Annotated in this window: 113 protein-coding genes, 2 riboswitches and 1 other annotated feature (2 of these 116 only partly in view); of the genes, 87 read left to right on the forward strand and 26 right to left on the reverse strand. The window is 38.3% G+C overall.

The features are described 5' to 3' along the window. From N0O92_RS04680 to N0O92_RS04730, 11 genes are all read left to right on the forward strand, one after another. Positions 1-878, forward strand: the 3' portion of a protein-coding gene (locus N0O92_RS04680; RefSeq protein ID WP_315613489.1) for a type II secretion system F family protein. 328 nt of this gene lie to the left of the window's left edge; 878 of the gene's 1,206 nt are visible here — the last part of the coding sequence; its start codon lies off the left edge, out of view; the stop codon is at positions 876-878. 33 nt (positions 879-911) lie between these two features. After that, a complete protein-coding gene (locus N0O92_RS04685) occupies positions 912-1,673 on the forward strand; it encodes a prepilin peptidase (protein WP_315613490.1) in 762 nt (253 codons plus the stop codon). 177 nt (positions 1,674-1,850) lie between these two features. Beyond that, positions 1,851-2,906 (forward strand): hypothetical protein, encoded by a 1,056-nt coding sequence (locus N0O92_RS04690; RefSeq protein WP_315613491.1) that lies wholly within the window; start codon positions 1,851-1,853, stop codon positions 2,904-2,906. A gap of 156 nt (positions 2,907-3,062) precedes the next feature. Beyond that, complete coding sequence (locus N0O92_RS04695) at positions 3,063-3,635, forward strand: Maf family protein (RefSeq protein WP_315613492.1); 573 nt, start codon at positions 3,063-3,065, stop codon at positions 3,633-3,635. 51 nt (positions 3,636-3,686) lie between these two features. Beyond that, a complete protein-coding gene (radC, locus tag N0O92_RS04700; protein ID WP_315613622.1) occupies positions 3,687-4,379 on the forward strand; it encodes a RadC family protein in 693 nt (230 codons plus the stop codon). 261 nt (positions 4,380-4,640) lie between these two features. After that, entirely contained in the window at positions 4,641-5,681 is a 1,041-nt protein-coding gene (locus N0O92_RS04705; protein ID WP_315613493.1) for a rod shape-determining protein, read from the forward strand. Positions 5,682-5,694: 13 nt separating this feature from the next. Further along, positions 5,695-6,570: a rod shape-determining protein MreC gene (gene mreC, locus N0O92_RS04710; RefSeq protein ID WP_315613494.1), complete on the forward strand. Its 876-nt coding sequence runs from the start codon at positions 5,695-5,697 to the stop codon at positions 6,568-6,570. Further along, entirely contained in the window at positions 6,567-7,091 is a 525-nt protein-coding gene (gene mreD, locus N0O92_RS04715; RefSeq protein WP_315613495.1) for a rod shape-determining protein MreD, read from the forward strand. Before mreC ends, mreD begins: the two co-directional genes overlap by 4 nt. 167 nt (positions 7,092-7,258) lie before the next feature. Next, positions 7,259-7,942 carry a septum site-determining protein MinC gene (gene minC / locus N0O92_RS04720; protein ID WP_315613496.1) on the forward strand — a complete coding sequence of 228 codons (684 nt, stop codon included), beginning with the start codon at positions 7,259-7,261 and terminating at the stop codon, positions 7,940-7,942. Between the two features lie 68 nt (positions 7,943-8,010). After that, the gene (gene minD / locus N0O92_RS04725) at positions 8,011-8,805 is read left to right on the forward strand and encodes a septum site-determining protein MinD (RefSeq protein ID WP_315613497.1); all 795 of its coding nucleotides are present in this window, start codon (positions 8,011-8,013) and stop codon (positions 8,803-8,805) included. A gap of 292 nt (positions 8,806-9,097) precedes the next feature. Further along, entirely contained in the window at positions 9,098-9,622 is a 525-nt protein-coding gene (locus tag N0O92_RS04730) for a MogA/MoaB family molybdenum cofactor biosynthesis protein (RefSeq protein ID WP_315613498.1), read from the forward strand. A 100-nt stretch (positions 9,623-9,722) separates the two neighbouring features. Here N0O92_RS04730 and N0O92_RS04735 read toward each other — a convergent pair whose 3' ends face one another. Next, positions 9,723-10,646, reverse strand: a complete 924-nt coding sequence (locus tag N0O92_RS04735) for an aldo/keto reductase (RefSeq protein WP_315613499.1) — start codon at positions 10,644-10,646, stop codon at positions 9,723-9,725. Positions 10,647-10,915: 269 nt separating this feature from the next. Between N0O92_RS04735 and N0O92_RS04740 the strand changes: the two genes are divergently transcribed. From N0O92_RS04740 to N0O92_RS04890, 31 genes are all read left to right on the forward strand, one after another. Continuing rightward, complete coding sequence (locus N0O92_RS04740) at positions 10,916-11,713, forward strand: peptidoglycan DD-metalloendopeptidase family protein (protein ID WP_315613500.1); 798 nt, start codon at positions 10,916-10,918, stop codon at positions 11,711-11,713. Position 11,714: 1 nt separating this feature from the next. After that, positions 11,715-12,581, forward strand: coding sequence for a M50 family metallopeptidase (locus N0O92_RS04745; protein WP_315613623.1), 867 nt, complete (start codon positions 11,715-11,717; stop codon positions 12,579-12,581). Between the two features lie 89 nt (positions 12,582-12,670). After that, complete coding sequence (locus tag N0O92_RS04750) at positions 12,671-14,188, forward strand: Rne/Rng family ribonuclease (protein ID WP_315613501.1); 1,518 nt, start codon at positions 12,671-12,673, stop codon at positions 14,186-14,188. A 49-nt stretch (positions 14,189-14,237) separates the two neighbouring features. Continuing rightward, positions 14,238-14,310 (forward strand) — a sequence feature (ribosomal protein L21 leader region). A 12-nt stretch (positions 14,311-14,322) separates the two neighbouring features. Beyond that, the gene (gene rplU, locus N0O92_RS04755) at positions 14,323-14,631 is read left to right on the forward strand and encodes a 50S ribosomal protein L21 (RefSeq protein ID WP_315613502.1); all 309 of its coding nucleotides are present in this window, start codon (positions 14,323-14,325) and stop codon (positions 14,629-14,631) included. A 4-nt stretch (positions 14,632-14,635) separates the two neighbouring features. Beyond that, positions 14,636-14,977 carry a ribosomal-processing cysteine protease Prp gene (locus tag N0O92_RS04760; protein WP_315613503.1) on the forward strand — a complete coding sequence of 114 codons (342 nt, stop codon included), beginning with the start codon at positions 14,636-14,638 and terminating at the stop codon, positions 14,975-14,977. Between the two features lie 5 nt (positions 14,978-14,982). Next, entirely contained in the window at positions 14,983-15,261 is a 279-nt protein-coding gene (gene rpmA, locus N0O92_RS04765; protein WP_315613504.1) for a 50S ribosomal protein L27, read from the forward strand. A 139-nt stretch (positions 15,262-15,400) separates the two neighbouring features. Next, on the forward strand, positions 15,401-16,543 hold the full coding sequence (locus tag N0O92_RS04770) for an amidohydrolase (protein WP_315613505.1): 1,143 nt from the start codon (positions 15,401-15,403) through the stop codon (positions 16,541-16,543). 96 nt (positions 16,544-16,639) lie between these two features. Then, positions 16,640-16,810, forward strand: a complete 171-nt coding sequence (locus N0O92_RS04775) for a hypothetical protein (protein ID WP_315613506.1) — start codon at positions 16,640-16,642, stop codon at positions 16,808-16,810. Then, on the forward strand, positions 16,807-17,541 hold the full coding sequence (locus N0O92_RS04780; protein WP_315613507.1) for an MBL fold metallo-hydrolase: 735 nt from the start codon (positions 16,807-16,809) through the stop codon (positions 17,539-17,541). The genes N0O92_RS04775 and N0O92_RS04780 overlap by 4 nt, the downstream gene beginning before the upstream one ends. 131 nt (positions 17,542-17,672) lie before the next feature. After that, positions 17,673-18,104, forward strand: a complete 432-nt coding sequence (locus N0O92_RS04785) for a disulfide oxidoreductase (RefSeq protein WP_315613508.1) — start codon at positions 17,673-17,675, stop codon at positions 18,102-18,104. Beyond that, positions 18,101-18,571 carry a thioredoxin family protein gene (locus N0O92_RS04790; protein WP_315613509.1) on the forward strand — a complete coding sequence of 157 codons (471 nt, stop codon included), beginning with the start codon at positions 18,101-18,103 and terminating at the stop codon, positions 18,569-18,571. The genes N0O92_RS04785 and N0O92_RS04790 overlap by 4 nt, the downstream gene beginning before the upstream one ends. A gap of 133 nt (positions 18,572-18,704) precedes the next feature. Continuing rightward, the gene (locus N0O92_RS04795; RefSeq protein WP_315613510.1) at positions 18,705-19,058 is read left to right on the forward strand and encodes an ArsR/SmtB family transcription factor; all 354 of its coding nucleotides are present in this window, start codon (positions 18,705-18,707) and stop codon (positions 19,056-19,058) included. Between the two features lie 27 nt (positions 19,059-19,085). Beyond that, entirely contained in the window at positions 19,086-20,396 is a 1,311-nt protein-coding gene (locus N0O92_RS04800; protein ID WP_315613511.1) for an arsenic transporter, read from the forward strand. A 69-nt stretch (positions 20,397-20,465) separates the two neighbouring features. Beyond that, on the forward strand, positions 20,466-20,885 hold the full coding sequence (gene arsC / locus N0O92_RS04805; protein ID WP_315613512.1) for an arsenate reductase (thioredoxin): 420 nt from the start codon (positions 20,466-20,468) through the stop codon (positions 20,883-20,885). A 54-nt stretch (positions 20,886-20,939) separates the two neighbouring features. Then, complete coding sequence (gene arsD, locus N0O92_RS04810; protein ID WP_315613513.1) at positions 20,940-21,296, forward strand: arsenite efflux transporter metallochaperone ArsD; 357 nt, start codon at positions 20,940-20,942, stop codon at positions 21,294-21,296. Beyond that, positions 21,293-23,056: an arsenical pump-driving ATPase gene (arsA, locus tag N0O92_RS04815; RefSeq protein ID WP_315613514.1), complete on the forward strand. Its 1,764-nt coding sequence runs from the start codon at positions 21,293-21,295 to the stop codon at positions 23,054-23,056. The genes arsD and arsA overlap by 4 nt, the downstream gene beginning before the upstream one ends. A gap of 498 nt (positions 23,057-23,554) precedes the next feature. Continuing rightward, positions 23,555-23,935, forward strand: coding sequence for an ArsR/SmtB family transcription factor (locus N0O92_RS04820; protein ID WP_315613515.1), 381 nt, complete (start codon positions 23,555-23,557; stop codon positions 23,933-23,935). Then, on the forward strand, positions 23,932-26,034 hold the full coding sequence (locus N0O92_RS04825; protein WP_315613516.1) for a heavy metal translocating P-type ATPase: 2,103 nt from the start codon (positions 23,932-23,934) through the stop codon (positions 26,032-26,034). The genes N0O92_RS04820 and N0O92_RS04825 overlap by 4 nt, the downstream gene beginning before the upstream one ends. Positions 26,035-26,201: 167 nt before the next feature. Next, positions 26,202-26,489: a hypothetical protein gene (locus N0O92_RS04830; protein ID WP_315613517.1), complete on the forward strand. Its 288-nt coding sequence runs from the start codon at positions 26,202-26,204 to the stop codon at positions 26,487-26,489. A gap of 309 nt (positions 26,490-26,798) precedes the next feature. Further along, positions 26,799-28,259, forward strand: a complete 1,461-nt coding sequence (locus N0O92_RS04835; RefSeq protein WP_315613518.1) for a SulP family inorganic anion transporter — start codon at positions 26,799-26,801, stop codon at positions 28,257-28,259. Positions 28,260-28,376: 117 nt separating this feature from the next. Beyond that, positions 28,377-28,793, forward strand: coding sequence for a universal stress protein (locus tag N0O92_RS04840; RefSeq protein WP_315613519.1), 417 nt, complete (start codon positions 28,377-28,379; stop codon positions 28,791-28,793). Between the two features lie 119 nt (positions 28,794-28,912). Beyond that, the gene (locus tag N0O92_RS04845) at positions 28,913-30,079 is read left to right on the forward strand and encodes a GNAT family N-acetyltransferase (protein ID WP_315613520.1); all 1,167 of its coding nucleotides are present in this window, start codon (positions 28,913-28,915) and stop codon (positions 30,077-30,079) included. Positions 30,080-30,609: 530 nt separating this feature from the next. After that, positions 30,610-31,662 carry a PstS family phosphate ABC transporter substrate-binding protein gene (locus N0O92_RS04850; protein WP_396334467.1) on the forward strand — a complete coding sequence of 351 codons (1,053 nt, stop codon included), beginning with the start codon at positions 30,610-30,612 and terminating at the stop codon, positions 31,660-31,662. Between the two features lie 86 nt (positions 31,663-31,748). Further along, positions 31,749-32,705: a phosphate ABC transporter permease subunit PstC gene (pstC, locus tag N0O92_RS04855; protein ID WP_315613522.1), complete on the forward strand. Its 957-nt coding sequence runs from the start codon at positions 31,749-31,751 to the stop codon at positions 32,703-32,705. Between the two features lie 2 nt (positions 32,706-32,707). Further along, positions 32,708-33,592, forward strand: a complete 885-nt coding sequence (gene pstA / locus N0O92_RS04860; protein WP_315613523.1) for a phosphate ABC transporter permease PstA — start codon at positions 32,708-32,710, stop codon at positions 33,590-33,592. A gap of 72 nt (positions 33,593-33,664) precedes the next feature. Next, positions 33,665-34,441, forward strand: a complete 777-nt coding sequence (gene pstB / locus N0O92_RS04865; protein ID WP_315613624.1) for a phosphate ABC transporter ATP-binding protein PstB — start codon at positions 33,665-33,667, stop codon at positions 34,439-34,441. A gap of 12 nt (positions 34,442-34,453) precedes the next feature. Next, complete coding sequence (phoU, locus tag N0O92_RS04870; RefSeq protein ID WP_315613524.1) at positions 34,454-35,107, forward strand: phosphate signaling complex protein PhoU; 654 nt, start codon at positions 34,454-34,456, stop codon at positions 35,105-35,107. 304 nt (positions 35,108-35,411) lie between these two features. Next, positions 35,412-35,798, forward strand: coding sequence for a response regulator transcription factor (locus N0O92_RS04875; RefSeq protein ID WP_315613525.1), 387 nt, complete (start codon positions 35,412-35,414; stop codon positions 35,796-35,798). Between the two features lie 92 nt (positions 35,799-35,890). Continuing rightward, positions 35,891-36,059: riboswitch (M-box (ykoK) riboswitch) on the forward strand. Positions 36,060-36,422: 363 nt separating this feature from the next. Further along, positions 36,423-36,589, forward strand: a riboswitch (M-box (ykoK) riboswitch). A 239-nt stretch (positions 36,590-36,828) separates the two neighbouring features. Next, positions 36,829-38,190 carry a magnesium transporter gene (mgtE, locus tag N0O92_RS04880; protein ID WP_315613526.1) on the forward strand — a complete coding sequence of 454 codons (1,362 nt, stop codon included), beginning with the start codon at positions 36,829-36,831 and terminating at the stop codon, positions 38,188-38,190. Between the two features lie 130 nt (positions 38,191-38,320). Continuing rightward, the gene (locus N0O92_RS04885) at positions 38,321-39,046 is read left to right on the forward strand and encodes a hypothetical protein (protein WP_315613527.1); all 726 of its coding nucleotides are present in this window, start codon (positions 38,321-38,323) and stop codon (positions 39,044-39,046) included. Positions 39,047-39,163: 117 nt separating this feature from the next. Then, positions 39,164-39,526, forward strand: coding sequence for a DUF1516 family protein (locus N0O92_RS04890; protein ID WP_315613528.1), 363 nt, complete (start codon positions 39,164-39,166; stop codon positions 39,524-39,526). Between the two features lie 35 nt (positions 39,527-39,561). On the opposite strand, the gene hpaB is transcribed toward N0O92_RS04890, so the two are convergent. Beyond that, complete coding sequence (hpaB, locus tag N0O92_RS04895) at positions 39,562-41,007, reverse strand: 4-hydroxyphenylacetate 3-monooxygenase, oxygenase component (protein WP_315613529.1); 1,446 nt, start codon at positions 41,005-41,007, stop codon at positions 39,562-39,564. A gap of 149 nt (positions 41,008-41,156) precedes the next feature. Here hpaB and N0O92_RS04900 point away from each other — a divergent pair, with 149 nt between their 5' ends. Genes N0O92_RS04900 through N0O92_RS04910 form a run of 3 tightly spaced genes read left to right on the forward strand, consistent with a single transcriptional unit; the run spans position 41,157 to position 47,913 of the window. Continuing rightward, a complete protein-coding gene (locus tag N0O92_RS04900; protein WP_315613530.1) occupies positions 41,157-41,621 on the forward strand; it encodes a GNAT family N-acetyltransferase in 465 nt (154 codons plus the stop codon). A gap of 1 nt (position 41,622) precedes the next feature. Further along, on the forward strand, positions 41,623-44,505 hold the full coding sequence (locus N0O92_RS04905) for a PD-(D/E)XK nuclease family protein (RefSeq protein ID WP_315613531.1): 2,883 nt from the start codon (positions 41,623-41,625) through the stop codon (positions 44,503-44,505). 27 nt (positions 44,506-44,532) lie between these two features. After that, a complete protein-coding gene (locus N0O92_RS04910; protein WP_315613532.1) occupies positions 44,533-47,913 on the forward strand; it encodes a UvrD-helicase domain-containing protein in 3,381 nt (1,126 codons plus the stop codon). A gap of 52 nt (positions 47,914-47,965) precedes the next feature. Here the strand turns inward: N0O92_RS04910 and phnE (N0O92_RS04915) are convergent, their stop codons facing one another. The 4 genes from phnE (N0O92_RS04915) to N0O92_RS04930 all read right to left on the reverse strand — a co-directional run bounded on the left by phnE (N0O92_RS04915) (position 47,966) and on the right by N0O92_RS04930 (position 51,409). Continuing rightward, entirely contained in the window at positions 47,966-48,766 is an 801-nt protein-coding gene (gene phnE / locus N0O92_RS04915; RefSeq protein ID WP_315613533.1) for a phosphonate ABC transporter, permease protein PhnE, read from the reverse strand. Next, positions 48,766-49,557, reverse strand: coding sequence for a phosphonate ABC transporter, permease protein PhnE (gene phnE / locus N0O92_RS04920; protein WP_315613534.1), 792 nt, complete (start codon positions 49,555-49,557; stop codon positions 48,766-48,768). The genes phnE (N0O92_RS04915) and phnE (N0O92_RS04920) overlap by 1 nt, the downstream gene beginning before the upstream one ends. Further along, a complete protein-coding gene (gene phnC / locus N0O92_RS04925; RefSeq protein WP_315613535.1) occupies positions 49,550-50,326 on the reverse strand; it encodes a phosphonate ABC transporter ATP-binding protein in 777 nt (258 codons plus the stop codon). Before phnC ends, phnE (N0O92_RS04920) begins: the two co-directional genes overlap by 8 nt. A gap of 129 nt (positions 50,327-50,455) precedes the next feature. Continuing rightward, positions 50,456-51,409, reverse strand: coding sequence for a phosphate/phosphite/phosphonate ABC transporter substrate-binding protein (locus tag N0O92_RS04930; protein WP_315613536.1), 954 nt, complete (start codon positions 51,407-51,409; stop codon positions 50,456-50,458). A 228-nt stretch (positions 51,410-51,637) separates the two neighbouring features. Here N0O92_RS04930 and N0O92_RS04935 point away from each other — a divergent pair, with 228 nt between their 5' ends. The 9 genes from N0O92_RS04935 to N0O92_RS04975 all read left to right on the forward strand — a co-directional run bounded on the left by N0O92_RS04935 (position 51,638) and on the right by N0O92_RS04975 (position 63,163). Then, positions 51,638-52,453 carry an HAD family hydrolase gene (locus N0O92_RS04935; protein WP_315613537.1) on the forward strand — a complete coding sequence of 272 codons (816 nt, stop codon included), beginning with the start codon at positions 51,638-51,640 and terminating at the stop codon, positions 52,451-52,453. A 471-nt stretch (positions 52,454-52,924) separates the two neighbouring features. Then, on the forward strand, positions 52,925-54,961 hold the full coding sequence (locus N0O92_RS04940; protein WP_315613538.1) for a chemotaxis protein CheW: 2,037 nt from the start codon (positions 52,925-52,927) through the stop codon (positions 54,959-54,961). A gap of 36 nt (positions 54,962-54,997) precedes the next feature. Continuing rightward, entirely contained in the window at positions 54,998-55,426 is a 429-nt protein-coding gene (locus N0O92_RS04945; protein ID WP_396334469.1) for a chemotaxis protein CheW, read from the forward strand. Positions 55,427-55,488: 62 nt separating this feature from the next. Continuing rightward, entirely contained in the window at positions 55,489-55,848 is a 360-nt protein-coding gene (locus N0O92_RS04950; RefSeq protein ID WP_315613540.1) for a response regulator, read from the forward strand. A 189-nt stretch (positions 55,849-56,037) separates the two neighbouring features. Further along, positions 56,038-56,697 (forward strand): potassium channel family protein, encoded by a 660-nt coding sequence (locus N0O92_RS04955; RefSeq protein ID WP_315613541.1) that lies wholly within the window; start codon positions 56,038-56,040, stop codon positions 56,695-56,697. A 15-nt stretch (positions 56,698-56,712) separates the two neighbouring features. Beyond that, entirely contained in the window at positions 56,713-57,204 is a 492-nt protein-coding gene (locus N0O92_RS04960) for a cation:proton antiporter regulatory subunit (protein WP_315613542.1), read from the forward strand. A gap of 6 nt (positions 57,205-57,210) precedes the next feature. Further along, the gene (locus N0O92_RS04965) at positions 57,211-58,380 is read left to right on the forward strand and encodes a cation:proton antiporter (protein WP_315613543.1); all 1,170 of its coding nucleotides are present in this window, start codon (positions 57,211-57,213) and stop codon (positions 58,378-58,380) included. 238 nt (positions 58,381-58,618) lie between these two features. Further along, on the forward strand, positions 58,619-59,380 hold the full coding sequence (locus N0O92_RS04970; RefSeq protein ID WP_315613544.1) for a hypothetical protein: 762 nt from the start codon (positions 58,619-58,621) through the stop codon (positions 59,378-59,380). Between the two features lie 186 nt (positions 59,381-59,566). Further along, on the forward strand, positions 59,567-63,163 hold the full coding sequence (locus N0O92_RS04975) for a CheR family methyltransferase (protein ID WP_315613545.1): 3,597 nt from the start codon (positions 59,567-59,569) through the stop codon (positions 63,161-63,163). A 60-nt stretch (positions 63,164-63,223) separates the two neighbouring features. Here the strand turns inward: N0O92_RS04975 and N0O92_RS04980 are convergent, their stop codons facing one another. Both N0O92_RS04980 and N0O92_RS04985 read right to left on the reverse strand, forming a co-directional pair. Beyond that, a complete protein-coding gene (locus N0O92_RS04980) occupies positions 63,224-63,847 on the reverse strand; it encodes a hypothetical protein (protein WP_315613546.1) in 624 nt (207 codons plus the stop codon). Continuing rightward, positions 63,838-64,509 (reverse strand): cobalamin B12-binding domain-containing protein, encoded by a 672-nt coding sequence (locus N0O92_RS04985; RefSeq protein ID WP_315613547.1) that lies wholly within the window; start codon positions 64,507-64,509, stop codon positions 63,838-63,840. The genes N0O92_RS04980 and N0O92_RS04985 overlap by 10 nt, the downstream gene beginning before the upstream one ends. Positions 64,510-64,736: 227 nt before the next feature. Between N0O92_RS04985 and N0O92_RS04990 the strand changes: the two genes are divergently transcribed. Continuing rightward, positions 64,737-65,030 (forward strand): IDEAL domain-containing protein, encoded by a 294-nt coding sequence (locus N0O92_RS04990; protein ID WP_315613548.1) that lies wholly within the window; start codon positions 64,737-64,739, stop codon positions 65,028-65,030. A gap of 132 nt (positions 65,031-65,162) precedes the next feature. Here the strand turns inward: N0O92_RS04990 and N0O92_RS04995 are convergent, their stop codons facing one another. After that, entirely contained in the window at positions 65,163-65,342 is a 180-nt protein-coding gene (locus N0O92_RS04995; protein WP_315613549.1) for a hypothetical protein, read from the reverse strand. 247 nt (positions 65,343-65,589) lie between these two features. On the opposite strand from N0O92_RS04995, the gene N0O92_RS05000 reads away from it, so the two are divergent. From N0O92_RS05000 to N0O92_RS05025, 6 genes are all read left to right on the forward strand, one after another. Next, entirely contained in the window at positions 65,590-66,216 is a 627-nt protein-coding gene (locus tag N0O92_RS05000; RefSeq protein ID WP_315613550.1) for a TetR/AcrR family transcriptional regulator, read from the forward strand. Between the two features lie 26 nt (positions 66,217-66,242). Further along, positions 66,243-67,793, forward strand: coding sequence for an acyl-CoA carboxylase subunit beta (locus tag N0O92_RS05005; protein ID WP_315613551.1), 1,551 nt, complete (start codon positions 66,243-66,245; stop codon positions 67,791-67,793). A 62-nt stretch (positions 67,794-67,855) separates the two neighbouring features. Then, the gene (locus N0O92_RS05010; RefSeq protein ID WP_315613552.1) at positions 67,856-69,871 is read left to right on the forward strand and encodes a methylmalonyl-CoA mutase family protein; all 2,016 of its coding nucleotides are present in this window, start codon (positions 67,856-67,858) and stop codon (positions 69,869-69,871) included. A 23-nt stretch (positions 69,872-69,894) separates the two neighbouring features. Further along, positions 69,895-72,027 (forward strand): methylmalonyl-CoA mutase, encoded by a 2,133-nt coding sequence (scpA, locus tag N0O92_RS05015; RefSeq protein ID WP_315613625.1) that lies wholly within the window; start codon positions 69,895-69,897, stop codon positions 72,025-72,027. Positions 72,028-72,118: 91 nt separating this feature from the next. Continuing rightward, the gene (gene meaB, locus N0O92_RS05020; RefSeq protein WP_315613553.1) at positions 72,119-73,144 is read left to right on the forward strand and encodes a methylmalonyl Co-A mutase-associated GTPase MeaB; all 1,026 of its coding nucleotides are present in this window, start codon (positions 72,119-72,121) and stop codon (positions 73,142-73,144) included. Positions 73,145-73,212: 68 nt separating this feature from the next. Beyond that, positions 73,213-74,265 (forward strand): EAL domain-containing protein, encoded by a 1,053-nt coding sequence (locus N0O92_RS05025; protein WP_315613554.1) that lies wholly within the window; start codon positions 73,213-73,215, stop codon positions 74,263-74,265. Between the two features lie 92 nt (positions 74,266-74,357). Here N0O92_RS05025 and N0O92_RS05030 read toward each other — a convergent pair whose 3' ends face one another. Together N0O92_RS05030 and N0O92_RS05035 are read right to left on the reverse strand one after the other, a co-directional pair. Next, on the reverse strand, positions 74,358-76,115 hold the full coding sequence (locus N0O92_RS05030; protein WP_315613555.1) for a B12-binding domain-containing radical SAM protein: 1,758 nt from the start codon (positions 76,113-76,115) through the stop codon (positions 74,358-74,360). Between the two features lie 137 nt (positions 76,116-76,252). Then, on the reverse strand, positions 76,253-76,936 hold the full coding sequence (locus tag N0O92_RS05035; protein WP_315613556.1) for a GerMN domain-containing protein: 684 nt from the start codon (positions 76,934-76,936) through the stop codon (positions 76,253-76,255). 220 nt (positions 76,937-77,156) lie between these two features. Here N0O92_RS05035 and N0O92_RS05040 point away from each other — a divergent pair, with 220 nt between their 5' ends. Both N0O92_RS05040 and N0O92_RS05045 read left to right on the forward strand, forming a co-directional pair. Beyond that, complete coding sequence (locus tag N0O92_RS05040) at positions 77,157-78,242, forward strand: AI-2E family transporter (protein ID WP_315613557.1); 1,086 nt, start codon at positions 77,157-77,159, stop codon at positions 78,240-78,242. A 43-nt stretch (positions 78,243-78,285) separates the two neighbouring features. After that, the gene (locus tag N0O92_RS05045) at positions 78,286-78,651 is read left to right on the forward strand and encodes a rhodanese-like domain-containing protein (RefSeq protein ID WP_315613558.1); all 366 of its coding nucleotides are present in this window, start codon (positions 78,286-78,288) and stop codon (positions 78,649-78,651) included. A 112-nt stretch (positions 78,652-78,763) separates the two neighbouring features. Here the strand turns inward: N0O92_RS05045 and N0O92_RS05050 are convergent, their stop codons facing one another. After that, positions 78,764-78,895, reverse strand: a complete 132-nt coding sequence (locus tag N0O92_RS05050) for a DUF3941 domain-containing protein (protein WP_084138963.1) — start codon at positions 78,893-78,895, stop codon at positions 78,764-78,766. 125 nt (positions 78,896-79,020) lie between these two features. Here N0O92_RS05050 and N0O92_RS05055 point away from each other — a divergent pair, with 125 nt between their 5' ends. The 4 genes from N0O92_RS05055 (at position 79,021) to N0O92_RS05070 (ending at position 81,575) form a co-directional block, all read left to right on the forward strand. Next, entirely contained in the window at positions 79,021-79,296 is a 276-nt protein-coding gene (locus tag N0O92_RS05055; protein WP_315613559.1) for a hypothetical protein, read from the forward strand. 170 nt (positions 79,297-79,466) lie between these two features. After that, the gene (yjfP, locus tag N0O92_RS05060; RefSeq protein ID WP_315613560.1) at positions 79,467-80,246 is read left to right on the forward strand and encodes an esterase; all 780 of its coding nucleotides are present in this window, start codon (positions 79,467-79,469) and stop codon (positions 80,244-80,246) included. 3 nt (positions 80,247-80,249) lie between these two features. Then, positions 80,250-81,080, forward strand: coding sequence for a YitT family protein (locus N0O92_RS05065; RefSeq protein ID WP_315613561.1), 831 nt, complete (start codon positions 80,250-80,252; stop codon positions 81,078-81,080). Between the two features lie 15 nt (positions 81,081-81,095). Next, entirely contained in the window at positions 81,096-81,575 is a 480-nt protein-coding gene (locus N0O92_RS05070) for a BsuPI-related putative proteinase inhibitor (RefSeq protein ID WP_315613562.1), read from the forward strand. A gap of 50 nt (positions 81,576-81,625) precedes the next feature. Here the strand turns inward: N0O92_RS05070 and N0O92_RS05075 are convergent, their stop codons facing one another. The 10 genes from N0O92_RS05075 to N0O92_RS05120 form a co-directional block, all read right to left on the reverse strand. Beyond that, positions 81,626-81,796 (reverse strand): hypothetical protein, encoded by a 171-nt coding sequence (locus N0O92_RS05075; RefSeq protein WP_315613563.1) that lies wholly within the window; start codon positions 81,794-81,796, stop codon positions 81,626-81,628. A 5-nt stretch (positions 81,797-81,801) separates the two neighbouring features. Continuing rightward, positions 81,802-84,801: a DEAD/DEAH box helicase gene (locus tag N0O92_RS05080; RefSeq protein WP_315613564.1), complete on the reverse strand. Its 3,000-nt coding sequence runs from the start codon at positions 84,799-84,801 to the stop codon at positions 81,802-81,804. Then, on the reverse strand, positions 84,791-86,050 hold the full coding sequence (locus N0O92_RS05085) for a hypothetical protein (protein WP_315613565.1): 1,260 nt from the start codon (positions 86,048-86,050) through the stop codon (positions 84,791-84,793). Before N0O92_RS05085 ends, N0O92_RS05080 begins: the two co-directional genes overlap by 11 nt. A 253-nt stretch (positions 86,051-86,303) precedes the next feature. Further along, a complete protein-coding gene (locus tag N0O92_RS05090) occupies positions 86,304-86,609 on the reverse strand; it encodes an AzlD domain-containing protein (RefSeq protein WP_315613566.1) in 306 nt (101 codons plus the stop codon). Continuing rightward, positions 86,606-87,313, reverse strand: coding sequence for an AzlC family ABC transporter permease (locus N0O92_RS05095; protein WP_315613567.1), 708 nt, complete (start codon positions 87,311-87,313; stop codon positions 86,606-86,608). Before N0O92_RS05095 ends, N0O92_RS05090 begins: the two co-directional genes overlap by 4 nt. Before the next feature lie 204 nt (positions 87,314-87,517). Continuing rightward, positions 87,518-88,120: a hypothetical protein gene (locus N0O92_RS05100; protein ID WP_315613568.1), complete on the reverse strand. Its 603-nt coding sequence runs from the start codon at positions 88,118-88,120 to the stop codon at positions 87,518-87,520. Positions 88,121-88,780: 660 nt separating this feature from the next. Next, positions 88,781-89,236, reverse strand: coding sequence for a GNAT family N-acetyltransferase (locus N0O92_RS05105; RefSeq protein ID WP_315613569.1), 456 nt, complete (start codon positions 89,234-89,236; stop codon positions 88,781-88,783). A gap of 212 nt (positions 89,237-89,448) precedes the next feature. Then, on the reverse strand, positions 89,449-89,583 hold the full coding sequence (locus N0O92_RS05110) for a DUF3813 domain-containing protein (protein WP_315613570.1): 135 nt from the start codon (positions 89,581-89,583) through the stop codon (positions 89,449-89,451). 97 nt (positions 89,584-89,680) lie between these two features. Continuing rightward, a complete protein-coding gene (locus tag N0O92_RS05115) occupies positions 89,681-89,833 on the reverse strand; it encodes a hypothetical protein (RefSeq protein ID WP_315613571.1) in 153 nt (50 codons plus the stop codon). 73 nt (positions 89,834-89,906) lie between these two features. Then, on the reverse strand, positions 89,907-90,719 hold the full coding sequence (locus N0O92_RS05120; RefSeq protein WP_315613572.1) for a Cof-type HAD-IIB family hydrolase: 813 nt from the start codon (positions 90,717-90,719) through the stop codon (positions 89,907-89,909). A gap of 196 nt (positions 90,720-90,915) precedes the next feature. On the opposite strand from N0O92_RS05120, the gene ctaG reads away from it, so the two are divergent. The 15 genes from ctaG (at position 90,916) to N0O92_RS05195 (ending at position 105,532) form a co-directional block, all read left to right on the forward strand. Continuing rightward, positions 90,916-91,833, forward strand: coding sequence for a cytochrome c oxidase assembly factor CtaG (ctaG, locus tag N0O92_RS05125; protein ID WP_315613573.1), 918 nt, complete (start codon positions 90,916-90,918; stop codon positions 91,831-91,833). Positions 91,834-91,849: 16 nt separating this feature from the next. Continuing rightward, on the forward strand, positions 91,850-92,440 hold the full coding sequence (locus N0O92_RS05130) for an SCO family protein (protein ID WP_315613574.1): 591 nt from the start codon (positions 91,850-91,852) through the stop codon (positions 92,438-92,440). A 59-nt stretch (positions 92,441-92,499) separates the two neighbouring features. Further along, positions 92,500-92,694 (forward strand): hypothetical protein, encoded by a 195-nt coding sequence (locus N0O92_RS05135; RefSeq protein ID WP_315613575.1) that lies wholly within the window; start codon positions 92,500-92,502, stop codon positions 92,692-92,694. Between the two features lie 3 nt (positions 92,695-92,697). Further along, positions 92,698-93,027, forward strand: coding sequence for a redoxin domain-containing protein (locus N0O92_RS05140; protein WP_315613576.1), 330 nt, complete (start codon positions 92,698-92,700; stop codon positions 93,025-93,027). 316 nt (positions 93,028-93,343) lie between these two features. After that, the gene (argC, locus tag N0O92_RS05145) at positions 93,344-94,381 is read left to right on the forward strand and encodes an N-acetyl-gamma-glutamyl-phosphate reductase (RefSeq protein WP_315613577.1); all 1,038 of its coding nucleotides are present in this window, start codon (positions 93,344-93,346) and stop codon (positions 94,379-94,381) included. Positions 94,382-94,398: 17 nt separating this feature from the next. After that, positions 94,399-95,634, forward strand: a complete 1,236-nt coding sequence (gene argJ, locus N0O92_RS05150) for a bifunctional glutamate N-acetyltransferase/amino-acid acetyltransferase ArgJ (RefSeq protein ID WP_315613578.1) — start codon at positions 94,399-94,401, stop codon at positions 95,632-95,634. Positions 95,635-95,661: 27 nt separating this feature from the next. After that, entirely contained in the window at positions 95,662-96,447 is a 786-nt protein-coding gene (gene argB, locus N0O92_RS05155) for an acetylglutamate kinase (protein ID WP_315613579.1), read from the forward strand. A gap of 11 nt (positions 96,448-96,458) precedes the next feature. Next, positions 96,459-97,625 carry an acetylornithine transaminase gene (locus tag N0O92_RS05160; RefSeq protein ID WP_315613580.1) on the forward strand — a complete coding sequence of 389 codons (1,167 nt, stop codon included), beginning with the start codon at positions 96,459-96,461 and terminating at the stop codon, positions 97,623-97,625. Positions 97,626-97,731: 106 nt separating this feature from the next. Beyond that, the gene (locus tag N0O92_RS05165; RefSeq protein ID WP_315613581.1) at positions 97,732-98,811 is read left to right on the forward strand and encodes a carbamoyl phosphate synthase small subunit; all 1,080 of its coding nucleotides are present in this window, start codon (positions 97,732-97,734) and stop codon (positions 98,809-98,811) included. Then, positions 98,804-101,953: a carbamoyl-phosphate synthase (glutamine-hydrolyzing) large subunit gene (locus N0O92_RS05170; RefSeq protein ID WP_315613582.1), complete on the forward strand. Its 3,150-nt coding sequence runs from the start codon at positions 98,804-98,806 to the stop codon at positions 101,951-101,953. The genes N0O92_RS05165 and N0O92_RS05170 overlap by 8 nt, the downstream gene beginning before the upstream one ends. 16 nt (positions 101,954-101,969) lie before the next feature. After that, positions 101,970-102,920: an ornithine carbamoyltransferase gene (gene argF, locus N0O92_RS05175; RefSeq protein WP_315613583.1), complete on the forward strand. Its 951-nt coding sequence runs from the start codon at positions 101,970-101,972 to the stop codon at positions 102,918-102,920. 60 nt (positions 102,921-102,980) lie between these two features. Beyond that, positions 102,981-103,172, forward strand: coding sequence for a YjzC family protein (locus tag N0O92_RS05180; RefSeq protein ID WP_315613585.1), 192 nt, complete (start codon positions 102,981-102,983; stop codon positions 103,170-103,172). Between the two features lie 475 nt (positions 103,173-103,647). Beyond that, on the forward strand, positions 103,648-104,391 hold the full coding sequence (locus N0O92_RS05185; RefSeq protein ID WP_315613586.1) for an alpha/beta hydrolase: 744 nt from the start codon (positions 103,648-103,650) through the stop codon (positions 104,389-104,391). Positions 104,392-104,455: 64 nt separating this feature from the next. Next, positions 104,456-105,352, forward strand: a complete 897-nt coding sequence (locus N0O92_RS05190; protein ID WP_315613589.1) for an NAD-dependent epimerase/dehydratase family protein — start codon at positions 104,456-104,458, stop codon at positions 105,350-105,352. A 12-nt stretch (positions 105,353-105,364) separates the two neighbouring features. Continuing rightward, a complete protein-coding gene (locus tag N0O92_RS05195; protein WP_315613590.1) occupies positions 105,365-105,532 on the forward strand; it encodes a hypothetical protein in 168 nt (55 codons plus the stop codon). A gap of 22 nt (positions 105,533-105,554) precedes the next feature. Here N0O92_RS05195 and N0O92_RS05200 read toward each other — a convergent pair whose 3' ends face one another. Further along, positions 105,555-107,147: a peptide chain release factor 3 gene (locus N0O92_RS05200; RefSeq protein ID WP_315613591.1), complete on the reverse strand. Its 1,593-nt coding sequence runs from the start codon at positions 107,145-107,147 to the stop codon at positions 105,555-105,557. A 308-nt stretch (positions 107,148-107,455) separates the two neighbouring features. Between N0O92_RS05200 and N0O92_RS05205 the strand changes: the two genes are divergently transcribed. The 3 genes from N0O92_RS05205 to N0O92_RS05215 all read left to right on the forward strand — a co-directional run bounded on the left by N0O92_RS05205 (position 107,456) and on the right by N0O92_RS05215 (position 109,099). Further along, positions 107,456-108,418: a BMP family ABC transporter substrate-binding protein gene (locus N0O92_RS05205; RefSeq protein WP_315613592.1), complete on the forward strand. Its 963-nt coding sequence runs from the start codon at positions 107,456-107,458 to the stop codon at positions 108,416-108,418. Positions 108,419-108,488: 70 nt separating this feature from the next. Then, positions 108,489-108,683, forward strand: coding sequence for a ComZ family protein (locus tag N0O92_RS05210; protein ID WP_315613593.1), 195 nt, complete (start codon positions 108,489-108,491; stop codon positions 108,681-108,683). 86 nt (positions 108,684-108,769) lie between these two features. Next, positions 108,770-109,099, forward strand: coding sequence for a hypothetical protein (locus N0O92_RS05215; RefSeq protein ID WP_315613594.1), 330 nt, complete (start codon positions 108,770-108,772; stop codon positions 109,097-109,099). A gap of 68 nt (positions 109,100-109,167) precedes the next feature. Here N0O92_RS05215 and N0O92_RS05220 read toward each other — a convergent pair whose 3' ends face one another. Next, entirely contained in the window at positions 109,168-109,530 is a 363-nt protein-coding gene (locus N0O92_RS05220) for a hypothetical protein (RefSeq protein WP_315613595.1), read from the reverse strand. Positions 109,531-109,781: 251 nt separating this feature from the next. Here N0O92_RS05220 and N0O92_RS05225 point away from each other — a divergent pair, with 251 nt between their 5' ends. Both N0O92_RS05225 and fabF read left to right on the forward strand, forming a co-directional pair. Continuing rightward, positions 109,782-110,720 (forward strand): beta-ketoacyl-ACP synthase III, encoded by a 939-nt coding sequence (locus N0O92_RS05225; RefSeq protein ID WP_315613596.1) that lies wholly within the window; start codon positions 109,782-109,784, stop codon positions 110,718-110,720. 26 nt (positions 110,721-110,746) lie between these two features. Then, positions 110,747-111,988, forward strand: coding sequence for a beta-ketoacyl-ACP synthase II (fabF, locus tag N0O92_RS05230; protein WP_315613597.1), 1,242 nt, complete (start codon positions 110,747-110,749; stop codon positions 111,986-111,988). A 33-nt stretch (positions 111,989-112,021) separates the two neighbouring features. Here the strand turns inward: fabF and N0O92_RS05235 are convergent, their stop codons facing one another. Both N0O92_RS05235 and N0O92_RS05240 read right to left on the reverse strand, forming a co-directional pair. After that, on the reverse strand, positions 112,022-113,056 hold the full coding sequence (locus tag N0O92_RS05235; RefSeq protein ID WP_315613598.1) for an LCP family protein: 1,035 nt from the start codon (positions 113,054-113,056) through the stop codon (positions 112,022-112,024). Between the two features lie 581 nt (positions 113,057-113,637). Then, positions 113,638-115,343: the 3' portion of a CBS domain-containing protein gene (locus N0O92_RS05240; RefSeq protein ID WP_315613599.1), read on the reverse strand. It continues 802 nt past the right edge of the window; only the last 1,706 of its 2,508 coding nucleotides appear in the window; its start codon lies beyond the right edge, outside the window; it ends in the stop codon at positions 113,638-113,640.

The following is a 115,343-nucleotide window of genomic DNA, read 5'->3' on the forward strand; positions in this document are numbered from 1 at the left end:
GTTCAGGAAAACCGTTATCTGAGTGCTGTAAGCAGTACCCGAAAATTTTTGATCGTGTATTTGTGAATATGGTTTTGGCCGGAGAGGTTAGTGGAGATCTCGAGAAAGTCATGGACCGCTTGGCTACATTTTACGAAAAAGAGAGGAAAGTTAGGGAAAAAGTAAAAACGGCTCTCATGTATCCAATCGCGGTTTCAATTGTAGCTGTGATTGTGGTCATACTTTTGTTAACGGTTGTGCTTCCATCGATGTTAGAAACGTTATTAGAAGCTGGGGGAGAATTGCCTCTGCCGACTTTGATCATTGTTGCAATTTCAGATTTCTTGCTGCAGCAGTGGTATGTAGTCCTCTTATTTGTTTTATTAGGAGTTCTTTCTTTTATAGCAGTCAAGCAGAAGCCAAAAGGACGCTATATGCTTGATTTAATAAAGTTGCGAATACCCATTTTTGGAGTTTTAATTCAAAAAACCATTATGGCTAGAATTACGCGAACAATGGCATCTTTATTTGCTAGTTCGGTTCCCGTGTTGCAAACATTATCAATGAGCTCAGAAATTGCCAATAATGAGGTAGTAGGAAGAGTGTTGTCATCTTCAAAGGAATCACTGCAAAGTGGGGAGAGTTTGTCCAAGCCTTTATCACAAAGCTGGGTTTTTCCACCAATTGTAACTCATATGATCAAAGTCGGTGAAGAAACAGGACAATTAGATGTCATGCTAGAAAAAATAGCTGATTTTTATGAAGATGATGTAGAACAAATGGCATCAAGGCTTAGTTCAATTATTGAGCCCGTTATGATTGTATTATTAGGTTTGATCGTAGGAGTGATCTTACTTGCTGCCCTTCTTCCTATGTACTCCATCTACAATCAAATTTGATAAATTGAATGGTTGAATGAAGGAGGCGTTGCGATGGAAGTGGTATTAGCTTTTTATTTTTTCGTTTTGGGCTTGATACTAGGGTCTTTTTATAATGTTGTTGGGATACGTGTACCTAAAAAGGAGTCTATTCTCTCTCCTGCGCGTTCTTATTGTCCGACGTGTTCTAGAACACTAACGGGCAAAGACTTGGTCCCTGTTTTTTCTTTCTTGTTTCTTAAAGGAAAATGCAGAGGGTGTCAAACGAAAATCTCTCCTATCTATCCTTTTATGGAACTCACAACAGGATTGCTATTTTTGTTTTCTTTCTTAACGTTTGGATTAAGTTATGAACTGCTCGTCTCTTTGTTATTTTGTTCTATGCTTATCATTATCACGGTTACTGATATCCGTTACATGATCATCCCAGATAAAATCCTATTATGTTTCTTACCGATTCTCATTCTATTACGAGTGTTCGTTGCCCCTCTAGATCCATGGTGGGATTTCCTTTTGGGCGCAATATCAGGATTTCTCGTTTTATTGTTGATTGCGCTTGTTAGTCGCGGTGGAATGGGAGGAGGAGATATTAAGCTCTTTGGAGTCATTGGTATTGTACTGGGGTTTCAACTTACGCTTCTTACTTTAGTCCTTTCTTCCTTTTACGGAGCCATCTACGGAGTGATTGGGTTGCTTACTGGGAAGGTCAAAAGAGGGACCCCGTTTCCATTTGGACCTTTTATTGTTTTAGCGGCATTAACTTGTTACTTCTTTGGGAGTCAATTGATTCATTGGTATTTACAACTATTTTTATGAGAAAAAAGACAAAGTCACTACTAGACTTTGTCTTTTTTTGATTTCCTTTTCGTGATCCTTTTCATAGGAAGTTTAAAATGGAAAATACTATTGAAAAAAACTCCAGATTTAAGTTCTATCTAGTGATCATTTTTAATAGAATAGAAGTAAGAAGGCTAGAAGAGAGGAGTGACGTTCGTGGAAGAAGAAAAAAAACAAACTATATCGGTCCGCTTAAATGGCAAAGAACAGAAGGTAAAAGAGCGACAGGTAGATTCAAATAGCAAAGATGAAATTGGAGCGGCTCGTGACGAAATAGTAGATGATGCAGAAATCATTCCTCAACCAGATAACATCATAGATTTTGGGAAACGACAAGAAGAAAGAAAACGAAATGATCAACCATATTGGGACGACGGATTTAGCGAGAAAAGTCCGAAACTACCATTTAAAAGAAAAAAGAAACCTTCTCCTTATAGAAATAAACCGAAATTTCCGGTCATGCTAGTTGTCGCGTTGTTCTCGGCAGTGGTGGTTGGACTCAGTCTTGGTTTTATGGTTTTAACTGTATTTACAGGGAACACAGGAAGCATTGCTGAGACGAGTGAAACAACTGGGGCAATCCCAACGTTCTCTGAACCAGGAGAAAATTCTCTTCCTGTTTTAACACTTGAAGTTGTTCAAGGTGGAGCGTTTGGAGAACAGTCAACTGGTCTTGAAATTGTTGAGAAGATACAAGAGCAAGGGTTAGCTGCTACGTTAACTCAAACAACGGATCCAATTTATATGTTTATCGGGGCAGGAGGAGACCGAGCCCAAGCGACAAGAATAGGTTCTTTGTATGAAGGATATGGGCAAGATACGTATTTGAAATCATATCAAGTTGATGGACAAGCGGTTACAGGACAAGCTGATGAAGTTACGGCATGGTTTACAAATGCCATTTCTCATTATAAAGAATTACTTCAATTAACAGTTGATGGGTTTGGAGGAGGTTCTTTATTAACGGCTGAGCGAATCGGTCAACTAGATCAAGCGACGGCAAGTTTGCAAGCAGATCGTGATCAAGCTTTTGTAAACATGGATCAATCCGTTCAAGATCATGCATTGGCGTTAGGAGATAATCTAGTCTTAGCAGGAAAAAAGCTTGCAGCGTATGTTGATTCAAAGGAAGAAGATGAATTATGGAAATCTCAGCAAGCTCTTTTAGATGCGTTAGTTAATTATGAGCTCGTTGTTGAGGCATTGAGATAATCGAAGAAAGGATGAATCATCACTAGGATTCATCCTTTTTGCTGTTTGCGTCTGTTTGATTATCTGCCATACCTACTGATTGAGGATGAAGAATTTGGTATTCTACTTTTAACCCTGTACAATAAAGAAAAACAAAATTGTAGAGGTGACCCCTTCATGAAATCTTTCATTTTAGCCTCAGGTTCCCCGAGGCGTAAAGAGCTACTAGAACAAGCTCATTATTCATTTTCCATCGAAACGAGTACAGTTGAAGAAATCGTAGAGGAGGGATTAACTCCTGAGGAAGTTGTGCAGCAATTAGCTAAACAAAAAGCAGAAGACGTTTGGTCTAATCAGAAAGATGCCATTGTTCTTGGTTCTGATACTGTTGTTGCCTTTGGAAGGCATATTCTTGGCAAGCCAAAGGACGCGAACGATGCAAAGTCCATGCTGCAAATGTTATCTGGTCAAACTCATAGCGTATACACAGGTGTAGCGCTTTCTTCAAGTGAGGGAACCGTCACGTTTTATGAGAAAACCGATGTCGAGTTCTATCCATTATCAGATGAGGAACTGGAAATGTACATTCGAAGTGGCGAGCCGTTTGATAAAGCGGGTAGTTATGGCATTCAAGGGTTTGGTGCATTTTTAGTGAAACGAATTGTTGGCGATTATTTTTCTGTAGTTGGATTGCCTTTAGCTCGAACCGTTAGAGAATTAAAAAAATTAGGTATTACCCCAAACATGTAAATCATTTCATAATATCTCCATTTTTGTGCACAGTAGAAAGGAGTGTTTCCTCTGTCTCACTCATCATTTCTTATTCGAGACGTTCCCGTTCGAGAAAGGCCGCGTGAGAGGTTGTTACAAGAAGGGGCTCAAGCATTAACAAACCAGGAGATTATCGCGATTCTCCTTCGTAGTGGAACAAAGAAAGAATCGGTATTACAAGTGGCGCAACATCTGTTAGCTAAATTTGATGGCTTGCTTTTATTAAAAGATGCGGCCATTGAAGAGCTTAGGTCGATTAATGGAATTGGGGAGGCGAAAGCAGTTGAACTAGCTGCTGCCATTGAGCTTGGCAGGCGTATTCATAATGTACAAACCGATGAACGCTATGTTATTCGCTCTCCTGAGGATGTGTCCAATTTTGTTATGGAGGACATGCGTTTTCTTCACCAAGAGCATTTTGATTGCTTGTATTTAAATACAAAGAATCAGGTGCTTATAAGGAAGACCATTTTTATTGGCAGCTTGAACGCAAGCATTGTGCATCCTCGTGAAGTCTTTAAAGAAGCGTTTCGTCGATCGGCAGCATCTATCATTTGTTTGCATAACCATCCTAGTGGAGATCCAACTCCGAGTCGAGAAGACATTGAAGTAACGAAGAGGTTAGCCGAGTCCGGAAAAGTGTTAGGCATTGAACTGCTTGATCATATCATTATCGGTGATCGTAAATTTGTTAGTCTGAAGGAACAAGGATATGTCATATAATGAGTGGGTAGTCGAGAAATTGTCACGAAGTAAGCTATTCTAAGGATAGCGATCCTAGAGAGAGAGTGGTAACATAGGGATGTTGCCCTTTTTCTATGAAGGAGTTGGGTATTAAGTTCTCGTTTTGAAGGGGAAAAGGCAATGAATGGTTTGGCCAGGAAGCTTTTTAAAAAAACTTGGGGAACTTAGGCTATTTTTTTTTATGATTATTCGTTATAATGAAGGTTATGATTTCGGATTTGTATGAAGGGAGATACATAGATGTTTGGTGGGTTCTCAAAAGATATTGGAATTGATTTAGGGACAGCAAACACGCTCGTTTACGTAAAAGGAAAAGGGATTGTCGTTCGTGAGCCATCGGTTGTGGCATTACGTACAGATACTGGCTCCATTGAAGCGGTTGGGAACGATGCGAAAAATATGATTGGTCGAACGCCTGGGAATATTGTTGCAGTTAGACCAATGAAAGACGGGGTTATTGCAGATTTTGATACGACTGCAACGATGCTCAAATATTTTATTCAACAAGCACTAAAAAACCGCTCTATTTTTACGCGTAAACCTTCTGTCATGGTATGTGTACCATCAGGGATTACAGCGGTAGAAAAACGTGCAGTAGAAGATGCAACGAAACAAGCAGGTGCGAAAGAAGCCTATACACTTGAAGAGCCTTTTGCTGCTGCTATTGGTGCAGACCTCCCAGTTTGGGAACCGACGGGTAGCATGGTCGTTGATATTGGTGGAGGTACGACGGAAGTAGCTATCATATCTCTAGGTGGAATTGTAACCAGTCAATCGATTCGGGTAGCTGGGGATGAAATGGACGAAGCTATTATCCAATACATTAAGAAAAAGTATAATTTAATGATCGGTGAACGTACGTCTGAAGCACTAAAGCTAGAAATTGGTTCTGCAGGTGCTCCAGAAGGGGTCGATGACATGGATATCCGTGGGCGAGACTTATTAACTGGTTTACCGAAAACCATCACGGTGACAGCAGAAGAAATTGCTGGGGCATTAGCTGATACGGTAGCAACAATTATTGAATCTGTGAAAAATACGTTAGAGCAATCTCCTCCGGAGCTTGCTGCAGATATTATGGACCGAGGTATTGTTTTAACAGGTGGTGGAGCACTACTTCGCAACCTTGACCGTGTCCTAAGTGATGAAACGAACATGCCTGTACTTGTTGCAGAGAATCCGTTAGATTGTGTTGCAATTGGTACAGGAAGAGCGCTTGAGAATTTACACTTATTCCGTTCAAAAGCGGGGATCACGTCACGATCAGATAGAAAATTGTAAGTAGGTGTCCGGCATGCCATCCTTTTTTTCAAATAAAAAATTAATTATTCTTCTAGTCAGCATTATCATTTTGGTTGGTTTAATCGGTTACTCGCGTTCAGACAGAGAACAAGTCACCGGACCAGAACAAGTCGTACGAGATGCTGTTGGATGGGTGCAGACCATTTTTACGAAACCCGCATACGCTGTAGCGGGTTTCTTTGGAAATGTTCGGGACATCCGTCATATTTATGAAGAAAACCAATTGCTAAAAGCAAGGCTAGAAGAATATGCCCAAATTTCGGTTGAACGAAATTTGCTTAGAAATGAAAATGATACGTTAAAAGATATGCTAGAACTGGAAGAAAGTTTGAACGATTACTTGATGAGAACAGCTGTTGTCATTCATCGTAGTCCAGATCGCTGGGACGAGTACATTGGGTTGAACAAAGGGTCTGATGATGGAATTGAGCCGAATATGGGTGTGATCGATTCTAAAGGTGGACTAATTGGTAAAGTGAAACAAGTGAGTGAGTTCTCTTCTCGAATTCAACTTTTATCGGATAATGATCGTACGAACAGAGTGTCAGCCATGATCTCAATGGATCAACCTGAGTATGGGTTTATTGAAGGATATGATGCTGATTCAGGGTTACTCATTATGCGTAAGATCGATATTGAAGCGGAGATCGAAGAAAATCAAATGGTTATGACCTCTGGAAAAGGGGGCGTCTATCCTAGTGGGCTCTTAATTGGAGAAATCGTTCGGGTAGAACCAGATGAGTATGGATTGACACAGAATGCTTATATCGAACCAACGGCTGATTTTTATGCATTGGATTATGTCTACATTATTGAGCGAACGAGTACATCCCTTGCGCCTGAGTTACTTGAGGAGGAACCATCGTGAGTCGCTTCTATATCCCAGCATTCATCTTTTTGTTATTGGTAATAGAAGGTACTCTGTTTCAAATTATCACACCGTCTCATCACGATATTGATGTAACAATCGTTCCGCGATTTTTAGTTGTTATGGTTGTTTTTATTGGCATTCATTTTGGTCGTAATAGTTCGATTCTTTATGGAATTGCATTTGGTTTGATTTATGACATTGTGTATACCCAGCTTTTAGGTGTGTACATGTTCGGATTTGGTGTCATTGGCTATGCATTTGCGTATTCATATAAACAAATACAAGATTCTCTCTTGTTGCATTTAGTATTAGTAGCAGCGGCGCTTTCTTTATTTGAGTATTATCAATACGGACTGTACAGGTTGATTGGAATTACGGATATGGGAGCATTGATGTTCTTTCATGAACGCTTTTGGCCAAGTATGCTCTTAAATATGGTATTTGCCATAATCATTTATTATCCTGTAAAACGCTTGTTTTCTCATGTTGAAAGACAGGCTAGTCTACGTGAAAGGTAACGTACGACAAAAAATACGATTTTTCTTACATCTTCTTTCATAGGAAGAAGGGTTTTAGAATCTTGATGTTGAATAACGTAATATCACTGTTTTCACGTTTTACTCGGGTTAAGTGAACGTACTAGAGGGTAGCAACGAAGGTGAGTGAGGCTGAGGTGGACACAACTATGGTTCAAAAGAAGCAAAATGTTACGATAAAAGGTACAAAAGAAGGGCTAATCTTCTTACTAGATGATAGCTGTTCTTATGAGAGTTTATTAGAAGAATTAATCGAAAAATTATCATCAAAGCATTATCAACAAGCAGAGGGTCCTGATGTTCTTGTAAAAGTCGATATCGGTTATCGCTTTCTTCAAGAACATCAGCAGGCTGAGCTGGAAAGTGTGATTACGGAAGGGCGTAATTTAGCTGTTCAACACTTTGAATCTCGTGTTCTATCAAAGGAAGAATCAGAGAAATTGCGTCAAGAATCCCAAACGGTTACATTAATGCGTATTGTTCGTTCTGGCCAGGTACTCCGTGTGAACGGAGATGTATTATTAATTGGGGATGTTAACCCTGGTGGCACACTGATGGCCAAAGGAAACATTTATGTTATGGGAGCTCTACGAGGAATTGCACATGCTGGCTTTGAAGGCAATGAGAAAGCAGTTATATCTGCCTCTCTTCTGGCTCCTTCTCAACTACGAATTGCGGGTGAGATTAAGCAATTTGAAGCAGAGGAGAGAATGGAACAGATGATGGCTAGTGCGTTTTTAGATAAAGAAAAATCATTTCAAGTTGGACGAGTGCAACAACTTGTTCAAACTCATCCGAATCTTGCAAAAAATGAAGCACAGCTTCTTGTATAAGTTATCATTCTAACCAATTAGAGGTTATGTACGTTGGAATAACGTTTTTATAGAAAGGGGTCATCAACGTGGGAGAGGCAATCGTCATTACAAGTGGAAAGGGTGGCGTTGGAAAAACAACAACGTCAGCTAATATCGGCACTGCCCTTGCGCTTTCGGGGAAGAAAATTTGCTTAGTGGATACAGACATCGGACTCCGCAATCTTGATGTTGTCATGGGTCTTGAAAATAGAATTATATATGATCTCGTTGATGTAATAGAAGGTCGTTGTAAGTTAAAACAAGCGTTAATTAAGGACAAGCGTTTTGATTGCTTGTACTTATTACCTGCTGCACAAACGAAAGATAAAACATCTGTTGAACCTGAACAAATGAAAGTGATTGTCGATGAATTAAAGCAAGAGTATGATTATGTTCTAATTGATTGCCCTGCTGGTATAGAGCAAGGCTTTAAAAATGCGGTGGCAGGAGCTGATCGTGCCATTGTTGTTACTACACCTGAAGTGTCTGCGGTTCGTGATGCAGACCGAATCATCGGGCTGTTAGAACAAGAGGATGTTGAAGCTCCAAGGCTGATTGTCAATCGGATCCGTGGGCACATGATGAAAAATGGAGACATGTTAGATGTTGACGAAATTGCTTCCATTTTAGCGATTGACCTTCTAGGCATCGTAGTTGATGATGAGGAAGTCATTAAGCACTCAAACAAAGGTGAACCTATTGCACTTCATACAACGAGCAAAGCGTCGATTGCTTATCGCAATATTGCACGACGAATTCTTGGCGAAACCGTCCCTCTTATGGCACTTGATGAGCAAAAAGGGATGTTTGCCAAAATTAAAAAGTTATTTAGTGTACGATAATTTTGATGATGTAAGGGCAAGGTGTCTTGTATGAGGCACTTGCTCTTTTTTTGTCTAGTTATGCTCAAGTACACGGCTCTGGAAACTTATAAATGAAACATTCATATTTTGTCTTTAGACTTGATTATCTTTGTGTAACTTGCGTTAGAGGCGGTGAGTTTCGTAACGCTTCTGTTCATTCACTTTCTGAGCACCGTACCAATTATTTGGCAAAGATCGGCAAATAAGGAAGAGGGCTATGTTATGATTATTCTCGAGAATGTGGTTTTTAAAAAATAGGAGGCCAAAATACATGACGATGATGGAAGAACATTTGGAAGAAACTACAAAGAGCGTTCGTTGTATGGTGTTAACGGTTACAGATTCATGTTCATATGAAGATGATGAGAGTGGAGCACTAATCAGATCAATGTTAGAAAAAGAAGGTCACTGCGTAACGGAATACCAGATTGTGAATGCAGAGTATAGCTTAATTCAACATTGGATTAAAATTGCTGCTATTCGAGCAGATGTTGATGCAATTTTAATTACCGGTGGAACAGGAATTGCCCTTCATGATACGACGCATGAAGCTGTTAGAGATAGTTTAGACAAAGAGATGCCAGGTTTTGGAGAATTATTTCGCCATTTAAGCTTTCAAGAAGAAATCGGTACAGCTGCGATTTTAAGTCGTGCAATTGCAGGTGTACGTGACGGGAAGGCAATCTTCTCAATGCCTCGACCAACAGGAGCGATTAAACTAGCTATGAATCGAATCATTCTTCCTGAACTCGGATCTGTTATGAAAGAAATACTTATGGATAAAGTTCGCGTATAGCGAATGTATGTAAGAAAGACTATTTTGAGATCTCAAAATAGTCTTTCTTATAAGGGAATGGGGTCAGACCCCTCTTTAGTGCTGTAAATCGATGCTGTGTCTACTGACGGTGTTGTTCGTATACATCTTGCTTCGTCGCCTGCTTTAACCAAGCAATTTCGTCTGTTGTAATGGTCGTCGATTCGACAGATTGAATGTTTTCCTGTACCTGTTCAGCGCTGCTTGCTCCTGCTACAACGGAAGCAACCACGGGAGAGTGTAGACAATACTGCAAGGCAAACGCTTGGAGTGGGCGTCCCTGAAGTACCTCTTGTTCAACACGAGCACGGAAGGAAACGAGTTCTTCGTATGAGTAGTTCAAATAACCTTTTTCTTTTATCGTTGGAGACATTGTTTCTAGTTTGCGGTTCGTCAGTAGTCCTTTTGCCACAGGTCCTCTAGCGACTACACTTACTTCATTTTCTTCTAAGAAAGCAAACCATTCCTCAGGTCTACGGTCCAACAAACTATATTGCATCATAATACTAACAATAGAAGAACGCTTTACATATTCCCGAATGACATTTGGACGAATAGAGGAAATTCCGTAATAGCGAATGACTCCTTCCTTTTTTAATTGCTCAAACGCGTCAATGGTTTCATCAATGTTGTCTTCGATCGTTCCTCCGTGTAGTTGATACAAGTCGATATAGTCTGTTTGTAGTCTTCGTAAACTATCTTTGACGGCAGTCATAATATGTTTTTTTGAAGGGTCCCAGCTCCAGCCATCTTTTCCTTGTTCAAATCGATTGCCTGCTTTCGTGGCAAGAATGATATCATTACGTTTCCTTTTTACGATTTCGCCAATTAGTTCCTCATTAAGCCCTTGATAGTACAAATCAGCCGTATCTAAATAATTAATGCCGTTATCTAACGCTGTTTCCACAATTTTTTCAGCTTGGCTCATTTCTGTACCAATGTTCATGCAACCAAGACTTATTTCACTTACAAATAAATCAGAGCTTCCAAGTTTTCTTTTTTTCATTTTCAGGCTCCTCTCGTTTGTTTGTTCATATTGAAATAGTTTTAATAAGGCCTTATGTAGTGGTTACCTAGTGTCACTGGCTCCACTCGCCGTACGCATTTTGAGAAACCCGCTCAAAAAGCTAAAACCATAACGGCGGCTCCGCGCAGTGAATAGAGATAAATACAAAAGGAAAGGGCGTCCTTTTGTATTTATCTCTATTATGTCATATCGAACCCGGACAAGTCATATAGTTAACTAAACTAGTGAGAAAAAGGATGGGGGAGCATATGTCCAAGGATCTAAATAAGGTACGTAGAAAATTAGAAAATAGACGACGTCAAATCGATCATAATGTGAAACAGCGTGAGCGGACTGTGCCGATGCTCATGAATCGTCATGAGGACGCTAGAGAAGAACCAGATTTTTATATTCCACCTTCTCCACATGAAAAAGGGCCTAAAATTAGTACTCCTAAAGGAGATTTTTTTCTGTTTCGTTTAATGGCTGCGGTTTGTATTTTTCTAATGACAGCTATTTTGTTTCAGTCGACGGTGCCTCAAGCAGAAGGGGCAAAGCAGTTTGTTCAGCAAACCTATGAACAGGAAATTCAATTTGCGGCTATTGCAAACTGGTATGAAAATCAGTTTGGGCGCCCTTTAGCACTTTTGCCAGCTAATCAGGATATGGCTCAAGGCAATCCAAATGAGCAAGTCGAAATGGTGTATGCTGTCCCAGCTTCAGGAACGATCAGTCAAGACTTTGATAAAGATGGCAGAGGGATACTCATTGAGACCGGCATGAATGCAGAAATTGAGGCAGTAAAAGGAGGACAAGTAAGTAGGGTAGGGGCTGATGAAGAAGGAGGGAATCTTGGGAAAACCGTAACGGTAAAGCATTATGATGGAACAGAAGCGGTTTATGGAATGCTTAATCAAGTGGAAGTAAATATTTATGATCATATTGAAGCTGGATATAAAGTTGGAACAGTTTCCACCAATGAAGAAGCACAAAAAGGGATTTTCTACTTTGCGCTAAAGGACGGCGAAACATATATTAACCCTAGCGAAGTTATTTCGTTTGAGTAATATGAGAAAGCTAGTAGCAAAGATTAAAGTTAATCCATTATTTTGGTTCGTCCTCGGAATTGGTGTCTTTACTGGCTACTTTAGAGAAGTGTTAATGATTTTTTTCATTGTGTTTATTCATGAAATGGGTCATGCAATGGCAGCTCACTTTTTCAAATGGCGAATTAATAAAATTGAACTGTTGCCATTTGGCGGAGTGGCCGAAGTGGAAGATGTCGGGAACCGGCCTTTTCATGAAGAGCTGATTGTTATTATCGCAGGTCCGATTCAACATATTTGGATGATGCTTCTGTCGTACTATTTAGTTCAGTTTCCATTTTGGACTAGCACGGATCACCATCTTTTTCTGTGGCATAACACAATGATTCTCCTTTTTAATTTAATTCCTATTCTGCCTTTAGATGGGGGACGCCTTGTGCAACTTTGGTGTACGTACCAGTTCCCATATGTACAGGCGCTTACAGTATCACGTTGGACATCCTTTTTTGTTTTACTTGTTCTGATTTTCATTAGTCTTATTTGGTTTCCTTATCATTTGAATTTATGGGTTGTCATCTCATTCCTTCTCCTTACCAATTACTTGGAATGGAAACAGCGACATTATCGATTCATGCGTTTTCTGATGGCACGCCGTTCAGCAAAAATGGAAAAAACAAAAGAAATATTAGTCATAGCAGTTCGAGATACAATCCCGCTCAAAGAGGCAATGAAACGACTGAAGAGAGGGCAGTATCACTTGTATAAAGTGTTTCATACACAAACAGGGAGAGCGCATGAGATAGAAGAAAAAGATTTGCTAGATATTCATTTTACAACTAACAAGCCGAATGAACCTCTTTCTCAACTTGTTAACGATATAAAAACGTAGTTGAAAAGTCGTGTGCCCTACATAGGTTCACGACTTTTCGATTTGAAACTGGTACAATGGAGAAAAGTGAATTAAAGGGGCATTTCTCATTGAAGAAACTATATTTTAATATGGCAACAAGAGAACGGCGAGCGGCTGTTGTCGAGAATGACCGTGTCGTTGAACTAATGGTTGAGCGCACACTTGAGAATAGGATCGTTAACAATGTGTATAGAGGAAGGGTAGTCAACGTCTTACCAGGAATGCAGGCAGCTTTCGTAGATATCGGTCGTGACAAAAATGGGTTTTTGTATCGTGATGATTTGTTGTCTTTTCATTTATCACAAGAAGATGAAGAACAGAAAAAAAAGCGCAGCATTTCGGAGTTTGTTAAACAAGGAGAAGAGTTATTAGTCCAAGTAACGAAAGAAGGATTTGGATCAAAAGGACCTCGTTTAACAGGGGTCGTTTCGTTTCCAGGACAATTTCTTGTGTACATGCCAGAAGGCGATTATGTAGGGGTATCCCGCCGATTTTCGAGCGAAGCAGAGCGTGAACGCTGGCGTGATATAGGAGAAGATATTACGGAAGATAAAGAAGGAGTCATTATTCGTACGTCTTGTGAAAGGAAATCTGCAGAAGTCATTACGCAAGAGTTTCATTTTCTACGCAAATTGTGGAAAGAGCTTTGGAAGGAAGGAAAAGAAAAGAAAGCGCCAGCACTGATCCATCAAGATTCAGGCTTACTTGAACGAATGGTGCGCGACTTTTCATTTACAGACATCGATGAGCTTGTCGTTGATCGAATCGATGAGTACAAGCTTTTAAAAGAATTGCTTGAACCGTTCCCGAAACTTCAAAAATCGCTTTCGCTGTACCGTGAGAAGGAGAATATTTTTTCTGCGTATGGAATTGAAAAGGAGCTTGAGCGTGCCTTACGTAGACAGATTTGGCTAAAAAATGGTGCCTACTTAATGATCGATCAAACGGAAGCGTTAACGGTCATTGACGTGAATACGGGGAAATTTACAGGAAAGACAGACCTTCACGATACAGTCCGTAAAACAAATAGTGAAGCAGCAAAAGAAATTGCTAGGCAGCTCCGTCTTCGTGATATCTCAGGAATTATTGTTATTGACTTTATCGATATGAAGAGAGAGGAAGACAGACACCATGTCCAACATGTTTTTGAAAAAGCATTACGACATGATCGAACGAAGACAAATGTCCTTGGGATAACAGGACTTGGTTTATTAGAAATGACTCGAAAAAAGGTAAGACAAAATTTGCAGGCGAGTCTATCTAAGTCATGTCCAACCTGTGCGGGAAAAGGAGTGGTCCTCTCTGATGAAGCTCAAGCTTTTAAAATTGAGCGTCAACTTTGGGAACATCGCGGAATGGCGGAGGAAGCCATTGTTCTTGAACTTCCAGCGAACGTGTCAACTGTTCTATTTGGACAAAAAGGAGAACATCTAAAACGATTAGAAGATGCTCTTGGGTTTCGTATTTTAGCGTTTCCTAATAAGCGACTACAAGAAGAGAAGTTTGCGTGTCGTTACATTGGAAGTTTGGACGAAGCGGTTGCTCAGTTAGAAAGATTAAAAGCAAATAAAAACACATTGACATAATTCAAGAAAATATGCTACAATTTCGTTTGTTAGTTATTTGGTCGCACCCAAACAACTATAACCGCACAGAACAGGTTCTAAAAGGTTTTTGCCTACCTGGGATGGCGAGTCTGAGTATATGAGGAGGTGCAAGTATGTACGCAATTATTGAAACTGGTGGTAAGCAAGTAAAGGTTCAAGAAGGCCAAGAAGTTTACATCGAAAAATTAGACGCAGAAGCTGGTGAAACAGTTAGCTTCGATAACGTTTTATTCGTAGGTGGCGATGAGGTGAAAGTTGGTGCTCCTTACGTAGAGGGCGCAACAGTTACGGCTAAAGTTGAGAAGAACGGTCGTGCAAAGAAAATCATCGTTTGGAAAATGAAAGCTAAGAAAAACTACCGTCGTAAGCAAGGTCACCGTCAACCTTACACGAAAGTGGTAATCGAGAAGATTAACGCTTAAGTCTATGATAACGGTTGAGGTTACACGTAACGACAAACGTAACATTGTCTCTTTTACGATGAGTGGACATGCAGACTTTGGTCCGCATGGTCAGGATCTCGTTTGTGCTGGAGCTTCAGCAGTCTCTTTTGGAGCTGTCAATGCGATTGCTGCCGTGTGCGGTGTTGAGCTTGACATTGAAATGGAGGACGAAGGTGGATTTCTCCGCTGTCATGTTCCAAACGGTTTGGAAAAGGTGACATTTGAGAAAGTACAACTTCTTCTTGAAGGGATGATCGTATCCCTTCAGTCGATTGCTGAAGAATACAGCGATAATATTCAAGTTAACGAAACACTCGGGAGGTGAATTCCATGTTAAAAATGAACCTTCAATTTTTCGCATCGAAAAAAGGGGTAGGTAGTACAAAGAACGGACGTGACTCTCAGTCTAAGCGTTTAGGCGCTAAGCGTGCTGACGGTCAAGCTGTAACAGGTGGTTCAATCCTAGTACGCCAACGCGGAACACGCGTATATCCTGGTGTGAACGTTGGTAAAGGTGGAGACGATACACTATTTGCGAAAGTAGACGGCGTTGTGAAATACGAGCGCGTTGGTCGTGACCGCAAACAAGTGAGCGTATATCCTGCATAATAAAAGAGTTCTCTCATAGCTTTGGCTATGGGGGATCTTTTTTTTGTTTCCGTGCCTCTCTATTCATGAACAGCAAAACAGAGTATAGTAGAGATAGTGATTAATTCGATTTACGAAATAAAAGAGGTGAATAGATAATATGAAGGCATTTGTAAACGGAACCATTTTAATAGGAACAGGGGAAGAAATTAAATCAGGTACGGTTTTGATTAATCAAAGCAAAATCATTGGGATAGGAACAGACTTGACGATACCTGCTGAAGCTGAAATTATCGATGTAAGTGGAAAATACATAACACCAGGTTTGATAGATGTTCATACTCACTTAGGTGTATTCTCAGAGGGACTTGGTCAAGCAGGGCATGATTTTAATGAAACGACGGATGCGGCAACTCCGTATATTCGCGCCATTGACGGGATCAATCCTTTTGATAGGGGATTTGAAGATGCTCGAATGTCAGGAGTCACGACGGTACAAATTATGCCAGGAAGCGCAAATGTCATAGGAGGAGAAATGTCTATCGTTAAAACAGTCGGAACGGTTGTGGATGAAATGATCGTTCAATCTCCTTCAGGTATGAAAGCGGCATTCGGAGAAAATCCCAAAAAAGTACATGGAGGAAAAGGAAAATTGCCTGTTACTCGAATGGGAGTGGCGTCGTTATTTCGTCAACAGTTTATGAAAGCACAAGATTATAAAAAAACGATAGAAGCAGGCGAAGCAAGAAATCGAGATCTTGGTCTAGAGCAACTTGTGAAGGTGCTTAAAAAAGAAATTCCGTTACGTGCTCACGCCCATAGAGCAGATGATATTGCGACATTGCTTCGTCTCATAAAGGAATTTGAAATAGAAGCTACAATTGAGCATTGCACAGAAGGTCATCTGATCACATCCTATATAGCGAAGCACAACGTTCGTGTGTCGGTTGGACCTACTATGACATCTAGAACAAAACAAGAATTAAATAACAAAGGGTGGCACACTCTTGTAGAACTTGAAAAGCACGGAATTCCTTTTTCAATTACGACCGATCATCCGGTAGTCACAATTGATCATCTTATTACATCAGCGATCACTGCTGTAAAGTTTGGTTTATCAGAGGAAGCGGCATTACGAGCGATTACAATTCGAGCTGCTGAGCATTTAGGCATAGAAAATCAAGTAGGTAGTTTAGAAGACGGAAAAGATGCAGACATCGTCATTTGGAGTGATCATCCGTTTACGGCACAAGCGGTTGTGGAAAAGACGTTTATAAACGGGCAATGTGTGTATAATGAATAAGGGATAGAGCGTGATCAATGAGGGAGCAAAGGCTCCCTTTCTTGACCTTAATAGGTACAGCGATAGATATGATGAAAAATAAGAAAGGTGTTAGTCGTGGATAAAAACAAAGAACAACAAAAACTAAAGCGATTACAAGAGTGTGCATCAGATGCGAAAACAGAAGATGAACAAAAGAAGCTAATGACAGAGCTAGCGATATTAATGGAACGTGAACGAATTGAAGAAGCATCACAACATTCTAACTGGGGAAGTGAGGATAAGTGAAGCTAACAGTCGTTGGGTATTGGCATGGATACCCTGAAAGTGGAGAGGCTACGTCCGGATATTTACTAGAAGAAGAGGACTATAAAATATTACTTGATTGTGGAAGTGGTGTGTTATCATCTCTGCAAGCATATTGTTCAATTACAGACCTAGACGCTGTTGTTTTATCTCATTATCATCACGATCATCAAGCTGATATTGGTGCATATCAATATGCAAGGCTCATTAATAAAGGGATGGGCACAAATATGAAAGAGGCGACCATTTATGGGCATCAAGATGATGAACAAGCGTTTTCTAAGCTTGAATATAAAGGTGTTATTAAGGCGAAAGCCTATGATGATCACAAATCGTTACAAATCGGTCCTTTTCTTTTTACGTTTTTTAAAACCAAACACCCAGTACCATGTTATGCGATGAAAATAGAAAGCAAAGGAAAAACATTTGTTTATACAGCTGATTCTAGTTACTTTCCGGAACTTGCAGAATTTGCAGCAGAAGCTGATCTATTAGTGGCGGAGTGTAGTGGATATAAAGGTGATCAAAGTGCTCAATATGGACATATGACAAGTGAGGATGTGGGCAAGCTAGCAAACATTTCAAAATCGAAGAAACTTGTTTTAAGTCATCTTCCGCATTACGGGAACCACAGTCAGTTAGTAAATGAAGTACAGGAACAATACTCAGGAGACGTCACTCTTGCCTTTACGGGACTCTTACTAAATATGTAGCGGACATCACTCCAACAGGTGTGGTGTTTTTGTTTGGAATTCTTTGCTTTGTCAATGTTTGATAGTAGCATTAATAGTAGAATGTCTGTATAATAAATCTGAAATTGAGTATGAAGAAAAAGAGGATAGCCATGAATAAAAAAATAGAGAATGTTACGATCTTCGCATGGGTGACGTCACTTGTTGCTACGCTCGGTTCCTTGTATTTTTCTCAAATTCGAATGTACGAGCCTTGTACGCTATGTTGGTATCAGCGAATTGTTATGTATCCACTTGTTATTATTTTTATTATTGGAATTCTAAAAAAAGATGCAAGTGTGGCCCTTTATTCTGCAGTCTTATCGTTTATCGGCATTAGTCTATCAAGCTATCATTATGCTATACAAAAATTAGCATTTTTTAGTCAGAATGCACCTGCATGTGGACGCGTTCCGTGTACAGGTCAGTATATTAACTGGTTTGGATTTGTAACAATCCCATTTCTTGCTTTCACTGCTTTTACGATTATTTTTATTTGTAGTTTACTTATTCTTAAATTATCAAAGGAGGAGACAACAAAATGAAAAAAGTCATCTTATTCGGTAGCATCGTTGTCTTAATATTTGTTGCTTTAATTGTTGTATCTAATATAAATTCTTCTCAAAAAGCTGCTGGCAATCCCTTTGAAAAAGACCGCTTAGATCCTGCTACGATCGAGTTGCTTGATGATCCTAACTATCAAAATGTCATTTTGCCATCTGAATTAGCAGAGAAAATGGCGAATGAAGAAACAGCAACGGTTTATTTCTATAGTCCTAAGTGTGCGTTTTGTAAAGAAGCGACACCAACACTTGTACAATTGACCGATGAAAAAGGGATTGATCTTGTTCAATATAACGTTCTTGAATTTGAAGAAGGCTGGGATGCTTATAACATAGATTCTACTCCTACTGTCATCCATTTTGAAAACGGCGTAGAAGTGCAACGGATTGTAGGCTTAGCTCCAGAACAAGAGTACAATCAGTTCTTTGACGAATATGTCGTAAATTAAATAGAGACTCTAAAGAGGATAAGTAAAGGTAAGTCACCTTTACTTATCCTTTACTTTTTCTTTACATAAAATCAATTGCGTATATAAGTATATAATTATATAATAGGTCAAGTGGAAGAAAGGAATGATGGAAATGAGTAAGACGATTTCTACTGTTGAAGTAGATACAGCGGCCAAAGTGTTAAAACTTCTTGGAGACAAAACACGTTTAACCATGATGGCGATGCTATCTGAAGATGAATGCTGTGTTTGTGAGTTTGTTGAATTGTTTCAAATGAGCCAACCATCAATAAGCCAACATCTTCGTAAGTTAAAAGATATTGGACTTGTGGAAGAGAAGAGAAAAGGCCAATGGATCTTCTATCGTATGAACAAAAATCATGAAACTTTTACATTAGTAGATAGCTTACTACAGCACATTCCGAGTCAGAAGGCGCGCTTAATCGAGCTTGAAAAACGTGGTTTGCGTGTCAGTTGTTGTGACTAAATATAGAAAGAATAAGGAGTGGAGACTATGACATCTGTTGTTTTAGCATCTCTCATTTTCTTGTTTACCCTCGTTCTTGTCATTTGGCAGCCGAAAGGACTTTCGATTGGCTGGTCAGCATCGATTGGTGCTATATTAGCATTGATTGTTGGTGTTGTAGATTTTGGCGATGTGGTGACGGTAACAGGAATAGTGTGGAATGCTACGTTAACATTTGTAGCCATTATAATTATTTCGTTAATCTTGGATGAGATTGGTTTCTTTGAGTGGTCAGCCTTGCATATGGCCCGATTTGCAAAAGGAAACGGCGTGAAAATGTTCCTTTATGTATCGCTTCTTGGCGCGGTTGTGGCAGCGCTCTTTGCTAATGATGGAGCTGCTCTTATTTTAACCCCTATTGTTTTAGCGATGGTTCGCGCGCTTCGCTTTAAAGAAGCGATGATCTTGCCTTTTATTATGGCAAGTGGATTTATTGCTGATACAACGTCATTGCCATTACTCGTAAGTAATTTAGTGAACATTGTATCGGCTGACTTTTTTGGAATCGGATTTGTTGAGTATGCTTCACGAATGATCGTACCAAACTTCTTTGCATTAGGAGCTAGTATACTTGTTCTCTATTTATATTTCCGAAAAGATATACCAAAAAATTATGATATGAACGAACTGAAAAAGCCAGTAGAAGCTATTAAAGATCCGAAATTATTCAAGATTTCATGGTATATATTAGCTTTCCTTCTAATTGGCTATTTTGTGAGTGAATTTATCCATTTACCGGTTTCTTTTGTGGCGATGCCTATTGCGATTATTTTCTATTGGATCTTCCGTACGATTAGTGCGAAGAATCCAGCTTTAAGTTCTGCCGGTATTATTAAGAGCGCACCATGGGCGATCGTTGTTTTCTCGATCGGAATGTATGTTGTTGTGTATGGCTTACGTAATGTTGGATTAACAGATCTTTTAGCTATTGTCATTGAAAGGTCAGCAGAACAAGGTTTGTTTGCTGGAACGATTGCGATGGGCTTTATTGCAGCAATCTTGTCCTCGATTATGAATAACATGCCGACTGTCATGATAAATGCGTTAGCGATAGCGGAAACGAATACGACTGGTGTGATGAGAGAGGCGCTCATTTATGCTAATATCATCGGATCAGATTTAGGTCCGAAAATCACTCCAATTGGGTCGCTTGCCACATTGTTGTGGCTTCATGTTCTTGCTCAAAAAGGAATGAAGATTTCATGGGGCTATTATTTTAAGGTCGGAATTATTTTAACGGTTCCTACGTTATTCATTACCCTTGTCGGTCTTTACTTATGGTTAGTTATCATTTTATAAATTCAGGCAAACTTTCTTGCTGGATTTCTATATATCAAATTAAATCAAATATTAAAGGAGCTATTTATGATGTCAAAACCAATTATCTATTTCTTATGTACAGGAAACTCATGCCGTAGCCAGATGGCAGAAGGGTGGGGCAAAAAATCTCTTGGAGATAAATACGACGTTTATTCGGCAGGAATTGAAGCACATGGTGTGAATCCAAATGCGGTGAAAGCAATGGCAGAAGCAGGTGTTGATATTTCTAGTCAAACATCAGATACAATTGATCCGGACATCTTGAAAAAAGCGGATTTGGTCGTGACATTATGTGGACACGCAAACGATGTATGTCCTGCTACCCCACCAAATAAAGACCGAGTTCACTGGGGATTTGATGACCCAGCGAAAGCAGAAGGGACAGAGGAAGAAAAATGGGCATTTTTCCAACGCGTCCGTGATGAAATTGGTGACCGCATCCAAACATTCGGAGAAACAGGAAAATAAAAAAACAGAGGGGGGGGTCAGACCCCTCTTTACTATACTAAAGGAGGGTTTGCGATGTCAGTGATAAGAGTGTATGATCCAGCGATGTGTTGTGCAACGGGGGTTTGTGGTCCAAGTGTGGACCCAGAATTAACTCGTGTAGCTACAGCTATTTTTTTATTAGAAAAGAAGGATATCGATATTAAACGCTTTAATCTAGGGTCTGAACCACAAGCCTTTATTGATGAAGCAAAAGTGCAAGAACTTTTAAATACAAAAGGAACAGAAGCTCTACCGGCAATCTTGGTTAATGGAGAAGTGAAGTTAGAAGGTCGTTATCCAACAAATGAGGAATTTGCAAAGTGGGCAGGTATTTTTGTTAGCGAGCTAACTAAGAAAAAAACGAAACCTAAAGGAATTGAATTACTATGAGCAGACGATTTCTACCAACTTCGGACACCATAACTTCTTATTTGTTTTTTACTGGAAAAGGAGGAGTTGGAAAAACTTCGACTGCTTGTGCTACGGCGGTTGCTTTAGCTGACGAAGGGAAGAACGTCTTAATTGTTAGCACAGATCCTGCTTCTAATTTGCAAGATGTGTTTGAAGTGGAAATAGGGTATGGTGCGACTTCAATTCCAAATGTCCCTAGGTTACATGCTATTAATCTAGATCCCGAAGAAGCTGCTGCTGCGTATCGCAATAAAGTTGTTGGCCCTTATCGTGACAAGCTTCCTGCTCCTGTTATCGCTCAAATGGAAGAACAATTGTCTGGAGCTTGTACGGTTGAAATCGCGGCATTTGATGAATTTGCATCGATTTTAACAAATCCGGAGCGAACAAATGAATACGACCATATTATTTTTGACACAGCTCCAACAGGCCATACACTTCGCTTACTTCAGCTTCCTACCGCTTGGTCATCTTTTCTTGAAGATAGCACGCATGGGGCTTCATGCCTTGGTCCACTTTCAGGACTCGGCGAAAAGAAAGAGCTATACACCCAAGCGGTAAAAGCGTTGTCTAATCCCGAGTTAACCACACTTGTTTTAGTTTCAAGACCAGACGAATCAGCTCTCCAAGAGGCAAGTCGAGCAGCAGACGAGTTAAAAGAGATAGGATTAACGAATCAAGTGCTGTTAATCAATGGAAAGCTACAACAATATGTAGAGGGAGATGCTGTTTCTACAGCCTTTTATAAACGTCAATTGAAAGCGTTAAAGAACATCCCGAAGAAACTAGCCGAATTAGCAACTTATGAACTTCCTTATGTACCTTATCAAATAACAGGGACCGCGGCGTTGCGTACGTTATTGAATGATGAGCCACTTGCACAGAAACAAGAAAATGAAGCTAACTTAACACGATCATCTGCATTAAAAGATGTGATCGAACAAATTGGCATGAAACAGCAAGGTGTTGTCATGACGATGGGAAAAGGAGGAGTTGGTAAGACAACAGTGGCTGCAGCAATTGCTGTTGGACTAGCTGAACGTGGTCATTCTGTACACTTAACAACGACAGACCCAGCTGCACATTTATCTTACGTGCTTGGAAAAGAAGTGGTAGGTAACTTGATTGTCAGTAAAATCGACCCTAAAGCTGAAGTGGAAGCTTATAAAGAAGAAGTGCTTACAAAGGCGAAAGAAACCGTCGATGAAAATGGACTGGCCTTTTTAGAAGAAGATCTGAATTCGCCATGTTCGGAAGAAATCGCAGTCTTTCGTGCGTTTGCTAATGTTGTAGACCAAGCTAACGGATCTTTTGTTGTCATTGATACAGCGCCTACGGGTCATACATTATTGCTACTAGACGCAGCTCAGTCGTATCATAAAGAGTTAGAAAGAGCGAGTGGTGAAGTGCCGGAATCTGTTATAAAGTTGTTACCAAGGTTGAGAAATAAAGAAGAAACAGATGTTGTAATTGTGACACTTCCCGAGGCAACCCCAGTTCATGAAGCTACTCGTTTGCAAGAGGATTTAGTTCGAGCAGAGATAACACCAAGTTGGTGGGTTGTTAACCAAAGTTTTGCGGCAACGCACACGACAGATGCAATCTTAAACGTTCGCGCTCAGTCTGAAATAAAATGGATCAAGCTTGTCGCCGCCGAGAGGTCAAGCCAAGTCGCTGTTATCCCGTGGCAATTAGAACTTGCTAAGGGATATGAACATGTAAAACAATTAACAAAGTGAGGGATGTAGAATGCAAATAACAGAATTAGCTGCGAGACGTTTGAAAACAACACTTAAGCAGCAAAAAGCCAAGGGAATTAGGCTCTATTTCGCGGGCATGGGCTGAGGTAGTCCAAAAATAGGACTGTCTCTGGATGAGCCAGCAAGTGACGATATCGTAAATACGATTCAAGGAATTAAAGTAGCAATTGATAAAACGATTGAAAAAGAAACGACTGAGCTTACGCTTGACTATATCGATAATAAAAAGCAGGGCGGGTTTACGTTACTCGGACAATCGGACTGTTGTTAAAGATAGGCTTGCCAAAAGGACTGTTATTTGCCCTTTTGGCAAGCCCTTTTTTGATTCCCTTGCGAAAGTGATGATAGAGTTATGATATATAGTAAGACCGAGCAAGTAATGGAACAATCCATGCTTGCTTTTTTTGTTCACTTTTTTGCCATGAATGAATATACTAATAATCAAATGAATGTTTGAATGAAATGAGGCTGATCACAATGGCGAAGGAAAAACAACAACAAACGGAAACATGTGAAGTTTTCTTATATGATGAACAAGTTGTAGGAAAAGTAAAAGAACAAATAGCGCATCAACGTTTTGATTTACTTGCAGATATGTTTAAAGTTCTGGCTGATGAAACACGTGTAAAAATAGCGTATGCACTTTGTCAAGAAACGGAACTGTGTGTCTGTGATGTTGCTTCGATTATTGGAACAACCAATGCAACAGCTTCTCATCATTTACGACATCTCAAAAACCTTCGAATTGCCAAAAGTGAAAAAAGAGGAAAGCTCGTCTTTTATTCTCTAGATGACGAACACATACGAACGTTACTATTAACAGCGATTGCCCATCAAAATGAGGAAGTGAGCAAATGAGCCATGAAAATAAGTATCTTGTGCAAGGTTTTACTTGTGCCAATTGTGCTGCTCAGTTTGAGAGGAATGTACAGAAATTATCAGGAGTTGAATCAGCAGAAGTGAATTTTCAAGCTTCCACGATTACAGTAATTGGAGATGTGACAAAAAAGGAAGTAGAAAAAGAAGGAGCCTTTGAAAATCTGAAACTATATAAAGAAGATGAACAAATTGTACAAAGCTCTAAATGGAGATCATCTGCAACATGGAAAACGATCCTATCTGGTCTCCTACTTCTTTCGGGTTTTATCGTTCATGGAACAGTAGGGGAAGGATTTCTGGCCATTCTTTTCTATGCTTCTTCTATGGCAATTGGAGGATATCGCCTTTTTGTTCAAGGGCTGAAAAACCTAACGCAAGCTCGGTTTGATATGAAAACATTAATGACGATAGCGGTCATAGGGGCTGCTATTATTGGGGAATGGGGAGAAGGTGCAACGGTTGTCTTTCTTTTTGCCATTAGCCAGATGCTAGAAACGTACTCAATGGATCGAGCGAGAAGGTCCATCAGTTCGTTGTTTGAAAACACGCCTAAAAAAGCGAGAACGTGGAGAGACGGTTCGTGGAGAGACGTTCATGTGAAAGACCTTGCTGTTGGGGAAAAAGTTATGATTCGACCAGGAGAAAAAGTAACCGTGGATGGGATTGTAAAAAAAGGAGTTTCTTCTATTAATCAAGCAGCTATTACAGGGGAATCCATTCCAGTAGAAAAACAAGTAGGTGATACTGTTTTTGCTGGGACGCTAAATGAAGATGGACAGCTTGAAGTAGAAATAACCAAACGTAATGAAGACTCAACCCTTTCGAAAATGTTGAAATTAGTAGAAGAGGCTCAGGCAAAACGTGCCTCAGCAGAAGCGTTCATTGATCGTTTTGCCAAAGTATATACTCCCATTATTATTGCCATTGCCATTGTCGTTTCCGTTGTGCCACCAATCTTCTTTCAAGGAGAGTGGAGTAGTTGGATCTATCAAGGACTCGCTGTCTTAGTCGTTGGTTGCCCTTGTGCCTTAGTCATCTCAACCCCTGTATCAATTGTAACCGCACTTGGAACGGCAGCCCGTCATGGTGTGTTGATTAAAGGTGGCATCCATCTAGAAGAAGCAGGTCGGGTTGACGCTGTTGCGTTCGATAAGACAGGAACATTAACAAAAGGCAAGCCAGAGGTTACGAATATGTGGGTCTCAGAGCAAACGACGGAGAATGAATTTTTAAACGTAATGGCCTCACTTGAACAAAATTCCAAACACCCTCTCGCTTTAGCGATTCTTACGTTCATAGAGGGAAAAATGAATACTAGTTTGGAAGAGGTAACTGATTTTTACTCTGAGACAGGAAAGGGAGTAACAGGAACGATAAACAAAGTGAGCTATTTTGTAGGAAGTGTTGGCTATATAAACGAAGTGACTCATATGTCTGATGAGGTTATAAGTCAGGTGCAGCAATTCAAAAGTGATGGAAAAACTGTGGTTCTTTTAGCGACCTCTCAAAACGTAATCGGAATGCTAGCTCTTGCCGATTCGGTCCGTGACGAAAGCATAGGATTAATGAAAGCTCTGCACAACATGGGCATAAGAAATACCATTTTGCTAACAGGGGATCATGAGAAGTCTGCCCAAATGATTGCAAATGAAGTAGGAATGACGAATATAAAAGCAAATTTGTTGCCGGATGAAAAGGTGAATTATGTGAAGGCGTTACGTGAGGGAGGTGCTCATGTTGCTATGGTTGGTGACGGGGTTAATGATGCAGCGGCACTTGCTACAGCAAATGTTGGAATTGCAATGGGCGGAGCTGGTTCAGACGTTGCCTTAGAAACAGCGGATATTGTTTTTATGAAAGACGATTTATCCAAACTCCCTTTTACGGTCCTGTTAAGCCGCAAAGCAAAAAGAGTGATTAAGCAAAATATTACGTTATCTCTTTTGCTCAAATTGCTGGCGCTCTCTCTTGTTATTCCAGGATGGCTTACTTTATGGATTGCGATTATTGCTGATATGGGTGCAACGTTGCTTGTAACATTAAATGGTTTAAGGTTACTAAAAATAAAGAAAAACTAATTTTAATAGGGAGCGGGCCAACAGTTTTCATGTCAGCTGTTGGCCCACTCCCTATTATTGGGTAAGTAGAAATTGGAAAACTATATCTCAATAAATGTAAACAATTTTTTTCTATTATCAAGTAAAATAGTATAGAAAACTAGTATGGTAGAGTGGGGAGTATGGACATGCTTTTCTTATTATTGTTAGTTTTATTAGCTGGGGGTTTACTAATAGGAGGAATTCAAAGAATTTTTATTAGAAAGGAAAATCCCGATATTGAACAACTTTGGGCAGAGTTAGATCAACAAGAATGGTTTAAACAGTTAATTGAACAACCAGAAAGAAATGCTTGGGTGGTATCTGACAAAGAAAGTGGATTGTTACAAGATCCGTATTTTTGTAAAAAGATTTTAGAAAAAGAAGTTCACCGTGACATGTTCATAAAATATATAACAGAGAAAACAACAAAGTGATCTGAAGAATCTTGGTGATGAACTCAAGGTTCTTTTATTTTCTGCATTATTTTCTAAACATTCATTTGATTCTTCGTAATGCAATATTTAGTTTGGGCGATTTTATGACTTTTTTATTGGAAGTAGAGAAACATAAAGAAAATGATAGAAAAATAAAGGAAAACAATTATGATGAACGCTTACATTAAAGTTTGAAATTTTGTGTGATGATGGTAAGATACTGTTTGTTAACAACGGACCCCGACTTTTGTGAGAGTCAAAAGTCGAAATTAGAAGAAACAAAAAACTTAATAGGAAAGAGGTGTTAGATTGAACATTCAATCTATTAAACAAGAATGGTTTGGGAATGTAAGAGGCGACGTAATGGCCGGTCTAGTCGTAGCTCTTGCTCTCATCCCAGAAGCGATTGCCTTCTCCATTATTGCAGGTGTTGACCCAATGGTTGGGCTTTACGCTTCGTTTTGTATTGCCGTTGTCATTGCTTTTGTAGGTGGACGACCAGGGATGATTTCTGCTGCAACCGGTGCAATGGCATTGCTAATGGTTACACTTGTAGCTGATCATGGTCTGCAGTATTTGTTAGCTGCGACAATACTAACAGGGGTATTTCAGATTTTATTTGGTGTTTTTAAACTCGCTAGAATTATGAAATTTGTACCTCGTTCCGTCATGGTTGGATTCGTAAACGCGCTAGCGATTTTAATTTTTATGGCTCAGCTTGAACAATTTGTAGATGCAACATGGGTCATGTACGCGCTCGTTGCAGCGACACTAGTCATTATTTATGGACTTCCTAGAATTACAAAGGCTGTTCCATCTGCTTTAGTTGCTATTGTTATGATTACAGCCGTCGTTATTTTTATGGGTATTGATATTCGTACAGTAGGTGACATGGGGGCATTAACTCAAGCCTTACCTATGTTCTTAATTCCGCAAATTCCTTTCAATTTAGAAACTCTTATGATCATTTTGCCATATTCACTTGCACTAGCTATAGTTGGTCTCCTTGAATCCCTTTTAACAGCAAATATCGTTGACGATATGACTGACACTGAAAGTGATAAGAATAAAGAGAGCCGGGGACAAGGGATAGCTAATATTGTAGCTGGTTTCTTTGGAGGAATGGCTGGTTGTGCGATGATTGGACAATCAGTAATTAATGTAAAATCTGGAGGACGCGGTCGTCTTTCCGCGTTAGTAGCTGGCGTAGTACTAATGTTCTTAATTTTGGTACTTGGAGGCCTAGTCGTACAAATTCCAATGGCGGCTCTTGTTGGGGTAATGTTCATGGTATCTTTAAGTACATTTGATTGGAGCTCTGTTCGAAACATTAACAAACTGCCTCGTACAGATGCAATTGTTATGGTCGTTACGGTAGCTACTGTTGTTATTACACATAACCTGGCAATGGGTGTATTCGCCGGTGTTCTTTTAAGTGCGATCTTCTTCGCTGCGAAAATATCAAAAGTACATGTAGAGAAAAGTTATGTCAATCATTTAGATAAGCAAGTCTATAAAATTCACGGTCAAATCTTCTTTGCTTCTGTTACAGACTTTGTGAATCAATTTGACTACAAGCAAGATGTGAAAAATGTTGAAATTGATTTAACAAATGCCCACTTATGGGATGACTCCGCTATAGGGGCCTTAGATAAGATTGAAGGCAAGTTTGAGCAAAGTGGTATTCAAGTAAATTATGTAGGGTTAAATGCAGAAAGCGAAAAGTTAAAAGATAAAATCGGTGGGATTTCAAAAGCATCAGGTCACTGATTTCACAAGACAGAGGTGGAAACCTCTGTCTTTTATTTTACATACTTTACAAGACTCTTGCGTTTGATTACGATAAAAATAGGTAAAAGTAAGATAGTAGCAGAGGGGGATATAACAATGTTCAAAAGTATTTTACTAGCTTCCGATGGCTCAGAGCATTCATTTCGTGCAGCTGAAAAAGCAGTAGGTTTAGCAAAACTGCATAACGGAGCAATTGATATTGTATATTCTGTTGATGGTTCGACATCGAAAACAGATGTTCTAACCAATAACAGCAAGTTTGAAATTGAGCGAAAACGAAAAGAGAAACTTGCTCCAATAGTGGAGCTTATAAAAAAAGAAAATCTTCCATACAATGTACATATTATACAAGGAGAGCCAGGTCCAACCATTGTTAACTTTGCCAATAAAGGAAACTATGACTGTGTAGTGATTGGTTCTCGTGGGTTAAACAAACTACAAACAATGGTACTAGGTAGCGTTAGTCACAAAATAGCAAAACGCGTAGAAGTACCCGTGCTAATTGTTAAATAATAATGACAATGATCCACTCTTACATTATGTAAGAGTGGTTTTGTGCTTTTTAGAAGGTATTTATGAAAATAAACAGAAATACAATGTTTGTAAAAAAGCCTTTGAGGGAGAGAGATACTTTGAAAATCATCAACATTGGGGAAGAGAAATATGAGGAAGCGGTTCGATTATCAGAATACGCGTTTCAATATACAGTAGCAGAAGAGCAAGTTCAGGAACGCATTGAACAAATGAAGAAGCATCATCATTTAATAGGAATTGTAGAAGAAGATCAATTAATTGCTAAACTTCACTTTCTCCCATTGGAGATCTTTTTAAATGGTAAAAAGATAAAGATGGGCGGAATTGCAGGGGTGGCAACATATCCAGAATATAGAAGGAACGGGTATGTTAAAGGAATGTTAACCCACATTTTGAAATCTATGAGAGAGGATGGCTACACAATATCGATGCTCCACCCTTTTTCTGTAGCGTTTTACCGTAAGTTTGGCTGGGAATTATTCACTGATCAATTAACCGTGACTATGAAAAATACCGATTTGAAATTCCAACAAGAAGCATCAGAAAAGGTACAACGTTATAGCAATTCAGTCGCTGTTTCAGAACTGAAAGCAATTTATGAGCAATACGGGAAAAAGTTTAATGGAATGTTAGTGCGGAGTGATGACTGGTGGAAGAAAATCGTAAAAGATAAACATGTAGCTATTTATACGAATCAAGCAAAACAATTGAACGGTTACTTCACATATGTTGTAAAGGACAAAAAAATGAAAGTAGAAGAATTCGTTGCATTAAATGGCGAAGCAAGAAGAGGACTTTGGAATTACATCTGTCAGCACGATTCGATGATTGATGAGCTCGAAATGATTTTAGAAGAAAGAGAGCCGCTATTGTTTTCATTAGATGAACCTCGAGTGAAGAGGGAACTGACTCCATATTTTATGACAAGAATAGTCGATGTGGAAGCCTTTTTACATCAGTATCGTTTTAATTGGCAAGATGATGAAGAGACCGTATTACAGATAACGGATGCTTATGCACCGTGGAATAATCAAACGTTCTTATTAAAAGATGGAGAAATTACGGTTATGAACAAAAGCCAAAGGGAAGAAAAGAGGGCAAGTACTCTATGTTTATCTATTAATGCACTAGCAGCTATTCTTTTTGGTTATAAGCGGCCTGAGAATTTAATGGAAATCGGAGAAGTGTCAGGAGACGATGCAGCTATAGATGCCTTTGAAAAACTTGTTCCGCATGAAAGTCCGTTTTTTTATGATTTCTTTTAGAAAGTCATTCGTTTATAGAGCGGGAATTTGGGATGTGAACAGAATTCCCCTATTATTAATGTGGATTTTCAAGCGAAAAGGGAACCGGTCGATTATGGTAAGTTAAGTGGACTGTGGGTCCGCTATTATACTGATTATAGGGGGGTTTTTGTTCTATCTGGACAGAGAATCCCCTATTTTACTTAACAGTGCTAAAGAATTCTATTTTTACAGTAAATTAGGTTAACTGTGTCCGCTTACTCCTCATATAAGGTTAATTCTTTATAAATAAGGCCCCTGGAGTCCACTTGTACTTTTGTTTGAGACAACCTACACCTCTGTATAAAGATTCTAATCGTTACGCTGCACGCCTAAAGGGGAGGGGCGCTCCTATAAGCTAAAAATAAAGCAGTGGCTCCGCACTTCACTAAGAAGACAACCCACAAGGGAAGGACATCCTTGTGGGTTGTCTTCTTTTACAAAACCTTTACATTATGACCATACCTGCTTAACATTGCTCTACTATACTAGCAATTGTGAGAGAGAGAAACATGCTCCTCGATAAATACTTGCATATAAAAAGGGAGGACAATGAAGTGAAAAAGCTTTTATTGTTTGTAGCAATGGTTGCAGTAATGTTAGTGGCAGCAGCATGTGGGAGTGGAAGTGAAGAAACAACATCGGAGACAAATGAGCAAACAGCTTCTGAACAAACAGAGGCTACTGAAGATGTAGCAGAAGAAGCAACAACAGAATTAGAAGGTAGTGTGGTAGTAGATGGTTCAGGTACGGTTTACCCTTTAATGTCAGTTGTTGCTGAAGAATATATGTACACGGAGCAAGAGAATGTATCTGTTGAAGTAAGTCGTGCTGGTACGAGTGCTGGATTTGGAAGATTTTTAGTTGAAAACGGAACAGACTTTAATAATGCTTCGCGTGAAATCAAAAATGAAGAAATGGCAGAAGCTGATGCAGCTGGATTTGAAGTGATGGAGATGAAAGTAGCATTAGACGGTTTAACATTCGTTATTAACAAAGAAAACGATTGGGCGACAGAGTTAACAAAAGAAGAGTTAATTTCGATTTTTAAGCATGATGGCGGCGTGACTAAATGGTCTGATATTCGTCCAGAGTTTCCAGATGAGGAAATTCACGCAATGGGACCAAATGAAAACCACGGAACGTACGAGTTTTTCTATGAAAAAATTCTAGAAAAAGAAGATTTAGTAGATGGTGTTAACTTACAACAAGAATATTCAACTCTTGTGAACTTAGTATCAGAAGATGTAAATGGAATTGCATTCTTTGGTTTTGGTTATTACGTAAACAACCAAGATAAATTGCAAGCTGTACATGTTGATTTTGGAAATGGTCCTGTAGAACCAACTCTTGAAACGATTGGTGAAGATGCAGATTATGCACCATTTACTCGTCCTGTATTCACTTACTTAAATGTGGACAATGCAAAGGCAAATCCACAAGTATTAGATTTCGCCCTATTTGTGGCAAACAATGTAAATGAATTTGCTGGTCAAACTGGATTTGCTCCATTACCAGAAGAAGAAGTACTAGCTTATGTTGACGTGTTAGAAGGATTAAAATAAGTAGCATGATTCGGAGGATGAGGGCAATTCATTGTTCTCATCCTCTACTATGTATGAGTGAAATGGGGCTAAAAGGGGTGCCGAAGATGGAAGCAAACAGCGCGTTACAAAAGGGGAACGCTGTTAACGTTCGAGAAATGATTGATGAAAAGAAAAGTAAACGGAGTCTGACAAATGTTTTAGAGAAAGTAATGCCGAAAGTGCTTCTTGCTATTGCAACAATATCGATCTTAACAACGATTGGAATCTTATTTACATTATTAAGTGAGACGGTAGAGTTTTTTAGTAGAATTCCATTTCTTGATTTCTTTACTGGAACGGTACTACGACCCTTAAGTCAAAACCCTGAATTTGGTGTTTTGCCATTATTAACGGGAACGATCATATCTTCGGTAATCGCTATGTTTGTAGCTGTTCCGATTGGTCTCATGACCGCTATTTATTTAAGTGAGTATGCTTCAGATAAAGTTAGAAGGTTTTTAAAACCAATGCTAGAACTTTTAGCTGGAATTCCTACGATTGTTTATGGATTCTTTGCTTTTACCTTCGTAACACCTATTTTAAGAGAGTTTATTCCAGGACTCCAAGCAACCAATATACTAAGTCCAGGAATTGTAATGGGAATAATGATTATTCCGATGGTCGCTTCTTTGTCGGAAGATGCGATGAGTTCGGTACCTAACTCGATGAGAGAAGGAGCGTTAGCGCTCGGTTCTACAAAATTAGAAATGACTAGAAAAGTAATTATCCCTGCTGCTATGTCTGGGATTGTAGCTTCCTTTGTTCTTGGGATTTCACGTGCAATTGGAGAAACGATGATTGTAACGATTGCAAGTGGTAGTTCGAAAAACTTTACTTTTGACATTACTCAATCTATGCAGACGATGACTGCATACATTGTTGAGGTTTCTAGTGGGGATGCCCCGTCTGGATCCACTATATATTACAGTTTATACGCTGTAGCCATGACGTTATTTGTATTTACTTTTATGATGAACTTACTAGCTAGATATATCTCTCGTAAGTTTAGGGAGGAATATTAAGAATGAAATATGTAGATACAGCATTAGTTCAAAAGAAAATGAATTCTCGTTTATTTTTAAATAAGTTTGCGAAAACTGCCTTTTTACTTTCGACTTTATTTGGCCTTATCGTTCTTGCCGTTTTAATTTTCAGAGTGATTTCGGATGGGATCGGTTGGATCAACATGGATTTTATAACTGGAAGATTATCAACGAATGCAGACCGAGCTGGAATTATGGGAGCGATTCTCGGGACGTTATGGTTAATGCTTGTCGTTGCACCTGTTACGATGTTTGTGGGTGTCGGAACAGCGATTTATTTAGAATGCTATGCTAAAAAAGGACGAATCCATTCAATCATTCAAACAAATATCTCTAATTTAGCAGGGGTCCCGTCGATTGTGTTTGGTATTTTGGGATTAACGATTTTTGTTCGTGCGTTGGATTTTGGAAATGTCATTTTAGCTGGTGGTTTGACAATGTCATTATTAGTACTACCTATTGTGGTTGTAGCGAGTCAGGAAGCGATTCGTGCGGTTCCTGCACATTTAAGTGAAGCTTCATTTGGAATGGGAGCAACCAAATGGCAAACGATTAAAAATATTATATTACCGGCTGCGTTACCAGGGATTTTAACGGGAGCCATTCTTTCTTTATCACGTGCGATTGGGGAGACAGCTCCACTCGTTGTAATTGGAATTCCTGCGTTATTAATTCCTTTCCCTGGTGGGATTATGGACCGTTTTACCGTATTACCGATGCAAATTTATTATTGGACACTGGACTCGTCTCTTGTAGCTGAATATGCAAATTTGGCTGCTGCTACGATTGTCGTTTTGTTAGTTGTTTTGTTTTTGTTAAATTCAATTGCTATTGTCATTCGTAATAAATTCCAACAAAGGTATTAATTTTTAAGGGGGTAAAAAATAATGGCTTTGTCACAGAAAGCGAATATAGAGTATCATACAAACGGTGGACCAATGGAACAGGCAGTAACAGATAAAAAGGTAGTTTATGACACCAAGGATCTGAATCTTTGGTATGGAAAAGATCATGCTTTAAAAAATATTAATTTGTCTATTTACGAAAAGGAAGTAACAGCTATTATTGGGCCTTCTGGATGCGGAAAATCAACTTATATAAAAACATTAAATCGAATGGTTCAATTAGTACCATCTGTGAAAATCTCTGGTGATATTTCGTATCGTGGAAAAAGTATTTTAGATAAATCTTATCATGTTGAAGATTTACGTACTCGTGTCGGAATGGTTTTTCAAAAACCAAATCCATTTCCTAAATCCATTTATGATAATGTTGCATATGGACCAAGAATACACGGCATTAAAAACAAAAAAATCTTAGATCAAATTGTTGAAAAAAGCCTACGTGGTGCAGCGATATGGGATGAGGTTAAAGATCGCCTTCACGAAAATGCGTACGGGTTATCAGGTGGACAACAACAACGTCTTTGTATCGCTCGTTGTTTAGCAATCGAACCAGACGTTATTTTAATGGATGAGCCGACATCAGCGCTTGATCCGAAATCCACACTAAAAGTGGAAGAATTAATTCAAGAACTGAAGAAAGATTATTCCATCATTATCGTTACTCACAATATGCAGCAAGCTGCTCGTATTTCAGACAAGACTGCATTTTTCTTAAATGGGGAAGTGGTCGAATACGATCAAACAGATGTGATTTTTTCTAATCCATCCGATAAACGTACAGAAGATTATATAACAGGTAGATTCGGATAAGAAGGTGTAGCTATGGCTATTCGTGAAAGTTTCCATTCGCAACTTGATTTAGTCAAGCATCAACTTTTAGAAATGGGAACAAGAATTGAAGATATATTGGAGCAAATGATTCAAGCATTTGCTTCATCAGATGCTAACAGAATGGAACAAATTATTAAAGATGATTATCTTATAAACCAGCTAGAGATTGAGATGCATGATCAAGTAACACGGATCATATCGAGGCAACAACCTGTAGCGACTGACTTAAGAAAATTAATTGTAGCATTAAAGATTTCGAGTGATTTAGAGCGGGTAGCTGATTTAGTTGTTGATATTGCTAAACAATCCAAACGAATGAAAAAAGATAGTCTTCTGACATTTCAAGTGAAGATCGTGGCGATGTACACATTGGCCCAAAAAATGATTCATGAGTCATTAGAATCATTTCGAAATACAGATTTATTACTCGCTCAGAAAATTGCAGGAATGGACGACAAGGTAGATTCAATGTATGGAGAGTTAATTCGAGAGCTTTTTAAACTAAATGATGATCGAATTGAGATTGACCAAATTACCCAATTAGCGTTCATAGGTCGATACATTGAAAGAATTGCGGATTATGCGACAAACATAGCCGAGTGGGTCGTTTATGAAGTGAATGGGAAACATTTTGATCTCAATTGAAGGTACAAATCAAAGAAATCCCCTTAATAGTTTCTGAATAAAAAAGATGCAAGGTGAACTTTAATCGCCTTGCAATCTTATTGTCTAGAAGATAACAACATCATCAAAGAAGACCATCGATCCTAAATATCGTTGGTTTTTTGTTTAGTTTTTTCGTGAAAAACAGTATAAATTACATTTGAAACAATTGCTTAAAAGGGTGAAAGAAATTAATATAAATAATGTAAATTACAAATGTGAAAATTAGGTGAACCATACATTTAGAAAGAAAAAACAGAAATTTCTAATAAGGAGTGGATGGTCTTTGAGTCTCATAAGAGAAACAGCACCAAGAATTGCTTTGGTGGAAGATGAACCGTCGCATGCATTACTCATTCATTACAACTTGGAGTTAAGAGGAATGAACGTTTCACTTTTTGAAAGTGGAGAAAAATTTCTTAACGAGAGCCAGCAACATTATGATTTGATTATTATTAATGGTGAAATTTTTGATATTAATGGCTTACATTTATGCTCACAGATTAAGGGAGGCGGCATTACAACTCCGATTCTATTTGTAACGACGAATCCCCGTTTAGACAATAGTTGCTGTAAGCTTGAACAAGTAGAATACATATTGAAGCCTTTTTCGATAAAAGACTTAGTTTCAAAAGTGGATCAAGCATTGAGTCATCAATGTATAGGGGCATAAGACCTCAGTTTCCCAATTATTGTTAGCGAGGATTTATTTTTTTTAAAGGTTGACACATATCCTATCATGCTGTAAAGTCATCAATGTAAAATTAAATACCTCGTTAGGTGAGGCTCCTGTGCTGGAGATACGCTGCTGCCCAAAAATGTCCAAAGACGCCAATGGGTCAACAGAAACCATCGACATAAGGTGGTTTTTAATGTAGCTGGAATATTTATTCCTATGCCGCACAGTGCTAAAGCTCTACGAATGGAGGACGTTAAAAAGGCTTATTTGCTGTGTCATGATACCAGATCGGTACGAATGATACTGCCTTATTTCGTGATGTGAAAGACACCTTCATTCGGTTGAAGGTGTCTTTTTTAGCATGATAGAGTCTTCATGTAAGAGGAAGAATCATAATCGGGGGGTGGTATGAATTGGATCATAGTCCAGAACCCGCATATTTACACTTGAAAAGTCTAGGTCAGGACATGTTATTCATTCATGTCACAACAAAAGGGCACTAGAGTTAGTGGAAATAGGCGTTTATCTGTTCACGAATTTGCCTTTAGGACATATAATTTATTAATGACAATTATTTTGCTCAAGGTAAACTTATCTTGTTTATTTACATGAAAATTGAATAACCCTCGTTAGGTGAGGCTCCTGTGTAGGAGATATGCTGCTGCCCAAAAACGTCCAAAGACGCCAATGGGTCAACAGGAACCATCGACATAAGGTGGTTTTTAATGTAGCTGGAATATATTCCTATGCCGCACAGTGCTAAAGCTCTACGAATGGAGGAAATTAGGCTAAGTGTATGTTGCACTTGTTTATTTGCCATGCTTTAAAGCACCCTCCATTTGCGAGTGGTGTTTTTTAATATGTTTTGAAGATGAGGTGATGTGGAATGGATGTAGATGGTTCATATACAAAAAAAGCAAAATGCATAGGTTACCAGTTATTGAAAAAAATAAGTGAGGTAGAAGTCCATTCCCTTCTAGAAAGAAGTGGTTACATGGGCTCCTAGTCTAAGGAGGATGGAGCAATGGTAAAATTAGATGAACAAAACCGTGAAGAATATGAAAAGTTAATTTTAGATACATTGAAAGCAGAAGATCGTGAGCAGTTTCGTGAAACGTTTTTAGAGTTGCACCCAACAGATCAAGTCGATATTTTTGTGCAACTAGATTATGATTCACGACATAGAGTATATGACTATTTATCGCCCGAAGATTTCTCTCATATCTTTGAGGGATTAGAGATTGATGATCAAAAACGAATATATCTAGAACTAGATGAAGGTTATTCTTCTGAAATGTTCAATAATATGTTTGCAGATGATGTTGCTGACTTTTTAGCTGAGATAAAAGGTGAGAAAGCAGAAGACATCTTATTAAAAATGAACAAGGAAGAAGCAAAAGAAGTAAAAGAGCTTATGTCATATACACCGGAAACAGCTGGGGCTATTATGACAAAAGAGTATGTTAGTATATCGTCAACCGATGTAGCTTCTAAAGTTATTGAAAAACTAAGAGATGATGCGCCAGATGCGGAGACGATCTACTACTTATATGTCGTAGATGAACTAGAAAAATTAGTCGGAGTTGTTTCACTTAGAGATCTGATTACTGCTCCAGCTGATGAAGTCATTGAAAACGTCATGAGCACACGAGTGGTATCTGTTCAAGATGATATGGATCAGGAAGATGTAGCCAAGCTTATTAAAAAGTATGATTTCTTAGCAGCACCTGTTGTGACGAAACAAAATCATCTCGTTGGGATCGTCACCTTTGATGATGTTATCGACATTTTAGAAGAAGAAGCAACCGAGGATTTAGGAGAGATTTCTGCAGCAAAAGGGGCAACAGATGTGAACGTAAGCGCGTTTACTGCAGCTCGCAAGCGTTCTCCTTGGATTATTCTTCTTATGTTCTTTGGACTTATTACAGCAGAAGTCATTGGTCAATTCGAAGAAACGTTAGAAGCAATTGTGTTATTAGCGGCCTTTATTCCCCTTATTATGGACTCAGCCGGTAATACAGGAACACAGTCATTAGCTGTTGCCGTTCGTGGTTTAGCGTTAGGGACAATTAAAAAAGGCAGCATTGGCAAGATGATTAGGAGAGAATTTGGAACAGGTCTGATGCTTGGGCTTATTTGTATGATTGTCTTGGCTATTACGGTTACATTAATTCACGGGCACTGGATTTTAGCATTGATTGTTGGTTTTTCGATTTTCTGTACACTGAGTATCGCAACAGTGATTGGTGCGACCGTTCCTCTCATTATTAACAAATTAAAACTAGATCCTGCGATTGCATCAGGTCCATTTATTACAACTGTAAATGATATTCTTGGTTTATTAATTTATTTCTCAATTGCTACAGCATTACTAGATTTCTTGTAAACTAAAGCAATGTTATCTATAGGGGGTTTCCGAAGACTTTTTTCGGAAACCTCCTTTTTCAGTTACTGTTATGGCTAGTGCTCCGTTTGGATACTCTATAATTAGACTATGATTAAGGGAGTATTTTATAATGTCGCTAGATGCCTTCATTATGGGTTTTGCATTTATTCTCATACATTTATTCGCAAATGAACTCATTCCATCCAGTCGAATTCAAAGATTAAAATGGTTTTCTTTTTCTGGAGGACTGGCCGTTTCGTATGTTTTTGTTTATGTTCTTCCAACGTTACATAAGGAACAAATTTTAGTGAAGAAATATGGTGATTATTTTACCATGGAGTCTGAGTTATATTTTATCGGACTGCTTGGGGTGTTAATCTTTTATGGAATCCAAAAGGTTGTAAGGAAAGCGCAATTAAAACAAAACACACAGAAAGCAAGAGCTCTTTTCTGGCTTCAAATTCTTTTTTTCGGTTTTTATAATATGCTTGTTGCCTACACCGTTATTTCTCATGACGTATTAGGGGTACAAGCTTTATTCTATGGATTAGCTGTTGGTATGCACTTTGTCGCCGTTGCTCATGATTTATGGAGAGAGTATGCTGATATTTATAACAAAGTAGGAAGATATGTTCTCGCATTAGGAATTATAGCTGGGTGGATAATGGGTGTTACCTTACATGTATCACCACTAGTGGAGTCGATTATTTTTGCATTTATTGCAGGTGCTATGATCTTAAATGTCTTGAAATATGAACTACCTCCAGATGATGAAGCTCATTTTGTCACTTTTACGATTGGAGTCGTCTCTTATACGGCGATTACGATGTCGTTAAAGTTTTTCTTTCAATGGTGACTAAAATGTAAGCGAAACTCTTGAAAATTTCATGTCATTTCTAGCTCTAGATTATGATTTTACGTTCAATTGGCTTATAATGGGTTAGAATGTTTATTTTCTAAGGGAGGGTTTGTTTTGCAAACTGGTATGCAGCATGCACACTTAGATTCGTGGTGGCTTCTTATTGTATTATTTTTGGTAACATACTTCTTGATAAGAGCTGGCGTGAACAAAGGTGCAAAAATTCTACATATGATTGTCCGATTATTTTACATCGTCATGATTTTTTCCGGAGTGTACCTATTATCTATGTGGGGATTCCCATTAACTCATGTAATTAAAGGTGTTCTTGCGATTGTACTTATTTATGCTATGGAAATGATTCTTGTTCGAACGAAAAAAGGCACGATTGGTTCGAAAGCACCTATGTATTGGGGCATTCTAATTGTTACACTTGTTTTAATCTTGTTACTTGCTTTTCGAATTCTTACATTTTAAAAACAAGCTAGAGGATAGCCCCTCTAGCTTGTTTTTTACGTTTTTCGTTTAAGAAACGACTCAATCTGCTTTACAAACTCAGTCTTATCGTAAGACTGATAAAGAGCTGATGAAAGCCTGATCGGATCACCAAAGAAGTATCGTTCATATTGGGTTTGACGGGATCCGAAAGGACTCATTGTTAAATCCCAAGCTAGTCTAAAAAGCTGAACTCGTTCCTTGGCGGGAGCTCCTTTAGCTTGTAAGTATTGATTAAGATCATTGGCAATTGGAGAATTGAAGTCATTCTCCGTAGGTAGAGATATAAAACCACTTGCACCAAGCAAATGTAAATTCTCAACAAGTCGTGCATATTCTTTTTGGTAATAACTAGACGCAGCCATTAATGGTTTTGGATCAGGAACCATCGTGCCAAATCGATTAGGAGTCGCTTCCGCTTCAGCTTTATAAAGCAAAGAGGTCATAATTTCACGAGTGACAATCATCTGACTTAGTTTATCTTGAACGTGCTGATAGTCTGTAATCGCAATCGTTTGGGCAAGAGATTCTCCTAATCCTAGCAAAAACTCTGTTTTTACTACTTGGCGGCACACAGCTTGAAAGAGCAGCATAAAGTTTAAATTCGTCTCTGTAAAAATACGGCCAACAGAGCTTAGATCCTTATAGAGAAAAACTCGGTCCCACGGAACGAGGACGTGATCAAAGACGACAACAGAATCAACTTCATCAAATCTAGACGTCAAAGGGTAGTCAAACGGGCTGTCAGTTTTTTTGGCATACGATTCACGACAAAGAAATTTCAACCCAGGTGTATTAGAAGGAATGGCAAAGGCATAGACGTAGGAAGGATCAACGGCATTTCCTCCAACAGGTAAGACAAGTACTTCGTCTGTAATTCCTCCTTGCGTTGCAAGCAACCGTGCACCATGAATCACAATTCCTTCCTCTGTTTCATCAATAATTTTGGCGGCAATCACGTCCTCTTTGCTTGAAAATTCAACATAGTGAGGAGAGCGATTAACTTGTGGATTAATGAATGTATGAGTAAATGATAAGTCATGTTTCCTGGCGTGCTCGAATACGTTTTTTACATTATCTTGAAAACGTTCTTCAAAGAATGAATAAGAAGAGCCGAGTGTCATAATAGCAGTATTAATATAGTCCGGAGAACGTCCAATTGTTCCCCCACTTTGTCTAGCCCAAAGTTGAGTAGCCTCGCGTCGTTTTTTTAAATCTGCCGCTGAAGTAGGTTGTTCAAAAGCGAAATTAGAAAGGGTTCCATCATCAGATAAAGAATACGTAAGAGTTTCTTGAAAGTTAGGATCGTGTTGCAAATCATATAGGGAAGCTTTGCTTTTTAAGATTCCTTTAAATGCTGGATGATCCGAGAAGTTGCCCGAAACCTTTTCTCCATCAATCCAAACCTCGTTAGTTAAGGCATTGATTCGTTTCAGATATTGTTGACCTGTAATAATAGCCAAGACCATCCCACCTTCATTTAATCTTCATACAAATAAGTATTTTTAAGGAATTTGCCTACTTTATAGTTAATGTGTCAGAAGAATAAAACGTTCTTTGTTTTTCGTTTTTTCCTTTGAGCTCGTAATGGTAAAATAAATAAGAGATTATTATGAGAGGTTTTGATGTAGTGATTGACTGGACTGTGAAAGAATTTCAAAAGTTAACAATAGATGAATTATATGACATCATTTCTTTACGAATAGAAGTATTTGTAGTTGAACAAAAGTGCCCTTATCAGGAATTAGATGGACTCGATCAGAAGGCATATCATCTCTTAGGGCGTAAAGATGGAGAACTTGTTGCTTATAGTCGGTTGTTTGAAAAGGGAGTTGCTGCACAAGAAGCCTCAATTGGACGTGTAATTGTAAAAGAACAAGTTAGAAGAGAGGGATATGGACAAGCTCTCTTAACCGAATCCATTCGTTATCTTGAAGAGAATGTAAATGAAAGAACGATCCTGATTCATGCACAACAATATTTACAACAGTTTTATCAGTCTTTTGGCTTTGAGCCAGTGACGGATGTGTATGTATTAGACGGGATTGACCATTTAGACATGCGCAGGAGGGGCTAGAATGAGTGAATATGTTGTCTATGGTACACATGTTAAGGAAGTAGCGAATAAAGACAGGTTAGAAAAGGCATTTCAGTTAGCAAAGAGTCAAAAAGAACCAGTCTTTTATGTGCTGCCATCACAAATGTGGTTACAGGAAGCAAGGAGTAAAAGACCAGGTCTATTAGCTACGACATTTGATGATATTGCTACCTTTATTTTGGATCAAGGTCAGTACTCCTATATCGCATTATCGGAAGAAGAAAGAACACTCTTTTTCTTACAATTCATAAAGGAAGAAACGGCTTTTCATGTGGATGAAGTCGTTTCAGGAAAAGCCCGGGCGTATGCAGACACATATGGACAAATCAAACGTCTAGGGTTAGACATAAAAGACATACCAGAATCTCTTTTGCCTTTGCAAGAATTATTCTTTCAGTACGAACAACGTATAAGTAAGGAAAAGAAGTTACTTGATCCAGAGAATATTATTCTTCATGCAATTGGATTGCTAAAACAAGGTGGAAACGGATTAGATCTATCAGCAATTTATATTGATGGATATTATGATTTTAGTCCTTTACAAATGTTGTTTATTGAATCGTTAAAAGACGCAGGTGTGTCCATTGATATTTATGTGCCAAACCATACCAACTTTACGATCGTCGAAAAAACGATGAGTGAGCTGATTTCTATAGGGTTTACCGATGGTAGAGAGAAGATCGAAGAAGAAAAAACAGTTGAGCAGGTGAGCGTGGTTGCGGCCTCTACCAATGAGGAGCAATGGCGGGGTATAGTAGAGGAGATTTTGTTATCGAATCGAGCTTTCGATCAAACGGGAATCTTACTCGTTGATGAGCGTAATGGGATACAAGAACTGATGAAATACGCAAGCATGTATCAAATCCCTATTAACAAAGCGAAAAAGCGAAAACTTTCCACCACATCCATCTACTCGTTCCTGCTTACGGGGCTTAGCAATACCCTTGTACCAAAATCTAAATGGGAACAGCTTCCTTTAGTAGAACAAATTTTAAAGCTTTTTCAAGTTAGTGGATTGGAGTTTGCGAAACAAAAGCAGATGTTCTTACAAACAGGTGAATGGATGCATGATGAACATAGTCAACTGTTTGAACGAATAAACCGATTGGAATGGAAAAAACAGGAACCATTTATCGTCTATATTAAACAGTTACGTAATGTTATAACTAGTTTGCCATTTTTTACGTTCTGGGAAGAGCAATTTACTCAAGAAGATGAACCAAGGAATTTGAGGGAAATGGCGACTGAATATAAAGCATTACAGCAAATTGATTCACAACTGGAGAACTATGAAAGTTTGTTGAAAGAGAAGGGGTTAGAAGACTTACTTATGACGCTTGACTTGTTTGTCGAGTGGATAAAAGATCTTGGAGAGAGCTTACAGTTGTTTGAAGAGAGAGCATCCAAAAGCGGAATATCCATTCATACGTGGAGAGATGTGAGTTTGTTTCAAGGGGAAAAGTTGTATGTTGTTGGGATGAATGAAGGAGCTTTTCCTGCTCCACACCATTTAAGTGGGTACGTGCAAGAGCGTGATTTGCATGATAGCTCCGTTCGTTTTAGTACGCCCGATCAAGAACATTTCCGTTTAAAACAACTTGCTTATTTTGAGCAATTATCTTATGTATCAAAAGCTATTTCATTCACGTATGTGAAAGGAATTGACGCCCATCATCCTCTATTGCCATCTACATTACTTGAAGGCTTACAAGTAGAGGACAAAATATGGTCATGGGAAAATCGCATGAAACATGATTATTCTCATTCTCAAGAAGATCAACTAGAGAAGCTTGCTTATCATCTAGGTCGAGGCTATGACGTGGGAGAATTGCCTGAGGAAATTCATCAATTGAAAGAAAGGGTGGAACGTCTAGAAGAGGGAGCTGAACCGATTTCTCTTACTCATGATCAACCTTTAAAACCTGTTGTTTCTGTAACAGCATTGGAAAGTTATGCGCGATGTCCATTTCGCTTTGGAATGGAGAGAGTGTTACAAGTACCTGAACCGGCTGCCTTACAGGAGGCGGTTTCACCTATTGACATTGGAGATTTCATACATGACATTATTGAAGAAGTCTTCAATGAATTAAAAGCAGTTGGACAATCCTTTTCTATGTTAAAAAACGCCATTTCCCATATTCCAGATCGAGTAGATGAACTATTTGAAGAAAAATGGGCAGAAATTGAAAGACGAAGTACAGAGATTTCACGGTTTGACTTACAGTTAACAAAGCAACAATGGCAAAAACGTCTGCAGCGTTGGTGGCAAGCAGAGCGTAAACATTTTTTTGATAACGATCACCTTGATCAAATGTTTATCATGGCCATAGAAAAATCGATCCGCTTTGAATTGCCTTTACCAAATGGAAAAACATTGGTCCTCACAGGGAAAGCCGATCGAATTGATCGAATGAATGATTCAATTGTTGTTTATGATTATAAATCAGGACAAGCAAGTGTAAAAATGGAAGACGTTCGCTCAGGATTAAAACTACAGCTACCTCTTTATGCATTCGCCATTCGTGAAGAGCTAGAACGTTTGGAAGAAGCTGAAATCAAAGCAGATGGAGCAACGTACATCTCCCTTAAAGAGCCGGGCAAGCGGGCAGGAAATGGGATGTGGCGGACCGAGCATGTGGGCAAATCATCAAAATACAATGTGTCTACATTCTGCCGAAATCGCGAAGATTATCTTGGGACGGAACAATTTTTAGTAGACCACGAATTAAAAGAGCGAATTGCAGAAATTTGGCATGGGATGCAAACGAACTTTCCGGTTGAGCCAATAGAGTGCTCTCCGTTCTGTTCGTACCGGACTGTTTGTCGAGTGACAGACGAAAAAAGAGAACAGGCAAAAAGGTAATAATGCACGAAGGGAGGAGAAAAAACAATGCAATTTAATGATGCGCAATTACAAGCCATTACAAGTGAAAAAGCACTAATTCTAGTATCTGCAGGAGCAGGATCGGGTAAAACACGTGTATTAACGGAGCGGATCATCCATTTATGTGAACTTCGTTTTCAAAACCCTAATCATCCTGTTGGTGCAATGGTTGATGAAATTGTGGCGATTACGTTTACTGAGAAAGCAGCAAGAGAAATGAAAGATCGAATTAGAAAAAGAATAGCGGAAAAGGAAAGCGAGGCAAGGGAAGACAAAGAACGATTGTATTGGTCTGAACAAAAAGAAGCGATGGAGCGTGCTCACATTTCGACGTTCCATAGTTTCTGTCAACGATTGCTCTCTCAACACGCCATGGCTGCTGATTTAATTCCGCGTAGTCGAGTCATTGATGACGTAGAAGCAAGAGGTCGAAAGAGAACCATTCTTATCAACATGCTTCAGGAAAAAGAATTTCATGAGATAGCCTTGCCTTTGCTTCAAGTCATGAGTAAAAATCAATTATTTGAATCAATTGAACAAGTTCATAATGATGTTCGTGAATTCATTGTTGGGGAGCAAGCTATTGAAACTCTTCAAGTGGAGCACATGATACAGATTCAACGTGAGGCGAAACAAAAGGAACAGATTGATATTGTTCGTGGATTTCATGAGAAGGCCACGAAGTGTGTTCAAGAGTTTCCTCCGTTAGATGACCTAACGAAAGCGCAAAGAGCTCATGCTGAAAAGATTATACTAGGCTTTGAGAATCTAGAAATGCCTGAAGATCCGAATGAATATATGACGAACGTAACGAACATTATGCCATCGCGATCTGATAAGCGTTGGGCTGAGAAAGCTCCTGCAATGTATGAGCTTTATACAGAACATTGGAAGCCGTTAAAAGACCGTTGGAGTGATTTAGGTGGAGAAGTTGTCATTCAACAAGAAATTATCGATCTATTAGAGCGGGTAACGATCTTGATCAAAGAGTTTTCAAGACGCTATAACGACGAAAAGAAAAGGGGAACCATGCTGGACTTTTCTGATTTACAACAAAAAGCGGTTGCACTTCTTGAAAATGAAACCATTAAAAAAGCGTGCCAACGACAATTTCGACATATGATGGTCGATGAATTTCAAGATACAAATCAATTGCAGCTTGAGATGCTAGACAGAATTGAGCCAGCGTATCAATTTATAGTTGGGGACCAGAAGCAATCCATTTACCGCTTCCGAGGAGCAAATGTTAGTTTAATGAACGAAAGAGAAGATCAAGCAAAAAACAGCAGTGATGGAGAAGTAATCTTAATGAATCAAAATTACCGGACGACAGCACCGGTCATTGAAGCAGTCAACGAGCTTTTCTCCAATGCTATGGCTGACGTTCGGACTAAACCGTATGAAACGGTTTATGCAGCTCTAGAGCCTAATAGAGAAGGAGAAAAAGAAGAGGAAAAAAGAGTGGAATTTATGATTCTTGAAAAAGAAGGAGAACAAGAGCTGTCACAGTATGATATTCTTGCTAACCGGATTGTGGAGATGATTCAGACAGGAAGTCCTCATATTCATGACAATGAATCATGGAGTCAACCTCGTTTTTCTGATATGGCTATTTTGATTCCAGCTAGATCACATCTTCTCTCACTCGAACGATCTCTCATGAATAAGAACGTCCCTTATGTTGTGAACGGAGGAGTAGGTTTTTATGAAAGGCAGGAGATCCTTGATTTTATTACGTTACTTAAATGGCTGAATAGGCCATTTGAAGAATTGCATTTGCTTGCTCTTTTAAGAAGTCCGATGTGCGGGTTAACGGTCAATGACTTCATCTCTTTAAAAAATCAATTAGGAGAGAACGAGTTATTATATCAACTTGTCTACGATGAGAGTCATCCGTCGCTTCAACATATGTCAATACAAATTCAAGACGCGTGTTCAAAGGTAAGAGGCTGGCTGGATGAATGGACACCATTTCGAATCATGCCTTCACTAGAACAAACGCTGCATGCAGTATTTTTGAAAACGGGATTACGAACATCACTTATGCTTCAAGCAAATGGTCTCCAAAAAGTACGCAATGTCGAGAAGCTCATTCAAATCATTGTAGAAAGTAGACAAACGAATTTAGAGACGATTGTAATGGAACTCGAGGATCGAATACTACTTAGTGAAAAAGAAGGAGAATCGGAAGTTGAACGTGTGGATGGTGACTTTGTTCAAATTATGACGGTACATGCTTCAAAAGGATTGGAGTTCCCAATTGTCTTTTTGCCTCAATTAGAAAGACAAATAAGAGGAGATAAAGGCAGCATTCGTTTTCATCAAGATTTAGGGATTGTGATGAACATAGAAGAAGAGCCGGATCAGATGGATGAAGAAACAATCTTGTATCAAACACCAGGTTTTTCTCTTGTGAAAGAGACAGCTAACGCAGAAGCAAGAGAAGAGGCTAAGCGTTTATTTTATGTTGCCATGACTAGAGCTCGTGATTATTTGTTTATGGTAGGTGAAGAATCAAAGACACCTCATACATGGTTAGCTTTAACAAACGAGGCATTAGATCAAACCAACTTAGCAGAAAAGCTAGAAGTGCTAGATCACATTCATGAACAACAGCCGGTTTCGAGAGAAAAGGAAAGGTATTTCAAACCAAAATTGCTTACAAGGAAGGATGTACCACTCACTTTATCTGTATCAGAAATTATGTTATTTATGAAAGATCCGGTTACTTATTACAAACGGTATGTCATCGGTTTACCAGACACTTCTGATCAAACAAACGATGTATTCCAAAAAAGTGAGTCTTCTAAGGGAATAAATGCATCTGTACTTGGAACCATTGTACACAGAGCATGTGAACTAAGAGACAATGGTTTAACGAATGAAGCGGCCATTAGAGAAGCTATTCGTGAACAAGAAGAGCAAGGGGAGGATTTATCGAACTACGTCACTGAAATAAATGGTTTCATGAGTAGCTATACTGAGGATAGGAAGGACGAGTTAGGAGAGACGATAGAGACTGAATGGAACTTCATCACAAATATCGAAGGTGTTGAAATTATAGGAGAGATTGATAAAGTAACGATAAAGGATGGCAAACGCCATATTGTTGATTTTAAAACGAACAGAATTAGCCGATCTGGAAGTGAATTGCTGGATTCCTATTGGCCGCAATTGTATTTATATAAGCTTGCATACGAGCAGGAGACCAATTGCGAAGTTGATTCGATGTCACTCTTTGTTTTTCGTGATCAAGATCATCCCGTGCATACGTTACAAAAGAAGGAAGAGGAAGAAGCAATGGTTCGAAAGGCTATACGTACCATCGGTAATCTGCGCAGGAGAGAGGCAAGTAAAGCCGATTTTGAGGCTATTGCTATGCAATAGTAACAAAAGAAGCAAGCAGATTGTACCATCTGCTTGCTTCTTTGTTGCTAGTTTAAACAATCCTTTTTCGAATGGCAGCACTTAGATAGTCAATAATTGTTACAACGACGATAATGACTAACAAAATCATCCCAACTTCATCCCATTTACGGTTAGAAATCGAAATTGTAATGAGGGTACCAATCCCTCCAGCACCAATAATACCAAGAATGGTAGAGGCACGAACGTCAATTTCAAAACGGTAAATAGCATAAGAGAGAAATTCCGGAATAATTTGAGGGATAACTCCGTAGAAAAGAACTTGAATCTTATTGGCCCCATTGGCTTGAAGCGCCTCAACCACATGCATATCAATTGATTCAATAACTTCTGAATACAGTTTCCCGAGCATTCCAATAGAACCGATCGCAATCGCTAAAACCCCAGCAAATGGGCGAGGACCAACAGCGGCCACGAACATTAATGCAAGAACTAATTCTGGGAATGCACGAATTCCGTTTAGAAAACCTTTAGAAATATTATTTAATACTTTGCTCTTTACCATATTACTTGCGGCAAAGAATCCAAATGGAATAGCTAAAATGGCAGCAAGTAAAGTACCTGTATAGGCCATCTGCAACGTTTGCCACATAAGCACCATTATTTTTTGAAAGGCAGCCCAATCTGGTGAAAAGAGCTGAGGGATAACTCGTCCAAAATTTTCAATCGTTCTTTCGCTGAACACACGATCCCAACGAACATCTATCGTTGTAAATGTCCAAACGTAAAGGGCAATAAGGGCGATAGCAATGATAATATTACGAATAATTTTAGCAGTAGAACGTTTCTTTTTTGGTGGCATGACTAAATCCATTATACAATTCTCTCCCTTATCTTATTACTAATGTAGTCAATGATGACGACGGCAATAAAGATAATGATAATAATCGTCATGACTCGCGGAAAATTAAAGAAGCTGATTTGTTGTTGAAGCAATAAACCAATTCCCCCAGCTCCTACAAATCCAAGTACAGTTGAAGCTCGAACATTCACTTCAAACACGTACAAACTAAAAGAGACAAATTGCGGTAATACTTGTGGCATGACAGCATACCAAATAACTTGAATTGTGTTTCCTCCTGAAGCTCGAATCGCATCTAATGGATTCATGTCTATCGATTCAATCGTTTCATACATTAACTTCGCTAGAAGACCTAGTGAGAAAATAAATAAGGCCATAATACCTGGAAAGACCCCAACACCAAAAATACCTACAAAAATAATAGCAAGTAGTATATCAGGAATGGTACGTAATACATTCATAATAAAACGAACAGGTTGATGAATCCACGCATTCGGAAACAAATTAGCTGCGGATAGTAAGAAAATCGGAACACTAATTATGGCAGCAAAGGTTGTAGCAATGATGGCCATCTGAATGGTTTCAACGAGCTTTTCCCAAACTTGCGGGGCATAGGCCCAGTTTGGTGGGAAAAGATCTGTTAAAATACGCTGGAAACCACCCCAACCCCGGATAATATCCATAGGTGTTGATCTCGTAGCCCAAGAAGTATAGGCATAGACACCAACAATCGCTACTAAGATGATCGTCATTCTTACTTTGGCATTGGTTGAAACAACACCGTTTATCTCTGGTTTACTCATCGTCAGGACCCCCTACAAGGTCATCCTCTCGAATTTTTCGACCGTAAATCTCTTCAAACGTTTGCTCGGATACTTCGCTAGCTGGACCATCAAAAACAACTTCCCCAGCACGCATGCCGATAATCCGATCAGCATATTCCATCGCCATATCAATAAAGTGAAGGTTTACAATTGTAGTAATGTTATCCTCTTTATTTACTTTGCGAAGATAGGTCATTACTTGGTGTGACGTAGGCGGATCAAGGCTTGCTACAGGCTCGTCCGCTAAAATGATTTTTGGTTGTTGTGTTAAAACACGGGCAATAGCTACACGTTGCTGTTGTCCTCCACTTAATTGATCTGCACGCATATATACTTTTTCAGCAATATTTACACGTTCAAGACTGCGGTAAGCTAAAGAAACAGCTTCTTTTGGGAATAAATTAAAAAGACTCGCAAATGTTCCAGTATGTCCAAGACGCCCGGAGATCACATTCTTCATAACGGTTGATCTTTTAACAAGGTTGTAATTTTGAAAGATCATTCCTACCTCGGTTCTAAGTTTTCTTAATTTCCGTTGATTGTATGGCAAGATATCATCGTCATCAATTAATAACTGTCCTGAAGTAGGTGTAACAAGGCGATTCATACTTCTAATTAATGTTGATTTCCCGGCTCCTGATAACCCCACAATAACAACGAATTCACCTTGATTAATTTTTAAGTTAACGTTTTTTAAGCCTTGTGTTCCATTTGGATAAACAAGTGAGACATCCTTAAATTCAATCATTTTTATTCCCTCATTTCCGTATTCTACAAGAAGTTAAAGTCCTCTTTTGTTTTCTCTACAATAGTCGTCTATATACAAAAAACAAAAGAGGAGGGGAGAATAATGATATTCTCCCCTAAATTATTATAATTAGTTAACGTCAAATTTTTCTGCAACGCTACGAACTACATCGTAGTCACTATCAGAAGCAGTATCGATTCCAGTCCAGTTATAAACTGAATCCATAATTTCAAGCATTTCTTCATCTTCATTGAAAGATAAGAATACTTCAACGATACGATCAATTAACTCTTGTGGAAGGTTTGTTGATACTGAGATTGTATCATTTGGAATTTCGTCCGTGTAATCTAGAACACGCAACTCTTCCATAGCTTCTGGATAATCGCCTACAATTGATTCACGAGCATCTTCAAACGTTGTAGCAACGTCAGCGTCACCTTCTAAAACTTGAATTAAAGAGTTATCATGACCACCCGTTTGAATGATATTAGAGAAGAAACTTTCTACATCTTCAACTCCGTAATCGTCCATTAGTTGAGCAGCTGGGAATAAATATCCGCTTGTAGAAGTTAGATCAGCTAGCGCCCAGATCTTACCTTCTAAGTCTTCTAGAGATTCAATATCAGAATCAGCACGTACTGTATACTGAGCTCTGTATGTTGAGCTACCGTGACGGATTGACTTTAGTACTGCTTCAATGTGATCATAACGATCAGTTGCTAAAACATAACCGAAAGCTGGAATGAATCCGATATGCACTTGGTCATTACCCATAGCTTCAACAGTAGCAGTGTAGTTAGTCATAACCTCACCACGAACTGGAATACCTAATTCTTCTGTTAAACGGTCTGCCAGTGGAGCAACCGTATCAGCAATATTAGCTGAGTCTTGTGATGGTACAAATCCCATAACAAGTTCGGATGGGTAATCAGCAGTAGCATCATCGCCTGCTTCATCGGTAGCATCTGTTTCTTCAGTTGGATCAGCAGCTGGTGTTTCTTCAGCTGGTTCGTCTGCTGCTCCACACGCTGCAAGAGTGATAGCAAGTACAAGAACAAATAGTAAAGATAGTAACTTCTTCAAATCTTCAACCCCTCTTTTTTAGTATGTATTCTTTTTAATACAAGTGTGATTATGCACCAATTGAGAGAAATAATCTACATAATTATACAAACTTCACACTTTATTAAAAATACACTAAAATCGTTTACAATTACAATAAAATTGTTACATTTTATTCCACTTACTTTTTCTTTTTCATTTTTGGATATGCTAAAATAGGTTTATTGTTTTTTTGAAAGGAGAACGTAAATGCTAGCGAATTACAAGCTTGTCATTTTTGATTTAGACGGTACACTCTATGAAGGTACAGACCATTTTGATTATTATGCAGAGAAGTTAAAAGCGAAAGTTGATCAGAAAAATCATGATGATTTTACTAGTGAATATGAAAAAATGAAAAAAGGAAAACATATCGTATCAATTGGAAAAGCATACGACGTTAAACAAGATCTAGTTTTAACTGTAGACCCTATGACGTTAATGGTATCAGAAGCCCATCGCTGGGATGGGGAGTGTGTGCCAGAAGAAGAGATCTCTGTCCTGTACCCAGAAACGTTAGAGTTTAACTTTAAGGATATGATTGCAATTGGAGATGGCTGGTGGCTCCCATTCGTTACAGCAAAGCATTATGGTGTTGAAGATTGTTATCCAAGCTATGTAGCAACGAAAGAATACATGGTTACGGATCAATTTACATTAGAAAAGCTTGAAGGGCTAAGAGAGGGATTAACTCAATTAAAACAAGACACACAAACGGTTCTTGTGACAAATAGTGACAAAGATGATGTTGGGCGCCTTTTACAAGAATTAGATTTAACAGATGTGTTTGATCATGTGGTTACTTCAGCTCAAAAACCTGCTCAAACAACGGCTATTTTTAAAGAACTATTACAACAATACGAAGTTGATGCTGCTGAAACAGTGTCAATTGGCGATAACTTTATTAATGAAATTGCCCCGGCACTATTGCTCGGAATGAAAGGGTACTATATTAACCCACATGATTTTAAAATGGACCATCATTCACTAACTGTCATCCCTTCTGTAACTGCATGTTTTCAATAAAAGAGAAGGCAACTCCCTTTTGCATTTTAGGAGGCCACTGAAAAAGGTGTGATTTTCACCTTTCTCAGTGGCCTTTAAGCAATGAGCGGAGCCGTTGCTTTGTTTTAAGCCTGCTACGAGTGGGTTTCTCGTAGCAGGCGCGCAACGTGTGAAGCCATTGCACTTCCCCGAATCTGCTTAAAGGAACTTTTTCAGTAGCTTCGTATTATAGCAGGAGTTGTTTTTTTTAGTTATAGTTGAAGCCGTAAACAAAAAACAATTTGTTTATTTAGTTCAAAATAATTACGAGAAAATTCAAGGATTCTACTATTCTCTGCCTCTATCTATTCATGATTTTGAACATTTTATGAAAAACCAAATCTGAGTCGAAAAAACTATTTCTTATTTCCTATATGAGAGGGATCATTTTATCACGAAAGTATGATATTATGAAAAAAAGCTCGGAAAAAGTCGTATATAGAGGTGAATAGCTTGATAAATGCTGAGTATTTAGATGTATTTCTTGACGAAAGTCAAGAGCATCTACAAGCGATAAATGACAACCTTTTGAGGTTGGAACAAGATCCAACTGACTTATCTATTGTTGGAGAAGTGTTTAGGTCTGCTCATACATTAAAAGGAATGGCTGCTACAATGGGCTTTGAGGATCTTGCCCATTTAACTCATAATATGGAAAATGTCCTAGATCTTATTCGAAATCAAAAACTAGAAGCTGCGTCTACGGTGTTGGATGTTGTTTTTATGGCTGTAGATGATTTGGAAGCGATGGTAACGGATATTTCAAGTGGTGGAGAGGGAAAGCGAGACGTCCGAGAAATCGTATCCCAGTTAGAGAGCATTGAAAAAGGTGAATCAGTTGCTGTCTCAGAAGCTACTCTAAGCAGTTCACAAAAACCATCAAACAACTCACTCCAAGAGCAGTATGATGATTTTGAAGCAACCGTTCTCGAGCAATCAATGGAACAAGGTTATAGTACTTATCAAATTAAAGTATCTCTTGATGAGAATGCGATGCTAAAGGCTGCTCGTGTTTTTATGGTGTTTGATGTGTTAGAGCAAGTTGGTGAAGTCATTAAATCAACTCCTACTGCAGAAGATTTAGAAGCAGAACAGTTTGATGAACATTTTCTTGTTACATTGGTATCAAAAATAGATGGAGAAGAAATTAAACAACGCATTTTAAAAGTTTCTGAAATAACGGAAGTCGTTGTCCAGGAATTTGATATTGCATCTATCTCAACTAAAGTAGAAGAGAAACCAATTGCTGTACCGGTAGTAGATGACGGAAATGTCACTGAAAAGGTAGAGTCACAAGCGAAAGAAATTGAACCAAAGAAAACCAAAAGTGTTCAAACGGAAATGAATAAGACCATTCGAGTGAATATTGAACGTTTGGATGTTCTTATGAATTTATTCGAAGAACTTGTTATTGACCGTGGAAGACTAGAACAGATTGCAAGTGAGTTAAAAAACAATGAATTAAATGAAACAGTTGAACGTATGTCAAGAATTTCAGGGGACTTACAAGAAATCATCTTAAATATGCGAATGATGCCAGTAGAACAAGTGTTTAATCGCTTTCCACGAATGGTTCGAAACTTATCTAAAGACTTAAACAAAAAAGTGAGATTAGAAATTATTGGTGCGGAAACGGAGCTTGATCGAACGATTATTGATGAAATAGGAGATCCACTCGTCCATTTATTGCGAAACTCGATTGACCACGGAATTGAAACACCTGATAAACGACTCGCTGCTGGGAAGTCGGAAGAAGGTACGATTCTATTAAAGGCATACCATAGCGGAAATAATGTCTTTATTGAAATAGAAGATGATGGAGCAGGAATTGATCGTGAGAAAGTTCTTCAAAAAGCTATATCAAATGGAGTTGTGACAGAGGAAGAATCCGCAAAGCTTACAGATCAGCAAGTGTTTGGTTTGTTATTCGCTTCAGGATTTTCAACAGCAGAAAAAATTACCGATGTTTCAGGACGAGGTGTTGGTTTAGATGTCGTCCGAAATACATTTGAATCTCTAGGCGGCGTAGTAACAGTCAATTCTGAACTAGGAAAAGGCTCTGTTTTCTCTATTCAACTACCATTAACGTTATCGATTATTGATGTTATGCTTGTTGAAGTTAAAGAAGAAAAATATGCAATCCCACTTAGTTCCATCATTGAAACAGCCATTGTTAATAAAAGCGAAGTATACAGTGTTCATAATCAAAAAGTTATTGATTTTAGAGGGAAAGTAGTTCCACTTGTCTTCTTAAAAGACATTTTTGAAGTTCCAGGTGAACATAGTGAGGAAGAATTCTATTCACTAGTTATTGTTCATAAAGGAGATAAGGTCGCTGGGCTAGTGGTCGACTCCTTAATAGGACAGCATGACATTGTTCTAAAATCACTAGGGAACTATCTAAAAGAAGTATTTGCTATTTCAGGTGCAACGATTTTAGGCAATGGACAGGTAGCTCTTATCGTTGATACAAATGCTTTAATTAAGTAATTCGAAAAGAGAGGGGGGACCACATTGTCTACTGATATGGCTACAAAGTCAGAGATTAAAGTAATTGTGTTTCAATTAAAAGATGAAGAATATGCATTAGAAGTTGACTACATTCAATCAATTGAGCGAATGCAACCTGTGACACGAATTCCGAGTACAGCACCGTATGTAAAAGGAGTTATGAATTTACGTGGTGTGATTACTCCTATCATTAATTTACGTAAAAGATTTGGAATTAATGAAAAAGAGTACGACGAAGCAACAAGAATTCTTGTTGTCTCTAAAGACCAACTCGAAATAGGGTTTATAGTAGATGGAGCGAATGATGTGATCGATATCCCTGTTGAAAAGATTGAACGGTCACCCGAAGTTATCGGTGGAGTGGAAACTGATTATATCCGTGGCGTCGTAAAACTAGAAAACCGACTATTTACTATGCTAAATTTAGAGAAAATTGTTCAATAAGTTCAGTGAACTAAAGACAAACAACAATAAAAAAAGGTAAGAAATTTGATGAGGTGATAGTAATGGCATCCGTACTTATCGTTGATGATGCAGCTTTTATGAGAATGATGATTAAAGATATCCTTTCTAAAAATGGATTTGAAATAGCTGGGGAAGCCGCTAACGGTGCAGAAGCGGTAGAGAAGTTTAAAGAAGTGAATCCAGATCTAGTGACAATGGATATTACTATGCCAGAAATGGATGGCATTCAGGCATTAAAAGAGATTAGACAAATTGATAGCAACGCAAAAGTCATTATGTGTTCGGCAATGGGCCAACAGTCAATGGTTATTGACGCTATCCAGTCTGGTGCGAAGGACTTTATCGTCAAGCCGTTTCAGGCTGATCGCGTCCTTGAAGCGATTAAGAAAGTATTAAGTTAATAATGGAGCCCTTAATTACCTCTTTCTAGGTAATTGAGGGTTTTTTATTGGAAATCGGTTAAAGTAGAAAAGAGTATGAACCTGTATGATTATTTTTTCTGTATAATAAAGGAAAGAGGCAAATGAATTTTTAACTATATAAGTGATTAAGCCTCTATAGCTAGCTTCGTGAAAAAGGGAGAATGGATAATGATAAAAAAGCAATTTGCTGTAATAGGACTTGGTCGTTTTGGTAGTAGTGTGTGTAAGGAGCTCTACAAGCTAGGACATCAAGTACTTGCCATTGATTCAAAGGAAGAAAAAGTGAATGACATGACGAGGTACTCTACACATAGTGCGATTGCAAATGGGACAGATGAAAAAGCGTTGCAGTCACTAGGTATCAGGAATTTCGATTATGTTATCGTAGCAATCGGAGACGACATTCAGTCAAGTATTCTTTGTACATTGCTATTAAAAGAATTTGGTGTGACCAATGTTTGGGTAAAAGCTCAAAACTATTATCATGAGAGAGTTCTTGAAAAAATTGGAGCAGATCGAATTGTTCATCCAGAACAGGATATGGGGATACGTATTGCTCAGCATTTAACGTCTGAAAAAATTGTTGATTATATTGAGTTATCTGCAGATTACAGTATTGTCGAGTTGATAGCGACAGATAAAGTAGCCAATAAATCACTCATAGATTTAGATGTACGTGCTAAATATGGATGTACGATTTTAGGGATAAAACGAGGTGAAGACATTAACATAGCTCCAACCCCAACCGATCAAATTGAAAAGAGTGATATCTTAATTGTGATTGGCCATAAGAACGACTTAAAGCGTTTTGAAGATGAAGGAATGTAGGGAGGAGACGGAGAAGTGGATGTAAAAATGGCTGATTTACCTGGTATTGGCAAGAAAATATCAATTGTTACAGCGCAAAGTAGTATGATTGTTCTGATTATCCACCACTCTGGGAAAAGAGAACTTTACTTTTTTCAGGATGCGGATGAAGACGAAGCTGATTTCTCATTAGATCTAACAGCTGAGGAAACTAGAGAACTCGGAGCTCAGTTGCTAGGTGCTGTATTCCAGCCGGTTACGAAAGATAAGATGAAGCTCTTTCGTAGTCAGATTGTAACAGAGTGGATTGAAATCAAAAAGGGATCTCCAGTCGCTACTAAAACCATAAAGGAGTTAGAAATACGTAAACGTACAGGAGTATCTATTGTAGGAATTTTTCGAAGTGAAGCAGTCATAGCAAGTCCAGAGGCAGATGAGAGGTTGGAAATTGGTGATACGATCATGGCTATAGGTAAAAGTGATCAAATTTCTGAATTTGAAAGACTGTGTGAGGGAGAGGCGGTGTAAACTTTAGTGGAAATTCCTGAAATGTTAGGAGCAGGGCTTGTTCTCTTACTTTTATTTATAACTGGATTTTTGGGTGCAAAGTATAAAATACCTGATGTCATTATATATATTCTGCTAGGCATAGCTCTAGGTGGGTTATTAACAGGCTCACATCTCTTGCATTTTGCAGGAGAAGTCGGAATTGTTTTATTGTTTTTTATGCTTGGTATGGAATTTCCAATTAAACAACTTACACAGGTTGCGAAAAAAGTGACTCCAGCAGGAACGTTAGATGTAGTTCTTTGTTTGGGTGTGACCATGGTTATTTGCTTGTTATTTGGTTTAGATATCATAACTTCCTTGATAATTGGGGGAGTTACATATGCAACTAGTTCCTCGATCACCGCCAAACTTCTAGAAAGTTCAAAAAGAATGGCGAATCCAGAATCTGAGTTTATTTTGGGCCTACTAATCTTTGAAGACTTAGTAGCTCCGGTCCTAGTTGCGGTTTTAGTTGGATTAACTTCTGGTAACGATTTGTCTTTTGGTGGAATGGCCGTGCTTATGGGGAAAGTTATGATTCTTACATTAGGTGCCATTATCATAGGTCGTTTTGTATTCAGTAAATTAGGACCATTCTTTGATAAACATATGACGAGAGATGTTTTCATTCTTTTTATGATTGGTGTAGCACTTTTTTATGGGGGGTTAGCTTTATATTTAGAGCTTTCTGAAGTGTTAGGTGCGTTTTTAGCAGGTATCATCATTGCAGAGGTACGAAGAACTCACCAGTTAGAAGCACTAATTATCCCTTTACGAGACTTACTGCTACCGTTATTTTTCTTATATTTTGGGACTACGATTGCTTTTGATGAAGGAATTCCTATGATAGGACTTCTAATTCTGTTATTTGCATGGTCTGTTATCGCCAAAATTATTGTTGGAATATACGGAGGCAAATGGTATGGTTTATCAAAACGAGTCGCGTTACGAGCTGGATTCTCACTTACTCAACGTGGAGAATTTTCTATTATTATTGCAGCGTTAGCAACGGGAACCATAAAGGCTTTTAGTAGTGTGTTTATTTTAGCTTCTGCCATCCTAGGAATCATATTATTTCAACTAGCACCTCAAATAGCAAAGAAAGTTTATGGTACGAAACAACCCAAAGGAAAAGTTAAAGTTCCTGGAGTTTAAAAGAATCCGTCTAATTATAGGCGGTTTTTTTGTTAAAAAGAGAGGAAGTGCCTTCTCAACCTATTACAGCAATATATCGCGACTATATTGCTGTAAGGGAAGTTGTGCTTCTTCCTCTAATAGGTTCCGATTGCATGCAACCATACTATAGTATAGGCGAATAAGCTAAAATGTGTGCGAATTCATGTTTGAATTTGATAAACTAATAATAAAAAGTACATAGAGGAACGGTGAGGACATGGTGACACACAATCTAGAACGAATAACAGAACTTTTTCCACTAAAGCCAGTTGCGTTTTCAATGGACCTTACAGGAGTATCTACAGCAGATATGATGCAGACAGAAACGTTGAACCAGATGATTCAAAATCGAACAGATTGTTTTAATGGTTCTGATTTACGTTTAGGTGGTGCAAACTTAATGAAATGGTTCGGTAACTTGCTTACCGCTCATTTATACATATTTACGGTTCATAATCGGTGGCTTGAATATGAAGAGTTGCGTTTTATTGAGGAAGGGAAAGAAGCTCATTTTCAGTTATTACAACCGTATTTAATTGAACTTCCGGTTGACGATCGCGAAACAATTGGAAAAGAGAAATTATCCCAATTGTTTAGTGAGTTTCAACCTTTATTTGTAAAAATAGCAGAGAGCTCGGGTTTATCGATACAACAAATTTGGGGGTTAGTAACGAATCCATATTATAGCCGTTTGCCTTCATGGACAGATGAAGTTGAAAATGAGCAGTTAGTTGAACTTGGAACCGAGCTAGTAAAAAATTTACACTCTGATCTATTTGGTTTAAAGCGTAATCCATTTAATCTAACGTTTCGCTATATAGAAAGCTGGAAAGATGCAAATGTGAAAATCCGTGTTAAAGGTGCATGCTGCATGAGTTTCTTAAAAGGAGAAGGAAATTATTGTTATTCATGTCCTAAGCTAACTAAAGAAGCAAGGCTAGATAGAGGCAAACAGTTAAGAGAAATAAATGGATGTTAGCCATTTTTACCATAGTTAGTATAGTTATAACGATGTTCAGTTAATGTTATAATATGTCTAACTATCTAGAAAAATAGTAGAGAAAAATGATATTTTGCAGGAATTTTTCTTCAAATAAAGAAAAGTATAACGATAAAATCGGATATTTCAGTGGTATTTTTAAAGAAAGTAGTTGGTGATCGTACAATGATTAAAGATGAGCTAGAAAATCAACAGGTGGATAGTGTAACAGAAAGTGCAAGCATCCATGTTGTTGGGATTGGAGCCTCCGCTGGCAGCCTTGAAGCATTAGAAAATTTATTTGAACAAGTTGATCATCAACCTATGTTAACCTATGTGGTTGTCCAACATCTATCACCTAAATTTAAAAGTTACATGGACGAGTTATTAGCCAAAAAAACGGATCTACCTATCTCTCACATAAAAAATGGCATGAAACTTGAAGCTAATAAAATATATTTGGCACCGCCACGGACGTTAATTGATATTGAGAATGATGTTTTTCGAGTGAAAGAGTTATCAGAGAAACCAACTCTTTCCTTTCCAATTGACCATTTCTTTAAGTCTTTAGCCAAAAAGAAGGATAAGGGAATTGCTGTCATTTTATCCGGTAAAGGAAATGATGGTACGGGAGGTATAGCTAGTGTGTTTGATGCTGGCGGTACAGTCGTGGTTCAACAAAAAGCAAGTGCTAAGTTTGAAGAGATGCCTCGATTTGCAATCGAATCTGGGAAAGTAGATTATATTGTTACTCCGCAAAAGATGGCTGAGATTTTTGAGAAAGTAATCGATCAACAACCGAATAATCTACTGTTTACAGAACATATAGAAGATCGGGATACTCTCCTCGTTTTAGAGCAAATTTGTTCATTAATACAGCGTAAAAGCGGAATTAATTTCACCTGTTATAAGCGTAATACTATTTTACGAAGAATTGAAAAGAGAATTCAAATCAACCAGCTTCCTTTTCGTAGTTTGGAAGAGTATAAAGAATATTTGATTGATCACCCAGATGAAATTGTAAAGTTACAAAAAGACTTACTTATTAATGTTACAGAATTTTTTAGGGATGAACAAGCTTTTCAGATTATTGAAAACCAAGTGTTACCTGCTTTGATTGATAAAAAGAGAAAAGAGAATGATCGAGATATCCGAATCTGGGTTGCTGGTTGTTCAACAGGGGAAGAAGCGTATTCAATTGCTATTTTGATTCAAGAATATTTAGAGTTCATTGACGAAACGTTTCAGGTAAAAATCTTTGCGACAGATTTAGACCGTGATGCGATTGGCAAAGCCAGTGTCGGAGAGTATGCAGGACAAGCCATTGTCGGAGTTTCTAAAGAGCGACTTGAGCGCTATTTTGATTACGATGGTTCCTCTTATCAAGTGAAAAAAGAGATACGTAGAATGATCATTTTTGCACCACATAACATTGCGAAAGACTCTCCTTTTGTTAATCTAGACTTAGTTAGTTGTCGGAATATGTTAATCTACTTTCAGTCTAGTCTTCAACAAAAAATCTTGTCAATGTTTCACTTTGCACTCAAAAAAGACGGGTATATGTTTTTAGGGCCAAGTGAAACAATTGGAAAGCTGACAGATATGTTTGAGCCAATCCATCACAAATGGAAAATCTTTAAATATGTAGAGTCATCTCACGGATATTCGAGTGTAATCCAAACTCCAAAGCATCCAAGAAAAGCTACAGTAGAGAGATCCAATATACTATCAGCTTTTCAAGAGCGTAGGTCTAATACTAATTCATTAAATCCTATCTATTCGACTTTAATTGAACAGTTTGTTGTACCTTGCTTAGTGGTGAATGAGGAAAATGAAATAGTCATTACTGGGGGCAATGTTCAAAAATATGTAAAGTTGCCGAACGGAAACGCTACGATGAATGTGTTAAAAATGGTCCCAACGAATTTATCAGTTGCGATTGGAACAGCTTTAAAGCGGGTACGTAGTGAGCAAGAAGAGGTATGTTACCACCATATCCGAGTATTTGATGGAGACGATAAAGAGTTTGTAAATTTAACGGTTAAGCCTTTTTATGAGAACAATGATACTTCGTCTTCTCTTTCCATTATCTTGCTTGAAAAGGAGAATAAGCAAGAGTTAACGATGTCACTTTCACTTGAAACAAAGCAATATGATTTGGAGAGCAATGTTCAACAGCTTATGGCTGATATGGAAACCGAATTGATTTATACAAAAGAGTCGATGCAAACATTGATTGAAGAATTGGAAACATCGAACGAAGAATATCAATCAACGAATGAAGAACTTATTGCAGCTAATGAAGAATTACAAAGTTCAAATGAAGAGCTACAATCGGTTAATGAAGAATTAGTGAATGTCAACTTAGAGCATGAAAAGAAAATCCAAGAATTACGGGATTTAAATAACGATATGGATAATCTATTAATTAGCACGAATATCGCTACATTATTTTTAGATGAAAATTTAAATATAAAGCGGTTTACACCAGAAGTAACAAAGTTAATTAATTTAATTCAAGTTGATATTGGTCGTCCTGTATCCCATCTTTCTCATAATTTAAAGTATGATCATTTAATCGAGGACGCTAAAACGGTTTTACAGACTTATCAAAAGCAGGAATTCGATGTCCAATGTAAAGAGGGCAAGTGGTATCGTCTTCGGTTACACCCGTATCGTACAAAAGAAAACTTTATTCGTGGTGTAGTCATCACTTTTGTAGATATAACAGAAATGAAAACGATGAATGAAGCGTTAGAAATTAAGTCTTTTGCCTTAGAGCAAAGTCCTGCAAGTATTATGATGGTGGATGATACGGGAACAATTGATTATGTGAACCGAACATATGAAAAAAATGTATATAAATGCAAAAATGATTTACTTGGACATTCTATTTTTGAATTATACGATAGTGATCAAGCAAAAGAGACGTTAACCGAAGCTTGGCAATCAGTGAAGCAAGGAAATCGTTGGGATGGAACGTGCATGTATGTTACAGACCAAGGAGAAGAAAGATGGGAAGACGTTACGTTTATGCCTATCTTAAATCACTTTAATGAGCTAAAACGTTTCTTGCGGGTTGCTGAAGATATTACAGAAAAGCGAACTACAGAAGATTTGCTAAGAAAATCTGAAATGTTATCTGCTTTAGGTGAAATGGCTGCAGGTATTGCACATGAAATTCGAAATCCTTTGACTGCATTAAAAGGATTCTTACAATTGATGCAAGCTGAAAACAAGGGAGATCAACAATATTTAAGCATTATGTCGAACGAATTCAACAGAATTGAATTAATTATTAATGAATTGCTTGTCCTTGCGAGGCCGCATGCGGTTGAATTTGAGAAGCAGGATGTGACATCAATCTTAAAAGATGTCATTATGCTACTAGAAACACAAGCGATCATGAATAATAGTCAATTAGTTCATAGATTTGAAGAGGAACTTCCTTTTATCAATTGTGTGGATAAAGAGCTGAAACAAGTATTTATTAATATTGTTCGCAATGCGATTGAAGCAATGCCAAATGGAGGAAATGTTCATATTTCTACATCCATTGAAAAAGACAAAGTGAAAATTCAATTTAGAGATGAAGGCAAAGGGATTCCAAAAGAACGATTAAAAAGAATTGGTGAGCCATTTTATACAACAAAAGAAAAAGGAACCGGTCTTGGCATGATGGTAAGTTATAAAATTATCCAAAGTCACAAAGGATTCATGAAATTTGAAAGTGAAATTGGAGTAGGGACGACGGTTACTATTTTATTGCCTATTCAGGAGTAAGCTCAAGAAAGAAGGAAATAGAAAAGGGTGAATCAAATAAATGAATTTGATTCACCCTTTTTACGTTCGGTCCCGATTAGAAGCAGCTAATAGGTAATGAATGATTGAACTAATATCTGTAAGCTCTCTAGTTACTATATCTAAATATTCACTTTTTCCAGCTTCAATTAACTCAGGTCTAAGTACACTAAGAATATCAAGTACGGTATCCACCTTGGTAGGTATATCTTCTAGTGAACCAACATATTCACTTAATGATAAGCGGTTCAGGTCACTTAATTTCACATTAAGAATAGATGGAAGAAGCTCTTTACGAATGTTTGCTTCGTATTCGTGAAAATCGATCGAATGTAATTGCTCACGAAGACGATGAAGAATTTGATTCGACTTTTGATACTCCTTATCTTTTTCTATGCAGACGACATAGCCAAACTCTTCTTCCCATTGAACATAAATTTGAAAAAGACCAAACGGGTTAGAACGTGTTTTCATATTTAGCTCAAACGATTCATTGCTAGTAGGGGAAAGTAAGAAGTTATAGACTTTTTGTTTGCTCTCTGCATCTACTAGTTCAAGGAAACTACTAGATGAGTGAAAAAATTCTTGCGCTTTTTGTGAAGTTGATACAATCTCTAGTTGTCGATTCACTTTAAACATCGGTACAGGGACGGTTCTCAAATCCAAATTACCTCCTCCTCTTCATTCGTCTGTAACGTTTCTTTTTCGAACCACATACGTATTTCTTGAAGTGAGTAAATAAATTGAACGGACTTACTTAGGATAAAATTCGTATCAATGGAAGGTCCTATACGACTTCCTACTAGGATCGTCAAGCTTTCTTTTTGTTCTTCTAATACATGTAGATAGTCTTTTAATTGGGGAAGTTGGGTTGATAGAGACAGAGATATCCCAACAACCTCTGGCTTGAAATTTTGTACGGTATATAGCATATATTCCAGAGGTAAATTAGGACCTAAAAATCTCACATCCCACCCTTCTTCTTGAAAAAGGGCACTGACCATTTTGATCCCTAAATAATGCTCTTCTCCCTCTAAACAGAAAAAAATAGCTCGTTTTTGTTTTTCAGCCTTATTCTGTTGTACAAATTGAAACGAATAACGGCTTAAGATAAAGTCACACACTCCCGTAGCAATATGTTCATCTGCTACGGTAATTTCATTTTTCTCCCATAATTCACCAATATAATGCATAGCGGGTGTAAGGAGCTGTTCATATATATAATAACTGTTCATGCCTTCATTAACATGTTGTTGTACGATCATCCAACTAGCATGGATGTCACCGTCTAAGAAGGCATGTGCTAGTTTCTTGCTGCTATCATCCATAGGTTTTATCCTTTCTGAATTTAGAAAAAGACTGTGTTGGATATAAATCATACTATAAATAGATTATATACTACGAAAAAGATTAAGAGAACCGTCACGAACGAGAAAAGGTAGTTTATAAGATTTAAAATATAAATCATTAAATTAGCTAACTCTGATATAAAAAGGTTTGAAACATTGATTATCAGGGTATCTTAAATAGTAACAGAAAGTAGGAGGGATTGAAAATGATAAATGACTTTGCAATGGATCCAACTGTTAGAAGACAATTACATGTAATTAAAAGCTTACAATCTCGTTCAGATGACACAGTACAATCCCTTTATGCACAGGCTATCTTAGAATATTCAATCTACCAATTTAAAAAGACAAAACTTATCGAAATGATTGACGATGCTCTAAAGGAAAAAAACGAAGCGAAATTCTATGAAATAACAACAGAATACAAGCAATGGATTGAGTCCCATAAAAAAGGGAAGACTGTAAAAGAGGATGGATTCGAATTGCATTTACAATTTTAATAAAAAAGACCAGGTTTTCTCATTAAGAATCTGCACGTAGCGTACATACATGTACCATGATCATAAAAGTAGCTTTTAAAAAATACTACTTAAAAGGGCAGAAACTAGGTTTTGAGAAACCTGGTTATTTTTTTAGTCTGTTAAAAGGTTGTATGCATTTGTAAAAATAGGATCTCCTGTAATATAGCTTCTAAACAATAGGTGAAGAGCCTGATCTTCATCTCGAGTAAATTGTAGTGCTTCTTCAAAAGCCTCTGTTAAAAAACGATCATGTCCAAGTAATCTTTTCATTCGATCGCGCTGGTATGTCATTAGAAACGCTCCTTTTTTAATTTGTTAGCATTTATTCTCCCCAATGAACATAACTTGAAACAATACACGTTAAAACAAAATATACAGTTGTTTTTGAAAGCGTTTACAGTTACGTATTGACAATAATCTGAACTTTTTGTACAATTTATACAGACTGACCAGTCGGTTAATTTAGTTCATTAAGTTATCCGTGTTTCATCTTATTATATTCTGACAAACAAAAATTGGGAAGGTGGCAAGCAAAAAATTGAAAAAAAAACCAACGAAAGAACGTATTATTGAAACCGCTCTCCTGTTGTTTGAAGAGAATGGCTTTCATGCTGTTACGGTTGATCGAATTGTGAAGGAAAGTAATTCATCAAAGGGTGGGTTTTATCATAATTTCAAATCAAAAGACGAATTGTTATATACCGTACATGACTCGTTTATTACATACATCCTTGATAAAGCAGAAGATGCCTATAATCGTTACTCCACTCCAGCTGAGCGTTTGTATGAAACCGTTCGATCGTTTGTTATGATGTTTGAATTGTATCGACCACATGTTACTGTTTTTTACCAAGAATCTCTTTACTTGAGTGAAGAATATTATGAGACGATCAAACGCAAACGAAGACGTTATAAGAATATGATGTTCCGCCTTGTTGACGAAGGAATTGCTTGCGGGGACTTTAGAAAAGAAATTCCTGTCCCGATTACATCGATGGCTATTTTTGGGATGACGAACTGGACTTATAAGTGGTACAAGGAAACGGGGCAATACTCTATTCAAGAAATAGCCAATATCTACGCAGATCTAGTAATGAATGCAGTGTTAACAAAAGAGGCTAGTTCAAAACCAGAATACGCACGCTTTTTTCTGACGAGTGAGTAAAAGTGGAAGACAAAAGGGGTGTTCAAATGGATATGTTTGATTATATACAGGACATGGAAAATCGCCGTGATAAAGTAATGAAAGGAGGAGGACAAAAACGTATAGATGCTCAACATAGCCGTGGAAAGTTAACGGCTAGGGAAAGAATTGATTTATTGTTAGACAATGAAACATTCGTAGAATTGAATCCTTTTATTGAGTTTCGTGGAGACACCTTTCGTTCTGATGATGCCCCTGGTGAAGGAGTAGTAACTGGTTATGGCAAAATTCACAACCGATTAGTTTTTTTATTTGCCCAAGACTTCACGGTTTTTGGAGGAGCTCTAGGAGAAATGCATGCCCAAAAAATTGCAAAAGTGATGGATTTAGCAGCGGAAAACGGAGCTCCCATCATTGGATTAAATGATTCAGGAGGGGCACGTATCCAAGAAGGAGTCTTATCATTAGATGGGTATGGGCATGTATTTTATCGCAACGCTATCTATTCAGGAGTCATTCCACAAATTTCGGTCATCATGGGACCGTGTGCAGGTGGGGCCGTTTACTCCCCGGCTATAACTGATTTTGTTTTCATGGTAGAAAAAACGAGTCAAATGTTTATTACTGGCCCAAAAGTAATTGAAAGTGTAACGGGAGCAACTATCAATTCAGAAAATTTAGGAGGAGCGAAAGTACATTCAAGTGTAAGTGGAAATGCTCATTTTACAGGAAAGACAGAAGAAGATGTGTTAAATGAAGTCCGAACATTAATGCAGTTCTTACCATCTAATTTTGAAGAACGGACACCTTACGTATCACCGAAGCAAATACGTCCAGTAGACGAACGGATTAATGAACTATTAGACCTGGTCCCGGTTGATGGAACAAAAGTCTATGATGTTAGAAAAGTCATTAAAAAAATAGTAGATGATGAAGAATTTATGGAGGTCCAACCTTTCTTTGCGAAAAATATGGTCATTGGTTTTGGAAGAATTCAAGGAGAAACGGTAGGAATCGTTGCGAATAATCCCAAAATGATGGCAGGTGGTTTGGACATTAATTCATCAGACAAATGTTCAAGATTTATTAGGTTATGTGATTGTTTCAATATTCCTATTATTACCTTTGAAGATGTAAGCGGATTCATACCTGGGATTCAGCAAGAGCATGGAGGCATTATCCGTCATGGTGCTAAAATCCTGTACGCTTATTCAGAAGCTACTGTACCAAAAATCACAGTAATTGTCAGAAAGGCGTTCGGTGGTGCATATGTTGCATTAAACAGCAAAGCGATCGGTGCTGATTTGGTTTTTGCTTGGCCGAACGCGGAAATGGCAGTGATGGGACCAGAAGGAGCGGCAACAATCATCTATGCAAAAGAGATTAAAGAAAGTGCGAATCCTGAAGAGAAGCGTCAACAAAAAATTAATGAATATCGCCAACGTTTTGCCAATCCCTATATTGCTGCAGCACATGGCTTGGTTGATGATGTTATTGATCCTAGAGATACGAGAAAAAGTCTAATACAAGGCTTAGAAATGTTAAAGAAGAAGAAAAAACACCTGCCTAAAAAAAAGCATGGAAATATGCCGTTGTAATGGAGGATTTCATTTGTGAAGAAGGGGGGGAGCGGTGTAGCTATTTAGCAACCGCATAAAAAATGGATTTGACGTTTGAAGATGATTTTCCAATTCCCACATATGAACAATGGCGTAAAGTGACCGAAACATCATTAAAAGGAAAAGCGTTTGAGACATTGCAAACAAAACTTCTAGACCAGATTGTACTTCAACCGATGTATCAAGCAAAAGACATCGAAGAGAAGGAAATGTTGGGATATGAGGCCGGAGTGTTTCCTTTTGTAAGAAGCACGAATGTTAACCCAGTACCCTTCTTAATCAGTCAAGAAATAGGGGCTGCAACTCCTAAGCTTTTACATGGGAAATTGAAGCATGATTTAGGAAGAGGCCAAAATGTTATTCATATATTACTAGAAAATGAGATGAAAAATGGAAATAAGCCGATCCGTCAAAAGAGTAGATCCAATGTTCCTTTGTTCAATCTACATGATGTAAAGGAAATGGTCGGTGATATAGATGTGTCATCTATACCAGTTCATATTGATGCAGGTGTTGTGAGTCTGCCACTTTTAGCTGCAATGAGTCAAACGACTAAAAGGTTAAGTGGAACAATTGGCTCAGATCCGCTTCATCAATTAGTGAAAGAAGGAATGTTGTTATATTCATTAAACATGAGTTATGACTTGATGGCTATGGCTGTAAAATGGGCGTCTAACAACCATACTTCATTACGAACAGTTCTTGTTCAAAGTTATGCTTATCATAATGGAGGAGCAAGCCCCGCTATGGAAGTAGCAATTGCCTTGTCGACTGGGGTTGAATATGTTGAGGCTCTCATAAAAAGAGGGGTTTCGGCAACGGATGCAGGGAAATCGATCACCTTCTCTTTCTCAATTGGTAGTAGTTTCTTTACTGAAGTTTCTAAAATAAGAGCAGCACGGTCACTTTGGGCTGTGATTATGGCTGAGTTTGGAGCCGAAGAAATAGGCCAAAAAATGAATGTGCACGCTAGAACCTCCTCCTTTACGAAGTCAAAAGAAGACACATACGTAAATCTACTAAGAGGAACGAGTGAGGCTTTTGCAGCCGCTGTAGCTGGAGTGAATAGTCTTCACGTCAGTGCATTTGATGAACCATTGCAAGAGTCAACAGACTTTTCTAGAAGAATTGCTAGAAATACGTCCTTGATTCTACAGGAAGAAGCCTATCTTAGAGCAACGGTCGATCCGGCTGGAGGTTCTTGGTATGTTGAATCTTTAACGCAACAATTAGCAAAAAAAGTGTGGGAGCAATTCCAAGAGATTGAGCGAGAAGGTGGTATGTCTCAATCTTTACAACTTGGTTATATTCAAAAAAAGATCAATCGTTACTGGGAAGTGCAGGTTAAGGATGTTAAGTATAGAAGAACCACAATGGTTGGCGTGAATCGATATGTGAATGTGAACGAAAAACAACCACCAAAACCGCCTAGAGTGGAAAAAGAGAAAGATGCCTATTTCAATGAAGTAGAGAAAATTCGAGAAGTTGAACATATGAAACGACCGACGACAATGGAAGATGTAATAACTATGATTAGTCAGAACATGCCATTTCATCAAATTCATGATCAGTGGAAAGCTCAGTGTGAAGCAATTAAAATTGATTGTGTTCCACAAAGGCGTTTGGGAGAGCCTTTTGAAGAGCTTAGAGATCGGAGTAGTCATCTTGAAAAAGTAAATAAAATCGTTCCAACGATTCAGCTAATACGCTTAGGCTCGTTAGCTTCTCATAAAAATCGAGTAGATTTCATTCAAGAATGGTTTCAGTGCGGTGGGTTCCAAGTTGAAGTTTCAGACATCGTTGAAACAGTGGAAGAAGCACGAACGCAAGGGTTTCAACAGCAAATCGTTGTGATATGTGGCAATGATGAAAGCTATGCCCAGTTAGTCGAACCTTTGATGAAACAAAAAAAAGCTGAAACGATCTTTCTTGCCGGTCTACCTAAAAATCAAGATGAACTTCAACAAATGGGGATTGATGGTTTTCTTCATGCAAACATGAATGTCTATCAATTTTTATACGATGTACAGGAACAGTTAGGGGGAAGTTCACATTGACACAAAAACCAGCTTTTCATACAATGGATTTTCCTTCCTTCAACCATACGTTAGCAGCAAAGCATGTTGAGACTGCTTCACCTACTCAAACAACAGAACAAATTCCAATTAAACCCGTTTATACGAAAAAAGATATAGAGGAAATGAAGCATTTAGACTATGTGTCTGGAATCGCGCCGTTCTTTCGTGGACCCTATCCAGCCATGTACAAAACTCGTCCTTGGACAGTTCGTCAGTATGCTGGTTTTTCAACAGCTGAGGAGAGCAATGCATTTTACCGACGAAATCTAGCTTCTGGTCAGAAGGGGTTATCAATTGCTTTTGATCTAGCGACACATCGAGGCTATGACTCTGATCATCCTCGTGTAGTTGGAGACGTGGGAAAAGCTGGCGTTGCGGTTGATTCTATTTTGGATATGAATGTATTATTTGCTGGAATTCCTTTAGACCAAATGTCGGTATCGATGACGATGAATGGGGCCGTTTTGCCAATTATGGCTTTTTACATTGTTGCTGCAGAAGAACAAGGTGTCCCACCAGAAAAGCTAACTGGAACTATACAAAACGACATATTAAAAGAGTATATGGTAAGAAATACTTATATTTATCCGCCAGAAGCTTCCATGAAAGTGATTGCGGATATATTTGAATACACGTCTAAATATATGCCAAAGTTTAATAGCATTAGTATTTCTGGCTATCATATGCACGAAGCTGGAGCAACAGCAGATATTGAACTCGCCTATACGTTAGCAGACGGGTTAGAGTACGTCAGGACAGGGATTAGGGCAGGACTTGATATAGATCAATTTGCACCAAGATTGTCTTTCTTTTGGGCCATTGGAATGAACCATTATATGGAAGTAGCGAAAATGAGAGCTGCGCGGCTGATTTGGGCCAAATTAATGAACACATTTCAACCGAAAAATGAAAAATCTCTCGCTTTGCGGACGCATTCTCAAACATCTGGATGGAGTTTAACAGAACAAGATCCTTATAACAATGTTATTCGTACGTGCGTTGAGGCGATGTCAGCGGCTCTTGGACACACTCAGTCATTGCACACCAATGCATTAGACGAAGCAATTGCATTGCCAACTGATTTCTCAGCAAGAATTGCTCGTAATACACAGCTTTACTTGCAAGATGAAACTGGAATTACTAATGTATTAGATCCTTGGGGAGGCTCATTCTACGTCGAATCATTAACACATGAGTTGATGAAAAAGGCATGGGCTCATATAAAAGAAGTGGAAGAACTCGGGGGGATGGCCAAAGCAATTGAAACGGGACTGCCGAAGATGAGAATTGAGGAAGCTGCTGCTAGAAGGCAAGCACATATCGACTCTAGAAAAGAAACGATTATTGGAGTGAATAAATATCGCTTAGAGAAAGAAGAGCCTATTGATATATTGAATATCGATAATACAGCTGTTCGCACTGCACAACTAAAACGTTTAGAAGCATTAAAGAAAAATCGAGATGAACAAGAAGTGCAGCATTCTCTTGAAGCATTAACTAATTCAGCTAAAAGCGGGCAGGGGAATTTATTAGAATTTGCGATCCGTGCAGCGAGAGCTAGAGCGAGCCTAGGTGAAATTTCAATGGCGTATGAGAAAGTGGTTGGTCGTCATAAAGCAGTCATTCGTTCCATTAGTGGTGTGTATCGTTCAGAGTTTGGAGAGGAAGAGGAAATGAAAGTGATTCGCCAAATAACAGATCAATTTGCAGAGAATGAAGGAAGAAGACCTCGAATAATGATTGCCAAAATGGGGCAAGACGGACATGACCGAGGGGCAAAAGTCATTTCAACCGCATTCGCTGATATGGGTTTTGATGTGGATATTGGTCCATTGTTTCAAACACCTGAAGAAGCGGCAATGCAAGCGGTAGAGAACGATGTTCATATTATCGGAGTCAGTTCTCTTGCAGCTGGTCATAAAACGCTGCTTCCTCAAGTGGTTAAGGAACTCGAGAAGCTAGGAAGGGACGATATCCTTGTGATCATTGGAGGAGTGATTCCTGCTCAAGACTATCAATATTTAAAAGAAAATGGAGCAGCGGCAATTTTCGGTCCAGGTACAGTGATTCCTGTAGCGGCTAAACAAATAATGGCTGAATTAAACAGAAGATTAGGATATGAATCAGAGAAATAGTCAAGCCAAGTAAGATGAGCCAACGCGTGTTCTAAAAGAGGAGAGAACTCTTTTAGAACACCTTCCTTTGCTCTTTGAACAAGGAGGAGTTATGAAAAGAGAGACCAATCACAAAAGGGGAGTACTAACGACTGAAGATTACATTGTAGGCGTAAAAAACAATAATCGAGCCATTTTAGCGAGAGCAATTACTTTAGTGGAGAGCAATGCAAAGAGGCATTTTCATATCGCGCAAGATGTCCTTAGTGCACTCATACCTGAGACAGGAAACTCAATTCGCCTTGGTATTACCGGAGTCCCAGGAGCAGGGAAGTCAACATTTATAGAAGCACTAGGTATAATGCTTTGTGAACAAGGTTTCCGTGTTGCTGTATTAGCCGTAGATCCTTCAAGCTCACTTTCACGTGGGAGTATTCTTGGCGATAAAACGAGAATGGACCAGCTATCAAGGCATCCAAATGCGTTTGTCCGACCGTCTCCTACCGGTGGAGCGTTAGGCGGGGTAGCAAGAAAAACAAGGGAAACATTGCTTTTATGTGAAGCTGCAGGCTATGACTTTATTATCGTAGAAACGGTTGGTGTCGGCCAAAGTGAAGTGACGGTTCGCTCTATGGTCGATTGTTTTTTAGTATTAATGTTAACCGGTGCTGGTGATGAACTGCAAGGAATGAAAAAAGGGATTATGGAAATGATCGATATCATGCTTATAAATAAAGCAGATGGTACGAATATCCAAAAAGCAGAGCAAGCAAAAGTGGAGTTAACACGAATTCTACATTACTTGCCTCAAACGTCAGAAGGGTGGCAACCTGAAGTACAGACGGTCTCAGCGTTAACTGGGAAAGGAATAAAAGAATGTTGGAAATCGATAGAAACGTTTACTGAAAAAATGAAACAAACGCAACAATTCGAGCAACGAAGAAAAAAGCAGGCCACAAATTGGTTCTACTCGTTAGTGGAGGAGCAACTTCTTTTAGACTTTTATTCAGATAAAAATGTTAAGAGCGAATTACCGCATTTAGTAAAGGCTGTGGAGAATGGTCACATTAGTCCGACTAAAGCAGCGTTCACTCTATTGAGGAACATGTACAAAGATGATGCAGAACTTAAACAGTAGTATCTTTGCACTAGTAAATCAGTTACAATAATACTATATCAATAGTGTAAATTATGGAGGTCGATTATGTGACAGAGTGCCAAAGATGCAGCCAGTTTCCAGACTTAGAATCAGAGGGGGACTTATTGTTTCAAAGTAAAAATCCAAAGGTTATGGAACTCCTTGGCGGCCTTTCTAGTGAAAAAATGGAAAGGCAAAATACGGTTTTGTTTCGATATAAATCTTACAATCAATTAGAAGAGATTATGAGGGAAATAGAAGAATCTTTTGCAAATGAGGAACTAGATCAAGTATTTGGGACGTACTTGAGTAATAGTAATAAAGATATGCGTTTTGTGAATATGACTTCATTTCCTATGCTTCATGAACGTATAAAAAATCGTGACTATTTAACAATTATTAATCAAAGAATGTTTACGCAACATATGCAACCAATTGTCCACCTGCAAAAAGAGGGAGTATTTGGGTATGAGTTTTTGCTAAGACAAATGCCACAAGGTTTTTCTTTTTATCCAGGCGAATTGTTTTCTTTCTCACAAAGGGCAGGCTTACAGTCTAATTTAGATAGTCAAGCAAGAATTGCCTCGATTGAGGTAAGCTCAAAAATACTAAAGCGCGGTATAAAGCGTTTTATTAATTTTTTACCTTCTTCCATTTATGACCCGACTCATTGTTTAAAGAGTACGTTTCAGGCTGTTGAAGCATATAATGTTGACCCGAACGACTTAGTGTTTGAAGTTGTAGAAACGGAAAAAATTGATAACATTGATCATTTAAAGAACATATTTCAAACGTATCAAGATCATGGAATAAACGTAGCTTTAGATGATTTAGGCTCTGGATACGCAACGTTGGACGTATTAAAAGAGCTAAAACCTAATTATGCCAAAATAGACCGAGGGTTGATTGACTATTGTGATCAGAACAAAGAAAAACAATCTCGAATCAAAGCGATTGTGGAAATTGCTCAAGATCATGGAATGATTTTGTTAGCTGAAGGAATTGAACGTATAGAAGAAGCGGAGTTTTGTCAACAGCTAGGGATTCCATTGGCTCAAGGTTATTATTTTGGCAAGCCAAGTGAGGAGCCATTAGTTCAAGATCAAGTACTTAGTCTTTAGAGAGAAGCGGGGCATCATTCTTTTCTTAAGTCAAAGTGGTTGAATAAATAAAGCACATTTGAGTAGGAATTCCTATCAAATGTGCTTTATTATTATTTGACTTTCGCTAAATGAAGGTTCTCAAGTGGAACCGTGAACACCGCTGATTGATTTGTTTTCGGATTGAAAAAGGCAATGAGCAAACTTACTTGTTCTGTAAAGGTTTCATCTACTAGATGAAGTGGAATGCTCTCAATCATTGTATGTTTGTGTAGCTCTTTTTCAGTAAGTTTTAAAGAAGCAAATGATTGTGAAACTAGTGAAGGATCTTCAGCTAGAATTTTTAAATAATGAGATTGCTCTTGTTTTGACAAAGAAAAATCCCACCATGTTTTACGAGGCTTATGCTTGTGATTTTGGAAATAATCAACCATCATTAAAGCTCGAATGGTTTCTATACTTGTTTTGTTTTGGCGAGCACATAAAAATTGATCGAGTCTTTTAAATAAGTCTTCTAGTTGATGACCAATTCGAGCCCATCCTCGCTCGTCCCAATAATCGCCAAACTCCTGAAAGAAATCAAATGCAGAGTCAAATTCGTGTTTGACCAAGTATTCGACCGTTCCATCCATACGATGATCGTTCCAATATTTTTCTAGTACATCTTCGACACGTTTGATTCGAATTATTTCATCAAACGTAAGCACATTGTTTTTCAATATTTCATATGGAGAATGGTCCATATACACATAGTCATGCTGCTCTGCTCGCAATCGTAAACCAGTTCCTCGAAGCATTTTTAAGAATCCTAGTTGCAATTCTTCAGGACGCATCTCGAACACATCGTTAAATGTTTTTCTGAAAGATTGGTAATCTTCTTCTGGCAACCCTGCGATCAGATCTAGGTGTTGGTCAATTTTTCCGCCTTCTTTGACCATCGTGACCGTTCGTTTTAGCTTCTCAAAATTTTGGCGCCTCATAACAAGTTCATTCGTAGCATCATTAGTTGATTGAACACCGATTTCAAAGCGGAAAATTCCAGCTGGTGCGTTCTCATTTAAATAAGATAGAACCTCTGGTCGCATAATGTCTGCTGTGATTTCAAATTGAAAGACACAGCCTTGATGATTCTCAATAAGAAATTGAAATATTTCTAGCGCATAATCTCGCTTAATATTAAATGTACGATCAACAAATTTAATAAGCTTGGCTCCACTTTCGATTAAAAACAGAAGGTCAGCTTTTACTCTCTCGATATTGATATACCTAACTCCAACTTCTATGGAAGACAAACAGAATTGACAGCTATAAGGACAACCACGGCTCGTTTCAAAATAGGTGACTCGTTTCGTTAAACCATCTAAGTCCTCAGGAAAACGGTAAGGAGTTGGTACGTCATCAAGTTTCAGTTTCGGCCTTGGTGCAGTAATAATTACTTCAGACTCCTTACGGTAAGCAAGACCGAATACCATATGATACTTTTTCGTCGTACTGATCTCCTCAAGCAATTGCTTAAACGTTTCTTCTCCTTCACCTACGACGATAAAATCTACGTTTTCTAGGTTTTCTAACCACTCTTTTGTATCATACGACACTTCAGGACCACCTAATACGATTAGTGTGTTAGGCAATACCTTTTTTAGCATATTAATCACTTTTATCGTTTCTTCTATATTCCAAATGTAGCAACTGAATCCAATTACACCTGGTTTACGATCATAAAGATCAGAGACAATGTTCATAACTGGATCCTTAATCGTATACTCGACCATTTCTATTGGGAAATCAGGCTCTGCATATGCTTTAAGACATCGTAGAGCTAAGCAGGTATGAATATATTTAGCATTCAACGTCGTTACGACGGTTTTCATGTTGTACCCCTCAATTCTCTTTCATTCGTTACGTACTGTATCATACCATAATTCGACTTGGAACTTAAATGAGTGTTCTAGTAAGGGAAAAAGAGGAATAAAAAAAGGATGACCTTTTCGTCATCCTTTTTTGCAAATTAGTTCACTTTTTCGTAATCCTCAGGGTTTTCAGCTACTATTGGTACACTTGTATCAATGTGACCGAACAATTCTGGATGAATCTCTCCATCTACTAAAATTTGCGTTTCATTAAAACCAAATTGTTTCATGGCCATAGCAATTTGCTGTACCAACATATACTCAGTGCCAGCACCAACGTTAGCTTCTAGCAATTCGCTAGAAAAAGAAACATGAGCGACTTCTTCGATTTCTTCAACAGAAAGTACTTGAACTCCGTTTGGAAGAAGCGAGACTAGACCTTCTTCTGTTGGACCACTGATCCAGGCACCTAGAGTTGCTTTGAATAGCTCGTCATCGCTAACTTCTAATTGACGTTCCACTCTATACATATCTTCAACCATATCATCAGAGAAAATAAGCTCAATTGGTGTAACCGTTGTTTCGTTTACAACCTCTTCGTCATTTGATGCTGCATCTTCTGTTTCATTAGCAACCGTATCTGGCTCTACTTCAATTTCTTCTACTACTTCTACTATTTCTTCAGTGATTTCTTCTTCTTCTTCAATTAGTTCACTAGATTCATCTGTTTCAACCTCATCAAGTGTCGGCTCTTCGCCACTGTTACTAGCTGTACCTTGTCCACATGCACCAAGAAAAAGGATGAATAATGCTAGTGTAAGAAACATCCCTATTTTTTTCATGTTCATTCCCCCTTGTTCTTGTAAAACACAAATTTCCATCCACTTAAATTCTACATTATTCATGTCGAATTTCAATGACTATTTTCGACATAGGTATAATAGTCTAGATAAGTAATAAAATGAAATGAAGAAAAAAATCATTTTTCCTATATGCAAAAGGAGAAGAATTCGGAAGAAAATGGTACAATAAAAAGAAGTTCTGTTAGGAAGGATTTTGCTAATGCCACAAACGAAAGCGTTCCGTATTGGATATGGACTCGTATTATTATTTCTAATAATTTATTTAGGATCATTGATTGAGTGGGTGTTCCGACCTATCGTTGTCTTAGTACAGACACTTTTTGCACCCATTATTCTAGCTGGGGTTCTTTACTATTTACTTCGGCCTTTTGTAAACTTACTTTCTCTTAAATTGCCAAGGTCCGTTGCTATTTTGATTTTATATTTAAGTGGTATTGGACTAGTAACGGCATTAGTCTTTATTATTGGGCCTGAACTACAAAAGCAATTTTATAGTTTTTCTCGTAACATGCCAATTTTCATCAACGAAATTCGTGATATGTTTATCAATTTGCAAGCGAACGAGTATGTTTCACGCTTTCAAGAAGGGGAAAATTTCTCTATAGAAGAAATCACGATGGAGTTTGCGAATTATATTAACAACTTTGTTGCGAATTTAGGGCATAACATTGCTTCGTTTCTCGGTTTTTTCTTTAATGCATTACTCATCCTTGTCATTATCCCGTTTGTTTTGTTTTATATGTTGAAAGAGGGAGAGAAAGCGCCAAATCAATTTTTGAAATTGCTTCCTGAAAAAAGACAAAATGAAGGGCGAGAAGTGCTGCGAGCAATGGATGTAGCATTAAGCTCCTATATTCAGGGGCAAATATTAGTTAGTATTTGTGTGGGGATTCTTGCCTATATTGCTTTCTTAATCATTGGTTTAGATTATCCACTTGTTTTGGCACTCGTTGCGATGTTTACGAATGTGATTCCTTTTATTGGTCCGTGGATTGGAACGATTCCTGCTGTCATTGTTGGATTGCTTCATTCACCATTAATGGCATTATTAGTTATTGCCGTTGTCATCATTGTTCAGCAAATTGAAAGCAATTTAATATCTCCACAAATTATGGGACGAAAGTTGCAAATTCATCCGTTAACGATTATATTCTTGCTTTTAGTAGCGGGGAGATTTGCAGGTTTACTTGGTCTTTTAATTGCAGTACCGACCTATGCGGTATGTAAAGTGTTAGTATTGCATATTTATCGTCTTTGGTTATTAAGAAATACAACAATTGATTAAACTATGGTATGGTCGAGGAAAAGAAAATAGATGAGGTGATCAAGTGGCTTTTGAACAAGACGGAATTAAGCAAGTAGAAGTAGAAGAGCTGAAAGAGTTAGTAAACAGCAAATCAAAAGATCCTATTATTATTGATGTACGGGAATTGGAGGAATATGAAGAAGCTCATATCCCAGGTTTGCCTTTAATTCCAATGCAAACAATCCCGATGGTGATGGATCAGTTAGATAAAGATCAAGCCTATTTATTTGTATGTCGCAGTGGAGGTCGAAGCCAAAATGTAGCACTTTACCTTCAAAATCAAGGGTTTACAAATGTTCAAAATTATTTTGGTGGAATGCTTGCTTGGGATGGAGAGGTAAAGTCAGGTCCTGAGTGGATCGTAAAAGATGTAAAAGAATTGAAATAAGTGAGTAAGATCGCCTTTGTTGGCGGTCTTCTTCTTTTTTACAAAGAAGAGGGGCTAGCCCTTTAGGAAAAAGGGTTCCCAAAAGGCATCACATTTTGATACGTTTGCTATTTTATAGGTGATCTGTTTTCTTAGAATAACTGTGCTTGCCATGCTCAGCGTTCTCATGTGCCTGCTCATTTTTTTGACGATTTAATGCATTATTATCTTTTTTCTTTTTATTATTATCTCCTGTTCGAGACATGTGTTCACCTACTTTCTGATCATGTTCCTCTATAGATTGTCCGAAAATAAAGAGGTTATGAATGATGTTTAGACAATATGTCAGAGGGTATAGTCTTTGTAAGCATACAAAAAGGGGAGATTATAATGGCGAACAAATCGATGATTGCATCCGTGGTAACCGCAGCTGCTACAACGATTTTACTTGGGAATCGAGAAAGGCGAGCCAAAATCATTCAAACCGTACAGAATTTGTATAAAAAAGGATTAGGAAAGTCGAAGGAAAAGCACGATAGTCAGATAAAAATTGGTCACTCTCATCCATATGATTATGAAGATAACAAAATGGTAGGCGAAGGAGCGTTGACCAGCGTACAGCATTATAATCAAATGCAACAGAAAAATCACTCGGAAAAAAGCTAAAAAGAGAATAGAAAAACAAGCTTGTAGGAGACCTGTCTCTTAGCAAGCTTGTTCTTTTTTTTAGACAAAAGAGAGATTTCTTGTGTCAAGCGAAAGATTTTGGTAAAGTGAACTGATTAAATTGGACATGCTATAATTAGTAAAATTGTTTAAAAAAGGATGATTTTATAATGATTACGATAATAAATGAAACGATTGCGCAAGTTCCATCGTTACATGTAGTAAAAGAAGAGTATCGATTAGAAAGAGAGATACCGACGATATTTTTCTTTCATGGATTTACAAGTGCGAAGGAGCATAACTTACATGTTGCTTATTTACTCGCCGAGAAAGGATTTCGAGTGTACTTACCAGATGCTCTTTATCATGGTGAGCGAAGTCAAGGTGAGACAGGAGCTCAGCGAGATCTTGCCTTTTGGGAAATTATTTTAACATCTATTCACGAATTAGGCTTAATGAAACAAGAATTAGAGAAGAACTCAACAATCGGAGATCGAATTGGAGTCATTGGAACATCTATGGGTGCGATTACGATGTTTGGAGCATTAACCCAGTATCCATGGATTCAAACAGCTGTATCATTTATGGGAACAGCGTATTATGAGCCATTTGCAAATGGGTTGCTACACACAGCAGAAAAACGAGGGCTGTCTATTGAAGATAGCATGAAAGAAGAGGTATTAAGGAAAATAAAACCGTTTGATTTATCAACGCAATTAGATAAACTGGACGGTAGGCCATTATTTATGTGGCACGGGAAAGATGATCAAGTTGTTCCTTATCCGTTTTCAAAGAAATTATATGAAGAACTAGAAGCCAACTATGAACAAACTCCAGAAAAACTTCAGTTTCTAGCAGAAGAAAAAATCGGTCATAAAGTATCGAGAAGAGCGATACTACAATCGGTCGATTGGTTTAGTCAGCATTTACAAACAAAGGTGTCTTCATAATAGATGTCAAGAACAATAGAAGAAATTAAAAAGATAACGGCTGTTGTACTTGGTGCCTTGTTTTTAGCAGCTGGTTTAAATTTTTTCTTAATTCCAGCTAATGTCTTTGCAAGTGGGTTTACTGGGGTTGCCCAATTACTTGCGACAGTCATTCCACTTTCTACGGGAATTATGCTCTTTCTATTGAACATTCCTGTTGCTATTTTAGGATGGTTGAAAATTGGGAAAAGCTTTACCATTTATAGTTTTATTAATGTGGTTCTAACTACTTTCTTCTTGGAAGTATTGCCAGTATGGGCTTTTTCACCAGATATTTTGTTAAATGCTGTCTTTGGTGGTGTGATTTTGGCATTTGGAGCTGGTATTACTTTGAAATGGGGCGCTTCCTCTGGCGGTCTCGACATTATTGCGTTAATATTATCTAGAGTAAGCGACCGACCAGTTGGCGTGTACTTTCTAGTCTTAAATAGTATCATTGTGATTACTGCTGGATTGCTATTTGATCCTGAGCAAGCTTTATATACACTTGTAGCCTTGTACGTGTCCTCAAGAGTGATTGATGCGGTCTATACTCGTCATGTGAAACTAACGGCAATGATTGTGACGAAACAAGCAGAAGTGCTTAGAGAAGCGATACATGAGAGAGTGACGCGGGGAATTACAAGAATTCCAGCAAAAGGCGGATACACGTATGAAGATAAAGAAATTTTGATGATTGTGATTACACGCTATGAATTATATGAACTTAAGAAAGTGATTCAAGAAGTTGATCCAACAGCTTTTACGAACATCGTTGAAACCGCAGGTATATTTGGTTTCTTTCGAAAAGAATAGAAGAGGTGATTTTATATGAGAAGATTATCTTGGCTTTTGTCTATAGTTTTGTTACTCAGCGCATGTGGACAAGGAGCGACTGCACCTCTTTCAAATGGAGAAGGAGATGAGGGAGTGACAGATTCTAATTGGATTTTTACAGTTGAGGCTGAACAAATAGATAAGGAGTTAGTTGTAACCCTGCTTATTAAAAACAACCAAGAACAAGCCGCTACGATCGATTTTTCTTCTGGGCAAAAATATGAGCTTGTCTTAGTTGCGGAAGATGGGACAGAGGTGTATCGTTATTCTGATGGAAGAATGTTTACAATGGCCCTTGTACATGAAACATTTGAGCCTGGTGAATCAATGGAATTTCAAGAGAGAATTAATGTAGAGGATATTCCTAAAGGGGCATACACTCTTGAAGCACAACTTGTTTTAGCAGCTATTGATGGAGAGACTTGGACAGAAGATGGAACATTCGAAAAGCAAGTGAATGTCACAATTGAATAAATAATGCAAGGCGCGAAAGAAGTCAACTGATTTCTTTCGCGCCTTTTATATTACTCATGCTCGACTGAAAACCATTTTTGCCTCGCCTCTTCACGTATGGCCTGTTTTAAGGCTTCATACTTTTCGTCTTCCGAAGGGTCAGAAGTCAATCGCTTTGAGTTTGGCATATTCATATCTTTTCCATACCAAAATGGAGCTTTGTTCATTTCTTGTTTCGCCAATTATATTACCCCTTTCTAGTAGGGACCGTCAGTTGAATCAGTTCAATAATTTCATCATTTGATAGCTCGGTAACACGCTGTTCTCCTGCAGCTAATATTTGATCAGCTAATTCTTGTTTCTTTAAAAGCATTTTATCAATGCGTTCTTCAAGTGTGCCAGTCGTAACAAGTTTGTGAACCGTTACGTCTTTTGTTTGTCCAATTCGATAAGCGCGATCGGTTGCTTGATTCTCAACAGCAGGGTTCCACCAGCGATCATAATGAATCACATTGGTTGCTGCTGTTAAGTTTAACCCAACTCCACCTGCTTTTAATGAAAGAACAAAAAAGTTGATATGTTCGTTTGATTGAAACGCTTGTATCGCTTCTTGTCTTTTCTTTCTCGTCAAACTACCGTGTAAAAACGGAACCGTTTGTTGGAAACGGTCTTCCAGAGCATTTGCTAATAATGAGCCCATTTCTTTGTATTGAGAAAAAATTAAAACCTTTTCTTTCTTATCATAGAGGTTTTCAATGAGTTTGAAACATTCATCCCATTTGCCAGATTCGTGTTCCTCGAGTGAACGCTCCTTAAGAAAGTGAGCTGGATGGTTACAGATTTGTTTCAGCTTTGTTAGACTTCGCAGAATAAGGGCGCGTCTTTCAAAAGCTGAGACCTCGGAAAGCTTCTCGACAATATCATCTACGACAGCTTGATAGAGAGCTGCTTGTTCAACAGACAAGTGAACATGATGTACTTTTTCCTCTTTTTTTGGAAGACCAAGTTGTAAAGACTCGTCTGATTTTTTTCGTCTCAAAATGAGAGGGTGTATTAATTTCTGTAACTTTTTTAATTGTTCTTCATCTCTATCCCGCTCAATGGGCTTCATAAAGGTTGTTTGAAAATCATGATAGGTTCCTAAATAAGCAGGATTTAGTACATCTAACAATGACCACAATTCTCTTAGTCGATTTTCAATAGGTGTCCCGGTTAACGCAATTCGATGCGTAGCTTGAAGCTTTTTTATGACTCTTCTTTGCTTTGTTTCAATGTTCTTAATATGCTGTGCTTCATCTAGTATCAAACCATTCCATGTGAAATCCTGAAAAAGGTCTGTATCGCGCACAATCAATTGATAAGATGTAATGATCACATCCCACTTAGATACGTGTAACTCTTCCTCATTAAGTCGAGTTGGACCATGATGGACAAAGACTCGGAGGGAAGGAGCGAACTGCTCACATTCATGAACCCAATTGTATAATAAAGATGTTGGACAAATGAGTAAAAATGGGATCTTTTTCGTACCAGCTTCTTGCTGTTTTTTTAGAACATAGAGAATATAGGCAATGGTTTGAATTGATTTTCCAAGACCCATATCATCTGCCAAACACCCACCAAATCCACTTCGTCTCAAATGAGCAAGCCATGATACTCCTTCATGTTGATAATGTCTCAACTCTCCTTTAAGTTCGGTTGGAATTTGAATTAAAGAAGGAGAAGATGTATATAGTTCTTTTATTGATTTGGTTAATTCACTTCCCCAGGACACATCGAAGTCGATATCTGATTCGAACTCTAACTCGTCCTCTAGTTGATCAAGGCGCCATGCTTCTAAAAAGGAAGTTCCCTCTTCCATTCCCTCTAAATAAGTAAGTAGTTTATCGGCTAATGAACGGTCCCATGCCATCCACTCTCCATTCGTATATAAAAAAGGACGTTGCCCATCAACGAATTCTTCAAATTCTTTTTTACTGATTTTTTGATCCCCTAGAGCTACATCATATGTAAAGGAAGCAACACTTTGCCAATCAAGAAGGGGTTCGCTTTGAGCACTATTCTTTTCTGGTTGTTGTATGGTTAGCTTAACTTGCGGCTTTTTCTTCTCTGTCATCCATTTAGGGACGATAAGATGGAAACCTATTTGTTTTAACCAGTCATCTGATATCGTAAACAGTTCATATGCTTCTTCAGGTTGTAACAACAAAGTAGGTGCAGAAATCCGTAATGGTTTTAGTACATCCAGTTTCTCTTGAGCTTTCTTTAAGTCAATTTTTAGCTGAGCAATAGGGTTTTCTCGCCAAGGATGCTCTCCTTTTTCTAATTGATCCATCTCAACCATTAGAGAGGTGCGTCTGCGATCCACCATACAAAGAGAGACTTTCCAAGCACCATTTTTAGAATCGGGTTCTTTTAACGCCAATCCAGAAATAAAAGGTTTTGTTTGAAGAAGACCAATTTGTTGCTGAAATACTTCGTTTGTTAAGGAAGTCTCTACCTTTCCGACTTCTTTTAGCTGGCTAACAAGCGGCATCCACTTCTCATCTATCGTTGATTGCCAATTTGAGTACGCTTCATGAACGGATGACTCTTGAAGAAGCGAGCGAATCATCGAATCAGTTATGAGCGTAACAAGGTTTTCTAACTGTGATGGTGTCGTAATACCTGTTGATTGATTTTGTATATAAGCCGTATTTTCTCGAATTGCTCTCCCTGATAAAGGAATGTAATCAAGCCATGCCTGTGCCACGAAGTCTTCCAATTGCCATTGTCCTGATGCTGTAGGAGAGAAGGCGCCATCTGTTATCGATTGCTGAATAGACGAAAATAGATCCATCCATCTCAAAAAGTCCGGAGCAAGTTCGATGTCTTTTTCTTTTTTCCATGTTTGAAAAAGTGGAAAATAGCCGACTAGTGTATCGATTGAAAAGACAAGCCCTTCTAATGGAAACGAATATTGATTCATATTTTCTTGAGCTTGATATACCGTCATTTCACCGGCTAGTGAAGAGTACACTCTTGATTGAATAGGGACGTCAATAATCGCTTTATCTGTTTCAATAAAAGTCCCGTAAAATGATCGTTGATCAAATTGAAATAGGTGAAGTTTTAGCTCGAATGGTGAATGCAAAAAAGGGTATTGAAAGTTCACAATTTGGTCAAAGCGCGATGTTGGAGGGCGCTCTCCCCAAATGAAAAATTGTTCATCTAACCATCCACCATGAATAATGATCTTAGAGGCCAATTCGCTTCATCTCCTCAACAAACGCTCGGTACGTTCGATACATTTTCTTTAATCGTTTTACATACGAGGCAAAAAGGATTTGATCTTCTTCCTCGACATACAATGATTGAAGTTCTTTTAAATAAGAAGCAGCTTGCTCATAGTAAATTCGCGACTTTTTTTCTACTAGCCTAACAATAAATTGATGATAGACAGGTCTAGCTAATGCAATATCATGTGATTGGATCGCCTGCAATAGTTGTACTTTTTCTTCTCGCAATCTTAGTGGATCCCGTTCATGTTTTAATAAATACCTAACGGCTACTTCATACTTCTTGTAATGAAGTAATAGTTTTTCATACGTTTTTGCAGCTTCAAGTTGATGAAGACGTTGTTCGAGTTCTGGTAATAATCGATCAAGCAAATCTTCTTGCTGTTCTAATGAAAGATGCTTGCTATACGTTTGAAATCGTTCAAAGTTAGGAGATAATAACCATCTTTCCCAAATAAGCTCTTGCTCTTTTGAACTTACTGGTAATACCGAGTTCATCTCATCTACATATTTCTGTAAAGACCCATAATGACTGTTTTTCTTTTTGGCGTACAACGTATGAACCCATTGCTTCATTGTTCGCCAGCGCCCTCGCTCTTTTAATAATTGGAAATGTAAGGTTGCCTCAACCTCTTTAAGGGAATTCCCTATCTGTTGTAGGACGGTTAAAGCTGTCATTTCTTTTCCTGCTAATAAAGCAAGATAGCTATATGTAAGAGCCAGTTCTCGTGAACATGTTACTGTATCAATCTTCTTTGTTAAACGACTGTATGCTGCGTCGATATGCTCCGTAGGCATTTGTTGTACCAATTGTAAAAGAAGAGATGGCCATGGAGCTAATTGCCTTTGTTGATTTTCAATGACAAGGTTTAGCAATTTGTTAATAAACTGTCGGTATTGACTCGGTTCAATGTTTCTCACTAAATCGAGAATGTCATGACTAAGAGACTGAAAAAAATAAGAGAATCTGCGCTCGAATTCCTGATAATTCCCTTTTAATAATGTGTAGGTATAGATTCCTCTCATGTAAACGAGAAGAGCTACCCAAGGTTCGTCTCGATTAGGTTTGTTTACTCGATTTTTGGCATCGTTACAAACTAGTTCAAGGTTTCGATTATTTACATATCTTGAGGATGTAAGTAGTTGATATGTATGAGTGATATCTTTTTCAAGCTCAAGATATAATTCCGACTCTTCTTGAAAAAGCGAGCTATTCATAAAAGTCTCACCTCTTTTTAGAAAATTCCATTCTTTCATTGTATCGTTTTCAGTAAGAGAAGGAAAGCGAACAGACTGATTAGCTGAAATTTCTTCTTCAAATCTATAGGAAAAGAGAGATAAAGGGAAAGAGAGCATTTTCGACTTGGGAAGGAAAAGTAGAAAAAAGCCGCTTTGGATAATATGAGATCCATTGCGGCTTTAATAAGTGGACATTCTTTAATGAGAAAAAAACTATATATAACGAAGCATGTTAGATAACTAACGATACAAACATAAGGACAACAATACTGCTCATAACAACAATGATTAAGTTCGCTCCTAAATAGGCAACAATTAAAGCCGTTACGCCTCCAATTATGCCGTACCAGATATTCTCACTCACGGTAAGAATCCCAGGGAAAATCAATGCACCTAAGGCGGCATAAGGAACATTACGTAAAATTGCTTGTACCCATGGAGGAATTTTTTCCACGTTCAAAAATACGAGAGGAAGCATTCGTGGTATGTATGTAACAAGTGCCATTCCTGCAATAATGAACATCATAGTCATATTCATGTAGGATTCCCCCCTTTCTGGTATATCCATTCCATCCCAGCTGAAGCAATCAAAGTAGCCAAAATAATAGACCAGCCAAATGGAAGGAAAAGAGAGAAGAGACTATTTAAAATGGCTGCACTTAATGCTAAAAAGAGAACCTTTCGATGCTTTTTTAGAGAAGGCATGAGCAGGGCTATAAACATAGCATACAAAGCGATTCCCATACTTTGTTGCAACGTAGATGGCAAGATGGAACCGACAAAATAACCGATGCCAGAATTTAAGACCCAACTTATGTAAGCTATAGTAGCTACTCCAACGACAAACCCTGTTCTTACATGGCCTTCCTGTGTAGTCGTAACAGCAAATACTTCGTCCGTTATCCCAAAAGAGTATAAAGCTTTAATAATGGGATGGTCATCTTCTATCCGCTCACGCACAGACGCACTCATGAGAAGATGGCGTATATTTACGATAAATGTTGTAAAAATGATTTCAAAAGCTCCTGTTCCCATCGCGATTAGAGTAAGTGCCATATATTGAGCAGCACCCGCATAAACAAATACGCTCATAGCTAACGTTTCTAGAAATGATAAGCCTGTACTTCGGGCAAGCAACCCAAACGTTAGGGCGGCAGGTAAATATCCTATGGCAATTGACGAACCTGCTATCATTCCTCGTGCGAAAGGAGTTCGTTGATTAGATAGTGCAGTCGTGGACATGTTGTTCTCCCTTTCTTGAAATCGGATCAAATTGGAATAAATATCAATTTGATTGTAAGGGAATGTTCTTATGGCCACAAGGGATTTGTCTTACCTTTTTTGAATGAGGAGGAATTAGTGGTCCCGAAAAAATGCAAGCACCTGGAAAACTGTGCTTGCATTTTTCGCTGTTACGTTTATCAGCGAAATGAAGTTGTTCATTGATTATAGAAGTTGTTCAACTTGTTCGCGCCTAGACAATAGCTTTTTTAATTTCTTTTTATGAGAATCAATTAACCATTCGTCTGAATCGATTAGAGCTTCATGAAGTTCCATTAGCACATAATCAATTTCTAGATTCATCATATTATAAATTGTTCTCGGCTCAAGTGACTTCCCATCATCTTTGTACTGAATCATCGATCCATTTCGGTTCATCATGACCTTTTCACTCCCATCAATTTCGATCATCGACTCAATATCACCAGATTGGTACGAAGTAATATAGAGAGGGCCTTCTGTGGAACGTTTTACAATGCCATTGCCTTTTTCATGTTGAAGTAGTTTCTCAAGCGAACTTGCTAACACATCATCATAAACATGAAGACTGTCAGCTGAAAGGGTGAGAAATTCTGCATTTCGGATAAAAGGGAGCTCGTGAACGGATTCCTCAAGTTCGACCATGAGATAAATCGTTTTTGCATCATATCGCCAAAAGAGCGAATAATGTTGGCTCATCATTTTTTTTATAAATTGGTGTAGCGCTGGTTTTGATAGCTCGATATAGACATCGGAAAACTCCACTTCAACAAACGAATCTCTCATCATAATGATTACACACTCCTTTGACAGCTTCGCATTGATAAGGTTATGGTTGCTATATCATATGTTGAATAATCTGAAAAAAGAAGTAAAACGCCCAGTTTCAGCAGAAATGGGCGCGAGAAATTTTTAGTTATACATGCTTTTTACTAGTAGAAAGGGAGGGAGAGAAGTTGAAAAGAAAGAAACTAAGGTCTGGAGATAGTAGTGTTGTGGAGAAGAGAAAAAGCGGAAATGGGGACGTTAGAAAGGGGAAGTAGCGTCGTTGAGAAGAGCGAAAATGGAAATGGGGACGTTAGAAAGGGGAAGTAGCGTTGTTGAGAAGAGGGAAAATGGAAATGGGGACGTTAGAAAGGGGAAGTAGCGTTGTTGAGAAGAGGGAAAATGGAAATGGGGACGTTAGAAAGGGGAAGTAGCGTCGTTGAGAAGAGCGAAAATGGAAATGGGGACGTTAGAAAGGGGAAGTAGCGTTGTTGAGAAGAGGAGAAGCGGAAATGGGAACGTTAGTAAGAGCAAGTTAGGACTTTAAGAAGATGACAACCGCAATGGCTCCGCACGCTGCACGCCGAAAGGAGAAGAGCACTCCTTTCGGCTTAAGAGAAAGCAGCGGCTTCGCACATTGCAAGAGGATGAACAAAAAGGAAAGATCACCTTTTTGTTCATCCTCTAGAACCGGAAGCCGTAGCGTTTGGAGATGATATCGTAGAATCCTAGAGAATTGTAGAGGGCTTTTGTTGCTTCGTTGTTTATTCCTGTTTCAAGTTCAATGCCTTTAATTTGTTCTTGTTCTGCCCAATAAATAACCTTTAAGAGGATTTTCTTTGCAATTCCTTGGTTACGGTGCTCCTTGTGAACGTACAGATCATTTAACCAAATATAATGACCACCCTTATCAATGCTTAATGCTACGTTAAGAAACGCGGCTCCAACAAGAGTCTGTTCTTTTTCTGCGACAAAAATATGAGCTTGTGAATCTTCTTTCAGGGCTAGATCAATGGTAGCAATTAATTGATCATACGCATTTGTAGGTCCAATGTGATCCAATTGACCCATAAATAAATCAGCAATACGTCGTTTAAATTGAATATCGACTTCTTTATTCACCTCATACACCTTGACCATGTAACAAGTTCCCCCTAAAATCAAAACAAAATTAGATAGTAATCCAAGCGTAACACAAAACAAAGATGCTGAGTAGATACGAAAATATTGGAAGTTTAAACTAAATAAGGATTTTATATAATTTAAGTTTTTCCAATTGCATTTCATGAATCGAAGTAACACGAAAACGCTCGGACAGGATCATCCGAGCGGCTTCCATTTACACTACTGGGTCAGTATGACTCCAAGTTAGTCTCAGTAAAACTTTGTAACTGATCTTGCATATAAATCAATTGGTCTTGTTCTGCTGGCGAAGATTGAGAAAAGGCTGAATGTAATGTTGATTTTGCCCGCTCCCATTCTTTCATAACAGCCTCTCTTGAACGTCTGTTTCGGCAACTAAAGCTAATAATTCAAATCGCGCAATAGACTCTCTCGCATCTTGAAACGTGTAGTGTGTGTCCATTAGTGGTCACCGCCTAATTCGGGCTTCTTAAAATGGAGGCGCTCGGCTTTTTCAAGAGACATGTCTCCCATTGTCACAATATCCATTTTCTCTGCGTTTGGAGGTTGGACTTGATCTTTTTCGTCTTGTTTTTTTGATTGATTCTCTCTCATGCTTTTAACCCCTTCAGTATTGTGATTGATACGTTTCTAACGTACCCACATACTGGCATTTCATTCTGAGGGATTAGCGTAAGTTTAGTGCTTCTTCTAAATAAACGGCAATTCCATCTTCTTCATTTGTTAACGTGATAGAATTAGCTAGATTTTTCAATTCCTCAATTCCATTCCCCATGGCTACACCTTGACCGGCATATTCAATCATTTCAAAGTCATTGTCTTCATCTCCAAAAGCAATAATGCGCTCTTTAGGGATCTGGTAAAAGTCTGCCACCTTTTGTAAGCCTACAGCTTTGTTCATACCAGCTTTTACTATTTCAATGACATTCCAAGGTGCACCCCAGACTCGTTGATCAATCACTTCTGCATGAGCATCAACAAGGAGATTACGAAGTTCCTGAACGTGCTCATCTTTTGGGTGAATTAAGACACATGTCGGATCGTCTTTTAGAATATGTAATAAGTTTCCATGATCGACTGGATTTTGACCAGAAAGAAAGGTTTCTACAAAAACTTCATCAAAATTGCGCAAGTAGAAGTCGTCAATCACTTCCACCATAATATTGCTAACATTAAAGGCTTCACATGTTTCTATTACAGTCTTAGCGGTCGGTAAATCAAGTGGGGAATGATACGTACCGAAACTTTTATCAGATGGGTGGTGGACAAAGGCTCCATTGAAATTGACAATAGCAGTGTCTAGATTTAATTCGTGATAGTATTGACTGCTAGCTCGGTAAGGTCGTCCAGTTGATATGGTAACGATATGTCCTTTCTCTCTAGCTTTGGCGATCACTTTTTTCGTTCGAGGAGAGATGGTTTTTTCATCGGTTAAAAGTGTACCGTCTAAATCAAGTGCAATTAAGTGTTGGTTTGACATCGAAATCTTCCCTTCAATATGGATATAGTAGGTATAGGAAAATAGAGGATGTTCTTGATAAATACCGGAATTGAAAATGGGTATTTTTAAACAATCTCACCATTAAATTTTCCTTATTCGTTCAATTTTTATTTATTACATCTATGTTATGATAGACATGCTTTAATGTAAATTCTCCAAAAAGGAGGGCGAAGTAGTGAGTGTATTATTTGAAAACTTTGGTTTTCGAGCTCTATGGACACCAGAGTTGTTACTTGGGTTACTTGTAATAGGAATTCTTTATTTTTTATTGATTACAAGATGGCGCTCTCGTTTTAAGGGATCTGCTCCTGTTCGAACGAGACAAAAGGTGTATTTTGTACTAGCGTTGCTTGCTTTATATATTGGATGGGGGAGTCCACTTTATATTGCCGGACATATTATGATAAGCTTTCACATGACACAAATGGTCTTTGCTTATTTTATTGCTACGCCTCTCTTTTTATTGGCCATTCCTTCTTGGTTCTTTCAAGCAATGGTCGATCGTTTTCGATCTCCTGTCACAGAACGAATTTTTCGTGTGATTTGGAGTCCGATTGTAGCATTATTTCTATTTAACGGCCTGTTTTCATTCTACCATGTCCCATTTATGTTTGATACTTTGATGCAGTCTGTGGTGTTACACAGTATGTATGAGTATTTGTTGTTGTTTGCAGCTGCATTAATGTGGTGGCATATGATTGCTCCGTTACCAAGTGCCTTTCCTTTATCTGATCTACGAAGAGTCGGATATATCTTTGCGAATGGTATTTTGATTACGCCTGCTTGTGCATTAATTATTTTTGCACCTACAACTCTTTATCAAACATACACGGACCCAACGATTTGGGCACAAGTTATGGCTTATTGTTTACCAGCAGGAACGGCAGTGCCGATGGGGCTTCTTTCTGGTCCAGATTCGTTTACTTTTTTAGAGGCTAGAATGGATCAGCAACTAGCAGGTGTTTTAATGAAAGTTATGCAGGAAATAACATACGGCTTTACAATTGGGTATGTGTTTAAGCAGTGGTTAAAGAAGGAAAAACAACAAGATGGAGCGTTAACCATTAGTGATATACCGACGGCAAAACCGTAAGAAAGAGGTTTAAAAGATGAAACAAGCAATTGTCATCATGCTAGCATTATTCGTATTAAGTGGCTGTGGATGGGTTTATCAAGTAGGAAGTGGTAGTTCCTCTGAGTATGATTTTTCACAGGCTGGAGCCGAAGTACTACCCTTTGAGTTTATAAATCAAGAAGGGAACGCATATGGAACAGAGCAACTAGAAGGACAATATTGGTTAGCGAATATGGTATTTACTCATTGTCCTTCTGTTTGTTTAACGATGACACCAAATATGCAGCGACTTCAAGGTTCGATGCAAGAAGAGGGAATCGACATGTCATTTGTCTCCTTCTCAGTTGATCCCGAAAGAGATACAGTTGAACAACTCTACTCTTATGGAACAAATGTTGGGGCAGACTTTGAATCATGGCAGTTTTTAACAGGGTACACAGTTGATGAAATAGCAGAGTTTTCCCGTGAGAGCTTTAAATCAACGGTTCAACCAGATGGAGATGACGTCATTCATAGTACGAGCTTCTTTTTAGTGGATCCAAATGGTCAGGTTATCCGTAGGTATGACGGCTTACAAACGAATCAAGATAGTATTATCAAAGATTTGCTAGAAACGGTACAGTAATGTCTTTTTGTTGACAGAGTATGCTGTTATCGGTAGCTTTAGGAGCGGAGGTGCATACGATGGGTGTAGGAAGAAAACAGAACATGGCTTTATTTTTAATCATTGCAGCATTTTGTCTAATTCTAAGTGCTTGTGGCTCAAATGATGGACAAGTAGAAGGTGAATTAACAGTTGTAAATGAAAATGGAGAGGAAGTTTCTCTTACAAATAAAGAACGGGCAACGATTTTGTTTCACTTTACAGAAGTTGGCTGAGGATTGTGTCAACAGCAACTGGTTCAGTTGCAGGAAAACTTAGATCTATTTAACGAATTAGATGCAGATATCTATGCAATTAGTACAGATACTCCAGACAATTCTAAAAGATTAAAAGAAGCCGGCGCGTTTACGTTTACGTTTTTATCAGACCTAGACTATATCGTTCTTGAGCATGTTAAAATGAAAAATGATAACATGTCATACAGAGGAATTAGTATTTTAGATCGCGATGGCAACTATGTCTACCATCAAGTAAATGATCTGTGGGGTGATCAAATGGAGGCTACGAAAAATATTATCTATGATCAATTTGATTCCCTTAATGAATAGAAAGTAAGACACTTACGAAATTTTCGTAAGTGTCTTTTTTTAGATTAGATCCTTTTATATGTAATTCCTTAAAAATGAGTGTGAGTTAGACAGACACAATAAAAAATTAGGTTAGTATACTGATTCGGAGTTGGTACTTTCATTAAAAAAAATAGTTGAAAGATGGAACAATTGATGGGCAGCTTGGAAATGATTTTGTGCGAATGGAAAATAGGCGAAAATAAAATAAAAATACAGTTGAATTAATTTTTATACATAGATATAATGAGTACCAAGATCAAAAAGAGAAGACAAAGAAATGTAGGGAGAGGGAAATATGAGAGTTGGTATTATCGGGGCTACAGGTTATGGTGGCGCAGAATTGTTAAGGTTATTGAACCAACATCCTCATGTTCAAGAGGTTGTTTTGTATTCATCATCAAAAGAAGGTATGAATATACAAGATTCATACCCTCACGTTTCTAATATATATAATCAAACATTGCGTACCATAGATGAAACATCATTAAAAAATGAGGTGGATGTTGTATTTTTAGCGACACCTCCTGGAGTATCAGCTGAATGGTCCGGGAAAATTGCCAAGGCAGGTTGTCAAGTTATTGATTTATCAGGGGATTTGAGGTTACAAGATCCAACGGTTTATGAGAAGTGGTACAAACGTGAAGCCGCATCTGAGTCGTTAATTAAGAAGGCTGTTTACGGATTGCCAGAATGGAATCGAGAAAAGATTAAACAGGCACAAATAATCTCTAATCCTGGATGTTATCCAACAGCTACGCTGTTAGGTCTGGCTCCACTTGTGAAAAATAAGGTAATTGAAGAAGATTCGATCATTATTGATGCGAAGTCAGGTACATCTGGTGCAGGAAGATCACCATCAGCCATCACTCATTTTAGTGAAATGAATGAAAACTTTAAAATATATCAAATTAATCAACATAAACATATCCCTGAAATTGAACAAAACCTGCAAGAATGGGATGAGTCGATTCCAAATGTAACATTTCAGCCGCATTTAGTGCCAATGGTTCGAGGGATTATGGCGACCATTTATGCAAAAGCCAAACGTCCACTTACGGAGAAGCATTTACGTGATATATATGAAGAAGCATATAGAAATGAAGCCTTTGTCAGAATCCGACCAGACGGAGTGTATCCAGCTACAAAAGAAGTATATGGAAGCAACTACTGTGATATAGGGGTAACCTACGACGAACGAACAGGAAGAATTACAGTTGTATCGGTTATCGACAATGTCGTAAAAGGAGCTTCAGGGCAAGCAATTCAAAACTTTAATATAATGAACGGATTCGAAGAGAATACAGGGTTAGCTCTCGTTCCGATGTACCCATAATGGAAGGTGGTCATCTCATGAAAGGCATAGCAAATGCACCAGCAGTTACTGAATTAGAAAATGGAAGTATCGTAACCCCTAAAGGCTTCTCGGCAATCGGGTTACATACCGGGGTAAAACGTAAAAGACTTGATCTTGGAGTCATATATTGTGAAGTTCCAGCTAATACGGCTGCTGTCTATACATGTAATAGAATCCAAGCTGCACCGTTAAAAGTAACGAAAGAATCAATTGCAAAAGAAGGAAAAATTCAAGCATTAGTAGTAAATAGCGGAAATGCCAATGCTTGTACGGGAAAAAGAGGGTTGGAAGATGCCTATACAATGAGAAATGAAAGTGCTGCCCACTTTGGAATCTCTTCACATTATGTAGCTGTGACATCAACTGGAGTAATTGGTGAATACTTACCGATGGATAAAATCATTCCTGGCATAAAGCAATTAGAACCGGAATCAACACTAGAAGCAGCAGAAATGTTTAATCATGCGATTTTAACAACAGATACAATTAACAAAAAAGTTTGCTATCAAACCGTCGTTGATGGCAAGACGATTTCTATCGGTGGAGTTGCTAAAGGCTCAGGTATGATTAATCCAAATATGGCGACAATGCTTTCATTTGTTACAACAGATGCACATATAGATTCAGACGTCTTGCAACAAGCGCTTTCCTCCATTACAAATCAGACGTTTAATCGAATCACGGTTGATGGAGATACATCAACAAACGATATGGTAGTCGTTATGGCTTCTGGTTTAGCAGAAAATGAGGCGCTCTCACCATCACATCCAGATTGGGATGGCTTTTATCTAGCTTTAAAAGAAACGTGTGAATCGTTAGCAAAACAAATTGCTCGTGATGGAGAAGGAGCTACGAAATTAATCGAAGTCCAAGTAAAAGGCGCGCATACTGATGAAGAAGCTGGGAAAGTCGCAAAGAAAATAGTAGGGTCTGATTTAGTAAAATCAGCTGTTTATGGTACAGATGCAAACTGGGGAAGAATTATTTGTGCGGTAGGGTACAGTGGGTGTGAAATTGATCCAGATACGATTGATATTGCTATTGGTCCTATTCAAACACTCGTTAACAGTCAACCTATTTCATTTTCTGAAGAAGATGCAAAATCATATATGGAAAAGAACGATACAGTTGTCATTCATGTTGATTTACATGTCGGAGAAGGAAAAGGCAAGGCGTGGGGCTGTGATCTGTCTTATGATTATGTGAGAATTAACGCTGGTTATAGAACATAAGGAAAGCCGATTCGGGAGGGGAAAAAAGTGAAAGATGTTGTCGTTATAAAGTGTGGGGGAAGTACCATTGCTGAATTGTCAGAAGAGTTTTTCAAAAGTGTCGTGAATATGCAACAAAGTGGCAAACACCCGATTATTGTTCATGGCGGTGGTCCTGCTATTAATCAACTTTTGCAAAAGCTAGATATTAAATCTGAATTTGTAGATGGACTTCGAAAGACGACGGTAGATGTGTTGGATACGGCTGAAATGGTTTTATGCGGGAAAGTGAATAAACAAGTGGTTACAAGTATTCATCAAGCTGGAGGGCAGGCAGTTGGCTTATCAGGGTGCGATGGTCAATTGATTGAAGTGAAGCCAGTAAATGAAGGAATGCTTGGATACGTTGGTGAACCAACGAAAGTAAACACGAATTTACTCTGTTCTTTAATGGAACTTAATATGATCCCAGTCATTGCACCGATTGGGATGAATGCTGATGGTACTCACTATAATGTGAACGCAGATAGTGCAGCAGCAGCAATTGCGAAAGAACTAGGTGCAGAGCAATTGGTATTTGTGACAGATGTGGACGGAATCTTAAAAGATGGTAAGTGCCTTGATAAAGTAACAGCAGATGAAATAGAAACCTATATAGCTGATGGAACCATATACGGTGGTATGCTTCCGAAAGTGAGAGCTGCATTATCAACACTAACAGGGAATATTCAATCCGTTATGATTATGAATGGAAAATCCACACAAGTTGGAAAAGACGGTTCTGTTCAAGGAACAACAATATTGAAATCTAAGATGAAGCTATACGTTTCGTAAGGAGGACCAAAATGAGTGCACTATTTCCAACATATGCTAGGTGGGACATTGCTCCTGAAAAAGGACTTGGCGCGAAATTAATTGATGGTAATGGTAAGGAATATTTAGATTTTATTTCAGGTATTGCTGTTTGTAATTTAGGACATTGCCATCCTAAAGTCATTTCAGCAGTCGAACAACAGCTGAACAAATTATGGCACGTTTCTAATTTGTTTCAAATAAAAGGGCAAGAAGAGGTTGCTCAAATACTGGTTGAGCATAGCGACGGAGATTATGTCTTCTTCTGTAACAGTGGGGCAGAAGCAAATGAAGCAGCAATTAAGTTGGCAAGAAAGGCAACAGGCAAACATCATATTGTGAGTTTGAGAAATTCATTTCACGGTCGGACGCTTGGAAGTATGGCAGCAACTGGTCAAGATAAAATTCATCAAGGTTTTGGTCCGCTTTTGACGGAGTTTACGTATGTTGAAATGAATGATGTAGCAGCTCTTCAGAATGCAGTAACAGAAAAAACAGCAGCGGTTATGGTCGAAGTGATTCAAGGTGAGGGCGGTATTCGTCTTATGAATGAGCAATACGCAGAGGCACTCAAACAAGTTTGTGACCACTACGGTTGTTTACTCATTATCGATGAAGTACAGACGGGAATTGGTCGTACAGGTACAACATTTGCATATAAGCAATTAAACTTATCACCTGATATTGTTACTGTAGCAAAAGGACTAGGAAATGGATTTCCGGTAGGAGCTTTAATTGGTAAAGAGTCATTAAAAGAAGCCTTTTCACCTGGAAGTCACGGCTCAACATTTGGTGGCAATCCACTAGCGATGGCTGCTGCAAAAGCTGTATTACAAGAAGTGTTTAAACCAGAAATGCTTCAATCAGTTCAAGAAAAAGGAGAATGGTTTAAAGCAGAATTAGAACAAAAATTAAGCAAATTTAAAATTGTTGAAGAAGTTCGTGGAAAAGGATTCATGATTGGGATAGCTTGTGAAACCGAAGTGGCACCTATAATATCAGCTTGTATCGAAGAGGGCTTACTTGTTTTACCAGCAGGTCCGAAAGTACTTCGAATTTTACCACCACTTGTGACAACTCAAAATGAGTTGGAACGGGCTAGTGAAATTTTAACAACAGTATTTTCGAAGGTAGAACAAAAGCAGAGTGTAAATAGTTAATTTGAATAAGAATCACTCCATTTCTGGTAGTGATTTTAAATAAAGGAAGCATGTATAAAAATTGAAACTAAAGTATAAGTATTCGTCAATGGGTGGAGGGAATCAGATGAAAGGATACGTTGTATTAGAAAACGGTGAAGTATTTGAAGGAATTCTTCATGGAGAGAATCAGGAAGTACATGGAGAGATCGTATTTTTTACAGGGATGTCAGGTTACCAAGAGGTGTTAAGTGATCCATCTTTTAAAGGGCAAATGGTCGTGTTCACGTATCCGTTAATAGGAAACTACGGGATTAACGATATTGATTTTGAAAGTGTAGATCCTCAAGTGAATGCTTTGCTTGTAAGTGAAGTATCAGAAGAGGGATTCCACTACGAATCAAGTTCATCTCTCGTATCCTATTGTGAAAAGCAATCAATTGCTCTCGTATCAGGAATTGATACAAGAGCAATTGTGAAGCGGATACGAGAACAGGGCGATATGCGAGCAATTATTACTACCGATCCAAAAGCTGTTTCGTTTGAGAGCTCCTTGCCACTTGGACAACAGGAAGTTGTTCCAGAAGTCTCAACGAAAGAAATCAAAACGTATGGAGATGGAGATCATCATATCGTAATGGTTGATTTTGGATACAAGAAATCAATTTTGGACTCATTGGTCGAGCTTGGTTGTAAAGTAACTCTTGTTCCTTACAACACGTCATTTGAGGCTATTTCACTGCTTAAACCAGACGGAGTTATGTATACAAATGGACCGGGTAATCCCAAACAATTAACAGAGCTTCTTCCGAATATTAAAAAGGTAGCCATACATTACCCGACAATGGGTATTTGCTTAGGACATCAACTACTTGCTCTTGCTTTTGGCGCGGATACAGAGAAGTTAACGTTTGGTCATCGTGGAGCGAACCAACCAGTAATGGATTTAGTTTCGAATAAAGTTTATATGACATCACAAAATCATAGCTATGTAGTAAATGAAGACTCACTCGAAGGAACAGGTTTTGAAGCGAAATTTATGAATATTAATGATCGTTCGATTGAAGGACTGATTCATAAACAGTACCCAGTCTTTACGGTTCAGTTTCATCCAGAAGCTCATCCTGGACCGTCTGATAGTGAACAACTCTTCTATACATTTATAGAAATGCTACGTAATAAGGGGAGAGAGAAAGCATATGCCTAAACATCAACAGCTACAGAAAGTCCTTGTTATTGGCTCAGGTCCAATAGTCATTGGGCAAGCAGCAGAATTTGATTATGCAGGAACACAAGCCTGTCTGGCTCTTAAAGAAGAAGGAATTGAAGTCATTCTTATAAATAACAATCCTGCAACAGTTATGACTGATGAATCATGTGCAGATCGCGTGTATTTCGAACCTCTGACTGTCGAAAGCGTGGAAGCCATTATACAAAAAGAAAAGCCTGATGGCATTTTAGCTACTTTAGGCGGCCAGACTGGTTTAAATTTAGCGATGGATCTTCACGATAAAGGCATTCTAGCAAAATATCAAGTTGATTTACTAGGTACGCCAATCGAGTCTATAAAAAAAGGCGAAGATCGTGAAGCGTTTCGAGCTCTAATGCAAGAATTAAATGAGCCTGTTCCTGAGAGTGATATTGTGACAACTAGTGAAGCAGCTGTTGAATTTGCAAACATTGTTGGGTATCCCATTATTGTTCGTCCTGCTTACACACTTGGAGGAGCAGGTGGAGGGATCGCTTCAAATGAAGCTGAATTAAAAACAATTATTAAAGGAGGGCTTTCTCTTAGTCCTATTAATCAATGTTTAATTGAAAAGAGTATTGCGGGTTTCAAAGAAATTGAATATGAAGTTATGCGCGATAAAAATGATACTTGTATTACGATTTGTAATATGGAAAATATTGATCCAGTCGGTATTCATACGGGTGACTCGATCGTTGTTGCTCCATCACAAACCTTAACTGATGTTGAATATCAAATGCTACGTACGTGCTCTGTGAAAATAATTCGAGCACTAGGGATTGTTGGTGGATGTAACATTCAGTTCGCACTAGATCCTAAAAGCAAGCAATATTATTTAATTGAAGTAAATCCTCGTGTAAGTCGTTCATCTGCTCTTGCATCTAAAGCTACAGGCTATCCTATTGCACGTATGGCTGCAAAAGTAAGCATTGGTTATGATTTACACGAAATTATTAACCCTGTAACAGGACATACTTATGCTAGCTTTGAGCCCGCTCTTGATTATGTCATTGTAAAATTTCCACGTTGGCCTTTTGATAAATTTGTTCATGCTGAGCGTAAGCTTGGAACACAAATGAAGGCAACGGGTGAAGTTATGGCAATCGAACGCAATCTAGAAGCAGGAATTCAAAAAGCCGTTCGATCTTTGGAACTTAAAACAAATGGATTAGACTTACCTTCTGTAACGAAAAAGTCAGATGACGAATTAATGCAGTTAGTAAAAGAGGCTGATGATCGTCGATTCTTTGTCTTGCTAGAATTAATAAGAAGAGGCTATTCTCGTCAAACGTTACATGAAGCAACAGGTATCGATGCGTTTTTCTTACAATCGTTTGAGCGTTTAATTCAATTGGAAACTCAAAGCAAAGAAGAAAGTTTTACTAACATAACAACAGAACAATTGCATCTTTATAAAAAAGCGGGATTTACGGATGAGTGGTTAGCGGGCGTTTGGGGAGTTACTGAAGAGGAAGTTCGGGAAAAGCGAAAAGCTCTTCACATTACTCCTTCGTATAAAATGGTGGATACGTGTGCCGGTGAGTTTACCGCATCAACAGCTTACTTTTATTCAAGTTGGTCTGGAGAGCATGATAGAATCCCTCAATCAGGTAAAAAGAAGATATTATTAATAGGATCTGGACCTATTCGAATTGGTCAGGGAATTGAATTTGATTATTGTTCTGTTCAAGGAATTCAAAGTCTACATCGTCTTGGATATGAAGCGATTATGATGAATAATAATCCTGAAACAGTAAGTACGGATTACGCGACGGCTGACCGTCTTTACTTTGAACCGTTAACAGTAGAGGACGTTCTAAATGTCATTGATTTAGAACAAGTAGAAGGGGTTATCGTTCAATTAGGAGGTCAAACAGCTATTTCACTAGTTGAAGGATTAGAAAAAGCTGGCGTGAAATTATATGGAACGAACCTTGATACCATTGATCAGTTAGAAGATCGCGGACGGTTTTACTCCTTTATGCAACAAGTGAATGTTCCGCATATTCCAGGTGTAACGGCGACAAATGAAACGGAAGCATTAGAAAAAGCAGCTCAAATTGGGTATCCAGTGTTAATTAGACCTTCTTATGTCATTGGTGGTCAGGGCATGATGCTCTTTCAATCGGAAGCGGAGTTTGTCTCTTATTTAGAAGATGAAGAATATTATGCACAGTTTCCACTATTAATTGATGCCTATTATCCTGGGACTGAATTAGAAGTAGATGCATTAACAGATGGGGAAAGTGTATGTATTGCAGGAATGTTCCAACATGTTGAACGTGCTGGAGTGCATTCAGGCGATAGCATTGCAGTAACCCCACCATACTCGCTTTCGCAAACTGTAAAGGATCTTGTAACTGATTATACAGAGCAAATTGCTGCAGGCATGGACTTTAAGGGAATCTTCAATATTCAATTTGTCTTATTTGAAGATCAATTATACGTAATCGAAATCAATCCTCGTGCATCAAGAACTGTGCCGATCTTAAGTAAAATTTCGAATGAATCATTGATTGACTATACTGTTAAGCTGCTTTTAGGACAAAAACTTGAGGAGATGGGACTTTTCCACCGTACATTGCCGGAACCTCATTTTTATACGGTAAAGGCACCAGTCTTCTCGTACCAAAAGCTGGCGGGGCTTGATCCTATTTTAGAGGCAGAAATGAAATCAACCGGAGAGTTAATGAGCATGGGTGCACATCTTGAAGAAGCTTTTCTAAAAGCATTTGTTTGGTCTCAACAGTCAAAGCCGAAATTATTTACACAAAAAGGGTCTATCTATATTGATATTGCAGATGAATTTACAAATGATTTTGAACCATTTGCTAAATCGTTACAAAAACTAGGGTTCTCTTTAGTGACTGATGATTTTGCTAACTGGGTTCAGACAGATGAAGCAATTGCTCTTATCAGTTTACCTAAGTTAGGAACAAAAGATGGCACACAATATCGTCAAGAAGCACTTAGACAGCGTTGCTCTGTTATATCAGAATTGACTACATTAGACATTATGTTAAAAGGGCTTCATGTAAAAGAAATCCAATACCAGGCTATTCAAGACTGGTGGCAGAAAGAAAAGGAACTTATTAAGTAAAGGGACGTGACTCTAGATGAACGCAGCAATTGAAAATAAAACGTTTTATGGACGTGATTTTCTTACACTACTTGACTATAAACCAAATGAAATAGAAGCATTGCTAAGAAATGCTCTAGAGATTAAACAAAACAAAGCCCAATATGCAGATGCATTAAAGGGTCAATCATTAGGAATGATCTTTGAGAATGCTTCTACACGAACTCGTGTCTCTTTTGAGGTAGGCATGACACAATTAGGTGGGCACGCTCTGTTTTTGAGTCCCCGTGACATGCAAATAGGTAGAGGAGAACCAGTAAAGGATACAGCAAATGTCTTATCTCGTTACGTTGATGCCATTATGATCCGCACAAATTCACATGAGCTTGTTTGTGAGTTAGCAGAGCATGCATCGGTTCCTGTTATTAATGCCCTGACAGATGCCTATCATCCTTGTCAAGCAATGGCTGATTTGCTAACGATTTATGAACACAAAAAAGTCTTAAAAGGGTTAAAACTTGCCTATGTAGGTGATGGCAATAATGTCGCACACTCACTTCTAGCGGCAGGTGCAAAAGTAGGAATGGATGTAAGCATTGCTACGCCAGTCGGCTATGAAGTAGATAAAGATATCTTTGAAAAAGCAAAGAAAGCAGCAGAAGAAACGGGAGCTACGCTTATTCAAACGAATGATGCTAAAGAAGCTGTAAAAGATGCAGATGTTATTTATACAGATGTGTGGGCTAGTATGGGATATGAACAAGAACAAGATGAGAGAATGAAGCAATTTAACGAATACCAAGTAAATACCGAACTTGCTGCGTTAGCAAAGGACGATTTTATCTTCTTACATTGCTTACCAGCTCACCGTGGTGAAGAAGTATCGGCGGACATCATCGATGGTACACATTCTGTTGTGTATGATCAAGCGGAAAATCGACTTCATGCTCAAAAAGCAATTTTATTGGCACTCTTAACGAACTCCTAATCCTCTTGTCATGATTAGAAGCCATATGGGCATTCTAATGATGGAAGGAGGGATGCTGTCATGGGTCAAAGTCGACTATTTGAACCAGGTCAAAAAGCACCGAATAACGGAATTTATGTTGAAATTGGTGAAACCGGAGATATGGTTCAAGATCCTAAATCATTAAAAATGGAAGCGGGAGATACGTTCCCTGATACGCAAAACCATAACCGAAAATGGACACCAAAGTCAAAACCAAAAGCAGGACTATAGAGAAAAGACCCAAAGGGTGATCTTCCCTTTGGGTCTTTTCTCTATGCGGTGAGCGGAGCCGTTGCCATCTTTTAAGCCATTTAGGAGTGATCTTCTCCTAAAAGGCGCGCAACGAGAGGAGCCACCGCAAGGGGTTCGGACTGAATATGGCAAAGGGTGATCTTCCCTTTGGGTCTTTTCTCTATGCGGTGAGCGGAGCCGTTGCCATCTTTTAAGCCATTTAGGAGTGATCTTCTCCTAAAAGGCGCGCAACAAGAGGAGCCACCGCAAGGGGTTCGGATGAAATATGGCAAAGGGCGATCTTCCCTTTGGGTCTTTTCTCGATGAACCTCTTTTTCTTCAACGAGCATAACAGAAGAAAAAGGGGTTTTTAGTGGGACATTTTTATAATTTCATTCTTTTTACTTCCATTTTTCGCTTTCTTGCATAACGTAGTAAAGATACTACTTTTGAAATGATGGGAGAGACGTAAAACATGGTACGTGCACGTTTTTTTCGCATAGAAGAACAGTGGAACGTCATCTATCTTCCAGAACGTCCAAATGGGTTCGCGGTTTTTTTAATTGGAAACAATGGAATGCTTGTTGACAAAGATACAAGTGATTGGGAGCACCATCCTGAGAAGAACCAATTTTTAGATGATTTATTAAGTAGAGGATATACAGTTGTAGCGTCATCTCTTTATAATCAACATTGGGGAAGTCCGAGAGCTTTTCACCTTTTTGAGAAATTGTATTCTCTTGTACTTAAGAAAGAAATATTAAATTCGAAAGTTCATTTATTTGCACAAGGAAGTGGAGCTCTACTTGCCATACGTTTTTTACAAGCCTATTCAGGAAAAGTTCGTTCTTGTTATTTTGTGAACCCTTGTTTTTCTTTAGAAGCCTATTTTGCACAAGAACAAGAAAATAAACTCTATTTTAAACGATTTAAAAAAGAAATTGCCGAAGCATATCAACTCCCTCTACAAGAGGTTAACTCCAATAAAATCATAAAATTGTCACCATCTATAATGAAAAGTGATCTTCCACCACTGTCCATTCATTGCCATGTACAAGAAAAGCATTTTCCTCTTCAAACACAAAGTAGACCATTTCAGCAGGAGTTAGCTAATCGGCAAATTTTTGTTAACTTACGGATACACGGAAATGATAAATCATTTTATAAAGCAGCTCAATCAGCCTTTCCATTTTACAAGAAATACGAAGTAATTTTATAGGCTTTCTCTTTTGTGACATATGAGAGAGCCCCATACATAAGTTGATAATAGGGGTGAGATGCACATGAGAAAAGCACTTGTCACTGGTGGGCTAGGATTTATCGGTTTTCATTTAGTAGAACGTTTACTCTCGGAAGGAATAGAAGTTGTGATTATTGATCAAATTCCTGATGAAAAGAAAGAAGAATTGGAAGAAAAGTGGCTTAGAATTGGTAGAAATGCGCTTGTAACGTTAATGGATAAACGATTAGAAGATGTTCAACTAGAAAAAGTAGTAAAAGATGTGGATGTTATTTTTCATTTAGCTGCTGCAACTTCTTCAGATAGTAAATGGCCGAAGTTGGCTAAAGTCATTGAAAATAATGTAAGTTTAACCAAGATGCTAGTAGGAGCGACTCCGAAAAATTGTAAGATCATTTATGCTTCTACTGTCGAAGTATACGGGGAAAGGCCTGGTCAAATCACAGAGCGAACACCAACCAACCCTACTACTGCTTATGGGATTACAAAGTTAGCAAGTGAGAGACTGCTTGCGCAAGAATGTAAAAAAAGAGGAATTACGTATCACATTTTACGTTTGCCGACTATTTATGGGCCGTGGCAGAGATCAGATATGACGTATCAGCAAATTTTGTTAGGTAAAACGGATTTTGAGATGGACCGCTCTACTTTAGATGTTCTTTATGTAAATGATTGTGTAGAAGCGTTTATTCTTGCTGCAGGCATTAAAGAGAAAAACGAGATTTTTCATTTATCTTCAGGAAAGGAAGGAGCTTGGTATGAAGGACTTCGCCTACTTGGCCATGATGAAAGTGGGGGTAGCAAGCAGTTTAAAACAACATTAAGTACAGAAAAAATTACAACAATTTTACGTTTTACACCTCAAGTACCGTTAGAGAAAGGGCTTGCCAAACAACGTGAACATGTGAAACAATGGCAGAATCAACAACGGTTGAATTGAGGGTGTGAATAGGTGTATAAGAGAAAGGCTTTAATGGGAATTTTGATCTTTACGATAATCACGATTTTATCCTTTTTTCTCCTGCAAAGTGTTTTTGGTTTAGGAGAGGGAATTAGTGTTGTTTTGGCGCTTATTTTTGGTGGGATCGTTGAATTTATTTATCAAAGAAGAAGGGAGTGACATGTGTCACCCCCTTCTTCTTTTATGTTGATTTGATAAACGAATTCTCATAGAATTTCATTTCTGGATATTTATCAATGGCTGTTCGCATTTGAAACTCGTTTTCAAAGAGAACAACAATTCGACCATCTCGGTCTGTCACGAGGTTTCGCTGTGTTTTCTTAAAAGCGTCTAACGCCTCTTGTGGACCATCCACCCAACGTGCAAATGAAAATGGCAAACGATCTAATTGGATGTCTACATGATACTCATGTTTCAGACGATATTCCAAAACCTCAAATTGAAGAACCCCAACGACGCCTACAATTTGCTGTTCAGCAAAACGATTATACGTTTTGAACAGTTGAATGGCTCCTTCTTCCGTTAGTTGCTGCAATCCTTTCTCATATGATTTATGTTTTAACGCCTCTTTAACTGTGATAGCACTGAAGAATTCTGGAGAGAAATGAGGCATCTCAGCAAATTCAAAATGATCTCCTTCTACAAGCGTATCGCCTATACGGAAACTGCCTGGATCAAATAATCCAATAATATCACCTGCATAGGCTTCATCAACAATACTTCTACTTTGCGCTAAAAATTGAGTAGGTTGTGCAAGTTTTAAGTTTTTACCGACACGAACGTGTTTAACGGTCATGCCACGTTCAAATTTACCTGAAGTAATTCGCAAGAAAGCAATACGGTCCCGATGGGCTGGATTCATATTAGCTTGAATCTTAAAAATAAACCCAGAAAATGATTCATGTGTTAATGGTTCAATTACCCCTTTAGAACTTTCCCTTGGAGTTGGAGATGGTGACAATGTTAGGAAGTGTTCTAAAAAGGTTTGAACACCAAAACTTGATATTGCACTTCCAAAGAAAATAGGTGTCAGCTCCCCACTAGCAATAAGCGCTGGGTCAAATTCATCGCCAGCTACATCGAGTAATTCGAGCTCTTCACGAAACTGAGCAACTAAACCTTCATCGTTTATCGCTTCATCTAGTTTTGGATCATCTGGACCTTCGAGCTGAATGACATCTATTTCTTTCGGATTGTCAGGGTTATATAATTCGAGCTTTTTGTTATGTCGATCATACACTCCTGAGAATGATTGGCCCATTCCAATTGGCCATCCCATTGGATAGGAACGAATTCCAAGTAAGTTTTCTAGCTCTTCCATTAATTCAAAAGGATCTCGTCCTTGTCGATCTAGTTTATTCATAAAGGTAAAAATAGGTATTCCGCGCATTTTGCAAACTTTAAACAATTTCTTTGTCTGAGCTTCGACCCCTTTGGCTGCATCAATTAACATCGTCGCTGAGTCAGCTGCTGTTAATGTACGATACGTATCTTCACTAAAATCTTCATGCCCAGGGGTATCAAGAATATTCACATGGTACCCATTATATAAAAATTCAAGAACGGAACTAGTAACGGAGATTCCACGTTGCTTCTCAATTTCCATCCAGTCACTCATTGCATGCTTTGTATTTTTCTTTCCTTTTACCGTACCTGCTTCACGAATAGCTCCTCCAAATAAAAGAAGTTTTTCTGTTAGGGTCGTTTTCCCTGCATCCGGGTGGGAAATAATCGCGAATGTACGGCGCGACTCAACTGCTTTTTTATAGTCCATAAAAATATCCTCGCTTCTACTTTTAAATAGTCTCGGTTCATTATAACAGTGTTGCTCCTATGTTTCACCTGCCTAATATGATGATGAGGGTATTACACAAAAATAAAAACTTGACCAAACAAAGTATCTCAATCATTACAATCAGATTACAAGTTCATATCAAAATGCAAGATTAAGAGGATTCACTCATAACATTAACGAATAATAGGTCAAAAGTAGTCATTATAGAGTTGCTTGGTAGAAACGTAAGAGAAAAAGAGGTTTTTATGGTTTAATATATAAGTGTAAATAGTAGGGAGAGTGTCAACATGATTTTTCAACGATTGTTATTGCTGTTGTTGCCTATTTTACTTATTGGATGTTCTAGTATCAGTAGTCATTCCTCTTCTGAAAATAAAGTAGGGTTGTTGTTAGAGGATACAATTGATGATCAAGGATGGAATAGCAAGGGCTATCAAGGCTTACTAAATATTCACTCCAATTTAAATATTGATGTTGTTTTTATGGAGAATATGAATACAGAATCAAAGGTTAAAAAAGCAATTGAGGATTTCGATGAACAAAATGTGAATTTAGTTTTTGGACATGGCCGTTTTTATGCGGATCTTTTTACTCAATTGGGTACAGAGTACTCTCATATTCATTTTGTTAGTTTTAATGGTGAAGTTGAAGGAGAGAATGTTACAAGTCTCCATTTTAATAGTTATGCGATGGGATACTTTGCAGGAATGCTGGCAGCTGCTATGTCAGAAAATGGAAATATTGGAGCGATCGCAGCGTTTGATTGGCAACCGGAGATAAAAGGGTTTCAAGATGGAGCTTCTCTTAGTAATTCAGCTACAATCGTCCATTTGAAGTTTGTAGAAGATTGGGCTGATCGTGAAAGAGCGTTAACGTTCTTTGATGAGTTAAAACAAGAAGGTGTGGATGTGTTTTACCCTGCTGGAGACGGGTATCATATCGATCTTATAGAAGAGATTAGAAAAGAAGGTCTTTATGCGATAGGATTTGTAAGTGATCAATCGGATCTTGGTGAAACTACAATTTTAACAAGTACGGTTCAGCACGTTGATTATCTTTATGAACTCGTAGCAAAACGTTATTACATGGATGAATTACATTCAGGTAATTTACATTATGATTTCCAAGATGAAGTGATCTCTTTAGGTGAGTTTAGCTCAAGTATTCCAGAAGAAATCAAAAGAAAACTAGAAGAAGCCGTTCAAAACTATATAAAAACTGGGGAGTTACCAACAGAACCAATTTTGTAACTAGCTTGCGTTTATAGGGGTTGTCATAGTATTGTTATGGTGGTAAGTATGATAATAGAGGTGGATAAGAATGAACAATCCTGAAATGAATATGAGATTTATGCAAATTGCCATGAAGCATCTTCCCGAAGGAAAGAAATTTCTAGATGATAAAGGCATCGAATTAAATATGGAAGACTTGCAACCAATGTTAGAACTACTACTTAATGTTATGTCAGAAGCGTATGAACTTGGTAAAGAACATGCTACTGAAGAGTCAAATTAATTAAATATAAAAATGCAGCTCGACCTGAGTCTAAGATCTCAGAACGAGCTTTTGTTTTGCCTATTAGTTCAAGAGGAGGAGTTTGTATGGAGAAGACGGAGAAACTTAAAGCCTTTGCTCAAGAAATGAAAGAGGGTTTTCAATTAGTGAAAGAAAAACGCGATGAAGAAGCGTTAAAGAAATTAGAGCCATTCGTAGAATTAATGAGAAGAAGCGAGGCTCCGCATATTCGTCTTTTTTCAACTTATAGTATTGCTCAGATCAGAACAGGAAAGTTGGAAGGATTTCTACAAACGTATGCTGAAGTAAAAGAGATGGAAGCAAAAACGGAAGAAGAAGCCAAGCTGAAAGAACAGTTAGATGGGTTTTTTAATGAATTAATGGTGGAATTGCAGAAAGAAGATGGACAGGCATAACGGAAAGAATTAACTAAGAAGGGCACTGAAAAAAGGCATTTATTCCTTTATCAGTGCCCTTTCTTAGCTTAATCGTTTGATTTTTTTGATTTGTTCTTGGAGCTAGTCGTATCGGTATCATCTTCATTATTAAACAAAGTAGAAACTTTACTAGCAAGAGGTGCTAACTTCACTAGATAAGGGCTAAGCGATTGGACTAGAGCTATAATGTGCGTGAGTTGGTCCCCTTGTTGGTTATTGCTATCTGAAGCTGATTGATCATTTGACTCTGGCGATTGTGGGTGTTCATGTTGTTGTGATGCTTCTCTTGATTCACTCGATTGTGGTTGTATAGGCGGCCTTCCAAACATTAAATCTGAAAAAAAGTCATTCGTCGGCGGTTGTGGGGGGTGATTTGTTTGTTGAGGCTGCTGATTTTGTTCGTCACTCATGGTCATTCCCTCCTTTAACTACGGTACTCTCCTTTTATTGTATGGATAGACCTGCATCGCTGTGTAAAGGCATTCACCTAAATAGTTCACCATCGTACAAACAAAGAACAGGTTATTCTAAATAAGAGCTTAGCGCGTTCAAATAAAGGGTAACGTTTTATAGACAGATATCGTTTCTTGCTGTAAAATTAGTATCAGGTACTAATAATAACCCAAAGAGTCGTGTGTATCGCGAAAGGGGAATGAGTAATATGACAAAAGCTGGGATTTTAGGTATGGGCAGCTACATCGGAGAAGAGCTTGTCACAAATGCTGATTTTGAAAAAAAGATAGATACAAATGATGAATGGATTCGAACAAGAACAGGTATTGAAGAAAGACGCTTTGCGCCTAAAGACGTGGATTCATCAGACATGGCGTATTTAGCAGCTAAAGATGCATTAGAGCATGCAGAAGTTGCAGCCGAAGATATTGATTTAATATTAGTCGCGACTGTTACACCAGATATGCCGTTTCCGACGGTTTCGAATTTAATTCAACATCGTCTTGGAGCTAAAAAGGCTGCTGCGATGGACATTAGTGCGGCGTGTGCAGGCTTCATCTATGGTCTAGCAACTGGCCAACAATTTATTGAAAATGGAGCATATAAGAATATTCTTGTAGTCGGTGTGGAAAAATTATCTAAAATAACCGATTTTACAGATCGTAATACAGCTGTATTGTTTGGTGATGGAGCTGGGGCTGCAGTTCTTGGACCAGTTTCTGAAGATAAAGGGATTTTGGCTTTTGAATTAGGTTCAGATGGTGCAGGTGCCATGCACATTAATCAAAAAGGTCCATATTTAGAAATGAATGGTCGAGAAGTATTTAAATTTGCTGTTCGCCAAATGGGAGACTCGTCGCTACGTGTACTGGAGAAAGCTGGACTAACGAAAGAGGACTGTGACTTCTTAGTTCCTCATCAAGCTAATATTCGAATAATGGAAGCTGCAAGAGAGAGATTAGAGTTGCCGGTAGAAAAAATGTCCAAAACGGTTCATAAATACGGAAATACTTCATCAGCATCGATCCCCATGGCGATGGTCGATGAAATAAGAAATGGAAAAATTAAAGATGGCGATCTTTTGGTTTTAGTAGGTTTTGGAGCTGGTTTAGTATGGGGCTCTGTTGCAATTAGATGGGGCAGGTAACCTTTAGCGTAAAGGAGAGATTGACTTTGGAAAAAAGACGTGTTGTCGTAACTGGAATGGGTGCTGTGACACCCCTTGGTTTAGATGTAGAGAGCACATGGAATAGTGCAATTGAAGGGAAATCAGGAGTAGGACCATTAACGAGGGTTCCAGCTGAAGAGTTTCCGATGAAAGTAGCAGCTGAGATTCGTGACTTTGATCCTTCTGTTTTTATTGATAAAAAGGAAGCAAGGAAAATGGACAGGTTCACTCAGTTTGCGGTAGCTTCATCATTAATGGCATTGAAGGATGCAAATTTAGAGATCACCGAAGACATCGCACCACGAGTCGGTGTATGGATTGGTTCAGGAATTGGAGGCATGGAAACATACGAGCAAAACTTCCGTCAGTTTCTTGAAAAAGGACATAGACGAGTCAGTCCTTTTTTCGTTCCAATGATGATTCCTGATATGGCTTCTGGACAAGTTTCTATTACAACTGGGGCCAAAGGAATTAATTCATGTTCTGTTACAGCATGTGCTTCGGGAACTAATTCAATTGGAGATGCCTTTAAAGTTATTCAACGTGGAGATGCAGATGTAATGATTACAGGTGGTTCAGAGGCTCCGATTACGAATATGGCAGTCGCAGGTTTCTGTTCAGCTAAAGCAGTTTCTACGAGTGAGGATCCACAAACAGCGTCAAGGCCGTTTGATGCTCATCGTGATGGATTTGTCATGGGAGAAGGAGCAGGAATTTTAATTCTTGAGAGTTTGGAATCTGCTCAAAAACGTGGAGCCAAAATTTACGCTGAGATTGTCGGATATGGGGCTACTGGTGATGCTCACCATGTTACAGCACCAGCACCTGAAGGTGAAGGTGGGGCTAGAGCAATGAAGCAAGCTATTGAAGATGCAGGTCTTAAGCCAGAAGATATCGACTATTTAAATGCACATGGAACAAGTACGCCATATAATGATAAATTCGAAACAATGGCTGCAAAAGCTGTCTTTGGAGAACATGCTTATAAATTGGCTGTTAGTTCAACAAAATCAATGACCGGACACCTTTTAGGTGCAGCTGGAGCAGTGGAAGCAATTTTGTCAGTGAAAGCTATTACGGAAGGAATTATTCCTCCAACCATTAATTATGAGACGCCAGACCCTGATTGCGATCTAGATTATGTACCAAATCAAGCTCGCAAACAACAGGTACGAGCTGCATTAAGTAACTCACTAGGTTTTGGTGGTCATAATGCCACTTTAGTATTTAAAGAGTTCACACAATAATAATAAAGCTGACTGATCGAATAAAGAAATCGATCAGTCAGCTTTTTTTAATTGTAAGGAAAGAGTTGACTTAGTTTCAAAAAAGTCAGCAAGTGCTTGACGATTTTTGGTAAGGTCAATTTCTAGAACCGCCCCTGCATGTGGATAATATGCATCAGAATAGCTTTCCTCAACGGGAATGCGCATTGTTTCAACTTGATCAACTGGATTTAAAACAACATCACGACCAAGACTAAGTAGCTTTGTTGTACGCATATTTGTTTCTAAATGAGGTTCAAGTGTTCCGATTACTTTTGGGATTTTCGTAATGCCTGAAATCGTAAATAATTCGTTTTGTAAGTGTTTGATGACTTCCTGTTGTCTTTTGACTCGTCCAAAGTCATTCTCAAAATCCTTGCGAAAACGAACGTATTTAAGTGTATCTTCTCCATTTAAATTTTGAATACCAGGTTCGAAATAAATAGAATTATTTGGATCTTCCATTTTTCGCTCAATGTTTACTTCGAGTCCATTAGGAGCGATGGTATCAACCATATTGATAAACCCCTCAAAATTAGCTAAAGCATAATAATGAATATTTAAACCGAAGTTGTGCTCAATTGTTTGTTGTAGTAAATCAATTCCACCAAAAGCAAAAGAGGCATTTATTTTGTTTTTCGACCTTCCTGGAATTTCAACATAAGAATCTCGCATGATGGAGGCGATTTTTGCATCTCCATTTTTGGGATTATACTGTGCAAGCATTATGGTATCGGTTCGAGCGATAGCTGCTTCAGAAGTGTCAACTCCAACTAAAAGCAAGTTAATTGGTTCGTTATTTTCAGGTTCTTTTGCTTTTATAATGGTGTTGTCATCTATTTGGTTCTTCTTCTGGAATTGCTCCAAAGTTTGTTGTTCGGTTTGCTGATGTGTGTACTGTTGTGATTCGGTTCGTCCTGCTTCGTATTGAAAATAAACATAAGAAATCCCAGTTCCTACAAGGAGGATGATTGCAACACTAAAAAAAAGGAAGATGTTCCGAACCCTTCTTCTTTTTTGAATCGCTTTAATACTTTTACGGGTGGACATAGAAAGCCCTCCTGACGTTCCGATCATATTAGAGAAACGATGAAATTAATCTGTAAACACAATTATCATAACGTTACTTTATGTTCCGATGAAAACATACTATTATTATTCGTTGATCATAGCATTTTCATGAATGAAAAATGAAATTAGTTAGAGTTGGTCGTAACAAAAACTGATTCGAATTTCTAAAGGCTGTTTTCATAAAGGTTCGTTGCTGCATGGAAACATTTTTTCTCGTAGTGAAATGGAGCGGAAGTCACTCGACTCCTGCGGGAAGAAGAGGTAGGGGCGAGACCCCACAGGCGCAGCCGTGGAGGCTCGGCACCTCCTTGCGGGTGCGAGTGGCTGGAGCGCAATGGAACGAACATGTGGAGAACACGAAACCCCAACAAAGTATACGAAAATAGTCTTAAGAAAACAGCTTTTTCTAAATGAACTTTTCGAAGAAGCAAACAAAAGTAAAAGAGGTTGCCTCGATAAGAATTATAATCCTTACGAGACAACCTCACTCATCATGATTGCCAGTCTAAGTTGTTCACTTTGTATATACCCTCCATAAGTGAAAGCAAAACCTCTTTTTATTAAAAAGTTTGAGACTTGTTTTTTACTGAGTCAAGCCACTGAAATGCTTCGTCTTTCGTTTGAATTTCACCATCCAGTTGCAAACAAGTTAACTGATTAAGAATGTCCGAAAAAGCAGGGCCCGGATGCAAACCCTTTTTAATTAAGTCTGATCCAGTAAGAAGTATAGGTAGCTGTTTTCGTTTTTCTAAATAAGTGAGCAAATGCCTCTTATTAGCTAACACAGCGTAAATAAACACAATCTCGTCTTGATACGGTTGAAACTGCTGGTGGATTGAGCTTAAGTAAGATAAATTTTCTGTGTCAATATGCTGCATTATCCCAAGCTGTTGAATCATGGTACGATGTTGGCTTGTTAGCGCATAAGGTTGAATGATTGTTTCCCAGTCAGCATGATCATAAGCAAGAGCTAAGAAAATAAGAAACGGATCTTTTAATTTTACGATATCAGTAAGTTTGGCTGTAAGCACATTTGTTTTTAAACCAATAAGATAAGACCAAACCCCGATATTATCTAACATCTGAATTCCATCTATAATAGAACCTTCTTTAAGTAACAGCTCTATTTCACGTAAGAGTCGCTTGGAGCTTACTTGCTGCAACATGGGAGCAGCATCAATTGCTAATTTATACGTTTGTTCAGCTAATTGGTAATTGAAACGAAGGGCAAAGCGAACGCCTCGGATAATTCGAGTAGGGTCTTCAATAAAACTAAGTGTATGAAGAATTCGTATTTTTTGCTGCTTCATATCTTCTTGGCCCTGAAAGAAATCAAGTAGCGTCCCAAAGTGACTTTTGTTTATTTGAATAGCCATTGCATTAATCGTAAAGTCCCGTCTTCGTAAGTCTTCTCTAATGTTAGAAGCACGGACGTTCGGAAGAGCAGCAGGAGCTTCATAATATTCGGTTCGACAAGTCACAATATCAATTTTTACGTTCTCGGTTGTTTTCCATGTTGCTGTACCGAATTTTTCATGAGATTTTACTTTTCCCCCTAATTGAATAGCCAGTTCATTAGCAAAAGCAATTCCGTCCCCTTCAATTACGATATCAATATCTTCATTACTACGATGTAATAGAATGTCTCGAACAATTCCACCAATTAAGTAAATGTTAACTCCTTTTTGATCAGCAATGGTACCAATGTTAAAAAGGAGCTTATATAGGGCAGGAGGTAGTTGACGTTTCATTTTCTTTACGATTTCATTCATGGTTTCCCCGTCTTGCTTGTGAAGTTGTGCAATAACATCTGACCTAGAAATAATTCCGACCATTTTATCATTTTCTAGAATAGGTATTCTTCCAATATTGTGTTTCATCATCGTTGATTGGATTTCTTCTAACGAAGCACTTGTTGGAAGCGTGATGGGATCATTTGACATATAGGCTTTTACAGGTGCATGTCCTAGACCATGGTGAGTGGCTTTATCTACATCCCGACGAGAAATGATTCCTACTAAATATTCATCTTCATCGACTACAGGAAAACCGGTATGCCCATATTGATACATCTGATTTTGAACCTCATCAATACTATGATCAGTTGAAATGAATTTTACTGGAGTGGCCATCAAATCAGCTGCCGTTAGAGCAGGTTGCACAATAGCTGGTAAGCATTGTTGAACTTTTTGAAATACGGTATCTAAATCGTGTTTCTTTAAAGTCGCAGATGCAGCTTGTGCATGTCCACCGCCCCCTAATGAAT

The sequence above is a fragment of the Alkalihalobacillus sp. MEB130 genome (genome assembly GCF_032335535.1).
GTDB lineage: Bacteria > Bacillota > Bacilli > Bacillales > Bacillaceae_D > Halalkalibacter.

Excerpts from the sequence above, each read along its gene's own strand:
- N0O92_RS04685 (WP_315613490.1), top strand. The coding sequence starts at position 912 with ATGGAAGTGGTATTAGCTTTTTATTTTTTCGTTTTGGGCTTGATACTA.
- N0O92_RS04695 (WP_315613492.1), top strand. The coding sequence starts at position 3,063 with ATGAAATCTTTCATTTTAGCCTCAGGTTCCCCGAGGCGTAAAGAGCTA.
- N0O92_RS04705 (WP_315613493.1), top strand. The coding sequence starts at position 4,641 with ATGTTTGGTGGGTTCTCAAAAGATATTGGAATTGATTTAGGGACAGCA.
- mreC (WP_315613494.1), top strand. The coding sequence starts at position 5,695 with ATGCCATCCTTTTTTTCAAATAAAAAATTAATTATTCTTCTAGTCAGC.
- minC (WP_315613496.1), top strand. The coding sequence starts at position 7,259 with ATGGTTCAAAAGAAGCAAAATGTTACGATAAAAGGTACAAAAGAAGGG.
- N0O92_RS04730 (WP_315613498.1), top strand. The coding sequence starts at position 9,098 with ATGACGATGATGGAAGAACATTTGGAAGAAACTACAAAGAGCGTTCGT.
- N0O92_RS04735 (WP_315613499.1), bottom strand. The coding sequence starts at position 10,646 with ATGAAAAAAAGAAAACTTGGAAGCTCTGATTTATTTGTAAGTGAAATA.
- N0O92_RS04740 (WP_315613500.1), top strand. The coding sequence starts at position 10,916 with ATGTCCAAGGATCTAAATAAGGTACGTAGAAAATTAGAAAATAGACGA.
- N0O92_RS04745 (WP_315613623.1), top strand. The coding sequence starts at position 11,715 with ATGAGAAAGCTAGTAGCAAAGATTAAAGTTAATCCATTATTTTGGTTC.
- rplU (WP_315613502.1), top strand. The coding sequence starts at position 14,323 with ATGTACGCAATTATTGAAACTGGTGGTAAGCAAGTAAAGGTTCAAGAA.
- N0O92_RS04760 (WP_315613503.1), top strand. The coding sequence starts at position 14,636 with ATGATAACGGTTGAGGTTACACGTAACGACAAACGTAACATTGTCTCT.
- rpmA (WP_315613504.1), top strand. The coding sequence starts at position 14,983 with ATGTTAAAAATGAACCTTCAATTTTTCGCATCGAAAAAAGGGGTAGGT.
- N0O92_RS04770 (WP_315613505.1), top strand. The coding sequence starts at position 15,401 with ATGAAGGCATTTGTAAACGGAACCATTTTAATAGGAACAGGGGAAGAA.
- N0O92_RS04785 (WP_315613508.1), top strand. The coding sequence starts at position 17,673 with ATGAATAAAAAAATAGAGAATGTTACGATCTTCGCATGGGTGACGTCA.
- N0O92_RS04790 (WP_315613509.1), top strand. The coding sequence starts at position 18,101 with ATGAAAAAAGTCATCTTATTCGGTAGCATCGTTGTCTTAATATTTGTT.
- N0O92_RS04795 (WP_315613510.1), top strand. The coding sequence starts at position 18,705 with ATGAGTAAGACGATTTCTACTGTTGAAGTAGATACAGCGGCCAAAGTG.
- N0O92_RS04800 (WP_315613511.1), top strand. The coding sequence starts at position 19,086 with ATGACATCTGTTGTTTTAGCATCTCTCATTTTCTTGTTTACCCTCGTT.
- arsC (WP_315613512.1), top strand. The coding sequence starts at position 20,466 with ATGTCAAAACCAATTATCTATTTCTTATGTACAGGAAACTCATGCCGT.
- arsD (WP_315613513.1), top strand. The coding sequence starts at position 20,940 with ATGTCAGTGATAAGAGTGTATGATCCAGCGATGTGTTGTGCAACGGGG.
- arsA (WP_315613514.1), top strand. The coding sequence starts at position 21,293 with ATGAGCAGACGATTTCTACCAACTTCGGACACCATAACTTCTTATTTG.
- N0O92_RS04820 (WP_315613515.1), top strand. The coding sequence starts at position 23,555 with ATGGCGAAGGAAAAACAACAACAAACGGAAACATGTGAAGTTTTCTTA.
- N0O92_RS04825 (WP_315613516.1), top strand. The coding sequence starts at position 23,932 with ATGAGCCATGAAAATAAGTATCTTGTGCAAGGTTTTACTTGTGCCAAT.
- N0O92_RS04830 (WP_315613517.1), top strand. The coding sequence starts at position 26,202 with ATGCTTTTCTTATTATTGTTAGTTTTATTAGCTGGGGGTTTACTAATA.
- N0O92_RS04840 (WP_315613519.1), top strand. The coding sequence starts at position 28,377 with ATGTTCAAAAGTATTTTACTAGCTTCCGATGGCTCAGAGCATTCATTT.
- N0O92_RS04850 (WP_396334467.1), top strand. The coding sequence starts at position 30,610 with ATGCTCCTCGATAAATACTTGCATATAAAAAGGGAGGACAATGAAGTG.
- pstC (WP_315613522.1), top strand. The coding sequence starts at position 31,749 with ATGGAAGCAAACAGCGCGTTACAAAAGGGGAACGCTGTTAACGTTCGA.
- pstA (WP_315613523.1), top strand. The coding sequence starts at position 32,708 with ATGAAATATGTAGATACAGCATTAGTTCAAAAGAAAATGAATTCTCGT.
- pstB (WP_315613624.1), top strand. The coding sequence starts at position 33,665 with ATGGAACAGGCAGTAACAGATAAAAAGGTAGTTTATGACACCAAGGAT.
- phoU (WP_315613524.1), top strand. The coding sequence starts at position 34,454 with ATGGCTATTCGTGAAAGTTTCCATTCGCAACTTGATTTAGTCAAGCAT.
- mgtE (WP_315613526.1), top strand. The coding sequence starts at position 36,829 with ATGGTAAAATTAGATGAACAAAACCGTGAAGAATATGAAAAGTTAATT.
- N0O92_RS04885 (WP_315613527.1), top strand. The coding sequence starts at position 38,321 with ATGTCGCTAGATGCCTTCATTATGGGTTTTGCATTTATTCTCATACAT.
- N0O92_RS04900 (WP_315613530.1), top strand. The coding sequence starts at position 41,157 with ATGAGAGGTTTTGATGTAGTGATTGACTGGACTGTGAAAGAATTTCAA.
- N0O92_RS04905 (WP_315613531.1), top strand. The coding sequence starts at position 41,623 with ATGAGTGAATATGTTGTCTATGGTACACATGTTAAGGAAGTAGCGAAT.
- N0O92_RS04910 (WP_315613532.1), top strand. The coding sequence starts at position 44,533 with ATGCAATTTAATGATGCGCAATTACAAGCCATTACAAGTGAAAAAGCA.
- phnE (WP_315613533.1), bottom strand. The coding sequence starts at position 48,766 with ATGGATTTAGTCATGCCACCAAAAAAGAAACGTTCTACTGCTAAAATT.
- phnE (WP_315613534.1), bottom strand. The coding sequence starts at position 49,557 with ATGAGTAAACCAGAGATAAACGGTGTTGTTTCAACCAATGCCAAAGTA.
- phnC (WP_315613535.1), bottom strand. The coding sequence starts at position 50,326 with ATGATTGAATTTAAGGATGTCTCACTTGTTTATCCAAATGGAACACAA.
- N0O92_RS04935 (WP_315613537.1), top strand. The coding sequence starts at position 51,638 with ATGCTAGCGAATTACAAGCTTGTCATTTTTGATTTAGACGGTACACTC.
- N0O92_RS04945 (WP_396334469.1), top strand. The coding sequence starts at position 54,998 with ATGGCTACAAAGTCAGAGATTAAAGTAATTGTGTTTCAATTAAAAGAT.
- N0O92_RS04950 (WP_315613540.1), top strand. The coding sequence starts at position 55,489 with ATGGCATCCGTACTTATCGTTGATGATGCAGCTTTTATGAGAATGATG.
- N0O92_RS04955 (WP_315613541.1), top strand. The coding sequence starts at position 56,038 with ATGATAAAAAAGCAATTTGCTGTAATAGGACTTGGTCGTTTTGGTAGT.
- N0O92_RS04970 (WP_315613544.1), top strand. The coding sequence starts at position 58,619 with ATGGTGACACACAATCTAGAACGAATAACAGAACTTTTTCCACTAAAG.
- N0O92_RS04975 (WP_315613545.1), top strand. The coding sequence starts at position 59,567 with ATGATTAAAGATGAGCTAGAAAATCAACAGGTGGATAGTGTAACAGAA.
- N0O92_RS04985 (WP_315613547.1), bottom strand. The coding sequence starts at position 64,509 with ATGGATGATAGCAGCAAGAAACTAGCACATGCCTTCTTAGACGGTGAC.
- N0O92_RS04990 (WP_315613548.1), top strand. The coding sequence starts at position 64,737 with ATGATAAATGACTTTGCAATGGATCCAACTGTTAGAAGACAATTACAT.
- N0O92_RS04995 (WP_315613549.1), bottom strand. The coding sequence starts at position 65,342 with ATGACATACCAGCGCGATCGAATGAAAAGATTACTTGGACATGATCGT.
- N0O92_RS05005 (WP_315613551.1), top strand. The coding sequence starts at position 66,243 with ATGGATATGTTTGATTATATACAGGACATGGAAAATCGCCGTGATAAA.
- N0O92_RS05010 (WP_315613552.1), top strand. The coding sequence starts at position 67,856 with ATGGATTTGACGTTTGAAGATGATTTTCCAATTCCCACATATGAACAA.
- scpA (WP_315613625.1), top strand. The coding sequence starts at position 69,895 with ATGGATTTTCCTTCCTTCAACCATACGTTAGCAGCAAAGCATGTTGAG.
- meaB (WP_315613553.1), top strand. The coding sequence starts at position 72,119 with ATGAAAAGAGAGACCAATCACAAAAGGGGAGTACTAACGACTGAAGAT.
- N0O92_RS05030 (WP_315613555.1), bottom strand. The coding sequence starts at position 76,115 with ATGAAAACCGTCGTAACGACGTTGAATGCTAAATATATTCATACCTGC.
- N0O92_RS05035 (WP_315613556.1), bottom strand. The coding sequence starts at position 76,936 with ATGAAAAAAATAGGGATGTTTCTTACACTAGCATTATTCATCCTTTTT.
- N0O92_RS05040 (WP_315613557.1), top strand. The coding sequence starts at position 77,157 with ATGCCACAAACGAAAGCGTTCCGTATTGGATATGGACTCGTATTATTA.
- N0O92_RS05050 (WP_084138963.1), bottom strand. The coding sequence starts at position 78,895 with ATGTCTCGAACAGGAGATAATAATAAAAAGAAAAAAGATAATAATGCA.
- N0O92_RS05055 (WP_315613559.1), top strand. The coding sequence starts at position 79,021 with ATGGCGAACAAATCGATGATTGCATCCGTGGTAACCGCAGCTGCTACA.
- yjfP (WP_315613560.1), top strand. The coding sequence starts at position 79,467 with ATGATTACGATAATAAATGAAACGATTGCGCAAGTTCCATCGTTACAT.
- N0O92_RS05065 (WP_315613561.1), top strand. The coding sequence starts at position 80,250 with ATGTCAAGAACAATAGAAGAAATTAAAAAGATAACGGCTGTTGTACTT.
- N0O92_RS05070 (WP_315613562.1), top strand. The coding sequence starts at position 81,096 with ATGAGAAGATTATCTTGGCTTTTGTCTATAGTTTTGTTACTCAGCGCA.
- N0O92_RS05085 (WP_315613565.1), bottom strand. The coding sequence starts at position 86,050 with ATGAATAGCTCGCTTTTTCAAGAAGAGTCGGAATTATATCTTGAGCTT.
- N0O92_RS05090 (WP_315613566.1), bottom strand. The coding sequence starts at position 86,609 with ATGAATATGACTATGATGTTCATTATTGCAGGAATGGCACTTGTTACA.
- N0O92_RS05095 (WP_315613567.1), bottom strand. The coding sequence starts at position 87,313 with ATGTCCACGACTGCACTATCTAATCAACGAACTCCTTTCGCACGAGGA.
- N0O92_RS05100 (WP_315613568.1), bottom strand. The coding sequence starts at position 88,120 with ATGATGAGAGATTCGTTTGTTGAAGTGGAGTTTTCCGATGTCTATATC.
- N0O92_RS05105 (WP_315613569.1), bottom strand. The coding sequence starts at position 89,236 with ATGGTCAAGGTGTATGAGGTGAATAAAGAAGTCGATATTCAATTTAAA.
- N0O92_RS05110 (WP_315613570.1), bottom strand. The coding sequence starts at position 89,583 with ATGAAAGAATGGGAGCGGGCAAAATCAACATTACATTCAGCCTTTTCT.
- N0O92_RS05115 (WP_315613571.1), bottom strand. The coding sequence starts at position 89,833 with ATGAGAGAGAATCAATCAAAAAAACAAGACGAAAAAGATCAAGTCCAA.
- N0O92_RS05120 (WP_315613572.1), bottom strand. The coding sequence starts at position 90,719 with ATGTCAAACCAACACTTAATTGCACTTGATTTAGACGGTACACTTTTA.
- N0O92_RS05130 (WP_315613574.1), top strand. The coding sequence starts at position 91,850 with ATGAAACAAGCAATTGTCATCATGCTAGCATTATTCGTATTAAGTGGC.
- N0O92_RS05135 (WP_315613575.1), top strand. The coding sequence starts at position 92,500 with ATGGGTGTAGGAAGAAAACAGAACATGGCTTTATTTTTAATCATTGCA.
- argC (WP_315613577.1), top strand. The coding sequence starts at position 93,344 with ATGAGAGTTGGTATTATCGGGGCTACAGGTTATGGTGGCGCAGAATTG.
- argJ (WP_315613578.1), top strand. The coding sequence starts at position 94,399 with ATGAAAGGCATAGCAAATGCACCAGCAGTTACTGAATTAGAAAATGGA.
- N0O92_RS05160 (WP_315613580.1), top strand. The coding sequence starts at position 96,459 with ATGAGTGCACTATTTCCAACATATGCTAGGTGGGACATTGCTCCTGAA.
- N0O92_RS05165 (WP_315613581.1), top strand. The coding sequence starts at position 97,732 with ATGAAAGGATACGTTGTATTAGAAAACGGTGAAGTATTTGAAGGAATT.
- N0O92_RS05170 (WP_315613582.1), top strand. The coding sequence starts at position 98,804 with ATGCCTAAACATCAACAGCTACAGAAAGTCCTTGTTATTGGCTCAGGT.
- argF (WP_315613583.1), top strand. The coding sequence starts at position 101,970 with ATGAACGCAGCAATTGAAAATAAAACGTTTTATGGACGTGATTTTCTT.
- N0O92_RS05180 (WP_315613585.1), top strand. The coding sequence starts at position 102,981 with ATGGGTCAAAGTCGACTATTTGAACCAGGTCAAAAAGCACCGAATAAC.
- N0O92_RS05185 (WP_315613586.1), top strand. The coding sequence starts at position 103,648 with ATGGTACGTGCACGTTTTTTTCGCATAGAAGAACAGTGGAACGTCATC.
- N0O92_RS05190 (WP_315613589.1), top strand. The coding sequence starts at position 104,456 with ATGAGAAAAGCACTTGTCACTGGTGGGCTAGGATTTATCGGTTTTCAT.
- N0O92_RS05200 (WP_315613591.1), bottom strand. The coding sequence starts at position 107,147 with ATGGACTATAAAAAAGCAGTTGAGTCGCGCCGTACATTCGCGATTATT.
- N0O92_RS05205 (WP_315613592.1), top strand. The coding sequence starts at position 107,456 with ATGATTTTTCAACGATTGTTATTGCTGTTGTTGCCTATTTTACTTATT.
- N0O92_RS05210 (WP_315613593.1), top strand. The coding sequence starts at position 108,489 with ATGAACAATCCTGAAATGAATATGAGATTTATGCAAATTGCCATGAAG.
- N0O92_RS05215 (WP_315613594.1), top strand. The coding sequence starts at position 108,770 with ATGGAGAAGACGGAGAAACTTAAAGCCTTTGCTCAAGAAATGAAAGAG.
- N0O92_RS05220 (WP_315613595.1), bottom strand. The coding sequence starts at position 109,530 with ATGAGTGACGAACAAAATCAGCAGCCTCAACAAACAAATCACCCCCCA.
- N0O92_RS05225 (WP_315613596.1), top strand. The coding sequence starts at position 109,782 with ATGACAAAAGCTGGGATTTTAGGTATGGGCAGCTACATCGGAGAAGAG.
- N0O92_RS05235 (WP_315613598.1), bottom strand. The coding sequence starts at position 113,056 with ATGTCCACCCGTAAAAGTATTAAAGCGATTCAAAAAAGAAGAAGGGTT.